Here is a 113,059-nt window from a genome sequence, read left to right as displayed (position 1 = left end):
GATCGTGTCCTACACGCAGGGCTTCCACGAGATCGACGCGGCGCGGACGGAGTACGACTGGGACATCGACCTCGGCGCGGTCTCCGCGATCTGGCGGGGCGGGTGCATCATCCGGGCGGCGTTCCTGGACCGGATTCGCGCGGCGTACGACGCCAGGGCGGATCTGCCGAGCCTGCTCGCGGACGATGCCTTCGCCCGTGAGATCGCCTCCGCGCAGGACGACTGGCGTGAGGTTCTCGTGGCGGCGACGCGGCAGGGTGTGCCGACGCCCGGGTTCTCCGCGGCCCTCGCGTACTACGACGCGCTGCGTGCCGAGCGGTTGCCTGCGGCGCTTACGCAGGGGCAGCGGGACTTCTTCGGGGCGCACACGTATCGGAGGGTTGATCAGGAGGGGTCGTTCCACACCTTGTGGGGTGGGGATCGGTCCGAGGTTTCTGCGTAGCCGACCTGGGAGCGCGGGGCTGGGTCGGCTTTCCTTGCCCTGGTTCTTAGGTGAGCGGTGGGCCTGGTTCCGGGTTGGGTACCGGTTCCGGGCCCGGGGGGATCGGGGACGGGTTCGGGTCCGGGACCGGTTGGGGGCCCGGAGGTGGGGGCGGAGGTGTGGGGGCCGGGGGTGGTTCCGGGGTCGGACCCGGGGTGGGGTCGGGGTGGACCGGGTCCGGGTAGGGGTTGGTCATCTCGTCCTCCAGCCTGAAATGAACGGCTCTCTTTGGACTACTGCCCCGCGTACCCCGACTCGGCCGCTCAGTCACCCGCGTGGGCCCCGGCCGCGAGGCCGAGACGTGGGCTGGACAGGACCGGGACCGCGGTCGACGTCAGGTGCTGGGCCAGGGCCATCGAGGCCTGGGCCAGGACGATCACGTCGGCCGCGGTGACCTCGTCGGCCGCGGTGGCGATCCGCCGTACGTACGCCTCCGTGTCGCCCGTCTCGAAGCTCGCCCAGGCGCCGTCGACGAGGCGGGTGCTCACCTCGGACCGGCGTCCGGCGCGCTCGGCCTCCTGCTCGATCAGTTCCGCCGTGGGGCCGAGCGTGCTCTCCAGGGCGGCGAGGACGACGATCCGGGGGCCGGTCGCGACCGCGGCCGCCGCCATCGGGCGGTCGACGCGCAGCACCGGCACGCCGATGTCGGCCGCCTCGGCGACGGCGCCGATGGTCGAGCAGGTGCACAGCACCGCACGCGCGCCCTCGGTGACGGCACGGCGCAGGGCCGCCGCCACATCCTCGGCCACGGCTTCGGGGCCCGCCTCCCTCGCCCGTTCCAGGAGCCGCTCCTCGACGAGGTGCCGCAGTTCCAGGCCCGGGTGGTGTGCGTCGCGGAGGGCGTCGAAGACCGGGACGTGGACGGGAGAGGTGTGCAGAAGGGCGAGCGGCATCAGAAGCGGCCGGGGTGGGCCACCAGCCACTCCTTCGCCGCGCGCACCAGGTCGGGGTCGGCGGCGGGGGCCTCGTCGGGGTGACGCTCGGCCCATTTGATGACGTACGGGCACAGGGGGGCGACGACGATTCCCTCGCGCTCGGCGATGCCGTAGAGCTCACGGGCGAGGGAGCCCGCGATGCCCTTTCCCTCGTGGGCGGGCTCGACGATGGTGTGGACGGGGACCAGGGCGGGCCCGGGGCTGTCGAGGGTGAAGTACTCGATGTGGCCGACGACTTCGTCCCCGCTGAACGCCTCCAGGCGGCCCGCCGCCCGGTCGTCACGGATCTCGGTCTCGCTCACGGGCACGCTCCTGGTCCGTCTGGTTCGGTCAGGCCGGTACGGCCTGCGGGCTGCGCTCCTGGTCCGAGCCCGGCACCGGCTCGGAGGGGTCGGCGCCGAGGGCCACGATGCGGTTGTCGCGGTCCACGTGCACGACCCGCGGCTTCAGCGCGCGTGCCTCGGCGTCGGTGACCTGAGCGTAACTGATGATGATCACCAGGTCGCCGGGGTGGACGAGATGGGCGGCGGCACCGTTGATCCCGATCACCCCCGAGCCGCGCTCGCCCTCGATGACGTACGTCTCCAGCCGGGCCCCGTTGGTGATGTCGACGATGTGCACGAGCTCGCCGGGCAGCAGATCGGCGGCGTCGAGCAGGTCCGCGTCGATGGTCACCGATCCCACGTAGTGCAGGTCGGCCTGGGTGACGGTGGCACGGTGGATCTTGGACTTGAACATGGTGCGCAGCATGTTGAACTCCTGGAAGACGGCTCCCTGCCTGCTTTGTGCAGGTCAAGGGCGGTCTTCAGTCTATACGGGCGCCTCGAAGTCGATGATTGTGACGAATATCGCTTCTCACCGGGGAAAGTGCTCCCCGCCTGGGGTCCGTGCCGATGAGGCTGTTGCGACGCCACCGACCAGGTGCATGCGGGAGTCGCGAGGAGCTCACACGGTCGGCGGCTCCCGGGGCCCCGCCGTGACCTCCGCCTCGGCCCTCCTTGAAACCGTGCCGGGCGTCCCCGAGGTCCACCTCCACGTCGACCTGGGTCCGCAGGAAGATCCTTGAATCGGCTCCGTGTAGTACCCGATCTCATGAGTCAGAGCCCTGACCTGCGACAGCACCGCCAATCGGAACCATTCGACAGCCGGCGCCCAGTGACGACAGCGCATGCGCGTCCCGGGTTCATGACGATCGCCGGGAGGAACGGCCAGCCGACGAGAGGGATACGGTTTCAGTCTTCCGCCTCTGACCTGGCGTCAGCGCCGAACCCACATACGGCATGTTGAGGACGACGACCGCCGACGTCGCGCGGATGACCCTTTGGTGGCAGAGCCGAACGCTACGAGGAACAAGCGGCAGAAAGGGCACGATCCCATGGAATTGGAGCCACTTCTGTGGCGCTTGGCCGACAAGTACGCGCCCGCCCCGTCGGCGTACTCCGTCGCGTCCAGGCCCACGTGGTTCGACCACGCTGGTGATCTCGTCATGGTGAACAGCCCGGTCACCTGGGAGACCCCGGGCGCACCGAGGGCGGGTTCTGCCATCGAATCCCCGCAGGCAGCCATCCGGTGTACGTGGGCTCCTGCGCCTACGCCCCGCACGGCGAGGACGCCGATGCACTCTGGCTCACCGTCACCATGCTCGTGATGCCGCTGGCCGAGTCCTCCCGGATCGAGGCGGCAGACTGGAACGTCCCGGGCTACCACGACGTCCACCTGATCGAGGACTACGCCGTGTTGTGGGGTGATGAGGCCATGCGCGCGTCGCTCCCGCACGTGGACGACGTGCCCTCCTTCGTCCGGGACGCGCGAAGTGACATTCGAGACAGAGGGCCGCGTCACCGACCGGACAACTGGACGCAGGTGGTGCTGGACCGGGAAACCGGTGCGAACGCCTTCGTCTTCCCCGTGCACGATGCGGAGTACGTCACCGGATACGAGATCTTCGACGACCAGAGCAACCTGCTCTGCCTGGTGTTGGCCGCGTGCGAACAGAGAACCGGGCAGGGGCTCTGAGCTGACATGCCGCTCTGGAGCCGGGCCGGATCGCGAGCCTGGTTTCTGCGAGGCCCCGTCGCGAAGAGCCCAGCGGTGCGGGATCCTGCGACGGCCTGGTGGCCGGCGCGGACAAGGTGGTCCGGGTCGGTGAACTCGAACGCTTCGTAGCTGTGGGAGTCATTGGCGAAACGTCGGACATGCCCGCGGTTGCCGGGCGCGTCCGGAAGGCGGAAGAAGCCCGGGATGCCGAGGCGGTGGTTGACAGTGACCAGGACCACGCCGTCACGGACGAAGGCCGTACCGTCGTAGAGCGGTGCGCTGTTGGATCCGGCCGCGAAGCCTCCGCCATGCACGGTGGGCATGATCGGCCCGTGCAGCCGTACGGTGGATATTGGTGTTCTGGGAGGGCTCGGGGCATGGCGGGACGGCCACTCACCGAGGACACGGCCGTCTGCGTCGAGCAGGTCCAGTCAGCGCCCGGGCCGCTCAGCCACCCAGCCGGAGGCGGATCAGATTGGGGTCCTCGGCGGTCAGGTAGGCGGCGCTCGTGACGTAGACGGTGTCCCCGCGCACGGCGACGGACGTGGGGTTCTGCAGTCCGTCGGCCTGGGTCAGCACGATGGAGTGCCCGCCGTCGGGCTTGACCAGCGCGACCTCACTCGTGCCGTTCAGGGTGGCCAGCAGCTGCTCGCCGCGGCCGGTGAAGTCGAAGTCGTCGATCCCCTGCAGCCCGGTCGCCTCGGTCCCGACCCGGCCGGCACGACCGTCCGGGCGGATGGGGATGCGCAGGATGGTGCCCCTGTCGAGGTTGGTGGCCCATACGGCACCGTTGTGGATCTTCAGGCCGTTGACGCCGAGGAAGCCGGTGGAGGCCAGTTCGGGTGCCTCGGACCAGATGGTGGGGGCGCCACCGGTGGTGGGCACACGCGAGATGGTGCCGAGTACGGAGTCGGTGATGTAGAGCATGCGCGTGCGTGCGTCCAGCGCCAGGCCGTTGGGCAGGCCGTTCGCGGGGAGCGCGGCGATCCGCTGCGGCTTGCCGCCGGGGCGCAGGCGCCACACGCCGGTCAGGTCGGGCGTGCCGGTGGCGTAGAGGAAGTACAGCGTGCCGTCGTGCGCGCGAACGATGCCGACCGTCAACGGGAAGCCCAGCACCGGGGTGTGGATGCCGCCGTCGTCGGGCTCGGGCAGGGTGGCCAGTATGCGGGTGGTGCCGTCGCGGGAGACCCTGGCGATCTGCCGACCCGCGGCGAAGGTGAGGTAGGCGTCCCCGTTGGGTGCCAGGGCTATGTTCTCCGGCGTCTGGCCCTTGGCCAGGTCGAAGTGCACGGACACCCGCGGGACGCTCTGCGGTGCGGCTGTGGTCGAGGCCGAGGCCGCCGGGCTGAGCGCAGCGGCGGTGGCCGCGAGAAGGACGGCTGCGGCCGCCGTGAGCCTGAGAAGCTTCTTGGACATGGTTCCTTCACTGGATGTGGCCAACGCGCGTGTCGGCTGGGCTGGGGAAGGCAAGCCGGACCGGACAACCGTGCAACTACGGTCGTCAGCGGCTGGTGTGCGGTGCCCGGCGGTGCGGACGCGCGCGGGTGCACGGTCGCTGAATGTGCGGGTGTCAGTCGGTGAGCACCCGAGATCCCGGCCGCGCCGGCCGGGCGGGGAGGGGACCTTGCGTGGTGGGCGGGGTGGTGGACGGTGCGGTGGCCTGGGCGAGCAGAGTCAGTGCGGCACGCGAGGGTGAGCCCTTCTCCGTGGTGGCAACGACGACGACGGGGCCGACCCCGTGCCCCAGGGTCTGTTGGATGACGGTGAGAGTGCCGACCAGTGGGTGCCGCATCTCGTAGGCCGCGACGGTGCACGGCTTGACCCGGTGGTCGGCCCACATCGACGCGAACTCGGTGCTCTTCGAGCCCAGTTCGCCCACCAGTGCGTGCAGCGCGCTGTCCTGCGGGTGCTGTCCCGCCACGAGCCGCAGGTTCCCCACCACCGCCCTGGCCTTGCCGGCCCAGTCCGCGTACAGCCCGCGGGTGTGATGGTCGAGGAACACCAGTCGGGCCATGTTGGGACGCCCACCCGCACTCTGCGGGGCATCGGGATCCAGGTGTCCGGCGAACAGCGCGTGGCCCAGACGGTTCCATGCCAGAACGTCACTGCGCCGGCCGAGCACGACCGCGGGAACGTCCTCCAGTACCTCCAGCAACTGACGCGTCGCCTCGGTCACCCGCTCCGGCGTGGGCCGCCGGGTCCGGGGGCGGTCCCGGTCCGCCTGGGCCAGGTCGTGCAGGTGCAGCCGCTCGGACTCGTCGAGCCGCAGGGCCCGGGCGATCGCGTCCAGTACCTCGGGTGAGGCCCTCTGCGACTGACCCTGCTCAAGCCGCGTGTAGTAGGAGGCACTCACACCCGCCAACAGCGCCAACTCCTCACGTCGCAGCCCCGGAACACGCCGGCGCTCCCCGTAGGTGCGTACTCCGACATCCGCGGGGCGCAGCTGAGAACGCCGCGTCCTCAGGAAGCCTCCGAGCCGTGTTTGACCGTTCATGGCTCCGAGTATCGACCCGCTCGACAGCGCCGTGCCTGCCCCCTCCGGGGATAGCCACGGGCGGGTCTGGCTGCCGGGCCGCACCTTCTGTGAACTGGGCACCTCCGATCCACCCCCGCACCCAGGAGGATGTCTTGAGCGCCACCACCAGGAGGCTGGAGCCCTTCGAGGCTCTGGCAGCATCAGAGTTCGCCTTCACCAGACGGGCGTGGGTCGACGCCGCGCCCGACCGCGTCTACGAACTGGTCAGCGACGTGTCGGCGATCGGCCGCTGGAGCCCCAATGCGAGCGACGTCGCCTACGATCACGGCGCCGGCCCGAGCGTCGGCGCCTGGTTCAGCGGGCGCAACCGCAAGGACGGAAGAGAGTGGACCACCCGCTCCCAAGTCGTGCGAGCCGACCCCCCGACCGCTTTCTGCTTCGTCGTCGGTGGCCGCGAGAACGGCATCGTGCAGTGGGGCTGGACATTGCGTCCCCAGGGTGACGGCACGCTCGTCCAGCAGTCCTGGCAGCTCCTGCGCCTCGACCCGGTCCTCGGCACGACCCGCGCCGACTTGGACGCGCTCCGCCGCTATATGGAAGACAGCGTCGAAACCACCCGGGCGTCCCTGGCCCAATGGATCGCCGCGGATCGCCGGCCACCCGAGAGCAGGAACGTGCGGGACTGATGCTGGGTGGACGCTGACCTGTCTGACGTCTCGTCAGGCGAGGTGAGGATCGGTAGCACGAGGCCCGCCCAGGGCGTCCGACACCCCGGTCTGTTGCCGTTGGTCGTGATCCGCTGCGCCGATGGGGCCGGCCCTGTGCGCGAGCACGCCCGGCAACTGCTGCGCGAGGCGCTGAACGTGGAGTCTGCCCTCGGCCTCGCGCCGCGCGGACGCTGGGCTGCTGCGGCCGCTGCTCGTGCACCCGGCGCCCGGGGGCCGGGGGCCGTTACGCCGCTCCGAAGGTCTGCGGCATCGCCGGGGCCGGCGCGCAGGTCGACCGAAGGTCGCGGTCCTGGCCTCCGCTGAGCCGGGCCGCATTTCCCTGCTTGCCATGGGCGATCAGGCCGCCGTACAGTCCCTGCACCCGGCTTGTCCGGCCGCTTCGTTTATCCCCTTTGAGCACATGAGGAGCGCCCGGTATGACGGGTGTATTGGCGGTCGCAGGCGGCACCGCATCCGGCAAGTCCACCCTTGCCGAAGCCCTGTCGCTGCAGTGTCCCGAGAGCGTGGCCCTGGTCCATCTGGACGACTACTACGTGCCCGCGCACGACCCCCTGAGGGGTGTGTGGACGGTCAGTGCCGACGGGCACGCCATCCTCGACTGGAACCATCCGGGGTCGATCGACGAGACAGCGGTGACAGACGCCATCGACGCGGCGCTGCTGCGCCCCGGCGTGCTGCTGGTGGTCGTCGAGGGCCTGTTCGCGCTGTCACTGCCGTCCGTGGTCCGGCGGGCGGCCTGGCGGGTGTACGTCGACACCCCCGACGACATACGCCTGGCCCGCAAGATCCTCCGGAAGATCGAGGTGCAGCGGCAGGACCCCCGGCTGTCCCTGCGCAACTATCTGCAGACCGGCAGGGACCGCCACGCAGCCCACGTCGCGCCTTCCCGGGCAGCGGCCGATCTGGTCGTGGACGGGACCGCGAGCGAGGCGGAGATGCTGACGGCCGTCATGCCGCTGATCGGGCCGGCCCTCGCGCCGCCGCCTGCGGCGCCCTCGCGGGCACAGGGGGTGTGCGGTGTGACCCGTACCCCCGGCATCCCTGCGCTCGCGCTATGACGTGCCCGGGGGCACCGGCCCCGGCGAAGGACGCCGCGTGATCACGCTTCCGGCAACACGGCTCAAGCCCCGGCGCCGAACAGCCCGCAGAGCCGTGGCAGCGGCTGTGCTCGTGAGTGAGGCGACGATCTCCTGCATCGGAGTGGGGTTTTCCGTGGCGACGTCGAGGTCACGACTGAAGCGTTCGACCAGGCCGTGAGCCTGCACGGCGTATCCACCGGTGAGGACCAGAGGGTAGGGGGAACCGAGGTCGAGGATGTCGGCGAGGAGACGCTCGTGGAGCGGAGTGAGCTTCACGCGGCGGTCGTGCCAGTGGGAGCGGTGCGGAGCAGCTCGGGGAAGGCGTCCTCCCAGACCTCGCGGATGTAAGGACTGATCAGGCGCCGCAGCACGGGCCACTGCTCGGTGAGCAGGCGGTGGTGCAGGAGGGCCACCAGGTCCTCACTCAGCCCTTCGGCAAGGACGGTCCGGTAGAGCGTCATGCGGGACTTCGGACGGTCCAGGCTGTAGCTCGTCCGCCCTGACCAGACGATGTGGAGCGGCAGGTCCACGTCGCCCTCGACGGGTCCGACCAGCTCCCGCAAACGCTCGGGCAGCCGGCTGCGGTAGCGGTCCCGCAGTACCTCGGCGCGGGGGACGGTGATCGTCGGGTCCATGCATCCAATATCGCTGCTGGGAGGCGGCGGCAGGGCGGATACGAGGCTCCCCTGTCGTACGTACGGGTCGAGCGTCGCCCGCCCCGTGGCGCAGGCGCAGTGGACGAGAAGCACACCTGGCCGGGCGAGGTCGCGGCCGGAGGGGCAGGCGGCATCCATGAAGCAGGCCTCTTCGGCCCCGAACACCGCCCACTCACCTGTGTGTCCAGGTCTCCCGTCATGGCGGCCGGCTGGTCAGCAAGCTGGGACGCTCCGGCGCCCGACGCTGACCTGCACAAACACCCAAACACTGAACCGTAAGCGGCCGACGCCAGCCTACGCAACCGGCCTCGAAGGGGTTCGTGACCATCGCCGCAGCCTTGCCCAGGCCTCGCCCCGTGCCCCGATTTAGACGAGGGGCTGCATTAAATAACAACTTCCATTGGTACTACTCTTCCGCCAAGACCGGACGCCACTTCATCCGGCGTCCGTTTTTGAGAAGGGCATGACATATGGGAGCAGCACCGACAGGGGGAGCGCCTCCGGCGGGCAAGCGGCAGCGGATGATCGCGCGGGGATGGGTCCAGGCGGCGATCCTGGTCACGCTGGGCGGGTTCTTCGTCCTCGGTTTCCTGGCGATCCGGACCTACCAGGCCCAGCCCCCCATCCCCGACCGCACGGTCTCGGCCTCCGGCGAGGTGGTCTTCACCGGTGACGACGTCCGTGACGGCCAGAAGGTGTTCCTGCGCACCGGCCTGATGCAGTACGGCTCGATCTACGGCCACGGCGCCTATCTGGGCCCGGACTTCACGGCCGACTACCTCAACCGCAGCGCCACACTGGTGCGCGAGTACTACGGCGGCGCCAAGTCGGCGGACGCCTCCGGCCGTACGGTCGAGGACTACCGCACCAACCGCTACGACGACGGCACCGGGACCCTGGAGTGGAGCGAGGCGCAGGCCGCCGCCTTCACCGAACTGCGGGAGCACTACCGCGACATCCTCGGCCGCCCCGACGGCAAGCAGGGACTCAAGCCGGACGCGATCACCGACCCGGACGAGATCCACGACGTCACGGCCTACTTCGGCTGGACGGCGTGGACCGCCGCAGCCGAACGCCCCGGCCATGACTACTCGTACACCAACAACTGGCCCTCGGAGCCCCTGGTCGACAACGAGCCGACCGGCCACACCGTGACCTGGAGCGTTCTGTCGCTGATCTTCCTGCTGGCCGGGGCAGGTGCGCTGTTCGCCGCGTTCGGGCGCTGGAACTTCCTCGGCTGGCACCACCGCGACCAGCGGGAACTGCGCTTCCACTCCCCCGACCGGGTCCGGCTCACCCCGGCCCAGCGCACCACCGCCTGGTTCTTCCTGGTGATGGCCGCACTGTTCCTGGCCCAGGTGCTGCTGGGCTCGGCCGCCCAGCACTACCGGGCCGATCTCAGCAGCTTCTTCGGTATCCCGCTCGACCGCTGGCTGCCGTACAACCTGGCCCGGACCTGGCACACCCAGCTGTCGATCTTCTGGGTGGTCACCTCCTTCCTGGCCATCGGCATCTTCATCGCCCCGCTGATCGCCCGCGGCTGGGAGCCGCGCAAGCAGGCCCTGCTGACCAGGCTGCTGCTCAGCGCGCTGGTCGTCGTGGTCGTCGGCAGTCTGCTGGGCGAACTGGCCGGGCAGCGCGGCTGGCTGGGCGATCTGTGGGCCGTGCTGGGCAACCAGGGCTGGGAGTACCTGGATCTCGGGCGGCTGTGGCAGGTCCTGCTGACCATCGGCATGGTGATCTGGGTGGTCATTCTGTTCCGCGGACTGCGCCGCCGGCTCCAAGGAGAGAGCGTCGCCAACATGCCGTGGCTGTTCTTCCTGGCCGCGCTCGCGCTGCCCGCGTTCTACGCGGTCGGCCTGCTGGCCAGTCCCGACACCCAGTTCACCGCCGCCGACTTCTGGCGCTTCATCGTGGTGCACCTGTGGGTCGAGGACTTCATGGAGCTCTTCACCACCGCGACGGTCGCCTATCTCTTCGTACTGCTGGGCGTCGTCCGCGAGCGGGTGGCGCTGTCCGTGATCTTCCTCGACATCGTGCTGTACGGCGCGGGCGGGGTCATCGGCACCATGCACCACCTGTACTTCTCGGGCGAGCCCGCCGAACACCTCGCGCTCGGCGCGACGTTCTCCGCGCTCGAAGTGGTGCCGCTGCTCTTCCTCACCGTCGAGGCATGGGGCTTCCTGCAGATCGGCGCCCGCCGCCGCAGTCCCTCGGACACACCGTTCCCGCACCGGTGGGCGGTCATGTTCCTGGCCGCGGTCGGCTTCTGGAACTTCCTGGGCGCCGGGGTGTTCGGCTTCCTGGTCAACCTGCCGATCGTCTCCTACTACGAGATGGGCACCGGTCTGACGGCCAACCACGCACACGCCGCGATGATGGGCGTGTACGGCATGCTGGCGGTCGGTTTCGCGGTGTTCGCGCTGCGCTACCTCATCCCCGAGAACAGGTGGTCGGACCGCTGGCCCCGGCTGGCGTTCTGGTCGCTCAACCTCGGTCTGGCCTGGATGTCGTTCGCGACACTGCTGCCCAGTGGCGCCCTCCAGCTCTACAAGGTGGTCGAGAGCGGCTACGCCGACGCCCGCAGCCTCGGCTACCTCCAGGGCGACACCAATGTGTTCCTGGAGTGGCTGCGGCTGCCCGGGGACGTGGTGTTCCTGGTCGGCGGCGTCCTGCCGCTGCTGTGGATGTGCTGGCTGGGCGTACGCCACCGCCGCGGCCCGACCAGGCGGCCCGAGGACGCCGAACAGACCCTGCTGTTCACGGAGGTGGGACCCGACCCTGCCCCTGACCCGGCCCCCGAGCCGCCGGCCCCGGAGCCGCCGCCCGCCGAGGCGGTGGCCCCGTGAGCGGGGAGACACTGCTCGCCGCCGGGTATGTGACGGTGCTCCTGCTGGTCGTGATCGGCCTCGACATCTACGGCCGGCAGAGCACCGGCGCCTGGGAGTCCCGTATCTTCACCGGATACCACCGGTCGGTCCATGAGACCCCGGAGCCGGTCCGGCCGGACGAGTGGCCGCACTCGGAGGTGCACCACTTCCACCGGGCCGTCTCGCTGTTCGTCTCCGTGGTCGCGATCGTGCTGGCGACGGCGGAGGCGATACGCCACCACGCGCCGGCGGAGATCGCGCTCCTCGTGGCGGTGTCCGTCCCGCACGGCGCGCTCCTCGCCCTGCTGGGCCGACGGCTGCGGCAGGCGAAGGTCTCGCCGCCGGAGTGAGCAGGCGCGCACCGAGGGGTTAGAAACAGGACCTTCCTGTTTCTAACCCCTTTGCCTGTATCATCCCCGTATGACCCCACGGCGACAGCTCACTGACCCCGGCACCGGCGCTCCGGCACAGCGGGGACGGCGCGCCGCCATCCTCCAGACGCTGCGCGACACGGACAGCCCGGTGAGCGTGGCCGACGTGGCCGAGCGCGTCGGCGTCCACCTCAACACCGCCCGCTTCCACCTGGACGCGCTGGTCGCCGAAGGCACCGCGGCCCGGGGCACCGTACCGCGGAGCGAGCCGGGGCGGCCGAAGGTGGTCTACTCGGCCGTCGCCGACGAAGGGCCGGACGGCTCCCGCAGTTTCCGGCTGCTCTCCGACATCCTGCTCGGGGTCGTCGCCGACTCGGTTTCGGATCCGGTGGCCGCCGCCACCCGCGCCGGTCACTCCTGGGGCTCCTACCTCGCCGACGCACCCGCCCCCACCGAGCGCGTCAGCGCCGAGGAGGGGGAACGCCAACTGGTGGCGGTGCTGGAGGACATGGGCTTCGTGACGGAGGCGGAGGATGAGGCGTCAGGGGCCGAGCACGCCGAACGACGGCTCAACCTGCACCACTGTCCGTTCCGTGAAGTCGCCGAGCGCCGACCGGACATCGTCTGCGCGATCCACCTGGGCCTGATGCAGGGCACGGTCGAGACGCTGCGGGCCCCGCTCGACGCGACGAGCCTCCAGCCCTTCGTCACCCCGCACCTGTGCGTGGCGACCCTGCGGCGCACCGGCGCGGCCTGAGACCCCGCTCCTGCCCCCAGCACCACCGCGCCCGCCACGCCCCGAGGCGACCGGGGTACCCCGCCCGCCAGTCTGTAGCGAGGGTGCCGGGCGCCGGGACGTGGCGGACGGTGGCCATCCGGTATGACGGTGGGACGACCGGATGGTGACCGGGCCGGGAGCACGCCGCGCCCGCCGTGGTTCGTGAGCGCACGAGGTCCAGGTGCTCGGCGGGACGTGACGGTCCGTGTCGCTCCCGGCCGGTCGGAGATCATCATCGCCGTACCGCAGTCCCCGCCGCCTGGGTCGAACGGTCCCGCGGGCGCGGCCTTCCGGTCCTCGCCCGGCCCGCCGAACAGGGCCCAACGGCCTTACCGGAAGGGGCAGGTCGGCCCACTCGGTGCGACGGGGCGCACGACTAGGGTCCGGCCTTCCGGCCGGATGATTCAGAGTTGCTCGTCCGACACCCCCGCGGAGTCGAAGGTGGCCATGTCACGCAGGGCGCGCGCCGCCGCCTGGACGAGCGGCAGCGCCAGCAGGGCGCCCGTGCCCTCGCCGAGCCGTAGCTCCAGGTCGACCAGGGGACGCAGGCCGAGCTGCCACAGGGCGACGGTGTGGCCGGGTTCGACCGAGCGGTGTCCGGCCACACAGGCGGAGACGGCCTCGGGCGACAGCGCGGCCGCCACCAGGGCCGACGACGAGGCGATCACCCCGTCCAGGATCACCGGCACCCGGCGGGCGGCGGCGCCCAGCACGAACCCGGCGATCGCCGCGTGCTCCAGGCCGCCGACCGCCGCCATCACGCCGACCGGGTCCTGCGCATCGGGCCGGTTGTGGTCGAGAGCCGTGCGCACCACGCCCACCTTGTGCCGTCGCGTCGCGTCGTCGACTCCCGCGCCGTGCCCGGTGACCTCCTCCGGATCCGTGCCGGTGAACACGGAGACGAGGGCCGCGGACGCGGTGGTGTTGGCGATGCCCATGTCGCCGGTGAGCAGACAGCGGCAGCCGTCGTCGACGAGTTCATCGGCGACCTGGATCCCGGCCTCGATGGCGCGCAGGGCCTCGTCCCGGCTCATGGCCGGACCGCGTGTCATGTCCGCGGTCCCGCTGCGGACCCGGTGGTTCTTCAGCCGGCCCGGGTCGACATCCGTGGCGGGCACCGGAGTCGCGACACCCATGTCCACCACGACCACCCCGGCTCCGGCCTGGGCGGCCAGGGCGTTCACGGCGGCTCCGCCGGCGAGGAAGTTGGCGACCATCTGCGCCGTCACCTCCTGCGGCCAGACGCTGACGCCCTGGGCGTGGACACCGTGATCGGCGGCGAAGACGGCCACCGCGGCGGGTTCCGGCAGCGGCGGCGGGCAGGTTCCCGCCAGGGCCGCGAGCCGGACCGACACGTCTTCCAGCAGGCCCAGCGAGCCGGGCGGCTTGGTCAGGTTGTTCTGGCGGTCACGGGCCGCCGCCGCGGCGCCGGAGTCGGCGGGCGCGATGGCGGCCAGGGTGCGTTCCAGCAGCGCGCCGACGGCGGGGGCGGCAGCAGTGCGAGGGGTGGGATCGGAGCCGTACGAGGGCACCACGAAGGGAGTCCTTCCGCTGTCGGCGGTTCTCCACGCCGCCGTGAACAGGCCGCGCCCGGGCGGGAAGTGCCTGGCTGCGGGACGGCCGGAATGTCCTGGCTCCCGGCTCTCGGCGCCCCGCTCGTACCGCACGGGCACCGGCGCCGTCTCCCGGCCTTCCCAGCGGCCGGCTCGCGCCGACTGCCAGTGGCCATCAGTGGGAGGCAGCTCCCCGGTCACAGTGGCGGGCCCGCCCCGGACTTGGACCCATGGGGCCCGCACCGGAGTTCCTCCGCACCGTCACGGGGCATCCTGCCATGCCGGGCGCGGAGCGTTCACCGGACCACCAGGCCCGGGTGAGGGCCCCACAAGGCCCTGGTCGCCGGGCGGCCCCGCCCTCGCTCCCCGCTTCAGGCGGTCGGCTGCGGCGGGGCGCTGTCGCTCGCGGTCTCCTCGGCGATCCGGGCGATCAGCCCGTCCAGCACCTCCTCCGCCTGCTCCGGGTCGAAGTCCTCCCCCAGCCGCTTGCGCACCCCGTCGTCGCTGAGCAGATGGTGCACCGCGGGCGTCACACCGTGCCGGGCAAGACAGTTGCGGGCGCACTGCAGCACGCACCCGTCGATGGCGATGACCGGCCGGTCGCTCCGCGCCTTGCGGACCAGGCTCGGCACGTCTCCGCCCACACCGGCGATGCACGACATCTCGGCGATGCCCCGCCGGTCGAGCTGGATGGCGATCCAGTTGGTCATCTGGGCCGCGCTCGAACAACCCGAGCAGGAGTAGACGAGCGGCAGATCACGGCGGCGTTTCACGGGAGCCTCACAAGCCTCACGACAAGAGCGGTAGGTCCGTTCGAGCGTAGGCCGGACGGCGGTGAGGGGACATGGGCCCAAGGGCCCCGACCAGGGCCGTTCGGTCCATGCCCCCCTCCTCACCGCACCTTTCACCCGACCTTGAAGACACCGTGCCCGCCGCGTTCCGCGTCGCTCATGGCGTGCGTGACGAACGGATAGTCACCGGCCTCCGGGAAGGACAGCTCGACGAATCCGCCCGAGGCGGGGGCGAGATCGAGGACCTGCGCGCCCCCGGTCTCCGACTCTCCCCGTCTCAGGTCGTACGCGCCCTCGCGGAACACCGTGTCGAACTGTCCGCCCACGACATGGAAGGCGCTCGACCCGTTCGGCCCGGCCGCCAGCACCCAGATCCGTACGCGCTCACCCGACTCGGCGGTGAGCGGGTCGTGGTCGTACTGGTTGGCATAGCCGTTGAAGGCGACCATGTCGTACTCCTTGGCGGTCACCTTGCCGGGGTCGGCCGTGCCGCCCTGCTCACCGAGGTAGAACTCCGACTGGACCAGCACGTATTCACGGTCCACGGCGGGCAGGTCGGGCGGGTCGATGATCACCGCGCCGAACATGCCGTTGGCGATGTGCAGGGACATCGGCATGGTCGAGCAGTGGTACATCCAGATGCCGCTGCGGGTGGCCGTGAAGCGGTACGTCAGGGACTCACCGGTCCCGATGGTGCGCATCGGCTCGTTGGGCGCGAGCGCTCCGGCGTGGAAGTCGACGGAGTGGCCGATCGATCCGTCGTTGACGAGGGTGATCTCGAAGGTGTCGCCGACGCGTCCGCGCAGCACGGGTCCGGGTGCCGTGCCGTTGAAGGTCCACAGCTTCTGCCGTACGCCGGGGGCGACTTCCCTCGTCGCCTCCTGCACGGTGAGCGTCTTCTTGATCACCCGGGGGCTGGATCCTCTTGCGGCGGACGGGAGTTGGGCATCACGGGCGGTGAAGCCCGCGGCCGGTTCGGCCATCGGGTCGAAGGCGTCGGCGGCGGAGGTTCCGGTGGCTTCGTCGGACGTACCGGCGCCGCTGTGGTCGCTGTGGTCGCTGTGGTCCTGGGCCGACCCGCCGCTGTCCGTGGCGGAGTTCGTGTCGGTGTCGGCGTCCGCTCCGGTGACGTTCACGGCGAAGACCATCCCCATCTGCCGGTGGCCGACCACGGAGCACCAGCCGTCGAGGTCCCGGCCGACGACTCCCGTGTCCAGGGTGTCCTTCTCTCCCGGGCTGATCCGGTCGGTGCGGGCGCCCGTCTCCAGCATCAGGTCGTGGGTGTCGCTGCCGGTGTTGTCGAGGGTGATGACCAGGCGGTTTCCGGCGGGGACATCGACGGAGGCCGGTGTGAAGCGCATGTTGCGGATCGTCACCGTGACCTTGGTGGTGCGGCCGGTCGCCCGCACCGCGTCCCCGTCGGCACCGGTGGCGGCGGACCGCTCCAGGATCGGCAGCGACCGCACGTCCGCCGCGCCGCCGCCCGCGACGGCCAGCATCACGACCGCGAGCCCGAGGGCGACGCCGCCGAGCACACGGTGCGGGCGGGCCGGGGGCTCGGCCGGGGCGGGCACCGGTGCTCCGGCGGTCGCCGCATCGCGCCGGTTGCGCAGTCCTCCTACGACCGCCAGCAACAGCAGCACCAGGAAGAACAGCAGCATCACCAGCAGAAGCAGCGAGCAGGCCACCCGCACCATCGACGGCACCGGCAGCACGCACAGCAGCAGCGCGGCGTTGGTGATGGCCAGCCGGGCGGGCCAGGCCCGTTCGAGGCTCGCGGTGGCGGCTCGCACGGCGGAGGGGCCGCCGCCCAGCACCACGGGGACGAGGAAGCTCAGCGCGCCGAACAGGACTTGGGCGATCCAGCCCGCGGCGAGCGGCGCGGTGAGCTGGGGTATGCGCGCCCCCACCGTGATCCAGGAGGTCGTGGTCAGGAGGATCCCGGCCAGTACGGCCAGCGATCCGGCGAGCCAGGCGCAGCCCGCGGCCACGGACCACGCGGCGAAGGACCGCGGTGCCTTCGCGCGGGCCTCGCGCAGCCAGGGCCGGCCCGCGACGACCAGCCCGGCGGCGTAGGCGAGCACGCCGGGGGCGGCCAGCGGCGGCGGGCCGAGCAGGGTGCCGGCGACGGTGGCGGCGAGTCCGGCGAGCAGGACGGGAAGGGCCAGGCGGCCCGCCCGTTCCGCGCCGTCCGCCACGCGGGTGCGCAGCATCGTCGGCCACAGGGTGATGAGGGTTCCGGCGACGGTGAGGCCGACCCAGCCGAGCAGGTTGATCGCCTCGTGGGCGAACCGCAGCCGTTCGGGCAGATCACCGGCGACCTCACCGCGCGCCATGACGACGCCGAGCCCGGCGCCCACGGGCAGCAGGGCGGAGGCGGCGACGTAGTAGCGGACGGTCATGGAGAACCGGCCGGGCAGCGCCCGCCGCATCAGCCGTACCAGCCATACGGCGTGTGCGGTGACCGCGGCCGCGACCAGGCAGCCGCCGGCCAGGATCACGGGCCATCGGTCGAAGAACATCCCGCCGATCACGCCGACCGCGCCGAGGTTGAGGCAGACCAGGCGCAGTGCGGCGGGGGCGCCCCGGTTCGCCTCGGGCAGCCGCAGGACGGAGGCGGCGAAGTGGCCCGACCAGATCACGATCGCGTTGGTGACCGCCCCGAGCAGCAGCGCGTGGACGAGCAGCCAGAAGGCGTGCGGCAGGAAGTGGTGGGCGGTCCCGACCGCGGCGAAGAGGCCGAGCCAGGCGACCACGATCGCGTTCACGGCGAGGTGCCAGCGGGTGCGCGGGGAACGGCCGGGGGGCGGGGGCTTGGGGGCGGATCCGCTCGGTGTGGGGAGGGACAGGTTCGTGGTCACCGGGGGGTCCTCGGGGTGTCGGAGGGCGATGCCGCCGGGGCGGGGTCAGAGGGTGCGGGGGCCGATGCCCCGGCGCGGCGCGTGGCGAGGGCGGAGGCGGTGGCCGCCGATACGGCGAACAGCAGCACGGCGACGATGTTGAGCACCCCGCCGAGCTGCCACGCGCCGCGGATGTCCCGCAGATCACCGACCAGGACGCGCAGCGCCAGCGACAGATGCAGCAGCCAGGCCGCCGCCGCGAGCGCCGGGTGGTAGGGCAGGGGGCGGCGCAGCACCGCGGGCAGGATCACCGGGGCGTGCGCCATGATCATCGACATCACGAAGCCCAGGAACACGGCGTGCACCACCGCGTCGTACCGCGTCCCCTCGGTGACCGGCCCATTGAGCAGCCACAGCGTCCCGGCCAGGGCCAGCCAGGCGTACCCGGCGAGCAGGCAGGCCGCGGTGAAGCGGGGCAGGCCGGTGGCGCGCAGCAGCTTGCGGGCGACGTCGTGCACGACGAGCCAGGCGACCAGGGCGAGCAGCGCCGCGCCGAGCAGGACGGTGCCGGTCGCGGGCCACAGCAGAGTGGCGACGACGCCGGTCGCGGCCGCGCCGACACAGGCGAGGAACACGGGTTCCGCCGAGGGCGCCAGGACGGCCACGCGGGCGAGTTCCAGCCGCTCCCCCGCAATGGTCAGTACGAGGAACGCCACCAGCCAGGGCAGCATGCGCGGTACGTCGATGCCGCCCAGCCACAGCAGCGCGGCGCCCAGTGCCGACACGGCACCCGCGGCCTGGGCGAGCAGCGCGGCGCTCGGCTGACGGCGCCAGAACCGTACGTACAGCGCGACGAGGGCGGCGCATCCGGCGGCGAGCAGCAGCCGGGGTACGACCAGGTCGACCGGGCTGAGCAGCAGCAGGCCCCCGGCGCCGAGGCAGCCGGGGGCCGCGTAGCCCCAGGGACGCCCCAGGGCGACGGCACGCTCCAGCGCGACCAGCGTGCCCGCGAAGCCGAGCACCATCAGCACACCGTGCACCTGCGGCAGCCGGTCCGCGGTGACCGGCGCCGGCAGACCGAGCATGCCGAGGGCGGCATTGAGCCCGGCGAGGAGACAGAACCCGGCGGCCAGCAGCAAGGGGGCACGGCGGGCGCCCGCGCGGCGGGCGGCGGCGGTGCCGGACACGGACGCGGCGGTCACCGGTGCTCCACGGAGGTGCGGGCCGGGGTCGTGTCCCCGTTCTTGCCCTCGGACTGTCCGCTCATCCCCAAGTGCAGCCTGCACGCGTCCGGTTCGGCGAAGGGCAGCAGTTCGACGTCCTGCGGGGCTCCGCCCAGCGCGGCGAGCCCCGCTCGGGCCAGGCCCTCGTGAACTCCGCAGATGACGCCGGGGTGTTCGCGGGCCGCCTCGACGAACGGGCAGCGCGGCAGGCGGACTTGGCGTGCCTCCGGGTCCGCCTCCGGGGCGAAACCGATCTCCTCCAGGAGTTCCAGCAGCCGGGTCCGCGCCTCGTGGGGGTCGGCCGCGGGCGTCCGTCCGGCGGTGAGGACGCGCCCCCAGTGCTCGCCGGCGGCGAGGGCGTCCCTGCGCGGGTCGGCGCTGGAGCGGGCGATCTGCGCGGCGAGGACGGCGGCGAGTCCGGCGTATTCGCGTGCGGGGGACTCCTGCGGGGGGCGGGCCCGGTAGCGGAAGGCGGGGCGGCCGCGTCCGGACGGATTGGACCGCTCGCGGACGGCGAGGTCGTCGTCGACCAGGGCGTCCAGATGCTCGCGGACGGTGTTGACGTGCAGCGCGCACAGCTGGGCGAGCGCGCTCGCGGTGACGGGGGCGGACTGGCCGCGCAGGTACTGCAGGACGCCGCGGCGCTGCCGGGACAGCGGTACGCGGTTCGTTCCGCTGCCGGGAAGCGGCCCGTTATTTTCCACGGTCATGTCCGTACTATATTGCAGTGAGCGGCTCGCACAGAACCCGGACGGGCCGTCGGCTGCTGGAAGGACATCCCCATGAGCACCCTGATGACCATCGCATCGGACCCCCAGGACGCGGCTGCCGCCGAAGCCGTGGAGGCGCATCACACGCAGCTGGCGGGTGAGCTGGCCGGACGGGTCGCGATGCTGATCGCGGCGGCGGACCGCGACCCGGCGGCGGCCGACGCCGTGCGCGCGGGCCTTGTCGACTTCTGCGACCAGGACCTGCTGCCGCACGCGGCCGCCGAGGAGGAGACCCTCTACCCCGTCGCCCACGACCTGCCCGCCGCCCGCCTCCTGATCGACGGCATGCTCGCCGAGCACCGCAGGCTGGCCGCGCTCGTCGAGGCGCTGCGCACCGCCGGTTCGGCGGTCCGGGCGGCAACCGAGGGCCGGGCGCTCCAGGTGCTGTTCGAGGAGCACCTGGAGAAGGAGAACGCCCTGATCCTGCCGCTGCTGGCGGGCTCCCCGGACATCTCCCTCGCCGGACTCCTCTCCGGCATGCACGACATCCTCGGCGGACACGACCACGGCCACGGACACGAGGACGAGGCGGCGGAGTCCGGCGGCGGCTGCGGCGGCACCTGCGGCTGCGGGGGTTCGGACGAGACGGACGTGCCCGAACTGGACGTACGCGACGTCCCGCACTCGATCCGGCACGCCACCGTGTTCGGCGCGATCGCCGCGGTGCCCTCCGGCCGGGCGATGATCCTGGTCGCACCGCACGACCCGCTGCCCCTCCTGGGCCAGATCGAGGACCGCCACCCGGGCGCATTCGGGGTGGAGTACCTCCAGCGCGGTCCGGAGGCCTGGCGCCTGCTGCTCAGCCACCGCTGAACGCAGCCGACCGGCAGGCGGCGAGGGGATCCGGGCACGCCCCCCTCGCCGCAGGTCAGGGCAGGTCGCCCGACCAGTCCAGGCGCCGCCCTGCCGCCGCCCGGAGCACATAGAGCGCCCTGCCACCAGGACCGTGGGCGCCTATCTCCGTGGGCAGTTCCACTCCCGCCCGCAGCTCGCGCTCCGCGTGACCGGTGATGTCCAGCAACAGTCCGTCGAGGGGACCGCCCACCAGCTCGCCGTAGACGCGACCGGGGCGGGGCCCGGCGTCGTCGTGATCGGCGCTGTAGACGCGCCCTCCCATGATCTCCACCCAATCCGCCCAACCCGGCGAGCCCATCGCGTCCATGCAGGCCAGCATCGCACCCACCACTGACAACGCCGCCGCGCTCCGAGGCCCCGGGCAACTCCTCCTTACTCGGGGGTAGGCCCGGCCGATCCCCTTGTTATACATTCCGTTAACAAGGCGGACGGCGGCCTCGGGACGCCGCACGTTTCCGCCCTGCCCTCATGCACCGCACCCGACGGAGCCGCTCCGTCACTCGACTGAGGAGTTGGGAGCATGGCAAGCAGCACGGTCCGGCCCGCCACGGAGCACGACACCGAGACCGGGACGGTCGCGGGCCGACTGCTCGACTCGGCCGCCACCCTCTCGTACGACCCCCTGGCGGAGGTGGACTGGGAGACGCCGCTGGACGAGGACTTCCACGGCGCCAGCCCGGAGTGGAGCACCCTGTACGGGACCTCGTACTGGAACGAGCTCACCGAGGCCCAGCGCAAGGAACTGACCCGGCAGGAGGCCGCCTCGGTCGCCAGCACCGGCATCTGGTTCGAGATGATCCTCCAGCAGCTGATCCTGCGGGACATCTACGCCAAGGACCCGACCGACGACACGTTCCAGTGGGCGCTCACCGAGATCGCGGACGAGTGCCGGCACTCGATCATGTTCGCCCGCGGCGCCAAGAAGCTCCGGGCGCCCGCCTACCGGCCGCGCCGGGCCGCCGTCGAACTGGGCAGGGCCTTCAAGACCCTGGCGTTCGGCGAGGCCGCGTACGCCGCGATCCTCGTCGCCGAGGAGGTCCTCGACGTCATGCAGCGCGACTGGATGCGGGACGAGCGGGTGGTGCCGTTCGTCCGGACCATCAACAACATCCATGTGGTCGAGGAGTCCCGCCACATGAAGTTCGCCCGCGAGGAGACCCGGCGCCACCTGGCGAAGGCGGGGCGGGTGCGCCGCCACATCCACGCCTTCGTGATCGCCGTCGCGGCGTACGTCATCGTCACGAGCATGGTGAACAGGGCGGTGTACGCCAACGCCGGACTCGACTCCCGCCGGGCGCTCACCGCGGCCCGCGACAACGAGCACCACAAGGCGATGATGCGCTCCAGCTGCGCCGGCCTGATGGAGTTCCTTGCCTCGGCCCGCCTGCTGACGAAGCCGGCGCTGGCCTTCTACAAGCGCGCCCACCTCATCTGACATCCCACCGGCACGCCCACCTCACCTGACCGACCCACCGGCAGCGTCGCCGAGCAGAGCGGACCCCATGACCTACGCGATCACCCAGACCTGCTGCGCCGACGCCACCTGCGTCGCCGTCTGCCCGGTCAACTGCATCCACCCCACGCCGCAGGAGCGGGAGTTCGGCAGCACCGAGATGCTCCACGTCGACCCGCGGGCATGCATCGACTGCGGCGCGTGCGCGGACGCCTGCCCGGTGGACGCGATCATCCCGGTGGACCGGCTCACCGGCCCGCAGCGGGCGTACGCGGAGATCAACGCCGCCTACTTCGCCGATACCCCGGCGCCCGAACCCGCCGACGGCAGCCCGAACTTCCACGCCTGGGACCGGCCCGCGTTCGACCGTGCCCTGCCGTCCGACTTCCGTCCGCTGCGGGTCGCGGTCGTCGGCACGGGACCGGCCGGTATGTACACGGCCCAGGATCTGCTGCTGCACACCAACGCCGAGGTCACCCTCATCGACCGGCTGCCGGTGGCCGGCGGCCTCGTCCGGTACGGCGTCGCTCCCGACCACCCCGCGACCAGGAAGGCGGGCGACACCTTCGCCCGGTTCCACGCCCACCCCCGGGTGCGGATGCTGCTGGGACTGCGGGTCGGCGAGCACGTCACGGCGGAGGAACTCGCCGCCCACCATGACGCGGTGGTGTACGCCGTGGGCGCGTCCGGCGACCGACGGCTCGGCATCCCCGGCGAGGACCGTACGGGCAGTCTGTCCGCGTCGGAATTCGTCGCCTGGTACAACGCCCATCCCGATGTCGCGCCCGACGCGGTCGACCTGTCCGCCGAGCGCGTCGTCGTGGTCGGCAACGGCAATGTCGCCCTCGACGTGGCCCGCATCCTGGTCGGCGATCCGGAGGAGCTGGCCGGTACGGACATCGCCGAGCACGCGCTGCGCGCCCTGCGCGGCTCGGCCGTCCGCGAGGTCGTCCTGCTGGGCCGCCGGGGCCCGGAGCACGCGGCCTGCACCCGGCCGGAACTCCTCGCGCTGACCCAACTGCCCGGTGTGAGCCTGGTCGTCGACGACCACGACCCGCGCATCGGCGCCGCGATCGACGCGGCCGGACCGCGCGAACTCGCCGCCGTACTACGGCACACGGCGCGCGAGCAGGTCGACTGGTCCCGCCCGCCGGGCGAGGGGCGCCGCATCGTGCTGCGCTTCCACTCCGCACCGACGGAGATCGTCGGGGATGCCACGGAGTGCGCCCACGCCGTGCGCGTCACGGCGGCGGACGGTGAACTCCTCCTCCCCGCGACCACGGTGATACGGGCCATCGGCTACCGGGGCACTCCGGTGCCGGGGCTGCCGTTCGACGAGACCACCGGGACCGTCCCGCACGAGCGGGGGCGGGTGACGGGACTGCCCGGCACCTACGTGGTGGGGTGGATCAAGCGCGGTCCCTCCGGCGGCATCGGCGCCAACCGGACCTGCGCCGCCGAGACCGTCGGCACGCTGCTCGCCGACGCCGTCGAGGACGGCCTTCCCCGGCCCGCCCTGTCGGCGAAGGCGTTCGCCCGCCTCGCCCGCCGCCGTGCACCGCATGTCGTGGACGCCCGTGGCATGGCGGCCGTCGACCGGGCCGAACGCGCACGCGGCGAGGACGACGGCAGGCCGAGGGCCAAGCTCGCCACCGTGAACGAGCTCGTCACGGCATCCCGGCGCCGGTGGCGTTAGGACGCCTCGGTGCTGTCCGCCTCCCCGCGCTACTCCGTTCGAGTGGTGCGTTCCGGTCCGCACCCGTACCGTCGGGTGCGGGCAACTGTTCGGCGAGCTGCACCGGGGAACGGCCATGCACATACGCTCACGCGCACTCACCTCCGCGGCCGCGCTCGCCGCCGTCGCCGCCCTGGCCGGCTCCGCGGGTGCGCAGACCCATCAGGCCACGCCGCGGACCGAAGACACTCCGGTGCTCGTCGACTGCCTGTGGCACCCGGAGGTACGGCCCGCCGACTTCATGCTGGCCTGCGCCGACGGCAACAGCCGTCTGGCCTCGCTGCACTGGTCCCGGTGGGGCGAGCGGACGGCTCGGGCCGAGGGCGTGAACTGGGTCAACGACTGCAAGCCGTACTGCGCGGCGGGCCGCTTCCACGCGTATCCGGTGTCCGTACGGCTCGACCGCCCGGACACCTGGAAGAAGCATCCTGAGCTCTCCCACTACTCCCGGATCACCCTCACCTACACCGAGGGCAGGCCCGAGGGATACGCGGCCACCGTGTCGTATCCGCTGTGGGACTAGCGACCGGCTACTGCGCAGCCGTGACCTGCTCCTGCTGCGCGTCGGACGACGTGATCACCTCGGAGGGCTCTCCGCCCCGGTCCATGCGGCCGCCCATGAAGGCCAGGCCCAGGCCCGCCACACCGAGCGCCGCACCCACCAGGACGGGCGAGGACCAGCCCCAGCCCGCGGAGATGGCGAGACCGCCGAGCCAGGCGCCACCGGCGTTGGCCAGGTTGAAGGCGGAGTGGTTGGAGGCCGCCGCCATGGTCGGCGCGTCCTTGGCCTTGGCCATCAGCAGGATCTGCACGGGCGTGGTGATGAGGGCGCCCATCGCGCCGATGACGACGATCGTGATCAGTGCGGGCACGGTGCTGTGGACGGTGAACCAGAAGAGGACCAGCGCTGCGGAGAGCAGGGCGAGGCCGCCGTAGAGCGTCGGGCGCAGGGCGCGGTCGGTGAGGGGGCCCGCGACCAGGGTGCCGAGGGTCATGCCGACGCCGTAGAGCGCGAGGACCAGGGTGGTGGAGGAGTCGGACAGGCCCGTGATGTTGGTCAGCATGGGCACGAGGTAGCTGTAGAAGGCGAAGAAGCCTCCGAAGCCGACGACCGCCGTGGCCAGGCCGATGAACACCTGCTTGTTGCCCATCGCCCGCAGCTCGTGGCGGACGCCCGCCTGGGCGCCGCGGGGCTGGTGGGGCACGAACGCGGCCAGGGCCACCAGGGCGAGCACGCCGATGACGGCCACCGCGACGTACGCGGACCGCCAGCCGAACTGCTGGCCGAGCGCCGTACCGGCCGGGACCCCGATGATGTTGGCGACGGTCAGTCCGAGGAACATCCGTGACACCGCGGTGGCCGCCCGGTCCGGGGCGACCAGCTTGGAGGCGACGACCGCGCCCACGCCGAACAGCGCGCCGTGCGGCAGACCCGCCAGGAAGCGCGCGGCGAAGAGCAGGCCGAAGTTCGGAGCGAGGGCGGACGCGACGTTGCCGATGACGAAGAGCCCGGACAGGAGCAGCAGCAGCCGCTTGTGCGGTATGCGCGCTCCGATGCCGGTCAGGACCGGGGCGCCGACGACGACACCCAGCGCGTAGGCGGACACGATGTTGCCCGCCTGCGGTACGGACACGTCGATCCCGTCGGCGATCTGGGGCAGCAGTCCCATCGTGGCGAACTCGGTCGTGCCGATGCCGAAGGCGACGACAGCCAGGGCCAGGAGTGCCAGTGGCATGGCGCAGGGGAACCTTTCAGGGACGGTGCGGGGAGGAAGGTGGGCATGTTCAGCCCCTAACGGGAGGCAGCAGCGGAACGGAATGAGGAATTCCAAGATCCTGACCCGGCTTTCATGACCTGCGTCACACCGCGCCACCGCTCACGCGGACGTACATGCGCCTCCGTCGCCGGAAAATGCCGCGCCCCGCGCCCGCCCGGTCCCTACACTCTCGGTACGCGTCCGGGCCCGAAGTGGCCGGTGCGTCCTACGTGTTCCGCGTTCAGATTCGAGGGAGGCAGACAGTGCGTACCGTCATCGCTGTCGTCGTCCCCTGGGCACGGTTCGACGTGATCCTCGTGTCTTCGTGAGCCCGGTGCCCGCCGCGCGGCCGGCACTGGAGATCCCGGTCGAAGACCGTCGCTGAGCCCTGCCCCGCCACCGCCCCGTCGCGGTCGGCCACAGGGTGCGCTTCCGCGGGCCTCGGCCGCCCATCGCGCTGCCTCTCCACCACTGACGACACACGAAGAAGGGCCTCAAGGCCGTGCGTACCGACCTCACACTCCGCGCGCTCCAAGCCGTCCGCAACCTCGGCATCCTCGCCCATGTGGACGCCGGCAAGACCACCGTGACCGAGCGGATCCTGTTCCTGACCGGCGCCGTCCACAAGCGGGGCGAGGTGCACGAGGGCACCACCGTCACCGACTTCGACTCCCAGGAACGCGACCGCGGCATCACCATCTTCGCGGCGGCGGTCAGCTGCGACTGGGACGGACACCGGATCAACCTCATCGACACCCCGGGCCACGTGGACTTCGCCGACGAGGTGACGCGCTCGCTGCGCGTCCTCGACGGCGCGGTGGCCGTGTTCGACGCCGTCGCGGGCGTCGAACCGCAGAGCGAGGCGGTGTGGCGGGAGGCCGACCGGCACGGCGTTCCGCGCCTGGCGTTCGTGAACAAGATGGACCGCGCGGGCGCCGACCTGGACTCGGCCGTCGCATCGATCCGGGAACGGCTGGGCGCCACGCCCCTGGTGGTGCAGCTGCCGATCGGCCGCGAGGACGGGTTCGAGGGCGTCGTCGACCTGGTCCGGATGCGGGCCGTGGTGTGGCCCGCGGACACCGGCGCGTACGAGGAACGCCCGGTGCCCGAGTCCCTGCGCGCCGAGGCGCTGCGCCGCCGCCGGGCGCTGGACGAGACCGTCGCCGAACTGCACCCCCAGGCGCTGGAGGAGTACTGCGCCGGTGCGGCGGTCTCGGAGGCCACGCTCCTCGCGGCGCTGCGCGAACTGACCGGCGCGGGTGAGGCCGTGGTGGTGCTGTGCGGTTCGGCGTACCGCAACCGCGGCATCGAGCCGTTGCTGGAGGCCGTGGTGGCGTATCTGCCGTCACCGGCGGACGTCCCGGCCGTGCGCGGCACGATCGACGGCACGGAGCAGGAGCGTCCCGCCGATCCCGCGGCGCCGCTGGCCGCGCTGGCCTTCAAGGTGCACGCGGCGCCGACCGGCCGGATGACGTATCTGCGGATCTACTCGGGTGTGCTGCGAAAGGGGGACACGGTGCTGGACATGGGTGCCCGGCGCACCGAGCGGGTCGGCCGGATCCTGCGCGTGCAGGCCGATCGGCACACCGAGACGGACCTGGCCATGGCGGGGGACATCGTCGCCGTGATCGGTCCGAAGTCGGCGCGTGCCGGTACGACCCTGTGCGCCCCCTCGGCGCCACTCGTGCTGGAACCGCCCACCACGGCCGACCCGGTCGTCTCGGTGGCCGTCGAGGCCCGCCTCGGCCAGGACACCGACCGGCTGGCCTCGGCGCTGGCCCGGCTGGCGGAGGAGGATCCGTCGCTGGTGGTGCGGACCGATCCGGAGACCGGCCAGACCCTGCTGTCGGGCCTGGGCGAGCTGCACCTGGAGGTGGCGGTGGAGAAGCTGCGCCGCGACCGGGGTCTGGAGGTCTCGGTCGGCCGCCCGCAGGTGTCGTACCGGGAGACCGTGGTCCGCGGGGCGACGGGTCTGGTGTACCGGCACGTCAAGCAGGACGGCGGCGCCGGGCAGTTCGCCCATGTGGTGCTGGACGTCGAGCCGTTGGACGCTCCGGACGGCGAGGCCGGCTTCGCGTTCGGTTCGACGGTGGTCGGCGGCCGGGTCCCGCGGGAGTTCGTCCGCGCGGTCGAGGCCGGCTGCCGGGACGCGCTGGCGGAGGGTCCGCTGGGCGGTCATCCGGTGACCGGTGTGCGGGTGACGCTGACCGACGGGGCCACGCACTCCAAGGACTCCTCGGAGCTCGCGTTCCGCGCCGCCGGCCGGTTCGGGCTGCGGGAAGCCCTGCGGGCCTGCGAGATGCGGCTGCTGGAGCCGGTCGCCGAGGTGACGGTGACCGTGCCGGAGGACTCCGTGGGCGCGGTCCTGGGCGATCTGGCGGCGCGCCGCGGCCGGGTGTCGGCGTCGGCGACGCGCGGCGGTACGGCGGTGGTGACGGCGACCGTGCCACTGGCCGAACTGTTCGGCTACGCCTCCCGCCTGCGCGGCCGCACCCAGGGCCGGGGCACGTTCACCACCCGCCCGGCGGGCTACGCGGAGGTTCCGCAGGGCCTGACGGCGGGGGCGACGGGACGGTAGCCCGCCGATGAGCCGGTCCCGCACTCCGAGGAGTGCGGGACCGGCTCGTCGGTTCGTCGGCGCTTTCCCAGCCCCTCCCGAGCCCTCGCCCCTACGATGACCCGGTGATCGACGACGTGAGCGGGCGCAGCTATCACGTGCAGCGATGGGCGGCGAGGGCGGCGCTGACCGCGGCCGCGCTCGCGGTGGTCCTGCCGCTCGTCTACGGCGGCCTCGTCGGCCTGCTGCTGATCCTGGGCGGGGCCCTCGGGCTGGTCGTGGCGGTGGCCGCGGTGTGGTGGACGGTGAGCCTCCGGGGGCCGCTGCGGTGGGTGGCGGCGCTGGTGGCGCTGGTCGTGCCCGCGTGTGTGGTCGCCCTGTTCGCCGCGACCCTCTTCTGGGCGCTGCCGTTGTCGCTGGCGCTGTGGGGCGTCGCCGTCTGGTGCGGCCGGTACGCCCTGCGCGGCACCGGGATGCACCGGGTGCGCGAGCGCCGGTGTCCGCCGCCCCAGCGGCCGTTCCTGATCATGAACCCGCGCTCGGGCGGCGGGAAGGTCGTCCGGTTCGGGCTGCGGGAGCGGGCCGAGCGGCTCGGCGCCCGGGTCGTCGTCCTCGATCCCGAGCAGCCCCAGGATGTCGCCGCGCTGGCCCGGGCCGCCGTCGCCGAGGGCGCCGATCTCCTCGGGGTCGCGGGCGGCGACGGCACCCAGGCGCTGGTCGCGGCCGTCGCCGCCGAACACGGTCTGCCGTTCCTGGTCGTCACCGCCGGTACCCGCAACCACTTCGCGCTGGACCTCGGCCTGGACCGCGACGACCCCGCCGCCTGTCTGGACGCGCTGACCGACGGGGTGGAGCTCCGCGTCGACCTCGGGTTCGCCGATGACCGGCCGTTCGTGAACAACGCCTCCTTCGGCGCGTACGCGGCGATCGTGCAGCACCCCTCGTACCGCGACGACAAACTCGGCACCAGCCTGGAATTGCTGCCCGATCTGCTCACCGGTCGGCAGGGGCCGCGGCTGACCGCCCACGCGGGCGAGGTCACCCTCGACGCCCCGCAGGCCGTGCTGGTGAGCAACAACCCCTACCGCACCGGCGATCCGTTCGGGTTCGGGCGTCGCGACCGGCTCGACACGGGCGTGCTCGGCGTCCTCGGCGTCCGGGTGGAGAACGCCGCCGAGGCCGCCGCACTGCTGCTCGACCCGGCCCCGGCCGGGCTGACCGTGCACACCGCCCGCGAGGTCGTCGTCGAGTCCGACCGGCCCGAGGTCGAGGTGGGCCTGGACGGTGAAGCGCTGCTGCTGCCCTCGCCGGTGCGCTGCCGGGTCGAGCCCGGCGCCCTGCGGGTCCGCGTGCCGCGCAAGCGCCCCGGGCTCGCCCGCCATGAACCGGCCCTGGACTGGCGCCGGTTGAGGAAGCTGGCCGCGACCGTCGGACGTACGGCCGCTCCCGGGCGCCGGTTCTGATCAGTCCGTCGCCGTGGGGCGCCGCGAGACGCGGGTCGCGTCGGCGAGGTCGGTCAGCGGGCGCAGCCGGTAGGTGAAGGCGTAGTCGCGATCGGCGAACAGCTTGTACTCGTCGTGCGTGTGCGCGCCCCAGCTGTTGTCGCCGCCCACGCCCATCTGCCGGTGGCTCACCCGCAGGACGACCTCCTCGCGCGGGGTGAGCTGGTAGTCGTGGCGCACACCGGTCGAGAGGTCCTCCGGGGTGAAGCGGGAGGCGTTGATCTCCAGCAGGGGTTCTCCGCTGACCAGGAGCCCGGCCCCGGCCGCGTCGGTGAGGGCGGCCCAGCGGACGTCGGTCTTGTTGCCGTTCTCCTGCGGGCGGATGTAGGGGGTCCACTGCTCGGCGACGGTGCCGGAGTACCGCCCCACGTCGGTGCCGTTGTTGCGGTCCCAGTGGTTCTCCTCGGGCCCTCGGCCGTAGTAGTGCAGACGGTCCAGGCGGCCGGGGAGGAAGAGGAGGGTGCCGACCTCCGGGATGTAGGGCAGTGAGGCGGCGCCCGGGTGAAGGGTGTTGTCGACCTTGATCTCGCCGTTGCCGAAGACCGTGCAGGTGGTGCTGTACGTCGACTTCACCGTGGTCGGCAGGGTGCCGGTCACCGTGATCTCGACCGCCCTGTCCCCCAGGGCGCGCACGGCGACGTCGGTGACGGTGCGCCGGGTGCCCGCGTCGCGCCAGGTCTCGTTGCGGATGTGCTGGCGGCTGCCCTTGTCGTTGTCGGTGGGCGCCCGCCAGAAGTTGGGCACGGGCCCGGAGCCGAGGAGCCGTACCCCGGCGGCCTCGTAGGAGGTGATGAGGCCGCGCTTCTTGTCGACGGTGAGGGAGAAGCCCTCGCCGGTGACGGTCACGGACCGCTCGCCGTCGACATGCGCCAGGGCCGGGACGCTGTCCAGCGGTACCGGTGTGACGGCCTTCTCGCCCGCTCCGAGGGGCAGTTGCCGCCGGGCCACTTCGAAGCCCGTCTCGGCCCACTTGGTGGACTGCCGGGTGGTGAAGGACAGTTGGAGGAAGTACTCCCCTGACGTCGACCGGTCGGCGGGCGGCTCCACCGGCACGGCGATCTCCTTGCTCGACAGCGGCGGCAGATCGAGCTGGGCGCGGCCGAGTGCCCCCCGCCGGACCGGCTCCCCGTCCTCGATGAGGGCCCAATTCCCGTCGAATTCACGGAGGTTGGTGAACAGGTACTCATTGGTCAGGGTGATCGTGCCGCCGTCGCCGAGGGCAGCGTCGATCGCCTGGTAGACACGCTTGACCTCGGCGGCCTTGCCGGTGTGTCCACGGTCCGCGGTGACGACGCCGTCCGCGACGAAGTTCCCGTCGTTGGGGTTGTCGCCCCAGTCGCCGCCGTAGGCGTGGAAGCTCTTCTCCGACGGCTGCTTCTCGCTGAGGCCGACGGTGGCGGCGTCGAACCAGAAGCGCACGCCCGCGTCGCCCGGGGCGCGGCGGCCGGAGGCCAGTTCGGCGGCGCTCAGAGCGCGGGCGTAGACGCGGGCACGGCGGATGGTGCCGCTGAACTCCCGGGTGGAGTGGTCGGCGTCGGTGGCCAGGGCGAGGGGCGCGCAGTTGACGCTCGGTCTGCGGGTGGTGGTGCGGGTCGCCTTGACCGCGCCGTCGACATACAGGGTGAGCGTGCCCGCGTCGGCGTCGAAGACCCCGGCGATGTGGTGCTCGGTGCCCCGCCAGCCGTCCGACGGCAGCGGCCAGGTCGCGGTGATCCACTCGCCGCCGGAGTGGATGAAGAACTCCAGGTTCTTGCTGGTCTGCTTCAGCGAGTAGTGCGTGTCCCCCTTGGCGATGATCGGCTGCTGGTAGCCGGTGTAGTGCGGGGTGATCCACGCCTCCAGGGTGAGCGAGCCGGTGAGGTCCAGGCGCGGGTCGCGGGCGAAGACGGTGCCGCCGTACAGGCCCTTGGCGCGGTCGAGAGTGCCGGCTGGGGCGAGGATCTCGCCGCGCAGGGCGAACGGACCGGTCTCGGTGAGCAGTTGGCGCGCGGGGGTGGGCCAGCTCAGGGTCTGGTCGGCGAAGTCCCAGATCCAGCCGCCCTGGAGCACGTCGTGGCGGCGGACGAGGTCCCAGTACTTCTTGAAGTTGCCGTTGGAGTTCCCCATCGCATGGGAGTACTCGATCATGACGTACGGCCGGGTGTCCGCGGTGTCCTTCGCGCGGGCCTCCACCTTGGCCGGGGTCTCGTACATCTCGGAGCGGATGTCGCTGACGCCGGGCCGGTCGTCGCCCTCGTACTGGACGACGCGGGTGGGGTCGTAGGACTTGATCCAGTCGTGCATGGCGACGAACGTGCTGCCGCCGCCCGCCTCGTTGCCGAGGGACCAGATGACGACCGAGGCGTGGTTCTTGTCTCGGTGGACCATGTTCTGGGCGCGCGCCACGCATGCCTTCGTCCACTCGGCGTGGTCGCCGGGGTAGTTCTTGTGGATGCCGTGGGTCTCCAGGTTGGTCTCGTCGACGAGGTACAGGCCGTACTCGTCGGCGAGTTCGTACCAGACGGGGTTGTTGGGGTAGTGCGAGGTGCGGACCGAGTTCATGTTCAGCCGCTTGATCACCTCGATGTCCCGGACCAGCTCGGCGCGGGTGAGGGCGGTGCCGCGCTCGGGGTGCATCTCGTGGCGGTTGGTGCCGCGCAACGAGACGGGCTTGCCGTTGATGCGCATCAGGCCGTCCCGCAGGGCGAATTCGCGCAGACCGACCCGGTGCGACAGCGTCTCGATGACCTGGCCCGCCGGATCGCGCAGGCTGAGGACAGCGGTGTAGAGGTACGGCCGCTCGGCCGACCACAGCTTCGGCGCAGGCACCGCCTTGGCCGCCTGTACGGTCGTGTCGGTGCCGGACGCGCCGACTTTCGCGGTCTGTTGCAGCGGCCGGGACCAGACGGCGTGGCCGCCCTCGTCGTACAGCTGCGTCTCGACGGTGTACGAGCCCGCCGTGCCGTCCTCATAGGCGCGCACGCTCGCGGTGACCGAGAGCTCGGCGGACCTGTGGTCGTCGCCGAGCGGGGTGTCGAGCTTGAAGTCACGCAGGTGCACGGCGGGGGTGGAATACAGGTACACCGAACGGAAGATGCCGCTCAGCCGGATCATGTCCTGGTCCTCCAGCCAGTCGCCGTCGGAGTAGCGGTAGACCTCGACGGCGATCTGGTTGGTGCCGGACTTCAGGTGCCGGGTGATGTCGTACTCGGCCGTGGTGTAGGAGTCCTCGTGGTAGCCCACGAGTTCGCCGTTGATCCATACGTAGTGCGCCGACTTCACGCCCTCGAAGTGCAGGAAGGTACGGCGTCCCGACCAGTCGCCGGGGACGGTGAAGGTACGGCGGTACTGACCGACGGGGTTGTAGCGGGTCGGCACGGCCGGCGGCTGGGGCTCCTCGCCGAGGCCGTTGGCGCCCCAGTAGGGGTAGGTGATGTTGAGGTAGATCGGGCGGTCGTAGCCGTGCAGTTGCCACACGGCGGGGACGGGGATGGTGTCCCAGCCGCTGTCGTCGACATCGGTGCGGTGGAAGTCGGGGTCGCGGTCGGCGGGGCGGTCCGCGTACGCGAACTTCCAGGTGCCGTCGAGGCCGATCCGGTACGGCGACGCCGTGCGGTCGGCGGCCAGGGCCTGGGCGGTGTCGGCGTACGGCATCAGCGTGGTGTGCGGGGGTTCGGCGCCCAGGCGGAAGACGTCGATGGAGCCGTTCCATTCCTGGGCGCCGTCGGCCGCGTGGGCGCGCCCGGCCGCGGATCCGGGGGTGAGGGCGAACGCGCCGAGGAGAACGGCTCCGCCCTCCAGCAGACGGCGGCGGCTGACGGTTGAGTGCGGCATGAACGTGGCCTTCCGCGGCCGCTGATGACAGCGGGTGACTGCCGGGACGAGGGTCACCCTAGGTCGCGGGACGACTACGCCACGGCGATCTCCGCCGCGTCGGCGGGTCGCTCGTCGTCATCGGCGGGTGGCTCCTCGAACTGCGTCCGGTACAGCTCGGCGTACCGTCCCCCGGCGGCCAGCAGTTCGTCGTGGGTGCCGCGTTCCACGATCCGGCCGTCCTCGACGACCAGGATCAGGTCGGCCGCCCGTACGGTCGACAGCCGGTGCGCGATGACCACCGCCGTCCTGCCCGCCAGGGCCTCGGCGAGGGCCTCCTGGACGGCGGCCTCGGAGGTGTTGTCGAGGTGGGCGGTCGCCTCGTCGAGGATGACGACGCGCTGCCGGGCCAGCAGCAGCCGGGCGATGGTCATCCGCTGGCGCTCGCCGCCGGAGAGCCGGTAGCCGCGCTCGCCGACCACCGTGTCCAGGCCGTCCGGCAGCGACTGGACGAGCGCGTCGAGGCGGGAGCGGCGCAGCGCGTCCCACAACTCGTCGTCGCTCGCGGCGGGCCGGGCCAGCAACAGGTTGGCGCGGACGGAGTCGTGGAACAGATGGCCGTCCTGGGTGACCATGCCGAGGGTCTCGCGCAGGGACCGGGCGCTCACCTCGCGGACGTCGACCCCGCCGAGGCGCACGGTGCCGCCGTCGACGTCGTACAGCCGGGGCAACAGGCTCGCGATCGTCGACTTGCCCGCGCCGGAGGAGCCGACGAGGGCGACCGTCTGTCCCGGTTCGGCGCGGAAGGACAGTCCGCGCAGGACCTCGGAGCCGCCCCGGGTGTCGAGGGCCGCGACCTCCTCCAGGGAGGCGAGGGAGACCTTGTCGGCGGCGGGGTAGCCGAAGCGGACGTCGGTGAACTCCACGGAGACCGGGCCGTCGGGGACGTCCTTGGCGTCGGGCCGGTCCTGGATGAGGGGTTCGAGATCGAGCACCTCGAAGACCCGCTCGAAGCTGACCAGCGCGGTCATGACCTCCACGCGTGCCCCGGCGAGCGAGGTCAGCGGGGCGTACAGGCGGGTCAGCAGCAGGGCCAGCGCGACCACGGCACCGGGTTCGAGACTGCCGTTGAGGGCGAACCAGCCGCCGAGGCCGTAGACCAGGGCGAGCGCGAGGGCGGAGACCAGGGTCAGGGCGGTGATGAACGCCGACTGGGCGGTGGCGGTGCGGACCCCGATCTCGGCGACCCGGCGGGCGCGGGCGGCGAACTCCTCGGACTCCTGCTCGGGGCGGCCGAAGAGTTTCACCAGGGTGGCGCCCGGGGCGGAGAAGCGCTCGGTCATACGAGTGCCCATCGCGGCGTTGAGAGTGGCTGCCTCCCGGGTCATCTTCGCCATCCGGCGGCCCATACGGCGGGCCGGGATCACGAACACCGGGAGCAGCACCAGCGCGAGCAGGGTGATCTGCCAGGACAGGGTGAGCATCACGACCAGGGTCAGCAGCAGCGTGACCAGGTTGCTCACCACTCCGGAGAGGGTGTTGCTGAAGGCGCGCTGGGCGCCGATGACGTCGTTGTTGAGACGGGAGACCAGCGCTCCCGTACGTGTACGTGTGAAGAACGCGACCGGCATGCGCTGCACATGATCGAACACGGCCGTCCGAAGATCGAGGATGAGTCCCTCCCCGAGCGTCGCCGAAAGGCGCCGGGCGACGATGCCCAGCGCCGCCTCCAGGACCGCGATGAGGGCGATCAGCAGGGCCAGTCGCACGACCCTGCTCTCGTCGTCGCCCGACACGATCGCGTCGACGACCTTGCCGGCCAGGACGGGCGTCGCCACGGCGAGCAGTGCGGTGACCACCCCCAGGCCCACGAACTGCGCGATGCGCGCCCGGTGCGGGCGGGCGAAGCCGCCGATACGGCGCAGGGTGTCGCGCGCGAAGGGGCGGCGCTCCTGCTCGGCGGTCATGACGGAGTGCAGTTGCATCCAGGCTGTGGTCTCCATGCTCATGCGGGAGAAGGTAGGACCTCAAGCATCCTTGAGGTCAATGCGTTTACGAAGACCACTCCTACGAAGGTCCGGATGACCGGCGGACGTAAGCCGGAAGCCCTGATTCGGCAACCCGCAGTTGGGACGGTGCGGAGAACCTCTCCGAATGTGACAGCGGTACAACTCCCCGCCCCGCCCAAGGCCAGACGGCGCCTGCCCGTCCGGCAGATCCTCTGTCTGCTTCCGCTGGTGCTGGTCGCCGTGGTGGCGGTGCGGCACCGGGCCGTGCTCGCCGAGGGGTTCGCGCATCTGGGCAGCGCCGAGTGGCCCTGGCTGCTGGCCGCGGCCGGCGCCACCTGTCTGACGTGGGTGGCGGCGGCCTGCTGCCGCCAGGGTGCGGTGGTCGAACGACTGCCGTCGGCCCGCCTGCTGGCCACACAGTTCGCGGCGGGCGCCGCGAACCACCTCCTGCCGACGGGCCTGGGCGCAAGCGCGGTGAACCTGCGGTTCATGACAGTGTGCGGCCTGCCACTGGCCCGCTCCTCCGCAGCGCTGGCGCTCTACCTCCTGGCCGAGTCCATAGGCCGCCTCGCCCTGCTGGCCGCGCTGCTGCTGGCCTTCCCCGACGCGCTGCGGCTGAGCAGCCTGCTGCCGGAGGGGGCGATGGCCCCACTGCTCATCACGGTGATCGTGGCAGTGGTGGTGGCAGCAGCCGTGGTGATGCTGATCCGTCGCGTCCGCACCATCGTGGTCTCCTTCCTCCGCACCGCCCTCGGTGAGGCCCGCTCGGTGCACACCCGGGCATCGCGGGCGTTCGCCCTGTGGGGCGGCGCGTTCGCCTTCCCGGCGCTTCAGGCGGCCGGACTGGTCGCGGTGGGCCAGGCGCTGGGCCTGGACGTGCCGCCCCTGCACATGGCGGTCGCCTACCTCGCGGCCACGGTCGCGGTCGCGCTGGTCCCCACCCCGGGCGGTATCGGCTCGGTCGAGGCGGCGCTGATCGTGGCGCTGGTGGCGGCGGGCGGTCCGGCGGCCGTGGCGACGGCGGTGGTGCTGGCGTACCGGATCATCACGGTCTGGCTGCCGATCCTGCCGGGGGCGCTGACGCTGGGGGCGCTGGTGCGCTGGAAGGTGATCTGACCGCTCGGTAACCTGCGGGGCCGACCCATGGAAAGGGGCCCCTGTCATGCCGGTCCGCGTCGAACGCGAAGGTCACGTCACCACGGTTGTCCTGTCCCGCCCCGAGGCCCGCAATGCGGTGGACGGTCCGACGGCGGCGGAACTGGCGGCCGCGTTCAGGGAGTTCGAGGCCGATGACGAAGCTCGCGTGGCGGTGCTGTGGGGCGAGGGCGGGACGTTCTGCGCGGGCGCCGACCTCAAGGCCCTGGGCACCGAGCGGAGCAACCGGGTCACCGAGGACGGTGACGGCCCGATGGGCCCGACCCGGATGCGGCTGTCCAAGCCGGTGATCGCGGCGGTCGCCGGGCACGCGGTGGCCGGGGGCCTGGAGTTGGCGCTCTGGTGCGATCTGCGGGTGGCCGAGGAGGACGCCGTCTTCGGTGTCTTCTGCCGCCGCTGGGGGGTGCCCCTGATCGACGGCGGCACGGTACGGCTGCCCCGGCTGATCGGCGTCGGCCGCGCGATGGACCTGATCCTCACCGGCCGCCCGGTCCCGGCCGCCGAGGCCCGGGAGATCGGCCTGGCCAACCGAGTCGTTCCGACGGGCACCGCCCGCGCGGAGGCGGAGGCCCTGGCGGCGACGATCGCCGCGTTCCCGCAGGCATGCCTGCGCGCCGACCGGGCGTCCGTGCTCGATCAGCAGGGGTTGGGCGAGGAGGCGGCGCTGCGGTCGGAACTGGGGCATGGGGTGGGGGTGTTGGCGGAGAGCCTGGAGGGGGCGGCTCGGTTCTCGGCGGGGGCGGGGCGGCACGGGACCTTCGAGCCAGGATGAGCGCCGTCAGGCGGCAGGCGGTCTCGGATACCCGTCCGGATCGTCCGGCACGCCGATCCAGGCGGCGAGGTCGACGGGGTCCGGCGGGGCGTCGCTCGCCTCGGTGACGCACGCGTGCACGGCCCGGACCAGCTCGGGGCAGTGCGTGAGCGCCTCGGCGGCCACCGCGCCGCTCCTGCGCAGGGCCAGCCCCAGCCGGACCCAGGGCTCGGGCTCCAGGGGCCACCCCTCGACCTGAGCGACGGCGAGACGGCGCGCCTCCGCCACCGAGTCCTGGAGCCGGGTCAGATCGGCGGGGTCGATCTCGGCTCCGCTGAGGTCGAGGAAGCCGGATGACACCGGCACGCCGCGCAGCTCGGAGACGCCCGTGGCCGCCTTGCACAGCAACGCGGTGTAGGCGTTGGACGGCCGCGCCGTGAAGTCGGGGCGCAGCGTGACGGCGCTGCCGCGCGGCGGTGCCTTGGGTGCGCCCGAGGTCCAAGCGGCGGCGAGTTCCGCGACGGTGGCGGGGGCGGGTCGCAGGTGGCGCAGACGCCAGCGGAGGCGGTGGGCCACCACTCCTTCCAGAGCGAGCGTGACGATGTCCTCCGGCACGTCCTCGTGGTCGGTCCAGGTCACGGTGGTACCGCCCATCAGCGCGGCGAAGTACCGGCCGGTCTCGGTGAGGCGTGGCGACAGGCACAGGGTGCTGTACGCGTCCCGGGCCTGGGTGCGCCAGTACACCAGCTGGAACTGGGCGCGGCGCAGACGCGTGCCTCGCTCCTCCAGGGTGAGGCGGCGCCAGAAGTCGACCACCCCGAAGAAGGCGAAGACACCCTGGAAGAGGCCGGGCAGGGGGCGCGGGTCGTCACGCCAGGGTGCGTAGAACCTCTCGTCGTCCGGCGGCTCGCTCTCCTCGTGCAGCGCTACGGCGTTGAGTACGGCATGCAGCTTCATGTGCTGGAACTCGTGGACCATGCTGGCCGCGAGCTCCATGCCGTCGGGCGGGGCGCTGGCGACGATGCCGCCGAACGCGTCGGTGGACGACGCGGAGTTGATGATGCCGCCCGGGGCCGCGGGTCGGGGTGTCACTGCCGTGAGGGCCGCCGCCAGCGCCTCCGCGCGCCGGCGGTTCGTTCGGGCGAGCAGGGCGCCGGCCTCCCGGGCCGCCTCGGCCCACGGCATCACCTGGGAACCCGTCAGCGGGGTGGGTGCCATGGGACCGTTGGTCTCCCGGTGCTGATCGATGTCGTCCAGGACGAAGTCGAAGCGGCCGGGCCCCGAGCCGGTCCGCACGCGGTGCACCGGGCGCCAGAGCGAGAGCGTCGGATCCTCCGGACGCGTGACGCGCACACTCTCGCCGCCTCGCCGTGCCAGCGTGAGCGTGCCGCCGTCCCCCTCGACACGGACCGTGCGAAGCCTCGTCCCCCGCAGATCGAAGGCGCCGAGCGTGGGCAGGACCACGAAGCCGTCGCGCACCGGGAGCGAGAGGGCGAACGGCACCTTCGCCCGGTGCGAGGCTGCCGCCGCGACGGAGTGCAGATGCGCCAGGTCGTCGAGGAGAGCGTCGGACAGCTCGATGGGCGAAGTGTGCAGCGCGCGCAGCGTCCGGCTCATCCAGCGGCCGACCGCGGGGTGGAGCAGCACCGTGGTGACGGCCTTGGAACGGGCGTCGTCGGCTTGGAGAAGAAGGTCGCGGCTCTTCGGGACGGACGGCAGCCGGTCCATGCGGCCCGCCATGGCGGACTCCGTGCGGTCCAGCAGGTCGCGCAGCGCGAGGAGTCGTATGCCCCGCTCCTGGGCCCGCAGTCGCTCGGCCGACTGGCGATCGTCGTCGCCTCTGGCGAGGGCACGGAGGGTGGCGCCGTCCACCGCGGCGCCCCGGGCGCTGCGCTCGCGCGCGACCACGGGCTCCGTCGGCGGCCGGTACGTCCTCCTGGGCGGCGGCTGGGCCCCAGGGCGGTAATTCGACCACTCTGCGCCCGACGAGACGCCCGCGCCTCCGCCCTCGCCGCCGAAGTCGGAGACGGACCGCTCCGATCGGACGAAGCGGTCCAGTGCGCGGACCACCGCGGGGGACCGTACGGCGGGCGCGAACTGCGGGGACAGGGCCAGCTCCAGAGAGAGTCCCGCCAGGGCAAGGGGGGTCGAGGCCGGTGGGTCAGGGCTCTGCCCCGACACGTCGGCCGGAGCCGCTTCCCCGGGCGGGCGCGCGCTGTCCTCGGCGAGTTCGGCGAGCACGAGGGCGAGGTTGCGCGCGCAGACGACGATATTGGGGTGGTGCTCGCCGAGCCTGCGCCGCCCCGTCTCGTAGGCGGCCCGGAAGTGTTCGACGGCCCGGTCACGGCGGTCGAGAAGGTGCCAGACCGTGGCGAGTTCGTGCCGGGCGGCGATGGTGTCCGGGTGGTCGACGCCCAGTTGCCGCTCAGCGCTGCGCCAGATCTCCGTGAACTCGTCCCTCGCCCGTTCGAGCAGCTCTCGGTCCTCTTCGTGGTCGCGCATCATCCGCGCCCGTTCATGGCGGGCGATGAGCACATCCGGGTGGTCCTCGCCCATCGCGTCGCGGAGCTCCTGGATCACCTCTTCGGCCACCGCCTCGGCTTCCCGCGCCCGCCCCGCGTCGCGCAGGACCCGAGCGAGGCTGAGTCCGGCGGCCAATGTCTCGTAAACCGCCTCCTGGCCCAGCGCCCGGGTCAGCCGACGCACGACACTCAGTTCCTCGACCGCCTCCGCGAAGCGCCCTTGACGGTGTGCGAGCCGCGCGAGGTCGGCGCGGATGCGCAGCATGCCCCGCTGCCCTTGGGCCGGTGTGCGCGTTCTCAGTTCGAGCGCCCGATCCAGCTCCCGTCTGGCGTCCTCGTACCGGCCCGACAGCAGCAGAGTGCGGGCCAGGCCCGTGTGGAAGGACGAGAGGACCGGATCGTCCGCGGGCAGACTGTTCCCGCCCTGGACCACCAGGAGCCGGTACAGCTCCTCGGACTCCTCCAGGTCGCCGTGGTCCCGCAACGCCAGGGCGAGGTCCAGCCGGGCGACCAGAGTGGCACGCGCCTCCTCGCCCAGGAGGCGCGCCCTGGTCCGCACGACCGCTTGCAGCTCGGCGACGGACTCCCGGTGCAACCCCACGTTGCGGTGGTACCGGGCCGTACCTACGGCGGGCTCGGTCGCCGCCGTCACCAGGTCCAGGGCCGGGCCGATGCTCTCCTCGAACTCGGTCAGCAGCAGGCGCGCGGCCGGACCGTGCGGTGCGAGGAGCCCCCAGCGCGGCCAGTCCGCCGGTCGGCTGCCCCACAAAGAGCCCGTGGCCCGGTCGAGCAGTGCGGTGACCAGGCCGAGCAGCGGCCTGGCCCGCGCGCGGAAGTCGTCGTGGGCGCGGCTGGCTGCCCGGACCATCGCATGGATGGTCAGCCAATGCGTGTTGTCCTGGTCGGCCGCGGTCTCCGGCTCTTCGGGGAACGTGATCAGTTTCAGGCCCTCCAGGCCGTCCAGGGCTGCCCTGAACCGCTGAGTGGTGAGGCCGGTGAACATCGGGTCCCGGGCCAGCAGATCCACGTCGAGGAGATCGAGGTAGGGGATGGGGGCGGGACCGAAGGCGGACAGCAGGCGCAGCAGCGGCCGGGCCATGTCGGCGCCCTGACGGTGCAGCAGGTCCAAGGAGAGTTCCCAGGTGGTCAGCAGCGCGCGGCGGGGCCGCTCGTCATCGCCCAGAGCGGCGTCGGGATCGAAGGCCAGGTCGGCCATCTGCCGGTCGAAGCGGCTCCGATACGCGGGGAACGTGCGGGGCGACGACGCCTCGGGGACGCGGTCTCTGCGTGCCCCGCGCAGATAGGAGCCCGCCAGGTCGAGCGCGAGGGGCAGCCCGCCGAGGTGCTCGGCGAGCTCCCGGGCCTGCTCCTCGGTCCCGGCTCCCGGCGCCAGATCACGGAGCACTTGGGCGCCGTCCGCGCCGGACAGCAGGTCGATGTGCACCGTGTGCACCCAGTTACCCCAGCGTTCGCCACGCGTCTCCCGGCTGGTGAGCAATACCGTTCCGGTCGGATGGCTGGGCGGCTGGAGCCAGCCGGTCCCCTCGGCCGGGCGGTCCTGCGTCAGCAGGGAGAGGTCGTCGATGTTGTCGAGCACCAGCAGCCAGGGCGTGGTCAGGGCATTGAGCCGCTGCCACAGGACGTATGCGTGATCGGCGCCCGGGATCAGGTCGCCGGGTGTCGCCCCCGCGGCGAGCGCCAGCGCGCGCAGGTCCATGGGCTTGCCCTCCCTGTCGGCTCCCGACACCCACCAGACATGGGTCAGGCCCTCGCGGAGGCGATGCGCCACTTCCAGGGCGACGGTCGTCTTACCGCTTCCGCCCATCCCCGACAGCAGCCACACCCCGGGCACGGTGGCGTCACCCCCGGCACGGCGGGTCACCGCACCGGTCAGCGCGTCCACCAGCCCGTCCCGGCCCCGCAGCCGCTCCTTCGGCACCCTGCGCTGGGGCACGACCACCGACTGTTCGGGCGCCGAAGCCGCCGCGGGACCCACGGGCGCGTCACCGGGCTGGGCGCCCACGTACGTCACCACCCGCACATCGCCGTGCACCAGACCGGCGGAGAAGCTGCCCTGCCCCGCGTACGAGGTGACGTTCTCCAGGCCGTCAGCAGGTGAGGACGGGCTCGGTTCCGCCGGTCCGGTCAGCCCTGGTCCGGAGCCGGCGCGGACGGGGGGCCCATCTGTACCCCGCCGTTGATGATTCCCGCGGCCACGGAGCCGTCGCTCGCGGTGAACTTCGCGTCGCCGGCGACGCGAAGGCCGCCCGGCGCCGAGGCGACCGTGCCCGGGGGCGCGTGCGCGGCGAGCAGTGCGCTCAACTCCCCTGCCGCGCGGTCCCGTTCCGCCGTGGACATATTCTCCAGGGCCATGGTGAAGCGGGCCTGCCAGACGCCCTGTTGGATGAGGCGGACATGAGAGGGATCCGCATGGTCGTCCGCCAGCAGCGCCGCCGCCATCTCGTTCAGGCGCTCCATCTCGCGTTCCGCCACCTGCGCGTCGCCCCGGCTCAGCCACCGCGCCACGGCCTGTTGGAGGCCCTGCCACGCGTCCGTCCCGGCCGCCGCCACCACCGCACCGCCACCGGCCGACGCCAACGCCAACACTGCCTCGCCGAGCATCAGGTCCTCCCCCGCGCCGCGTACGTCACCACGACGGTAGCCGCGAACGGCCGCCCGCGGCAGCCGGGTCACGGACCGCGCGGGCGCACGAAGGCGCACGGCCACCCCCGGCCTGCGCCCCCAGCCGCCCCCGTACGGCTCCGTACGGCCCCCGGACCTGGTGCGAACTGCTGTGCGGGATACGGCAGGATGAGCCGTCGCGCCCGGTAGGCGCGCGACGGTACAGTCCGGAATTCGAGCAGGTGACTAAGTGACGAAACTTCACATCCGGCCGACGGCGGAGCGATTCGCCGCCGCTTCTCTCCCCGGAGGTGACCGGTGAATCGGGACATCACCATGGACGACATGGTCATCGCCGGAATAGCGATGGCCGCGGGCCTGCTGGCCGCGTTTCTGCTCCGGATGCTGCTGCGCTGGCTGGGCAAGCACGCCGACCGCACCCGCTGGAGCGGCGACGACCTCATCGTGGACGTGCTGCGGACCGTCGTGCCGTGGGCGGCGATCCTCGGCGGTGCCGCCTCCGCGGGCGCCGCGCTGCCGTTGACGAAGACGGTCCAGCACAACGTCAATCAGACCCTGACGGTGCTGCTGATCTTCGTGGTGACGCTGGCCGCGGCCCGCGGTATCGCCGGGGTGATGCGGACGGTCACCCAGTCCCGGCCGGGTGTCGCCGGTTCCGCCACGATCTTCGTCAACATCACCCGCATCCTGGTCCTCGCCATCGGCTTCCTGGTGGTGCTCCAGACCCTGGGCGTCTCCATAGCGCCGCTGCTCACCGCCCTCGGCGTCGGTGGTCTGGCGGTCGCCCTCGCGCTTCAGGACACGCTCGCCAACCTCTTCGCGGGCATCCACATCCTGGCCTCCAAGACCGTCCAGCCCGGTGACTACATCCGGCTGAGCAGCGGTGAGGAGGGCTACGTCGAGGACATCAACTGGCGCCAGACGACGGTGCGCAACCTCTCCAACAACCTGGTCGTGATCCCCAACGGGGAGCTCGCGAAGACGAACATGACCAACTTCATGCGTCCCGAGCAGCAGTTGACGATCCTGCTCCAGGTCGGCGTCGCCTACGACAGCGATCTGGAGCAGGTGGAGCGGGTCACCAACGAGGTCATCGGCGAGGTGATGGCCGAGGTCGAGGGCGCCGTGCCGGACCACGAGCCGATCATCCGCTTCCACACCTTCGGCGACTCCCGGATCGGCTTCACGGTCATCCTGGGCGTCGGCGAGTTCAGCGACCAGTACCGGATCAAGCACGAGTTCATCAAGCGCCTGCACAAGCGCTACCGCCAGGAGGGCATCCGCATCCCGGCGCCGGCGCGCACGGTGGCGCTCCAGCAGGGGTCGCTGACGATCCCGCAGCAGCGCGTCCCCGACAACGAGCCGGGCGAAGTCCCCTCCGCCCGGCTCGACTGACACCTCAGAGAGTCGCCGAGTTGTCGTGGTGGCCGTCCCGCCGCTTGCGCGGGGCGGCCGGCGAGGACGAGGGCGCCGAGGGCACCGGGGTGACCGTCCAGTCCGGGTGGCCCGGCATCCGCGGGGTCTTCGTGGCGTAGAGCCACTCCCGCAGGAAGCCCGACAGGTCCTGCCCGGAGACCTCCGAGGCCACCGCTATGTAGTCCTCGGTCGACGCCGACGCGTCACGGAACCGCTCCAGGAAGGCGCGCTCCAGCGCGTTGAAGGCGTCCTCGCCGACCTGCTGCCGCAGGGCATACAGGACGAGGACGCCGCCGAGGTAGCGCTGGCTGTCGAAGAGGTTGACGGCGTTCGGGGCGGCGACCGGGCCGGAGCTCTTGCGCCACTGGTCGCCGAGCGCGTAGGTGTGCTTCATCCGCGCTTCCAGCGAGGTCATGCCGAGCGAGTCGGGCCAGCCGCGCTCGTAGCGGTACAGCAGCCCGTAGAAGTCGGCGTGGCCCTCGTTCAGCCACAGGTCGGCCCAGGTGGCGGGGGAGACACTGTTGCCGAAGTAGGAGTGGACCAGCTCGTGCATCATGTGCGAGCCGATCTTCGCCTCCTCCTGGAGGAGGTACTTCGGCCGGTAGATGGTGAGCGTCTGGGTCTCCAGGCCGGTGAAGCCGAAGGGCTCCGCGGCGTCGGAGTTGCACGGCAGCAGTCCGTACGTCTCGAACGGGTAGGCCCCGAGGCGCTGTTCGACCCACGCGACCAGGCCGGGGGTGAGCGCGAGGGCGGGCTCCAGCGCGGCGGCCCGCGCGGTCGGCACCACGTCCCTGAGCGGCAGGCCGTGCGGGCCCTGCCGGTCCTTGATGACGTAGTCGCCGACGGTGATCTGCACCATCTCCGTGGCGATCGGCGAGCGGGAGCGGTAGGTGTACGCGGTCCGGCCGCCGTCCAGGGTCTCGGTGCGCACGAGCTGCCCGCTGGCCACACCGCGCAGCCCGGACGGGACGGTGAGCCGGAAGGTGAAGTCGGCCTTGTCCACCGGGTGGTCGTTGCACGGGAAGACGGTGTGCGCGGAGTCGGGCTGGCAGGCCACCGCGAACCCGTCCGGGGTGGCCACCCAGCCGGTGTGCGAGAGGGTCCGGCGCGGGTCGGCGGAGTACTCGACGCAGACAGTGACCTTGGCCTGGTCCGGAAGGGTGACGGCCGGGGTGATCCGCAGCTTCTCCCCCACCTGCTCGAAGGCGGCACGGCGCCCGCCGACCCGGACGGCGCGCACATCCAGGCCGAGGGCGTCCAGGGAGAACCGGGTCAGCGCCTGGGTGGTGCGGATCCGCAGCGTGGTGGTGGCGTCGACGAGCAGGGTCGTGGCGTCGTAGGCGAAATCGAGGTGGTACGACGAGACCCGGTAGCCGTCGTTGCCGAGGGCGGGGTAGACGGGGTCACCGAGGGTCTCGGGGCCCGGGGTGCCGCTCTTCCCCGGAGCGGCGTGGGCGGAGGGGGCCAGAGTCAACGCCGCGGCGGTGCCGATCAGGGCGGCCGGGGCTGTCACTCGGGTGCGATATCTCATGGTCTGCTTTCGCTCGGGCGGCCGGCTGGTCAGGTCCGGCCTCGCCTCGGGTGAGTGATCCACCTGCATGACCACCGAAAGGGCGGTGGAGGTTGCACTTCCGGCCGAAACTTCTCCCCCTCGCGTCCCACGCGTGTGCGGACCCCTGTCGAGTCGGGGGCGCTCACGAGATATCTTGATGTCGAGCAATGTTGCAGACGTGGAGCGGAGCACCCGGTGACTGACTCGACCATCATCTATACGCACACTGACGAGGCCCCGGCCCTGGCGACGTATTCCTTCCTGCCGGTGGTCCAGGCGTACGCCTCGCAGGCGGGTGTCGCCGTGGAGACGCGGGACATCTCGCTGGCCGGCCGCATCATCGCGGTGTTCCCGGAGTACCTGACCGAGGACCAGCGCATCCCGGACGCGCTCGCCGAGCTGGGTGAGCTGGCCAAGACGCCGGCCGCCAACATCATCAAGCTGCCGAACATCTCGGCCTCGATCCCGCAGCTCAAGGCCGCCGTCGCCGAGCTGCAGGGCCAGGGCTACGCACTGCCGAACTACCCGGACGACCCGAAGACCGACGAGGAGCGGGACGTCCAGGCCCGCTACGACAAGGTCAAGGGCTCCGCCGTGAACCCGGTCCTGCGTGAGGGCAACTCCGACCGCCGCGCCCCCGCCTCGGTCAAGAACTACGCCAAGACCCACCCGCACCGCATGGGCGCCTGGAGCGGCGAGTCCAGGACGAACGTGGCGACCATGGGGCAGAACGACTTCCGCTCCACCGAGAAGTCCGTCGTGATCTCCGAGGCCGGCGCGCTGAGGATCGAGCTGGTCGCCGAGGACGGCGCCACCACGGTGCTGCGTGAGTCCGTACCCGTCCTGGAGGGCGAGGTCGTGGACGCGTCGGTGCTGCACGTGGCCGCGCTGCGCGAGTTCCTCACCGCGCAGATCGCCGAGGCCAAGGCCCAGGGCGTGCTGTTCTCCGTGCACCTGAAGGCCACGATGATGAAGGTCTCCGACCCGATCATCTTCGGTCACGTGGTCCGCGCGTTCTTCCCGAAGACCTTCGAGCAGTACGGTGCCGCGCTCGCCGCCGCCGGTCTGTCCCCGAACGACGGTCTGGGCGGCATCCTCAAGGGCCTCGACGCCCTGCCCGAGGGTGACGCGATCAAGGCTTCCTTCGACGCCGAGCTCGCCGAGGGCCCGGCCCTGGCGATGGTCGACTCGGACAAGGGCATCACCAACCTGCACGTGCCGTCCGACGTCATCGTCGACGCCTCGATGCCGGCCATGATCCGCACCTCCGGCCACATGTGGGGCCCGGACGGCCAGGAGGCCGACACCCTCGCGGTGCTGCCGGACTCGTCGTACGCCGGTGTCTACCAGGTCGCGATCGACGACTGCCGTGCCAACGGCGCCTACGACCCGTCCACGATGGGCTCGGTCCCGAACGTCGGCCTGATGGCGCAGAAGGCCGAGGAGTACGGCTCCCACGACAAGACCTTCGAGATCAAGGCGGCCGGCACGGTCCGTCTGGTCGACCGGGCCGGCAATGTCCTCGTCGAGCAGCCGGTCGCCGAGGGCGACATCTTCCGCGCCTGCCAGACCAAGGACGCGCCGATCAAGGACTGGGTGAAGCTGGCCGTCACCCGCGCCCGCGCCACCGGCGACCCGGCCGTGTTCTGGCTGGACGAGACCCGGGCGCACGACGCCAACCTGATCGCCAAGGTCAACGCGTACCTGCCGGAGCACGACACCGAGGGCCTGGACATCCGCATCCTCGCCCCGGTCGACGCCACCAAGCTCTCGGTGGAGCGCATCCGCCGCGGCGAGAACACGATCTCGGTCACGGGCAACGTCCTGCGCGACTACCTGACCGACCTCTTCCCCATCCTGGAGCTGGGCACCAGCGCCAAGATGCTGTCGGTCGTCCCGCTGATGGCGGGCGGCGGCCTGTTCGAGACGGGCGCCGGCGGCTCCGCGCCGAAGCACGTGCAGCAGCTGGTCAAGGAGGACTACCTGCGCTGGGACTCGCTCGGTGAGTTCTTCGCGCTGGTGCCGTCCCTGGAGCAGTACGCGGCGGCCACGAACAACCCGAAGGCCAAGGTCCTCGCCGACACCCTCGACCGCGCCACGGCGACCTTCCTCAACGAGGACAAGTCCCCGACCCGTCGCGTCGGCGGCATCGACAACCGCGGCAGCCACTTCTTCCTGTCCCTGTACTGGGCGCAGGAGCTGGCCAAGCAGACCGACGACGCGGAGCTGGCGAAGGCCTTCGCCCCGCTCGCCGAGACGCTCGCGGCGAGCGAGCAGAAGATCGTCGAGGAGCTGAACTCGGTCCAGGGCTCCCCGGCCGAGATCGGCGGCTACTACCAGCCCGACCCGGCGAAGGCGGCCGCGGTCATGCGCCCGTCGGCGACCTGGAACGAGGCGCTGGCGTCCCTCAGCTGAAACCCTGAGCCGACGCCGTGAGCCGACGCCGTGAGCCGACGCCGTGAGCTGACGCCGTGAGCTGATGCCTTAGCCCAACCGGAGGGCTGGCCCCGAAATGGGGTCGGCCCTTCCGTATATCCCCAGGTCAAGCGGATGATCCCGTTCAGCCCTGCAGGGCGGTCGATCATGCTTACGATCACTTCCGCGGCCACGGGAGACACCCGCACGGCGCGCGTAGGAGGGGAACCATGACCAGCATGTCCCGGCGATCCCTGCTCGGCTACTCCGGTACCACCGCGGCGGGCGCGGTGCTCGGCAGCGCGGCGTCGGCGCCGCCCGCGCAGGCGGCCGAGGCCCAGGCGGAGGCCACGGCGACCGAGTTCGACCCGCAGACGTTCTTCAAGGGCAGGACGTGGCGGACCGGCAGCTCCGACACCTCCATGGAGATCGAGATCGAGTTCCGCGTCCAGAACTCCGAGACCCCGGCCGCCTACGAGATCAGCCCCACGGAGATCGCCGAGGCCCTCAACGAGCTGGCCGTCGCCCGGGGTTGGCCGCCGATCACCTTCTACGGCACCCCGAAGCAGGCCCCGCTGAACTGAGCCGCGAGTAATTCGCTTGCACGCCCGGCCACCGCTCAGCATCGTGGGCACGGTGAGCGACGAACCCGAGCGGTGGACCCAGGCCAGTGTGTATCCCGACATGTGGGCCGACCCGGACGAGGATCCGCGCGACAACGACGGGCCGGGCCCGGACGGTGAGTTGGCGACGTACCAGAGCGTGCTGCGGGATTTCCGGCTCACCCTGGAGATGAAGTGCCAGGGGCTCGCCCCGGAGCAGCTGGCCCGCCGCTCGGTGCCGCCGTCGACCATGTCCCTGGTCGGACTGCTCCGCCATCTCGCCGAGGTGGAGCGGGACTGGCGCAACTGGATCGTGCCGGGCGACCCGGAACCCAAGCTGTACGGGGTCCGGGACGCCGACTTCGACCAGGCCGCCGCGGAACAGGCCCTGGTCGACGGCGCGTTCGCCGACCTCGCCCGGGAGCAGGCGGCGACCGACGCGGCGTTCGCGGCGTATCCGGACCCGGCGACCCGGGTGGGCGAGGACGACAGCTCCGTGCGCGAGCTGTGGGTGCACCGCATCGAGGAGTACGCCCGTCACTGCGGCCACGCCGACCTGCTGCGCGAGCGGGTCGACGGCCGGGTGGGACAGTAGCCCTGATGAACTTCGCGCTGTCCCCGGGTGCCGAGCACTCCCCCGTGATCCTTCATGTCCCGCACTCCTCGCGGGAGATCCCGCCCGAGGTGCGCTCCGGCATCGTGCTGGACGACCCGGCGCTCGCGCGGGAACTGGACCACATCACCGACTCCCACACCGCGCTGCTGGCCGCCGAGGCGGCCGAGGTGTGCGCCGTGCGGCCCTGGGTGTTCACCAACCGGCTGTCCCGGCTGGTCGTCGACCCCGAGCGGTTCCCCGACGAGCGGGAGGAGATGCTCGCCGTCGGCATGGGCGCCGTCTACACCCGGACCACGCACAAGGGCGTGCTGCGGGCGGCCGACACCGACCCCGAGCCGCTGCTCGCGCGCTACTTCCGGCCGTACGCCGAGGCCATGGCGGATGCCGTGGCGGGGCGGCTGGCCGCGACCGGGCGGGCCGTGATCGTCGATGTGCACTCCTATCCGAGCGCGCCGCTGCCCTACGAGCTGCACGGGGACGGGCCACGGCCCCCGGTGTGCCTCGGCACCGACTCCTTCCACACGCCTCCAGGGCTGCTCGCCGCGGCCCGCAAGGCGTTCGAGGAGTGCGGGGAGGTCGGGCTCGACAGTCCGTTCGGCGGGACGTACGTGCCGCTGGAGTTCTACGGCACCGATCCCCGGGTCGGCGCGCTGATGGTGGAGATCCGCCGGGACACCTACCTGACCGAGCCCGGCGGGCCCGCGGGTCCTGGTCTGCTCCGGCTCGCCGAGGCCCTCGCCCGGCTGGTGGACGCGCTGCCCGGGTGACCTCCGCCTGGAGCACTCCCGGGCGACAGCCGGTCGGGCGGCGGTGAGGGTGGGTGCATGAACGACGAGACCACCACGCTCAGCGAACAGGCGCCGCCCGCGATCCGGGACTGGCCCGCCAGTGACCTCGCCGGGACGGAGTTCGACCCGGTCCTCACCGACCTCATGCGGGAGGGACCGCTGACGCGTATCCGGCTGCCGCACGGCGAGGGCTGGGCGTGGCTGGCCACGCGGTACGACGACGTGAAGGCGATCACCAACGACCCCCGGTTCGGCCGGGCGGAGGTCACCAGGCGTCAGGTGACGCGGATGGCGCCGCATTTCAAGCCGCGCCCCGGCTCGCTCGCCTTCGCCGACCAGCCCGACCACAACCGGCTGCGGCGGCCGGTCGCCGGTGCCTTCACGGTCGGCGCGATGAAGCGGCTGCGCCCGCGCGCCCAGCGGATCCTGGACGAGCTGATGGAGGGCGTCGTCCGCGACGGGCCGCCGGCCGATCTCATCGAGCGGGTCCTGGAGCCCTTCCCGCTCACCGTGGTCAGCGAGGTCATGGGGGTACCGGCCGCGGACCGGGCTCAGGTGCACGCGTGGACCCGGACGATCATCTCCACCACCGGCGCCGAGGACGCCGAGCGGGCCAAGAACGGCCTGTACGGCTGGATCACCGAGACCGTCCGGGCCCGTGCCCACAGCCAGGGTGACGACGTGTACTCGCTGCTCGGGGCCGCCGTGCACCGCGAGGAGATCAGCGAGACGGAGGCGGTCGGGCTCGCCGGGCCGCTCCAGATCGGCGGCGAGGCCGTCACCGCGAACTGCGGGCAGATGCTGTACCTGCTGCTCACCCGCCCCGAGCTGATGGCACGGATGCGGGAGCGGCCCGAGGAGCGCGGCGCCGTCGTGGACGAGCTGCTGCGCTACATCCCGCACCGCAGCAGCGTGGGCCTGGCCCGGATCGCCCTGGAGGACGTCGAGCTGCACGGCCTGCGGATCCGCGCCGGGGACCCGGTGTACGTCTCCTATCTGGCCGCCAACCGCGACCCGGAGGTCTACCCCGACCCCGACCGGATCGACCCGGACCGTTCGGCGCCACCGCATCTGGCCTTCGGCAACGGCCCGCACTACTGCACCGGCGCGGTGCTCGCCCGGCTCCAGACCGAGCTGCTGCTCGGCACGCTGCTGGAGCGGCTGCCGGGACTGCGGCTCGCGGTGGCGCCTGAGGACGTGCCCTGGCGCCGCCGGACCATGATCCGCGGTCCGCAGTCCCTGCCCTGCGCCTGGTGACTCAGGCGCGCAGCCACTCCGTGACGAGCACCTCCCCGCCGGTCCGCAGCCTGAGGGCGAACGGTCCGGAGACCGGGGAGGCGCTGCTGAAGCGGCCCATGGCGTCCGTGGTGAGCAGCGCCGACTGCTGGGGGCCGCCGAGCACCTCGATCCGGGCCGCCTGGGGCGGCAGCACCTGCCCCATCAGGCCCTGGCCGGTCACCTCCACGTCCACGGTGACCTCCCCCGCGCGGAAGGTCAGCATCCGGGGTACGTCGGTGGCGCCCCGCACCGGGATGGCGTCCACCACCGAGTCGAAGGTCAGCTCGGCGATCCTGGCGTCGAGGTCGTGCAGCGCGTAGGCGTCGACGGCGATCCGGCTCAGTTCCGCCGGCACCGGGTCCAGGATGGCGGCGGCCCGCCGGAGCTCCTCCTCCAGCAGGGCGCCGTCGAAGCCCGCCTCCTCGAAGGCGTCGAGGAGGCCGTCGTCGTGCGTGTCGTCGTCGTTCACAGCGCTCCCCGTGCGTCGAGTCGGGCCCTGAGGCGGCGCAGACAGCGCTGGCGCAGCGGTCCGATACTGCCCACGGCGATGCCCAGGGCGGCGGACACCTCCTGGTAGCTGGGCGGCGGTGAGGCCATCAGTACCCGCAGCAACTGGCGGCAGCGGTCGCCAAGTTCGTCGAACTCCTGCCACAGCCGACGGACGCGTTCGCTCTGCGCGGCCGCCTCCTCGGAGTCCAGCAGGGACTCCTCGGGCGTGCGGTCCTCGCTGACCCGGTCCAGCAGGTGCGGATCGTCCGTCGGGGTCAGCCGCTTCAGGTTCTTCAGCACCTTCAGGCACTCGTGCCGGGCGGTGCTGGCCAGCCACGACCCGGCCTTCTCCGGCTCCCGGATCCGCCCCAGGTGCTGGGCGAAACGGAACCAGACGGTCTGGTACACCTCGTGCGCGTCGGCATCGGAGAGCCGGTGCGCGCGCACCACCGACCACACCAGCGGGCTGAGCCCTTCCACGAGCGCTTTCCAGGCCGCCGCTTCACCGTCGACGGCGGACTGGACGAGCGCGCCGACATCAGCACGATCCACGGCCCCACCCCTCGTGTACGGCAAGTCATCGTACGCCGCGGAGGGGGCGGTTCCGAGCCTCATGCCGGAGGAGCGAGCGGCACGACGGGCACCGGGCGCCAGGTCGGCGGGCGCAGCGCCGGCACATGCGCCCCGCGCACCTCCGCGAACTCGGTGTTCGCGGCGATCAGCTGGGCGCGGGCGGCGCGCGGGTCGGTCTCCTTGTGCGCCGTCATGTGCCCCGCGACCATCCCGGCGACCACGGGGGTGGCGAAGGAGGTGCCGCTCCAGTTCGCGAACCCCTCGAACATCACCTGGTCCGGCTTGCCGGTCACGGCCGCGGCCCGCTCCTCGCTCAACAGTCCGGTGTGGCGCGGCGACTGACAGGTGCACAGATAGGCGAAGCCGTAGCGGCAGGCGTCGTAGGTGGAGTGCTGGTACACGTACGGGACGGGCGCGTCGAAGCCGGTCAGCGAGCTGATGAGGCGCTCGCCGGGGGCGTACGCCTTCACCCAGGAGCCGTGGTTGGAGAAGCAGGCGCCGTACTCGCCGTCCCCGCGCAGCGCGCCGATCGACAGCACGGAGTCGGCGTACTCGGGCAGTTCGGCGTAGGCCGCGGGCCAGAAGGGCGTGGCGCTGGCGTTGTTGCCGGCGGCGGCGACCAGCAGGGTGCGCTGGGCGCGCAGTTCCCGCATGAAGGCGTCGAGGCCGAGGAGTCCGTCGGTGCGGCCGTTGGAGGTGCCCGCGGAGAGGCTGAGGATGTCCGGCCAGCCGCCCTGCTCGACGGCCTCGAAGAGCTTGTCGCCGAACTCCGACTCCAGGATGGCGCCCGCGTCGTTCAGCGTGTTGCGGACGGTGATCCCGGTGTTGGGGGCGACGGCGGCGACGAGTCCGGCGATGAACGTGCCGTGTCCGACGTACTGCTGGAGGATGCCGCCGTCGTCGCACTCCTTGATCTGCAGGTCGCCCTCGGTGTGCGCGAGCAGCGGGTAGGAGCGGTAGTCGGCCATCAGCCCGGTGTCGATGACGAGGACTCCGATCGCCGTGTCGGCGTCGTACAGGCCCTCGGCGGCGGCCGGGTTGGGCGGCTGGGTGAGCGGCGCCGGCACGGGCTCGTCGCCGGGGCAGGCGTTGACCGCGATGGACACCACGTGGTTACGGCTGACCAGGCGCCGTCCGGCCCGGGCCTCGGCGGTGCGCACCGCGCGCAGCGCCCCCGCGACGGCACGGTCGCCGCGCCGGTCGCCGTGCCCGGGGTCGCCGACCTGGATCCGGGTGATGCCGGAGCGGTTGGTCTCGGGGCTCGCCCGGCGCACCCGGTCGGCGGTGAGCCCGGTGAACGCGGTGAAGTGCTCCCGCACGGCGTCCTCGACGACGCGGGCCTCCTCCCCGTCCTTGGCCAGCACGACGCCCTTCTCGTAGAAGAACTCGGCGGAGTCGTCCGGTCCCATCGCCAACGGGACGTCGGGCATGGAGCGCTGGATCTGGTCGAACTGCTCGTGGAATCGCTGTGGTGCCATGGCGTGTCCTCCCCCTCAGGCGACGTTCTTCAGACAGAGCTTCCGAGCCGTCGATTGATACAGGGCCAACCCTGTGTGGCCGGCACCTGCGAGGACTACCATCCGCTACGTGACAGCGGGAAACGACCCGGTTCTCGAATTGCTGCCGAAGGTGTTCGCCGCTCCTGGTGAGGCCCTGGCCGGGGCGGAGGAGGTGCTCGGCGCCGATCCCTCGCCGCTGCACGCCTCCGTGGCCCATCAGGTGATCGGGATGTGGCAGCGGGACTTCGGTGATGTGCGGCTCGCGCTGGACCACCTGCGGCGGGCCCGCGACCTGGCGGCGCGCGCGGACTCCGCGGAGCGGGAGGCGGACGTCCTCGGCACGCTCGGCGTGGCGCTGGTGCACGCGGGCCGCACCCGGCAGGGACTCGCCGCGTTCGAGCGGGGTGTCGCGCGCGGCACCGGACACACCCGGGCGCGGGTGCTGTACCGGCGGGCGTACGTGTGGTGGGTGCTCGGGCATCACCCCGAGGCGCTGGAGGACGTCCGGCGGGCGATCCCGGTGCTGCGGCAGGCGGACGACGTGATCTGGACGGCGCGGGCGCTGACCCTGCGGGCGACGGTGCATCTGGCGCTGGGCGCGGTGGAGCGGGCGGACGCGGACTTCACGGCGGCCGAGGCGCTGTGGGACACCACGGGCCAGGAGCACGACAAGGCGGACGCGGTGGAGAGCCGGGGCCTGGCCGCGTTCCGGGCCGGGGACATCCCGGCGGCGCTGCGGCTGCTGGACGAGGCCGAGGAGCGGTACGCCAAGCTGGGCACGCCGACGTTCATGCTGGACATCCGGCGCTGCGAGGTGCTGATGGCGGCGGGCCTCGCCCTGGAGGCGCTGGCCGAGGCGGACGCGGCGATCGGGGTGCTGGACGAGATCGGCGGGCAGTCCACCCGCAAGGCGGAGCTGCTGCTGGTCGCCGCGCGGGCGGCCCGTCTCGCGGGCGATCCGCACACCGCCCTCGCCCGCGCGGCCCTGGCGGTACGGCTGTTCGCCGGACAGCGGCGCACCTGGTGGGAGACGCACGCCCGGCTGGTGCTGATCGAGGCGCGGCTGGCCACCGGGCGTGCCTCGGGGCGGCTGGTCGCGGACGCCGCGGGGGTCGCCGACCGGCTGGCCTCCTTCGGCGCTCCGGCCGCCCCCGAGGCCGCGCTGCTCGCGGGCCGGATCGCGCTGGCGCTGGGCTGGCGGGCCGACGCCGAACGGCACTTGGGGACCGCGGCCCGCAGCAGGCACGCGGGGCCGCCGCTGGCGCGGATGACGGGCTGGGCGGCGCAGGCGCTGCGGGCGCGGGCCGCGGGGTCCGGGCGCGGAGTGCTGGAGGCGTGCCGCCGGGGCCTGGACGTGCTCGACGACCACCGTACGACGCTGGGCGCCTCGGAGCTGCGGGCCCGCGCCACCGCGCAGGGTGCCGAACTCGCCGCGCTGGCACAGCGGGTGAGCCTGGACTCCGGGGGCCCGCGGCGGCTGCTGGTGTGGAGCGAGCGGTGGCGGGCGACCGTGCTGACCGCGCCGCCGACCCGGCCGCCGGCCGATCCGGTGCTCCAGAGCAGGCTCACGGCGTTCCGCGAGATAGCGGACCGCGCGGAGAAGGCCCGGATGGAGGGGCATCCGGTGTTCACCCTGGAGCGCGAACAGCGCCGTCTGGAACGGGAGATCCGCTCCCGGACCCTGCACATGCGCGGGGAGGAGCCCGGCGGCGGCGACCGCTTCGATCCGGCGCGGCTGCTGGCCCGGCTCGGCGAGGACACCCGGCTGGTCGAACTGGCCGTGGTGGACGGGCGGGTGCAGGTGCTGCTGTGCGGGCAGGGCCGGGTACGGCGGTTCGAGGCCGGGCTGCTCGCCGACGCGGAGATCGAGGCGGAGCACGTCCAGGCCGGACTGCGACGCCTCGCCCATCCGGGCGCCGAGGGCCGCCTTCCCGTGGTGGAGGCGGCGGGCCGTCGGCTGGAGGAGTTGCTGCTGGGCCCGGCGGCGGACCATCTGGGCAGCGGCCCGGTTGTGGTCGTACCGCCCGGCCGGCTGCACCGCGTGCCGTGGGCGCTGCTGCCGACGCTGCGGGAGAAGGTGCTCAGCGTGTCGCCGTCGGCGAGCAGTTGGCTGCGGGCGCGGGAGACCGCGCCGCCGCCGGGCGGCCGTCAGGTACTGGTGCGCGGGCCGGGTCTGGCCACCGGTGGCGCGGAGGTGCCCGAACTCGCCGACCGGTACGGCACGCCGACCCTTCTGGAGCACGACGACGCGAGCGTGCCGCGGGTCCTGGAGGAACTGGACGGGGCGGCGCTGGCGCACATCGCCGCGCACGGCACGTTCCGGGCGGACAGTCCGCTGTTCTCCGCGCTGCGGATGTCCGACGGCCCGCTGATCGTCCATGACTTCGAACGCCTGGACCGCAGCCCCTACCGCATCATCCTCTCCTGCTGCGACACGGCCCGCTTCGCCTCGGTCGGCGCCGATGAACTCCTGGGCCTGGTCACCGCGCTCCTGCCGCTCGGCACGGCCGGCGTGGTGGCGTGCACCGCCCCCGTCAACGACGCGGCGGTGGTCCCCCTGATGGTCGCCCTCCACAAGGGCCTCGGCGCCGGACTCTCCCTGGCGGAGGCCCTGCGCGACGCCCGGGCCGCCGTCCCCGCGGACGCGGTGCACCAGGCCACGGGGTGGGCGTTCTCTGCGTTCGGGGCGGCATGAGGGACGCGGCCGGACTCCCTCACGCCGGTTGCGCGTCCGGCAGTTCCACCATCCAGGACAGCGCGCCCCGGTCGCTCGCGCCGAGGCGGGCGTAGGCGCTGTAGAGGTGGTTGCCGACCGTGCGGACGGAGAGGGTGAGCCGTTCGGCGATCTGGCGGTTGCTGAGGCCGGCCGCCGCCAGGGTGACGATCTGGCGCTGCCGGGCGGTGAGTTCGCCGAGGACCAGGCCGGACAGGGCCGGGGTGCGGGCGCCCTGGCAGCGGCGGGCGAGGGCGACGGCCCGGGTGCGTGAGGTGCGGGCGGCGCGCGGGTCGCGGTGGGCCCGTACGGCCTGGGCGTGCGCCTCGGCCGCGTACAGCAGCAGCCCGCGCTCCTGGAGCGCCTCGGCGGCCCGGTCCAGCGCGGGCCCGTCCCCGCGGGCGAGCGCGTCGGCGTGCTGGGCGAAGACCCCGTCGAGCCGTCCCGCGGCCCGCTCGGGAGCGCCGAGGCGTACGGCGTCGTACGGCTCCACGGCCGACAGGGCGGCGTCCAGGTCGCCACGGGCGACGGCGGGCCAGCCGTCCCCGGCTTCCACAGCAGCGTTCACATCTCCCGACTGCGCGACAGCCAGGGCGAGTTCATGGCGGCAGCACCGGTCCTCGGGCGCGCCCAGCAGTCCTTCCCTGGCCCACGCCTCGGCTTCCCGCAGCCGTCCGCCGAACCGGGCGAACCGGGCGCGTACGGCCGCGTATGCGGCCGGTACCCGCTCGCCCTCGTCCACCAGCCACTCCCCCACCGGCGCCGACACGGCCCGTACGTCGGCGAGTTGGACGCTCCGGGTCAGTGCGGCGGTCTCGGCTTCGAGGGCGGCGGCGCACTGGTCCGGGGTGCGGGCCAGCCGCCTCGCCCGGAGCCGGCCGGCCGCGGCCCGCAGCACCGGGCCGTGCAGCGGGTGGACGAGGCGGACGGCGCCCCGGTCGTCGATGCGGATCAGGCCGTCGGCTTCCAGGCGTTCGAGGACCCACAGGTCGAAGGCGTCCATGTCCAGGGCGAGGGGTTCGCCGAAGGCGAGGCGTTCGAGGGTCTCGCGCTCCTCGGGGCGGTCCCGGTCCAGGACGCGCGCGGCGCGCTCGCGCACGGTCGCCGTCAGCGGCAGCGGGCCGCGCCAGGCCCAGGCGTCCACGCCCGGGACCCGGGTGAGCAGCCCCCGCTCGCGCACCGCGCCCAACAGGTCGCGCAGCAGCCGTAGATCGCCCTGGCACAGGCGGTGCAGGCGGTTCACGGTGAGCGGTTCGAGGCCGCCGCCCGCGCCGGCCGCGAGCAGGTGCGCGGTCTCCTCGGGCGGCAGCGGGTCCAGGACGAGCCGGGGCAGCAGCTCGCCGGTCCACAGCCGGGAGATCGCGCCGGGCGCGGGCATGCCGTCGGTGGCGGTGACCAGCAGCCGGGTGCGGCCCTGCACGGCCAGCTGGTGGACCAGGGCGGCGGAGGCGTCGTCGAGGAGGTGGGCGTCGTCGACGATCAGCAGCCGTACCGAGGAGAGGAGTTGTACCGCGCGGTGCAGGGTGACCTCTTCGGGCAGCAGGTGCGCGAAGGCGGCGAAGGGGATGGAGCGGGCCTCGGGCGTCCCGGCCACCAGGGCGCAGTCGGTGCCACGGGCGGCCTCCGCGACGAGCCGGGTCTTGCCGCAGCCCGCGGACCCGGTCACCACGATTCCGTGCCGCCCCGCGGCCAGTGACCTGCGGATCAGCTCGACTTCGCTGTCCCGTCCGGTGAACGGCCAGGGCAGTTCCAGGGTCTTCGCATCCCGTTCGAATGTCATCACACCCAATAGAGCCGGGTTACTCACCCCTGATACAGGGTGACTTGAGTAGCCCCCGACTCAGGCGCGGGGCGGCCCACGGCGGCAACCTTGCCGCATGACCGCTCGCTACTGCTCCCTCGCGCAGCAGTCGGCCCCCGTTCTGGCACCGGGGCTGACCGCCGAGCGGCAGCGCGCGCTCATCGGCGGACGCCGGATGTGGGTCAACAACACGGTCCTGCACTACTGCTTCTTCGACGGCGACAACGACGCGTCCGTGATTTCCGTACCGGGGACCGGGGGGTCCCGGCGGGTGTCGTGGGTCGGCGCGAAGGAGCAGCGGGACGTGGTGCGCGAGTGCTTCCAGGAGTGGCGGGACCTCGGCATCGGGGTGTCGTTCACCGAGGTCTCGGACCGCTCGGAAGCGGAGTTGCGGATCGGGTTCCAGCCGGGTGACGGTTCCTGGTCGACCGTGGGCAAGGACGCGCTCCAGGTCGGCCTGAACGAGCGCACCATGAACTTCGGCTGGGACCTGACCGTGCCCGGGGAGCGGGCGACCGCTCTGCACGAGATCGGGCACGCGCTGGGCATGCTGCACGAGCACCAGAGCCCGTTCGCCGGTATCCACTGGGACGACGAGGCCGTCGTCGCGGACCTCGGCGGACCGCCGAACTTCTGGAGCCGGGAGACGACGTTCTTCAACATTCTGCGCAAGCTGGACCCGGACGAGGTCAACGGCTCCGCCTGGGACCCGCAGTCGATCATGGAGTACCCCTTCGAGGCGGGGCTGATCCTGGAGCCCGAGCAGTTCCGCGGGGGGCTGAACCCGCCCGGCGCTCTCTCGCCCGCCGACAAGGAGTTCGTCCTGCGCTGGTACCCGCCGACCGGCCCCGCAAGGCCGACCGCGCTGGTGCCGTTCCGCTCGGCGCCGATCGGTCTCGGCCCGGGTGAGCAGGCCGACTTCACCGTCGAGCCGTCGGAGACCCGCGAGTACACGGTGGGCACCTTCGGCGACAGCGACACCGTCGTGGTGGTCTTCGAGGAGCGGGACGGCGAGCCCCGCTATCTCACCGGCCAGGACGACTCGGGCACGTCCGGCAACACCAGGATCAAGGCCCATCTCGTCAAGGGCCGCCGCTACTTCGTCCGTGTGCGCCTGTACTCCGCCTGGGGGTCGGGGGAAACCGCGGTGATGTGCTGGTAATCGGCACGGGTACGGACCGCACACGGACGGACGGACCACCAGTCCGGCGCCGGGGGAGCTGCCGGGACGCCACCTTCGGGGGAGGGTGACGTCCCGGCAGCGTCGCGTTCGCCGACCTCTGTCCCTGGACTGCAACCCACTTACCTCAATACTTACTTCACCTATTGACGTAAGTGGTCCAGACCTTTAAGTTCCGTGGGCATGTCAAGACCCCACCCCCCGGCCATCCCCCTGGCCGTTCTCTCCCTGGCCGCCGGCCTGCTCGGCACCCTCCCCACACCCGCGCACGCCGCGGCCCAGGCGCTGCCCACCGGCTTCGCCACCGTCATGAACGCCGCCAGCGGCAGATGCCTGGACGCCCGCGCGGCCGGCACCGCCAACGGCACGGCCGTGCAGCAGTACTCCTGCAACGGCACCACCGCCCAGCGCTGGAGCTTCACCGCCACCAGCGACGGCTACGTCCGGATCAGCAACGCCAACAACACCTCCCAGGTCGTGGACGTCTCCGACGTCTCCACGGCCGACAACGCTCCGGTCCATCTGTGGTCCTACGGCGGCGGCGCCAACCAGCAGTGGCTGCCCGTCGACCTGGGCGGCGGCGCGTACCGCTTCGTCAACCGCAACAGCGGCAAGTGCCTGGACGACCCGGCCGCCGCCACCGCCGACAGCGTGCAGTTCGTGCAGTACACCTGCAACGGCAGCGCGGCCCAGCGCTTCCAGGTGGTGCCGGTGTCCCAGTCGACGGCCACGCCCGATCTCGGCCCGAACGTCGTCGTGTTCGACCCCTCGATGGCGTCCTCCACGATCCAGTCCCGGCTGAACACGATCTTCCAGCAGCAGGAGACCAACCAGTTCGGCTCCCAGCGCCACGCCGTGCTGTTCAAGCCGGGCGCCTACGACGCGGACGTCAACGTCGGCTTCTACACCCAGGTCGCCGGGCTCGGCCTCTCCCCCGACGCGGTCACCATCAACGGCGCTGTGCACGCCGAGGCCGACTGGTTCCCGCCGCAGAACGCCACCCAGAACTTCTGGCGCGGCGCCGAGAACCTCTCGGTCAACCCGACGGGCGGCAACGACCGTTGGGCGGTCTCGCAGGCCGCGTCCTACCGCCGGATGCATCTGCGCGGCAACCTCGCCCTGGACGACGGCGGCTGGGCCAGCGGCGGACTGTTCGCCGACACCAAGGTCGACGGCCAGGTCAACTCCGGTACCCAGCAGCAGTGGCTGACCCGCAACTCCCAGCTCGGCAGCTGGACCGGGTCCAACTGGAACATGGTCTTCGTCGGCAGCCAGGGCGTGCCCGGCACCAGCTTCCCCAACCCGCCGTACACCACGGTCGCGCAGACCCCGGTCAGCCGGGAGAAGCCATTCCTGTACATCGACGGTGACGGTGCCTACAAGGTGTTCGTGCCGTCCGTGCGCACCAACTCCACGGCCACCAGCTGGGCGGGCGGCTCTCCGGCCGGCAGCTCGCTGTCCCTGGACAGCTTCTACGTCGTGAAGCCGGGCGCGACCGCCTCGGACATCAACACGGCGCTGGCGGCGGGCAAGAACCTCCTGGTCACCCCGGGCGTCTACCACCTCAACCAGACGCTTCAGGTCAACCGCGCCGACACGGTCGTCCTGGGACTCGGCCTCGCCACGTTCATCCCCGACAACGGTGTCACCGCCATGAAGGTGGCCGACGTCGACGGGGTGAAGGTCGCGGGCGTCCTCTTCGACGCGGGCACCACCAACTCGCCCACCCTGATGGAGGTCGGCCCGGCGGGCTCCTCCGCTTCGCACGCCGCGAACCCGACGTCCCTGCACGACGTCTACTTCCGCGTCGGCGGCGCCGCCGTCGGCAAGGCGACCACCAGCCTTGTCGTCAACAGCGACCACGTCATCGGCGACCACACCTGGATCTGGCGCGGCGACCACGGCACCGGCATCGGCTGGAACTCCAACACCGGTGACACCGGCCTGATCGTCAACGGCGACGACGTCACCATGTACGGCCTGTTCGTCGAGCACTACCAGAAGTACCAGACCATCTGGAACGGCAACGGCGGCCGGACGTACTTCTACCAGAACGAGATGCCCTACGACCCGCCCAACCAGGCCGCCTGGATGAACGGCTCCACCCAGGGCTACGCCGCCTACAAGGTCGCGGACGGCGTCACCAGCCACCAGGCCTACGGCCTCGGCAGCTACTGCTACTTCAACGTCAACCCGAGCGTCACCGCCGAGCGGGCCATCGAGGCGCCGAACCGCGCGGGCGTGACCTTCCGGAGCATGGTGACGGTCTCCCTCGGCGGCACCGGCACCATCCGGCACGTCATCAACGACCGCGGTGGCCCGTCCAACTCCACGACCAACGTGGCCAACCTGAGCAACTACCCGTAGAAGGAGCCTCGTTCATCATGTCCACCCCACGCATCATCGGACGCGGCACGATTCTCGCCGTGCTCGCCGCCCTCCTGGCGGCCCTGTTCTCCGCGACTCCCGCCCAGGCCGCCTCCGGCACCATCACCGGCCTCGCCGGCAAGTGCGTCGACGTGGCGGGCGCGAGCTCCGCCAACGGCACCGCCGTACAGCTCTACGACTGCAACGGCACCGGCGCACAGGTGTGGTCCAACTCCGGTGACGGCACCCTGCGCGCGCTCGGCAAGTGTCTCGACGTCGTCGACCGCTCCACCGCGGACGGCGCGTCGGTCCAGCTCTGGGACTGTTCCGGCGGCGCCAACCAGCAGTGGGTCGTCAGCTCGGCGCGGGACATCGTCAACCCGGCCGCCAACAAGTGCCTGGACGTCCGCGGCAACACCAGCGCCAACGGCACCCGGCTGCAGATCTGGAGCTGCACCGGCGGCGCCAACCAGAAGTGGACCGCGCCCGCGAGCGGCGGCGGCACCAACCCGTCCGGGTTCGTGGTCTCCGAGGCGCAGTTCAACCAGATGTTCCCGAACCGGAACTCCTTCTACACCTACAGCGGCCTGCGGGCCGCGCTCAGCGCCTACCCCGGATTCGCGAACACCGGCAGCGACACCGTGAAGAAGCAGGAGGCCGCGGCCTTCCTCGCCAACGTCAACCACGAGACCGGCGGCCTGGTCCACGTCGTCGAGCAGAACACCGCCAACTACCCCCACTACTGCGACTGGGGCCAGTCGTACGGCTGCCCGGCCGGCCAGGCCGCCTACTACGGCCGCGGCCCGATCCAGCTCTCCTGGAACTTCAACTACAAGGCCGCGGGAGACGCATTGGGGCTGGATCTGCTCAACAACCCCTGGCTGGTGCAGAACGACGCCTCCGTCGCCTGGCGGACCGGCCTGTGGTACTGGAACACCCAGACCGGCCCTGGCACCATGACCCCGCACAACGCCATGGTCAACCAGGCCGGTTTCGGGCAGACGATCCGCAGCATCAACGGCTCCCTGGAGTGCGACGGCCGCAACCCGGCGCAGGTGCAGTCCCGGGTGGACGCCTACAACCGGTTCACCTCGATCCTCGGGGTCGGCCCCGGCGGCAACCTCTACTGCTGACGGAGAGAGGCGATGCGCACACTGAGATCCCTGACCCGGGCCGTCCTCGGCACGCTTGGCGCGCTGACGCTCGTCGTGGCACTCCCCGCGAGCGCCCACGCGGACGTGCTGACCCTGCTGCCACAGAACGCGGACGGCCTGGAGCAGACCTTCTCCCCCGCCTACGACTACGACCGTGACGGCTGCTACGCGACCGCCGCGATCGGCGCCAACGGCACCCTCAACCCGGGCCTGAGGCTGGGCGGCGACGTCAACGGCAAGTGCCGTGACCACGCCCAACTCGCCAACGCCAACACCTATTCACGGGCCGAGTGCAACAACGGCTGGTGCGCGATCATGTACGCCAGCTACTTCGAGAAGGACCAGATCACCCTGGGCCCGGCGGCGCTCGGGCACACCCATGACTGGGAGCACGTGGTGGTGTGGGTCCGGGACAGCGAGGTCCAGTACGTGTCGGTGTCGCAGCACAACTCGTACCAGGTGGCGGCCCGTTCGGCGATCCGCTTCGACGGCACCCATCCGAAGATCGTCTACCACAAGGACGGCATATCGAGTCACTGCTTCCGCTTCGCGGGCGGCAATGACGAGCCGGCCGAGAACCACACCGGCAACTGGTTCTTCCCGCGTCTCGTCGGCTGGAACGGCTATCCGGCCGGGTACCGCGACAAGCTGATGGGCGCGGACTTCGGTTCGGCGACCATCAAGATCGACGACGGTGACTTCCAGTACGCCTTGGCGAACTCGAAGCCGTCAGGGATCCCCTTCGACCCGTACGCCTGATCCGCTCCCCCGGTTCAGGACACGGCCGGCCCGGTCACGTACCGCCCCCGCTCGTCATACGGCCAGACATTGGGCACGCATCCGTGCATGCCCTTGATCTGCTGCATCATGGCGGGGGCGGGCTGACCGGGCCCCGGGCAGCCCACGTGACCGTGACCGAGGAAGTGGCCCACCTCGTGGTTGATGATCAGCGCCCGGTACGCGGTGACGTCCTTCGCGTAGACGGGTGTTGCCAGCAGCCAGCGCTCCAGGTTCACCATCACGTTCTGCGCCACGTTGCAGTTGTACTCGCCATGGGTGTCGAGGCCATGCTGCGCGCAGATCTCGTCCACGGTCCCCGGGGTCGCGATCCGCACGACGAAGTCGGTCGTGCCGTCCGGCACCCGCTGGAACGCCGAGTGCCCGTCCGCGGTCCAGCCGCGCGGGTCGGCCAGGATGCGCTCGACCTGCCGGGCGACGTCCGCCGCGTCGAGATCGAGTCCGTCCTCCACCTCGACCCGGTAGCGCAGGGCCGGGCCCGATCCCGCCTTCCCGCCGGAGCCGCCCGCGCCGGTGAACGTGCCCGGACCCGTCGAGGGAATGTCGGGCTCGGCGGTGGCCTCGCGTGACGGGGAAGGAGAGGGAGCGGGGGACCCGGTGGCCCGAGGAGGCGCCGAAGAACGGGACTTGTGGCGTGGCGAAGGAGAGTCCGCCGCGTCCACGACCGCGAAACCGGCGGCGCCCAGGACGGCCAGTGCGGCCACGGCTCCCCACAGCGGCGCCCTCCGCCTGCGCGGGGCGGCGCGTCGTCGGCCACGGGATGAACGTGCGGTGCGCGTGGTCATGTTCGCCAGGCTGTGATCGCAGTGTGATCGACCCTGGCTCAAGCGGTAACGAAGAGATAACGGACGGCGGAGTGCGGGTTTATATGATCATCCCGTAACAACGTCGCTGATGGTCCACCGCCGTGCGGATACTGACCGCATGCCACGCGTACTGCTGATCGAGGACGACCACGCCGTGCGGAAGGCAGTCGCACTCGCCCTGCGCCGCCAGGGACATGAGGTCGCCGCCGTGGAGAACGGGGAGGACGGTCTCGGCCGGGTGCGGTCCTTCCGGCCGGACGTCGTGGTGCTGGACCTGATGCTCCCGGGGATGCCCGGCCTGGATGTCTGCCATGCGCTGCGCGCCCTCGACCAGACCCTGCCGATCATCATGGTGACCGCGCGGGGCGACGACGAGGACATCGTGGTGGGGCTGGAGGCGGGCGCCGACGACTACGTGGTCAAGCCCGTGCAGGCGCGGGTGCTCCAGGCCCGTATCCGGGCGGTGCTGCGCCGGGCGACCGGGGCGCCCGGCGAGGCCGGGATCCCGAAGATCGACACCTACGGCGAGCTGGCCGTCGATCGGGCCGGGCTCTGCGTCGCCCGGGACGGCGTGCCGATCGCGCTCGCCCCGTCCGAACTGCGGCTGCTGCTCACCCTGTCCGCCTCCCCCGGCCAGGTGTTCAGCAGACAGCAGTTGCTGGAGGCGGTCTGGGAGCACAGCTATCACGGGGACGCGAGGCTGGTGGACGCCTGCGTCAAGCGGCTGCGCGCCAAGATGGGCGAACCGCCGCGCGAGCCGCGCTACATCCAGACCGTGCGCGGCTTCGGCTACCGGTTCGCGGCCCGGTGAGACGGCCGAGCGTGTCGCAACTGCGCAGTCTGCGCGTGCGGTTGGTGGTGGCCTTCGTAGTGGTCGCCGCGGTCACGGCCGCCACGACCGGCGCGCTGACCTTCCGCGAGGCGCGCCGGGGCGTGCTCCAGCAGAGCCAGGACACGGTGATCCAACTGCTGCGCACCCAGGTCGGACGGCTCGCCCAGGATCTGGCGTTCCCGCCCGGCGAGGACGAGCTGCGCCGGTTCGCGACGGACGTGGCCAATGTCGAACCCACCGGAACCTGGCGGGTCCTGGCCACGTACGGCGAGCTGAGCGCCACCTCGATCCCCGACGACCCGTTCTCAGAACTCACCCCCGCCCTGCGCGCCTCCGTCGAGTCGAGCATGGCCACGGTGTTCCAACGGGTCGACAGCGGCGGCCACACCTCGCTGGTCGTCGGCATGTCGGTCACCTTCGCCGCGTCCGACGGCGGCGCCTACCCATCCGGCGTCCGGGTCTTCCTGACCGTGCCGCAGTCCACGGAACGGGCCTATGTCGACGCCCTGGTCGACGCCGTGGAGCGGGCCACCGTGCCCGCCCTCGGGCTCGCCGTGCTGCTGGCGCTGCTGGCGGCGCGCGGGGTGCTGCGGCCGGTGCGGGCGCTGCGCCGGGCCACCCGCTCCATCGCCGAGGGGCGTCTGGACACCCGGCTGGCGGTCAACGGCTCCGACGAACTCGCCGATCTGTCGCACACGTTCAACGAGACGGCCGCCGCGCTGGAGCAGTCGGTGGCCGAACTGCGCGGCATGGAGGCGCGGGCCCGCCGGTTCGCCGCGGACGTGTCGCACGAGCTGCGCACTCCGCTGGCCGCGATGTCGGCGGTCACCGACGTGCTCGACGAGGACGCCGAGCGCCTGGCCCCGGACACCGCCGAGGCGGTCCGGCTGATCAGCGAGGAGACCGTGAAACTGGCCCGGCTGGTGGACGACCTGATGGAGATCTCCCGTTTCGACGCGGGCGCGGCGGTGCTGCACCGGGACGAGATCGACCTCGCCGAGTCACTGCGCCGCACCCTCGCCGCCCGCGCCTGGACCGGCCTGGTGGAGTGCGAGCTGCCGCCGCCGGATGCCCTGCGCGGCCGGGTCGACCCGCGCCGCCTGGACGTGGTCGTCGCCAACCTGGTCGGCAACGCCCTGCGGCACGGCGCCCGTCCGGTCCTGCTCAGGCTGTCCGCGGACGGAGAGCGGGGCGCGGTGATCGAGGTGCTGGACAGCGGTCCGGGCATCCCCGACAGCGTGCTGCCGTACGTCTTCGAGCGGTTCTACAAGTCGGACGCGGCCCGCACCCGTACCGAGGGCAGCGGCCTGGGCCTCGCGATCACCGCGGAGAACGTCCGGATGCACGGCGGCACGATCAGCGCGGCGAACCGGCCCGAAGGGGGCGCCGTGTTCACCTTACGACTCCCCCTGCCCGCCGACGGGCCGTCCCCGGAGGGCCCGTCATGAGACCTCCACGCCTCCTCGCCGCCCTGTCCCTGTGCGCGCTCACCTCCTGCGGCATCCCCACGACCGGTGTGGTGGAGGCGGGCGGTCCCGCGAGTGGGGTGGTGCCGACGATCGGCGTCTACTTCGTGGTGAACGGCGAGCTGATCGCCGTGCCTCGGCAGATCGGCGCGCCGGTCGAGGTCGAGGACGCCCTGCGGGTGCTGCTGCTCGGCCCGGACGACGCCGAGCGCGGCAAGCGGCTCACCACCGAACTCCCGCTGCTCACCGGCATGCCGACCCCCGACCCGCCGGGCGGCGCCAGCCTCGCGCCCCGGGAGCGCCCCCGGCCGGACCTGCTGACGGTGACCGAGCGGGACGACTCCATCTCCGTCGGCCTGTCGTCCTCGGGTGAGTTGAGCGACCTCGGTGCGGCCCAGATCATCTGTACGGTCACGGCGGCGCGCCGCGTCTCGGACCCCACCGCCGAACCGCTGCCGGTGAACGTCGTCGGCCACGAGGGGTTCACCGTCCCGTGCCCATAGGACCGTGCCCATAGGAAAAGGGCCCCCGCGGACTGCTGCCCACGAAGGCCCTTCGCACCGTCGGGACGACAGGATTTGAACCTGCGACCCCTTGACCCCCAGTCAAGTGCGCTACCAAGCTGCGCCACGTCCCGGTGCGCCCATCTCGCGGTGACCCGCGAGAACGCGCAGGTAAACCTTACCGTATGCGGGTGGATGCTCCTGTCTGCTCCGGTGTGCGCCCCCGTCCCCGGACGGGCGTCGACGGGCGCGGGGCGCGGGTGGCGGGGACCAGCAGGGCGGCGAGTGCCGCGGCCAGGCAGAGCACGGCCAGCAGGGTGAAGCCGTGGGTGTAGCCGGAGGCGTACGGCAGGCCCGAGGGCTGCAGGCTGCTGGTGACCAGGACGCTGGTGACCGCGGCGCCGATCGAGCCGCCGATGGTGCGGATGTTGGCGTTCATCCCGGTCGCTGCGCCGGTCTGCTCGGGCGGCACGCTGCCCACGATGAGGTTGGCCATCGAGGCGAAGGCGAGCCCGATGCCGAGCCCGAACACACCCGCGACGAAGCCGACTTGCCAGCGTTCGTCGTGCCACAGGGCCAGGAAGCCGCAGGCGAGGGCGCCGAGCGCGGCCCCGGCGGTGAGCAGCGCCTTGGCGCCGACGACGGGCTGGAGCCGGCCGCCGAGGACTCCGGAGAGGAACATCGCGACCAGCATCGGCAGCATGAGCAGACCGGACTCGGTGACGCTCGCCCCGAAGCCGTACCCGGCCGAGGCCGGGGTCTGGACGAAGCCCGGCAGGAAGGACCAGATCGCGTACATGCCCGAGCCGAAGAGCAGGGCGGCGGTGTTGGTGGTCCACACCGCGGGCAGCCGCATCACCTTCTGGTCGATCAGCGGGGTGCGGGAGCGGGCCTCGCTGTACAGCCACAGCGCGAACAGCGCGAGCGCGGCGGCGAACAGGCCGAGGGTCCGGGCGGAGGTCCAGCCCCACACGCTCGCCTGGCTGATCGGCAGCAGCAGGGCGACGAGCCAGGCCGAGAGCAGTACGGCGCCGGTCCAGTTGACGCTGCCGCGGGCTCGGGTGACGGACTCGGGGACGTAGCGCAGGGCGATCAGGGTGGTCACCGCGACGACGCCGACCGGGATCCAGAACAGCCAGCGGTAGTCGAGGGCGGTGATGACGGGTCCGGCGGCGACCATGCCGACGCCGCCGCCCGCGGCGATCACGGCGGACAGGTTGCTGATGCTGCGGGCGACCGCACCGGGCGCGAACTCGTCCCGGATGATGCCGAAGGACAGCGGGAACAGGGCACCACCGACACCCTGGACGACGCGGGCAGCGATCAGGACGCCGATGCTCGGGGCGAGCGCGGCGAGCAGACAGCCGAGCGCGACGACGAACAGCACGGCGACGAGGGTGCGCTTCTTGCCGATCAGATCGCCGACCCGGCCGAGGATCGGGGTGAAGACCGAGGCGGACAGCAGATACGCGGTCATCACCCAGGTCGCGGTGGACTGCGAGGCGTGCAGCTCCTGCTGCACGGTCGGCAGGGCCGGCGCGATCAGCGACTGGAGCATGGAGAACACCGCGGCACCCGTCGCGAGGACCGCGAAGGTGAGCCGCGTGGAGGAGCGGGGCATGAGGGGGCCTCTCCGACTGATAAAGTGGAGGTACTCCTCCACTCTAGCGGAGGCAACCCTCCGCTTCAATCGGGACCCTGTCCGAAGCTCTCTCCGACGTTCCCTCCGACTTCCTCCGGGAGGCAGCCGTGTCCGCCCAGTTCCCCGTCAGCGAGATCGTCGCGGCCCGGCGCCCGCACCGTAAGGACGCCGCCCGCAACTACGACGCCCTGCTCGCCGCCGCCCGCGACGCCTTCGCCGAGAACGGCGCGGATGCCTCCCTGGAGGACATCGCCAAGCGCGCCGGCGTGGGCATCGGCACCCTCTACCGGAACTTCCCCACCCGGCGCGATCTCTTCGAGAGCGTGTACGCGGGCGAGGTGAACGACCTGGTCCAGGTCGCGCGGGAGGTCGCCGGGCTGGAGCCGTGGGAGGCCCTCACCACGTGGCTCCACCGGTTCACCGGCTACATGGTCACCAAGCGGGCCGTGCGCGAGGCGCTGGACGACCAGTCGGAGATCTTCGACGCCTGCCGTGACTCGATGTACGCGGCGGGCGGGCCGCTCCTGGAGCGGGCGCAGCGGGCGGGCGTGGCGCGCGCGGACATGGACTTCGGTGATCTGCTGCGCCTGGTCGCGGGTGTCACCGCGACGACCTTCACCGACGACGCCCAGCGCGACCGGGTTCTCGCCATCGCCCTGGACGGGGTGCGCACGGCCCGCTGAACGGGAACGCGGAACGCCCGCCGTCCCCTGACATGACGGCGGGCGCCCGGCCCCCGAGTCGCCGGCCGGCCCTCATGACGGCCGGCGACGGTCTGTTCACGCGGGTGGTTCGATACCGAACCTCCCCGCGGCCTCGGTCAGCTCGCGCCAGACCTTCGGCGCGACCGGGATCCCCTGCTCGGCCCGCTCGACGGCCACCGCGGCGCTGCGCTCGCCCGGGTAGTACACGCCGCTGTCGGTGGGCAGCCCCTTGAGCGTGGCCAGGGTCTCGTCCACCGACGCCGTGAAGGCGTCCGGGTCACCGAAGGCCGCCGGGTCCACGGCGATGAGCAGGGCGTTCTGGCGGTGCTTGCGCCCTTGCGGGTCGTCCGAGTGGAAGGCGGCGAAGATCGGCGCGCCGACGAGCACGCTGGTGAGGATCTCGAAGGCCAGGGACATGCCCGAGCCCTTGGCGCCGCCCAGGGGCAGCGGCATGACCGCCTGCTCGGGGTCGGTCGTCGGGGTGCCGTCCTCGGTGGCGGCCGCGCCCTCGGGCAGGGGGGTTCCGTTCGCCTTCGCCTGGCGGATCCTGCCGAGCGCGACGGTGGCGGTGGCCATGTCGAGCAGCAGCGGGGCGTGCTCCTTCGCCGGTACGGCGATGGCGAGCGGGCTGGTGGCGACGGCGGCGCCCTTGACGCCGGTGTAGCCCATGTTGGGCATACCGGCCACGAACCCGATGCCGACCAGGCCCTGCTCGGCGATCCGGGACACGTAGTAGCCGATGGCCCCGGTGTGCACGGTACGGCGCACCCCCACCGAGGCGATGCCGGTCACCTTCGCCCGGGTCACCGCCTCGTCCGCGGCGGCGCTCAGCGCCACCGGCCCGGGGGCGCGGTCGGCGTCCAGGACCGCCGCGGCCGGGGTGGTCGACTCGACGCCGAGCTCGGGCCGCGCATTGGCCACCCCCTTGGCCAACAGCTCCAGATAGGCCGGGACCCGGGCGATGCCGTGCGAGTCGACGCCGCGCAGCGCGGCCCAGACGAACACCTCGGCGGTGGTGCGGGCGTGCTCGGCACTCAGGCCGCCCTGCTCCAGCAGGGCCGCGGAGAAGTCCCGCAACTCCCCTGCGGGCACGAGCTTCCGGTGGGACATGGTTCTCCTAGATCAGGGTGGTTCAGCTGGATCAGGGGTGGTTCAGCGGGTGACGAGCACGTCGACGACGGCCGTGGTGCCCTCCGCCACGGCCTTGAGGGCGCGCTCCAGGGCGGGAGCGAGGGCGTCGGGCGCGTCGACGGTCTCGGTGTGCATCCCGAACGGCTCGGCGAAGGAGGCGAGCCGCGGCAGCCGGTGCAGATCGGTGCCGAGCCACTCCCCCGTCCCGGCGGCCGCGCCGTCGGGGTAGAAGCGACGGTGGTTGAGATTCATCGACTTGTAGACACGGTTGTTGAAGACGACGATCAGCAACGGCAGTTCGTATGCCCGCGAGGCGTCGTAGGACGGGATCACCGGGTTGTAGGTGAAGGCGCCGTCGCCGATGGTGAGCACCACCGGCCGCTCCCGGGCGGCGAGTTTGACGCCCAGCGCGACCGCCATGCCCTGGCCGAGACCGCCCTGGACGTAGAAGTACGAGTCGGGGGCGTCGTTCCGCAGGTGCCGCTTGACGATCCGGCTGTGGGTGATGGTCTCGTCGACGACGATCGCGTCCTCCCCGTCCAGCAGCCGCCGCAGCGTGGCGGCCACCATCACGGGATCGATGCCCCCGGCCGCTTCGGCGGCCTTCGCCTCGGCCGCCGCGATCGCGGCCCGCTCCCCCGCGTGCCGCTCCTCCTGTGCCGCACGCCGGGCGGTGACCGCCGCCGCGTCCAGGTCCTTCGCCCGCTTGGCGAGCTGGCGCAGGCTGTTGGCGACGTTGCCCTCCAAGTACCGGTCCGCGAACAGGACTTGGTAGGTGATGTGCGGGCGCTGCGGCACCTCGTCGATGACGACGATCCGTGCCTTCGAGGGCCGGCGTGACGGTGGGTAGAAGGGCGCCCGGCAGTTGACCAGCAGGATCAGGTCCGCCTCGTCCATCCAGGGCCCGATGTCGCTGCCTGCGTGCAGCGGGTGGGTGCGCGGGAAGTTGCCGCACACCGCCGAGTCGGGCTCGACGACCGGGATGTTCCAGGCCTCGGCGAAGGCGACGAGAGCCTCCCAGCCGCCCGACTCACGCCCCGAAGTCTCCGTGACGATCACCGGGTTGACGGCCTCGCGGATCAACTGCGCGACCGCGTCGGCCTCTTCGGGCGAGCTGTGCGTGGAGCCGGGCGGGACGACGGGCTTGGCCTCACGGCCGTCCCACTCCTCCAGGAGGATCTCCAGCGGGATGTTCAGATACGCCGGTCCCGCCGGGGCCCGCCAGGCCAGCTCCGCCGCCCTCGTGATCATCGTGGGCAGGGTGTGGACACTGGCCGCCTCGTTGGACCACTTGGTGAACGGACTCGCGACGCCGTGCGGGCCGCCCACGATCGACAGGTTGCGGTACCACTGGCCGCCCGGGTCCTTCCCCGGGCCGTCGCCGTAGGTGGCCGACTCCGAGGAGGCGACCACCATCGGCACCCCGGCGAGCAGGGCGCCGTGCACGGCCATCGAGCCCTGGAGCAGGCCGGGGGCCGCGTGCAGCAGCACGCCCTGCGGGCGGCGGGTGATCAGGCCGTAGCCGGTGGCCATGCCCACGGCGACCGTCTCGTGGGTCAGGTCCAGATACCCGGGGCAGGGCAGTCCGTCGCGGTGGTGCCGGGCCAGCGACTCCCACACGGGGGCCCATTCGGACCCCGACGCGCAGAAGATGTGGTCGGCGCCGGCGGCGGTGAGGGCGGCGACGGCGGCGTCACCGCCGTCCAGGTGCTCGGTGTCGGTCATGTCAGCCCTCGATCGGCCAGTTCAGGACCTCGGAGATACCCCGGCCCATGATCCATTCGAGCTCTTCGGGGGTGAAGTCCCAGTGCTTGGTGAACTGCTCGATGGTGTCGGTGTAGGTGATGCCGTGGCCGAGCAGCCGGGTGATGTCGGTGCCGTAGAAGCAGCGCTGCGGGCCCATCCGGTCGACCATCTCGCGCACGTACTGCTGGATGTTGTTGTTGGGGAACGGCTGCGTCGAGTAGCCCGGCAGCGCCGAGACCTTGACGTAGATGTTCGGGTGGGCGGCGAGATCGGCGGTCTCCTGGACCCAGTAGCCGATCGCGTCGTCGACACAGCGGGCCATGATGCCCATGTGGTCGATGATGATCTTCAGCTCGGGGTGCTTCGCGGCGATCTCGCCGAGCTCCCGCTTCCAGATCGGGGCGTGGACCATGGTGGGGATGCCGAGCTCCTCGGCGATCGGCCAGTACCAGTCGTTGGTGCCGTCGATCATCCAGTTGCGGTCCTGCGGCCGGTGGAAGGTGAGCCGGGTGCCCTTCACATGCGGGTTCTGGGCGAAGTCCGCCAGCATCGCCTTGCCCTCTTCGGGCTTGTTCTGCGGGATGCGGGCCATGATGCCGAACCGGTCCGGGTGGGCCTCGCAGGCCTCCAGGGCGTAGTCGATGCGGTCGCCCTCCCAGGACGGCGGGAGGATCAGCGCCCGGTTGACGCCGGCCTCGTCCATCAGCTCCAGGGCCTCCTCGTAGGAGAAGGGGTCCTCGCGGTGGCCGTTGAGGCGGATCCGCTCGCGGGCCCCGGGCACCCAGGGGCGGTCCGGGGTCTCTTCCTTCCAGATGTGGATCTGCGTGTCGACGACGAACATGGCCTCAACTCTTTCTGTCGAACGGGGCGGTGGGGTGCTGCGGAGGGAACGCTAGGCGGGGCGGGAGCCCTTGCCGAGCCCCGGGAGCGCAAGCTGTTGTTGCGCGAAATACCGCTCTGTGCAGGGCATTCACTGATTGCCCGAGCGGTCTGGATCAGCCGTCGCCGAAGACGGCGTCGACGATGTGCTCGGCGATCGCCAGGGAGGCCGTCGCGGCCGGTGAGGGCGCGTTGCGGACGGCGGTGACCCGGCCGGCCCGGTGGATGCGGAAGTCGTCGGCGAGCGTGCCGTCGCGGTCCAGCGCCTGGGCGCGCACCCCGGCTCCGCCGCGCACCACGTCGGAGACGCCCACGGCGGGCACGTACAGGCTCGCGTCCCGCATGAAGGCACGCTTGGACAGCGAGCCGCGGTATTCCTTGATGCCGGTACGCCAGTGCTGGGCCGCCATCCGCCAGGCTCCGGGGTAGCCGGCGAGGCTCACGAGGTCCCGTGGCGAGACCTGGCTCAGCCGGTAGCCCTCCCTGGACATCGCCAGGACGGCGTTCGGGCCGACCTCGACGGTGCCGTCGACTCGCGGGGTGAAGTGGATGCCGAGGAAGGGGTACCGGGGATCGGGCACCGGATAGACCAGGCCCCGCAGCAGCCGCGCCTTCTCCGGCTTCAGCAGCATGTACTCGCCCCGGAAGGGGATGATCCGCGGTTCCCGTCCGTCGTGCGCGAGCCGGGCGACGGTGTCCGAGTGCAGCCCCGCGCACAGCACCAGCCGGTCCACCCGGACCCGGTCCTGGACGGAGGCCACCTCGATACCGCCGGGCACCTGGGTGATCGCGGTGACGGGGAAGCCGAGCCGCACCTCGCCGCCGGACGCCTCGATGTCCTTGGCGTACTCGCGGGCGACGGCCTTGTAGTCGGTGATCGCGGTGCGCGGCGAGTGCAGCGCGGCGAGCCCTCCGGCCGCGGGCTCGATCTCCCTGATCTCCTCCTTGGAGACCTTCCGCAGCTCGGGCACATGGTTGGTGCGGGCCCGTTCGTAGAGGCTCTCCATCCGGCCCAGCTCGTCCTCGCGGACGGCCGTGACCAGCTTGCCGACCTCCTCGTACGGCAGGCCCCGCTCCTGGCAGTACTCGCGCAGCAGGGCGACCCCGCGCACCGTCAGCTCCGCCTTGAGGCTGCCCGGCGGGTAGTAGATCCCGGCGTGCACGACGCCGGAGTTGTGGCCGGTCTGGTGGACGGCGAGCTCCTGCTCCTTCTCCAGCACCACCACCCGGGTGCCGGGTCGGCGCAGGGCGATCTCGCGGCCGGTGGCCAGGCCCACGATGCCCGCGCCGACGATGCCGATCGTCTCGTCAGCCATCGACTCCTCCTTCGGATCAGTAGGTGACCGCGTCAGTAGTGAACGGCGACGGTCTTGACGCGCGTGGAGAAGCGCAGGACCTCCTCGCCCTGCTCCTTGTAACCGGTCCCTGAGTCGCGGAACCCGCCGAAGGGCAGATGGACGTCCCAGCCGGTGGTCGTGGTGTTGACGGCGACCTGTCCGCACTCGGCCTCGTCGATGAACCGGTACGCCCGGGACAGATCGCGCGTGAACAGGGCGGCGGCCAGCCCGAACTCGGAGTCGTTGACGGCCTCCACGGCCTGCGTGAAGTCCTCGACGGCGCGCACGGCGAGCACCGGCCCGAAGACCTCCTCGCGCCAGATCGCCATCTCGGGGGTGACATCGCCGAGCACGGTCGGCAGGACGTAACAGCCGTGCGCGCGCTCCGGGTCGGCCGCTCCCCCGGCCAGCACGGTGGCGCCCGCGTCGACGGCCCGGCCGATGTCGGCGAGGACCGAGTCGCGCTGCCGGGGGCTGGACAGCGGGCACAGCGTGGTCGCCGGATCGCTGCCGGGGCCGACGGCCAGCGCCTCGACCTCGGCGAGCAGCAGCCGTACGAAGTCGTCGTGGGCCGGGCGCTCCACGATCACCCGGCTGGTGGCGGTGCAGCGCTGTCCGGCCTGGCCGAAGGAGGCGGCGACCACGGCCTTCGCGGCGGCGGGGAGGTCGGCGTCGGCGAGGACGACCGAGGCGTTCTTGCCGCCGAGTTCGCCCTGGAAGCGGACGTTGCGGTCGGCGAGGCGGCGGCGGATGCGGTTGCCGACGGCGTTGGAGCCGGTGAAGGTGACGCCGGCGATCCGGGGGTCGTCGAGGAGGGCCTCCTCGATCTCCGCCGTACGGCCGGTGACCACGTTCAGCACCCCGGCCGGGAGTCCCGCGTCGTGCAGGGCGCGGGCGAAGTGCAGCCCGGAGAGCGGGGTTTCGGTGGCCGGCTTGAAGACGGCCGCGTTGCCGGTGGCGAGCAGCGGGGCGAGCTTGCGGGCCGGGGTGATCAGCGGATCGTTCCACGGGCTGATCACCAGGATGACGCCGATGGGCTCGCGCTGGGTGTGCGTACGGGTGTCGGGGCGGACGTCGTGCAGCAGGGTGCCGTAGCGCTGGCGGGCGAGACCGGCGTAGTAGTCGAGGAAGTCGGCGGCCTTGCCGGTCTCACCGCGGGCCTCGGCGAGCGTCTTGCCGTTCTCGGCGGTGACATCGGCGGCAATGGACTCCAGCCGTTCCCGGATCAGCCGGGCCGCCTCGGTCATGATCCGAGCCCGTTCGAAGGGGCTGGTGCGCTTCCAGAGCGCGAAGCCGCGCTCGGCGTGGTCGTAGGCCCGGGTGACGTCCTTCGCGGGAAGGGCGGGGATACGGGCGAGCGGTTCTCGGACGTCGGCCGGGTCGTGGACGTCGATCCACGCTCCGGACGTCACCCACTCTCCGCCGATGAGGGTTTCCAGGGTGCGCATGGAGTCACTTCTTTTCCGTCAGACATTGGTTGCGCCCGGAGTGCGGGGTGTCCGTGCTGGAATCGGCGGCACCACCGCACCTTCGAGCTTTTGGGGAACGCCCATGCCGTACGCCGTCTTCGCCCACTACCGCTGCGAGCCCGCCGATGAACTCGTGGTGCGGGAGGCGCTGTTGAGGATGCGGGAGTTCACCCGGGGTGAGCCCGCGAATCTCGCCTATGAGGTGCACGCGGAGGCCGAGCGGGTGGGCGGGTTCGTGCTGTACGAGGTGTACGCGGACCGGGCGGGGTTCGAGGCGCACGCGGCGGCCGACTACTTCGACGAGTTGATCGTCCGGACGGTACGGCCGCTGCTGACCGAGCGCACAGTGACGTTCGCCGAGGTGCTTCAGAACTCGTTGCCCCAGCAGTAGCGGGCGATCGTCTCCACCAACACCAGCTTCTTTCGCTGCTGTTCGGCGGTCAGCAGGGGCTTCGCGGCGATGTCCGCGAAGCCCCTCGACGGCGATACGGCCATGTCCTCGATGTCCTTGATCTCGGCCGCCGCGTCGATCCGGCTCATCACCGTGTCGATGTCCTCCAGTTCGGCCACGGTCGCGTCCACGACACCGAGACAGACGTCCCGGTCCTCGGGGAGAGCCCGGAGGAGATCGAGTTCGGACGGGGTGCCCTGGTCGTACGGCAGGACCCAGCGGTCGGCCGGGATCTCGCCGTACAGCCGCTCGACACGAGCGCTGTCCACCTCTGCCGGTGCCGTCCAGCCCGGGCAGATGCCGATACGGACGCCCTCGGGGCGCTCGTCCAGCCGTACCGCCGCCGCCTCCACGGCCAGCGCGTCGTCGTAGGAGAGCGGGGAGTCCTCCGGCCAGTCGAGGAGGAGCGGGTTGTTGAGCTGGATCAGCCGGACTCCGCGGGAGACCAGCAGGCCGATCTCCGTGCGGATGATCTCCGCCAGCGCCTCGCCCAGTTCGCGTGCCGGGCCGAGGCCCTCCGCGTAGGTCGTCGCCGCCAGGTAGGCCGGGGACGGCAGGGTCGCCTTGGGGGCGATGACCGTGAGTTCCGCCAGGCGGGCGGACCAGTCGGCCAGGAGCGGGCCGTTCGCCTTGGGCAGCGACTCGGCGACCCAGCGGGCCAGTCCGTCCGCCGTCTCGTCGGTACGGCGGAAGCCGGAGACCCCTTCGAGGACCGCGCTGCGGAAGTCCTCACGGGGGAAGTCGCCGTCGGTGACCACGGTGGAGCGGAGTTTGCGCTGGTAGGCCACCGCCTCCTCGACCGCCTCGGCAAGGGAGTCCGAGCTGAGGCCGGCCGGGCGGACCAGGCTGCCGTGGTGGTCGATGCGGTAGTTGAAGGTGTCCGCCATGGGTCAGTCCTTTCCGGGTGCCGAGACGCCCCAGGCGGCGAACTCCAGCTCGTAGCCGAGGGATTCGAGCACTTCTTCGGCGATCTTCTGGTCCTCGGCGGCGGTGCCGCCCGCGATGCCGAGGCCGCCGATGATCTCGCCGTCCTTCTTGATGGTGACGCTGCCCTCGGTGGCCATGATCGGCATGGCCGCGCCGGGGAGCTGCGAGAGCTGGGCGAAGAAGACCGGCTGGCTCTCCTGCCACTTCTTCAGCATGGTGCCGGGGCGCTGCATGATCGCGGCGGTGTACGCCTTGGCGCGGGCGATGTCCGGGGTGAGGGGGCGCGCTCCGTCGGGGCGGCGGATCGCGATCGGGAAGCCGCCGGCGTCCACGACGGCGACGCTCACCGCCTTCCCGATGGCCTGCGCGCGCTGATGGGCGGCGGCGAGGATCTCCTCGGCGGCGGCCAGGGTGAGGGTGGTCATACGGATTCCTTCTCTGCGGTGAGGGTGCGGCGCAGGTGGGCGACGGCCGCGTTGTACGCGCGCGGGGTCTCCCAGTACATGGAGTGCGGAGCGCCTTCGACGATCTCCAGGTGTGAGCCGGCGAGCAGCTCATGGGCACGTGTCACCGTCTTGACGCTGAGCACGGCGTCCTTCTCGCCCGCGAGGAAGGCGACCTTGACGCCCGAGTCCTGGATCTCCGTCAGGGTCGGGCCGTTGGTGTCGAGGTTGCGCAGGTCCTGCATGCGGGCCACGTTGAAGGTGCCCATCTGCTGGAAGAGGAAGGTCAGATCGGCGCGCTCCCGCTGGAACGGCTTGGTCAACAGCCGGTCGATCACCGGGAGTTTGACCGCCTCGGCGCGGTCGGCCGCCGCCAGCTCCTTGAGCTCCGGATGGCTGATGCCGCCCAGGGAGTGCCCGAGGACGACGGACGAGACCCGCTCGGGTCGCAGCAGCCCGGCGCGCAGGGCGGCGACGGAGCCGATGGACTGGCCGACCAGCATGACGTCGGTCAGCTCCTCGGCGTCCAGGACGGCGACCACGTCACCGGGGAAGTCCTGGCCGTCGAATTCCGGCATCGAGGAGTCGGACTTGCCGAAGCCGCGCAGGTCCACGGTGACGACCGTGAACTCCTCGCGGAGTGCGGCCACTTGCTGCCACCAGGCGGCGTGGTGTCCGCCGCTGCCGTGCACGAACAGGATCGCCGGGCCGCTGCCGTGGCGCTCGTAGTAGATGGCGGTGCCGTCGGAGTCGGCGATGGGCATGAGAATGAACTCCAGTCGGCGCGGGGTCAGTTGGAGCGCTTGGCGTGGTAGACGAGCTCGATCATGGTGTGGTCGGGGTCGTGGATGTAGCAGAACTTGGACTGGTTCTCGGGGCGCTGGACGGGCCGGGTGTGCCGGATGCCGAGCTCCTTGAGGTGCTCCAGGAAGTCGTCCCAGTCGTCGACCTCGACGGCGAAGTGATAGGGCGCCATGCGCTCCATCTCCTCGACCGGGGTGAAGTGCAGATCGAAGTTGCCCCGGGTCATCAGCACCACGCGGGTGTTGGACTTGGGCATGATCCGCTTCATCCCGAAGACCTTCGCGTACCAGGCGGCGGTCCGGTCGGGGTCGGTGGTGGGGAAGTTGACGTGGTGGATGTAGCGGGGTTCCGCGCTCATGCTCGATTCCCTTCGAGTTGTACGGGGTTGGACAGCACACCGATGCCGCTGATCTCGACCTCCACGGTGTCGCCGGGCTCCAGTTGGCAGGTCGACTCGGCGCCCATCCACAGCACGTCGCCCGGGTGCAGGGTGAGGTGCCGGGTGATCTCGACGATGTGATCGAAGGGGTCGAAGACCATGTCGCCGGTGGCGAACTCCGAGTGGACCTCGCCGTTCACCCGGAGCGTGGTGGTCTGGGCGAGCGCGTCGACGTCGGTCTCGATCCAGGGGCCCATCGGCTTGAAGGTGTCGCTGTTCTTGCTGCGCCAGAACGTGCGGTCCTGGTGCTGCCAGGCGCGGGCGCTGATGTCGTTGCCGATGGTCCAGCCGAAGACGGCGGCGCGGGCCTCCTCGGGCGTGGCGTGCCGCAGCGTACGGCCGATGACGGCGACGAGTTCGGGCTCTGCCTCGAAGCGGCCCTCGACCTCGGCCGGCTTGACGATCGGCTTGAGGTGCCCGGTGAGGGCGTTGTTGGCCCGGTATCCGATCTCGGGACGCTCCGGTGTGGCGGCCTTGGCGTGCGCGATGTGCCGGGGGTAGTTGTAGCCGACGGCGTAGAAGACCGGCGGCACAACGGGCGGCAGCCATACGGCCGTTGACCGGGGCACCGTGCCGATCACATCGGGGCGGCCGTCGATCGGCGACTCGGACAGCAGCTCCACGTCCGCCTCGCCGACCCGGCCCCACACCGCCCGGCCGCCGACCGAGACCCGTGCGTACCTCATGGCGCCAGCAGGTGGGAGACGCGCTTGGTGACCAGGTAGGCGTCGAGCGCCTCGGGTCCGCCCTCGCGGCCGTACCCGCTGTCCTTCACCCCGCCGGAGGGCGCCTCGTGGACGGAGCCGCCGCAGTGGTTGAGCGAGAGGATCCCGGCCTCCAGCTCGGCCGAGAGCCGTTCGGCGGTGGCGGCGGACCGGGTGTAGCCGTAGGCGGCGAGGCCGTAGGGCAGGGCGTTCGCTGCGGCGAGGGCCTCGTCGAGGTCGGTGAAGGGCACTATGGGCGCGAGCGGCCCGAACGGCTCCTCACGCATCAGCTCCGCGTCCGGCGGTACGTCGGTCAGGACCGTCGGCGCGAAGAAGTACCCGGCGCGGTCCGGGCGTTCGCCGCCGGTGCGGACCTTGGCGCCGCGGGCCACTGCGTCGGCGGTGAGCCGCTCCATGGCGACCAGGCGCCGCTCGTTGGCGAGCGGGCCCATGGTGGTGCCGTCGGCGAGTCCGTCCCCGACGACCACCGCCTCCGCCGCCTTCACGAACTCGGCGGTGAAGTCCTCGACCAGGCTCTCGTGGACGAGGAAGCGGCTCGGCGAGGTGCACACCTGACCGGCGTTGGCGAACTTGGCCTGGGCGGCCCTGCGGGCGGCCTGGACCGGGTCTGCGTCGGCGCAGACGATCACCGGCGCGTGTCCGCCGAGTTCCATCAGGGACGGCTTCATGACCTTTCCGGCCTCGGCGGCGAGGAGCTTGCCGACGGGGACCGAGCCGGTGAAGGCGATCAGGCGGATCACCGGGGAGGCGATGAGGTGGGCGGAGACCTCGGCTGGTTCGCCGAAGACCAGGTTGAGGACACCGGCGGGCAGGCCCGCGTCCACGTAGCAGCGGACCAGGGCTGCGGCGGTCGCGGGGGTCTCCTCCGAGGCCTTGATGACCAGGGAGCAGCCGGCCGACAGCGCCGAGGAGATCTTCCGGTTGGGCCCGCCCACGGGGAAGTTCCACGGGACGAACGCGGCGACCGGGCCGATGGGTTCGCGCCGTACGGTCAGCGCGGTGCCGGGGGCCGAGGGGATGATGCGGCCATAGGCGCGGCGGGCGTCGTCGGCGTGCCAGCGCAGGGTCTCGGCGGTGCGCCGGGCCTCGCCGGTCGACTCGGCGAGCGGCTTGCCCTGCTCCTGGGTCATGATGCGGCCGATCTCGGCGGCCCGCTCGCTGATCAGGTCGGCGGCGGCGTGCAGGATCGCGGTGCGCCGCGCGACGGGCGTCTCGCGCCAGACGCGGAATGCCGCTTCGGCCGCGGCCAGGGCGCGGTCCAGGTCGTCGGGGGTGGCGAGCGGTACCTCTCCGATCACCTCCTCGGTGGCCGGGTTCACGATCGGGGCGGTACGTCCGGTGCCGCCCTGGCACCACTCGCCCGCGATGTACATGCGGACGGCGGGGTAGCTGGTCATGGGTGGGTGCCCTCTCAAGAGGCCTCGTTGTCGCGGTTGGTGCGCAGCGCCCAGATGTGGTGGGGCGGGGTGGTCCCGTGGACGCGGGTCTCATAGGAGTCGTCGACCCGGTCCATGTCGGCGGCGTACTCCACCCGGCCGCCGCTCGGGGCGTGCAGGAAGCGGAAGACATTGGAGCCGATGGTGTGCCGGCCGAGTCTGCGGGCCTCGCGCCAGCCCCGTTCGATCATGTGGTTGCCGCCCTCGACCACGTCGTCGAAGCCGGGCACCTCGTAGGCGATGTGGTTGACGCCCGCCTTGTCGGGGCGGTGGCACAGCAGCATGGTGTGCTGGTCGTCGTCGCCGGGGGCCTGCATGAAGACGCCCATCGGCTCGACGACGTCGGTGGGCCGGAAGCCGAGGCGCCCGGTGTAGAAGGCGACGGCCTCGTCCTTGCCCGCCTGGGGGATGTTCAGCGCGACATGGCACATGCGCAGTGGCCGGACCCGGGTGATCGCTTCCAGGGCGGTGTTCCAACGGGTCACGTGGCCAAGGGAGTTGGCGGGGCGCGGGGTGACGGGTGCGGGCTTGGGGCGGGCCAGGGTCAGCCCGACCCCGAATCCCGTCTCGTCGACGGTGTGGTGCACACCGTCCGCGCTCTGCCGGGTGTCCCCCACGGCGGTCACCAGCCGGTCCAGCTCCTCCTCGGTGTCCACGCCCCACACCACCTCGCGCAGGGTGGGCCCGTGCTCCACCGGGGGCGGCAGCAGCGGCCCCGGGCGGGTGTCGAGCTGAAGGGTCTGCCCGGTCAGCGTCTCGAACACGGCGTGCTCGCCGGTCCTTTCGACCAGGAACAGTCCGAAGTCCTCGTAGAAACGGACACATTCGTCGAGGTCGTCGATGCTGTAAGTGACCGATTCGATTCTCTGGATTCCCATGGATTCCTCGTTTCGCGGGTCGCCAGTGAGCCTAGGTTTTGCAAGCGCGGGGACTCAACGGCCCGTGCTCCGCTGGTTCTGCAATCGTTTCTTGCGGCCGGGGAACGGCTACGCCTGGATCACCGGGATGGGATTGCGGGAGAACCAGTCGGTGAGGAATTGCAGAAAGACGCTGATCTTGCGCGGGACGGCCTGTCCGGGCCCGTAGATGGCGAACAGCGGGCGGTCGGGTACGGCGAGTTCCGGGAGCAGGACCTGCAGCGCGCCGGACACGAGATCGTCGTAGGCCGGCCGCTGCGGGAGCAGGGCGATGCCGCGTCCGTGCACGGCCGCCTTCTGGAGGGCGAGGTAGGAGTTGGAGGAGAAGGCCACGTTGCGGATCTTGTGCAGGGTGGAGGCGTGGCCGTGGCCGATCCGCCACACGGGGTCGTTGACGTGCACGAGGCAGTCATGGTGGGCGATGCCGTTCGGCTCGGTCAACGGGCCGTTGCGGTCCAGGTACTCCTTGGACGCGCACAGCACGAACGGCAGCGAGGCGATCTTCTTGAGGCGGACGCTCGAATCGCGGAGATCCCGGGTGTGGAAGGCGATGTCGAATCCGCTGTCGAGGAAATCGTAGGTACGGTCCGACATCCCGCCGAGTTCGAATCGGACCTGGATTTTGGGGTGGGCCGCGGAAAAGGCGGCGATGGCGTCCCCGAGGTCCAGGCTGCCGATCCATTTCGGGCAGATGATGCTGAGGGTACCCTCGGCCCGGTCGTGCAGATGGGCGATGCCCACGTCCTCCGCCTCTATCTCCTGGAGGATCCGGGCGGAGAATTCGGCGTACCGCTGGCCCGGTTCGGTGAGGCTCACCGAGCGGGCCGTGCGGTTGACGAGCCGTACCCCGACCTGTCGCTCCAGCTCCGCCACATGGCGGGAGACCAGGGAGCCCGAGGAGCCCAGCTTCTTGGCGGCTCCGCTGAAGCTGCCGACCTGAGCGACGGTGACGAAGCTGTGCATCAGTAGCAGACGGTCCATGGTTCCTCGGTTCTTTCCGGGCGGAGCAAAGTAAGGGCACCCTAAGTGAAACGATGCCGTTTCATAAGGGGTGTGACCTGCCCTTTTTCCACGGTCACTCTGCGCAGTAGGCCGGTGCCTGAGCCGCGGTGTCCTTGGTGACGAGGGTGAGCGGGGTGCGGGTGACCTTCTCGGCGCCCTTGTCCTTGTCGAGCAGCTTCACGGTGCTCTCCAGGGCGTTGGCGCCGGTGAGCTGGGCCGGGTTGGAGACCGTGCCGAGGAAGGTGCCGTCCTTGACGGCCTCGACGCCGCGCTCGGTGCCGTTGTTCGTCACGATCCTGACGTCGGCCTTCGCGGCCTTGAAGGCGTTGAGGGCGCCGAAGGCCATCTCCTCGTTGGCGACGAAGACATAGTCCAGGTCGGGGTGGGACTGGATCATGTTCTCCGCCACCTCCTGCGCCTTGGCGGGGCTGAACATGCCCGGCTGGTTGGCGACGACCTTGGCGGTGGCCGGCAGGTTGTCGGTGAAGCCGCCCACCAGGACGTCCGAGGCGGCGCCGGGCGCGCCCGCGACGACACCGACCTGGACGGCCTTGCCGCCCGCGTCCTTCGTGACCAACTCGGCGTCCATCTTGCCCACTTCGGCGAGCGGTACGACGGAGGCGCCGAGCACGTCCTTCATGTCCTCCAGCAGCACCGAGGTCAGGAAGATCGGCACGTTCGCCGCCTTGGCCTTGGCTATGTCGGCCTCCAGGGCGTCCACGTTGACCGTCTGGACGATGACCGCGTCGACCCCGCGGGAGATCATGTCCTCGATGTTGGACAGCTCCTTGCCCGGGTCCTGGGTGGAGTTGGCGGTGTAGAGCTCGACGCCCAGTTCCTCGGCCTTCTTCTCGATGGCGCCCTGGAGACAGGTGTGGAACTCGGTGTTGTTGCCGTTGACGAAGCCGATCGTGTAGTCGCCGTCACCGGCGGCGGTGCTCACCGTGTCGTCGTCCTTGCTGCACCCGCTGAGCAGGAGTCCCGCGCTCAGGGCGGTGGCGACGCAGGCGGCGCGGTACCGGGAGGTGATTCTCATCGTGCGGTGCCTTTCGAGTCGGACGTGCGGTTCAGGCGGTTCAGTGGGCCGAGTGGCGGGACTTCTGGAACTGGTTCGCGATCGCGGCGATCACCAGGACCGTGCCGACCGACACCGGCTGGTAGAAGGAGGAGATCTGGAGCAGGTTCAGCGAGTTGGCGACCACGCCGAGCAGGACGACGCCGAGGATCGTGCCGACGACCGTGCCCCGGCCGCCCTCCAGCGCCGTACCGCCGATGACGACCGCGGCCACCGCGCTGAGCTGGAGCATCAGTCCGCCGCCGGGGCTGGGGCTGCTCGCCACCAGACGGGACAGCAGCATCACTCCGGCCAGTCCGGACAGGGCGCCCGCGCCCGCGTACAGCAGCAGCTTGTTGCGGTTGACGCCGATGCCGCTGAGCCGGGCGACGTGCTCGTTGCCGCCGATGGCGAACAGATCGCGGCCGTACGTCGTGTACTTCATGACCAGGGCGGTCAGCGCGAGGACGATCAGCGCCAGCCAGGTCAGGTTGGGCAGTCCGATGAAGTAGCCGGCGCCCAGGTCGGACAGCGCGTCGCCGCCGGAGACGGTCTTGCCGTCGAGGACGACGAGCTGGACGCCGTCCAGGATGGTGGCGGTGGCCAGGGTCACCACGAAGGGCGCCACCTTGGTGTAGGTGATGACCAGGCCGTTGACCAGGCCGATCGCCATCGCGAGGGCGACGCAGGCGAGGATCGTGACGGCGACGGAGGTGCCGTTGTGCAGGAGTTGGGCGGCGAAGGCGGCCACGACGTAGACGTTGCTGCCCATGGAGAAGTCCATGCCGCCAGCGGTCATCACCAGGGTGAGCGCTGCCGCGATGACGGCGGTGATGCTCACCTGCCGCAGCACGTTGATCAGGTTGTCCTGGGTCAGGAACGCGTCGCTCTGGGTGGCGGTGAAGCCCGCGATCAGGAGCAGTACGACGATCAGGCCGAGGTGCGGGATGCGCTGCACGGCCGTCAACAGGCCGCCCTTCGCGGCCGGTTCGGGCCTCGCGGGGGTCTCGGCCTCGGGGGCCGGCGTCTTCAGGCTCATGAGTGGTTCCCTCCCAGGGCGGTCGCGACGAGTTCGTCGCGGGTGATGCGGGCGATGTCGTGTGCGGCCACGACGCGGCCGGAGCGCACGACCACCGCCCGGTCGGCCAGGCGCATGACCTCCTCGGCGGACGAGGAGGCGAGCAGGACCGCCACGCCCCGGCTCGCGAGGTCGTCGATGATCGTGTGGATGTCGGCCTTGGCGGCGACGTCGACACCGTTGGTGGGGTCTTCCAGGAAGACGGCGGCGGGCGCGGTCTCCAGCCATTTGGCGAGCAGCACCTTCTGCTGATTGCCGCCGGACAGGGCGCCGATCGCGGGGTTGCGGGCGAGGGTGACCACGCCGTAGGTCTCCCGGCGCGGGGCGGCGCGGCGGGTCTGCTCGGCGTCGCGGTGCAGCCGGCGCCGGTCGAAGCGGTCGCTGGCGAGCATCAGGTTCTCGTCGACGGACAGTCCGGCGATGATGCCGAGGTTGCGGCGGTCGCCGGTGACACAGCGCAGTCCGCTGCGCAGCGAGTGCCGGACCTTGCCGAGCGGTACCGGGCGGCCGTCGACGAGGAGTTCGCCGTGGTCCGGGCGGGTCCGGCCGGAGAGCAGGTCGAAGAGATAGGACTGGGCGTCCCCGGCCGCGCCGAGCACCCCGACCACCTCGCCCTTGCGGACCTCGACGCCGAAGTCGCGGATGAAGCGGCCACGGCCGAGGCCCCGTACCTCCAGGCCGACCTCGTCCTTCGGTGCCGGGCGGGTGGGGCGGTGGGAGACGACGTCCCGGCCGACCATGTGCCGGACCAGGCCGGTGCCGTCGAGGTCGTCGACGGTGCCGGTGTGCACGACCCGGCCGTCGCGCATGACGGTGACGCGGTCGGCGATGTCGAGGACCTCGTCGATGTAGTGCGAGATGTAGACGATGGCGATGCCCTCGTCGCGGAGCCTGCGCACCAGCGTCTTGACCTGCTCGGCAGCGTGGGCGCCGAGACAGGCGGTGGGCTCGTCGAGGATGAGGACCCGGCCGCCGCGGCGCACCTCCCGGGCGACCTCGACCATGGTCTGCTCGGCCACGGTCAGCGCCCCGGCCGGCTGGTCCACGTCGAGCCGGATGCCCAGATCGCTCAGTGCTTTACGGGCCTCCTCCCGGACCGTGGACCAGCTGACCCGGCCGCCTTTGACCGGCAGGACGCCGAGGAGGACGTTCTCGGCGACGGTGAGTCCCATGACCAGTTCGCGGCGCTGCGGCACGAAGGAGATGCCGAGCCGCCGGGCCTGCCGCATGGTCAGGGAGCGGTGGGCGTCGCCGTCGATGTCGACGGTGCCCCGGTCGGGCTGGTGGACTCCGGCGAGGACGTGCACGAGCGTCGACTTCCCGGCGCCGTTCATGCCCATCAGGGCGTGCACCTCGCCGGCGTGCAGGTCGAGGCTGACGTCCTTGAGCGCGGCGGCGCCGCCGAAGCTCTTGGTGACCCCGCGGACGCGGACCACGGAGGCGGGGCTCACGGGGTGGCCTCGGGGACGACCCGGGCGTAGCCGCGGATGTCGGGGAAGGGCGGCTCCTTGTCGGCCTGGAGGTCCACCTGGAAGGCGTTCAGGCACATGCCGAGCATGGTGAAGTTGCCGAGCGCGCCGATGGTGTCGACCAGGCCCTTGGCGCCGAAGTGGGCGAGCGCGCGGGCGAAGGTCTCCTCGGCGACGAAGTGGTCCTCAAGGATCTCCCGGCAGAACCGGTAGAAGGCCCGGTCCGCCGCGTCGGCGAAGTCCGCCTCCGCGTCCCGGCGCTCGGCGACGGCCCGCACGGCGGCCTCGGGTATCCCGGCCTCGACCGCCTGGTGGACGTGGGCGTTCCAGGAGTACTGCGCGTCCCAGTTGCGGGCGGCCATCAGCAGGCTCAGTTCGCGCAGGTGCGTGGGGAGGGAGCAGTCGAAGCGGGCGAACGCCCCGAGGGACTCGGCCCGTTCGCACATCTCCGGGCTGTGCAGCCAGACCCGGAAGGGACCGCGGACGGCGCCGCGGCGGCCTGCGATCCGGGCGGCCAGCTCCTGCTGCCGCGGATCCATTTCCTCTTGGCTGAGAACGGGGAGCCTCATGTGGCCGATACCTGCCTTTTCTTTCCGGCACGTTGCGGGCACGGAACGAGTCGCCGTGCGATGCCAGGCGACGCTACAGCCGGGTCCGGAAAGCTCACCCCTCCCGGATTGCAAGGTAAAGCTGCACGCCGGAGGGCACCCATTCGCGGGGGCGCGACCTACCGTCGGTCGCCTGGAACCACGTACTGGAGAGGACCCCCCGGATGACCACGATCATCAAGGTCGCGTCGGTGCCGCTGCTGGACCGCGGCGGATCCGTCGTCACGACACCGCTGATCACCACGCCCTCGGCGGGCGGCGAGAACCGGATCACCAGCGGGATGAGCGTGTATCCGGTGGGCTCCGGGGCGCCCTTGCACTCGCACAACTGCGACGAGCACGTGACGATCCTGGAGGGCGAGGCGGAGGTGGTGGTGGACGGCGTGGTGACGCGGCTGGAGCAGTTCGACACCACCTATGTGCCGTCGCCGATCCCCCATCTGTTCCGCAACGTCGGCGACCGGCCGCTGCGGATCCTGTGGGTGTACTCCTCGGGCCATGTGACACGCACCTTCACCGAGACGGGCCGGACGGTGGAACACCTGTCGACCGAGGACCAGATGGGCTGAACCCTGTGGTCGCCGTGGCGGGCCTGCTCGGCCCGTCCTGACGCAAGGCGGACGCCGGTCTCCCCGACCGGCGTCCGCCTCCCCCCTTCAGTGCGTGCCGACCAGCTCCTGCGGGGCCCTGTCCGCCGGGGTCTGTCGGCCGCCGCGCAGGGCGGCGATGCCGATGAAGACCATGGAGGACAGTCCGGCCAGGGCGAAGGCGGTGAATCCCCAGTCACCGTTGTTCGCGGCGAGCAGCTGGCCGCCGAGCCACGGGCCGAAGACGGCGCCGAAGCGGCCCATGCCGGAGGTCCAGCCGACGGCGGTGGCGCGGTTCTCGGGGTGGGAGCGGATGGAGACCGTCGCGTAGATCATCGTCTGGGCGCTGTTGAGGAACACACCGGTGAGGAAGACGACCGTCATGGTCACCCCGAGCGGCATGTGGACGCTGAGCATGAACACCCCGGCGGCGGTCAGCGCGAACCAGATCGCCGAGATGCGCGGGGCGCCGAAGCGGTCGGCGGCCCGGCCGGCGAGCAGCATGCCCGCGATGCCGCCGAGGTTGAAGACGACCACGAAGGTCAGGGCGGAGCCCAGGGCGTAGCCCTCGGCGCGCATCAGGGTGGGCAGCCAGGTGGCGACGCCGTAGACCAGCAGCAGTCCGCCGAAGGAGGCACTCCAGTACAGCAGGGTCTGGACCCACTCGCCGCCGCGGAAGAGGCCGACGAGGTTCGCCCAGCGGTCCGCGGCGCCCGCCTTCTCGGACTTGGCGGCGGGGAGTTCGACGTCGTAGCGGGTGGCGAGCGCGCGGGCCTCCGCCGTCCGCCCCTTGGCGACCAGGAAGCTCAGCGACTCGGGGAGGAACCTCGCGAGCACCGGCGCGAAGAGCAGCGGGAGCACGCAGACCCAGAAGGCCGCCCGCCAGCCGGCCGGCTCGATCAGCCACTTGGCGACGTAGGCGGAGAGGATGCCGCCCGCGTGGTGGGCGGTCATCAGCAGGCCGATGACGATCGCCGCCCGGCCGCGCGGGGCATAGTCGGAGACCATGCTGATCGCGGTCGGCAGCAGCCCGCCGAGCCCGACACCCGCGAGGGTGCGGCCGAGGCCGAAGACGGCGACGGAGTCGGCGATCGCGCAGACGCCGGAGGCCAGCGAGAACAGGATCACGCAGGACACCATGAGCTTCTTGCGCCCGATCCGGTCCGCCACGGTGCCCGCGGTCAGGGCGCCGACCAGCATGCCGAAGGTGGCGTAGGAGCCGAGGTCACCGGCCTGGTCGGGGGTCAGGCCGAAGGTCTGGGTCTCCAGCAGGTGCGGCAGTACCGAGCCGTAGATGAACATGTCGAGGCCGTCGAAGAGCACGGCCAGCCAGCACAGACCGACGACCAGAAGGGCCAGTCTGCCGCCGCGGGCGGATGGAGCGAGGGGGGACATCTTTGTACTTCCTCTCGTGCGGGGTGCGCTAGACGCTAAGGAGCCGTACCGAAAGAGTCAACGTTTTTGTCAACAATCTCATTGACGATCTGGTCGATGGTTTCGGTGCGGCTCCTCGCGCGCCCCTCTGACGCTCCTTACGCGACCGGCGGAGTCCCGTGGGTGTGGAACGACTCGATGGTCTGCAGGCCCCAGGCCTGCCCCTTCTTGCGCTCCTCCTCGGTCCAGGTGATCAGCGGCCAGTCCGGCGCCAGCACCAGCCGGGTGAGCGGATTGCACAGCTCGATCCGGTTGCCGCCCGGCTCGTAGACGTAGAGGAAGAACGTCTGCTGGATGGCGTGCTTGTGCGGTCCGGTCTCGATGAACACCCCGCTGTCGATGGCGAGATCGGCGGCGCGCAGGATGTCCTCGCGGGTGTCGGTGGCGAAGGCGATGTGGTGCAGCCGCCCGCTGGAGCCGGTCCAGTCCGAGGTATAGACGACGTCGTACGACTTGTTCGTGTACGTCAGCCAGCGCGCCGCGATCCGCCCGCTGTCCAGGCGGATCTGCTCGGTCGGCCGGGCACCGAGGACCTGTTGCTGGAACTCGGAGTTGGCGAGCACGTCGGCGGCGAGGAAGTTGATGTGGTCCAGCCGCCGCACGCCGACGCCCCGGTTGGGTTTGGCCTGCGGCTGGTTCTTCAGCGCGGGCCGCAACTCCTCGGGGGCCGCGTAGTGTTCGCTCTCCCAGTACAGGGCGTGCTCATGGCCGTCCGGGTCGGTGGTGACGTAGAGCCTGCCGAGGCCCGGTTCGTCCTCCACCCAGTGTCCTGAGCCGCCGGCCTCCTCGACCGCCTTCACCCGCCGCGCGAGCGCCTCCTCGCTCGAGGTGCGCAGGGCGAGCCTGCCGAGGCCGGGCCGGTCACGGGCGGTGAGGACCAGGCTGTGGTGCTCGTAGTCGTCGAAGGTCCGCAAATAGACGGTGTCGCGCTGGTGGTGATGGACCGTCAGGCCCAGATAGTCGGTGAAGAAGGCGACGCTGGCGTCCAGATCGGGAGTGAACAGCTGCGCGTGGCCGATGTGGGCGATGTCGCCGAGCGGCGGAGTCATCGGTGACCTCCTCGGGGTTGTGCGACGGCTCGGGGGAAGACGGTGCCGTCGAAGATCTTGCGGGCCGTGCGGACCACGGCGGTGCGGCGGGCGGAGGGCAGGCCGTCGGGAGTGGCCTTGAGACTACTGTCGATATCCAGGAATCCGGTGGGATGTTCTATGCGAATTCGGTCACTTTCGGGACTGATCACCGCAAGGTCGGCTCCCACGCCGCCTTCGATCCGCAGACCGGCGGCCACACTGGCCGCGCCCAGCACCCCGATGGAGGGGTGGCAGCGCACAGGAATGAAGGTGCGGGTGGTGATCGCACCGCCCTGGCGGGGCGGGGCGAGCAGCGTGAGCTTGGGCACGGTGGTGTCCGAGACGTCCCCGAGCCCCATCAGACGGCCCGCCCTCAGCCGGATCCGCCGCAGACGGTCGGCCAGCTCGACGTCCTCCTCCAGGTCCCTGGGCGACTCATAGCCGGTGACCTTGAGCGCGGCGGCCTCGATCAGCACCGTCGGCATGCCGTTGTCCACACAGGTCACCGGTACGCCGTCGACCTCGTCCCGGGGCCTTCCGGTCGGCAACAGGGCCGAGGCGCCCGCCGGGAACTCGATCACCACGGGCGCGGCCGTGCCGGGCACACCCGAGATCTCCGCGTCCCCGCCGTACTCGACCCGTCCGCCGGGACTGGGGAAGGTCGCAGTCGCGTAGTCACCGCTGTTGACCATGCGGATCCGTACGGCGGTCTCCTCCTCCCCCGCCCGGACGAGCCCGCGTTCCACGGCGAACGGGCCGATCCCGGCGAGGATGTTCCCGCAGTTCTGACGGTCGCTCACATCGGCTCGGTCGACGGCGACTTGGAGGAAGAGATAGTCGACGTCGGCGTGCGGGTCGGTCGACGGCGACACCACGGCCACCTTGCTGGTGAGCGGGTGCGCTCCGCCGAGCCCGTCGATCTGCCGCGCGTCCGGGCTGCCCATGATCCGCAGCAACAGCTCGTCCCGGGCGGCCGGTTCGGCAGGGAGGTCGGCGGCGAGGAAGTAGGCGCCCTTGGACGTGCCGCCGCGCATCAGCAGACACGGCACCTCGTCGCTCACGGCCGCGCTCCCTCGTACTCCTCGTACGTCCGGTAGTCGACGCCGAGCCGCTTGAGCGTGTCCCGCAATCCGTACCGGTCCAGGCCGAGTTGGCCGTCGAGGAAGGCGGCCCGGGTGGCGGCCTCCTTGGCCTCGCGGGCCTCGGCCCTCGCCGCCGTCTCGCGGGCGCGTTCGCGCGGGACGACCACGACACCGTCGTCGTCGGCGAGGATCACGTCGCCGGGGCGGATCACCTGGCCGTCGACGGCGATCGGCACATTGACCGAGCCGCCGGTGGCCTTGACGGTGCCCTGCGAGGAGACCGCCCGGGACCAGGCGGCGAAGCCCATGTCCCGCAGCTCCTGGGTGTCCCGGATACCGGTGTTGAGGACCACGCCCCGCACCCCGCGCTGTGTCAGCGCGGTCGCGAACAGCTCGCCGAACAGCCCGTCCGTGCACGGGGAGGTGGTGGTGACGACCAGGATGTCGCCGGCGCCGCACTGCTCCACGGCCGCGTGGATCATGAGGTTGTCGCCGGGCCAGCTGAGCACGGTGACGGCGGTACCCGCGACCCGTACGCCCTGCTGGACGGGGCGAATCCCCGGTCCCAGCAAGCCGGTTCGGCCCATCGCCTCACTGACCGTGGCGACCCCGAACCCGGCGAGCACCTCGACGTCCCGCGCGTCCGCCTTGGGCGGGCCGGTGACGATCACGCCGCTCATGCCAGCTCCTTCGCGATCTGCGGGTAGGGGCGCATGTACGCCTCGGCCATGGTCCTGTGGGCGAGACCCAGGTTGGGTCCGGCGTTGCGCTTGAGCTGGACACCGCGGCGGACGGCGAGGTCGGTGTAGTAGTCCCACAGGTGCCGCTGGGCGCCGAGGCACTCCATCGCCTTGCGCTTGGTCTCCCAGACCTCGGTGATGTCGAGCAGCACCTCGGGCCGGAAGCCGCTCATCTCGGGCTGGTGGGGCTCGAAGTAGAAGACCGGCGGGGCGCCGATGATCTCGCCCTCGCCCGGGTAGCCGATGGCCTGGGCGAGCACCCGGGCCTCCAGCGCCATCCGGTTGGCGGCGGGGTGGTCGCCGTTGTACGGGTCCTCGGTGGGGTGGGTGAGGACGACGTCCGGCTGGGTCGCGCGGTACACGGCGACGAGTCGGTCGGTCAGCTCGGCGGTGGCGACCAGCGGGTAGTCACCGGCGTCGAAGAAGCGGACCTCGGCGCCGAGAGTGGCGGCGGCCCGCTCGGCCTCGTCCCGCCGGATGGCCTTGATCTCCGCGAGCTGCTTCCCCTCGCGCCACGCCTTGGCGGACTCGCCGCGCTCGCCGAAGGTCAGACAGGCGATGGTGACCTTCTCCCCGCGGGCGGCGGCCAGGGCGACGGCGCCGCCTGCCCGCCACACGAAGTCCCCCGCGTGCGCGGTGACGACGAGGGTCGATCGTGGTGGGGTGGCGGGCGCGTTGGCCTGTGTCATGTCTGCGAACTCCTTGATGGACAGGTAGGCGCGCCCGCCTCAGGCGTGGTTCAGTCGCGCAGCGCCTCGATCACGCTGCTGAGGTGGGCGCGGACGGCCGTCTCGGCCGCCTCGGGGTCCCTGGCCCTGATCGCTTCGATCATCGCCAGATGCTCGTTCAGGGACTGCTGCGGACGCCCGGGCCGGAGGGCCAACTGGAAGCGGTGGCGCACCAGTTGGGCGTTGAGTCGCTCCAGCAGCTCCAGTGCGGTGCGCTGGCCGGAGAACTCCCGGATCCGGGTGTGCAGTTCATGGTTGAGGTCGGAGTAGGTGACCGGTTCACCGTCGGCCACGGCCTTGGTCATCGCCGTGCCCAGCTCGGTGAGTTCGGCCAGTTGCTCGTCGCCGGCCGCGACGGCCGCCTTCGCCGCGCACAGCCCTTCCAGGACCATGCGGCACTCGGTGATGGCGACCGCTTCCTCCACCGTGACGACCCGCACCCGCGAGCCGCGGTTGCGGATGCGCTCCACGAGGCCCTGGGCCTCCAGGTCGATGAGCGCCGCACGGATGCTCGCCCGTGTCACACCGAACTGCTCGGCGAGTTCGTTCTCCACCAGCCGCTGTGCCGGTGCCATCTCGCCGTGCAGGATCGCCTGCCGCAGCTGCGCGAGCGCGTGCTGTTTGGCCTGCTCCCCGGTGCTCGGACGGGCTTCATTCGGCATCGCTGCCCTCCCTGAGTGAGTGCCTGTCGAACCTAAAACTAGCCCAACAGAATTGTCAACAATTTTGTCCGACGTATTGCGGGCAGAGGCGGGGCGGCGGAGAAGGTGGTCGTCACGTTCGACGAGTGAGCCCTACGGCATCGGCGCCGCACCCTCGTACGCCCCGCGCAGGATCCGCAGCACTCCGTCCGCCGTCACCGTCCGCGGATTCTCCGGCACCTCCCGGGTGACCTGGTCCGCCGCCCGCGCCAAGTCGGCCTCGGCCAGACCGAGTTCGGCGAGGGAGCGGGGGACGCCCGGTGCGCGGGGAAGTTCCCACAGGGCGCGCGGGGCGTCGTCGGTGTCGAGGGCGCGGGCGATGGCCGCGACGGCTTCGGGGGCGGCGGGCGCGTTGTGGGCGAGGACGTGTGGCAGCACCAGCGTGTGCGTCTCGGCGTGCGGCAGGCCGTAGGAGCCGCCGAGGACATGGCAGAGCTTGTGGTGCAGGCCCATGGTGGCGGCGCCGAGGCTCAGTCCGCACAGCCAGGCCCCGTGCAGGGCCTGGCTCCTGGCCGGGAGGGACCCGGGCTCGGCGGCCACCGCCGGCAGCGCCCGCGCCATGACCCGGATGCCCTCCTCGGCCGTGAGCGCGGTCAGGGGCGAGGCGTCGGGCGCCCACAGGGCCTCGACGGCGTGCGCGATGGCGTTGACGCCGCTGGTGAGGGAGAGCGGCACCGGCAGGGAGAGGGTCAGGTCCGGGTCGTAGACGACGCTGCGGGGCTGGACCACCGGGTCCCGGCCGGTGCGCTTGGCGCCGTGCTCGGTCAGGCCCCACACGGCGGTCATCTCCGAGCCGGAATAGGTGGACGGTACGGCGATCAGGGGCAGGCCGGTGCGCAGGGCGACGGCCTTGCCGAGACCGATGGAGGAGCCGCCGCCGACCGCGACACAGCCGTCGGCGCCCGCCGCGCGCACCGCCGCCACGGCCCGGTCGGCGACCTCGACGGGGACGTGCATCCGGGCCTCGGCGTGCACCCCGGCGCAGCGCTCGCCGAGGGCGTCCGCGACGGCCCGCGCGGTGTCGGCGCCGCGCGCTCCGCAGAGCACCAACAGCCGCCGCAGGCCCAGTCGCCGGGCCTCCTCCGGGGTGGCGGTGAGGGCGGCACCGGGGCGCAGCACGGTCCGCACCGGCGGGAAGTCGTGGGTGAATGCGAGGGGCTCGCTGTCCTGCACGGTCGCTCCAGTACCAGGGGGTGGCGCGTCACTTGATGAGCGCGTTGGCCACCACCACACCTACCCCCAGAAGCGCGTCCACCAGTCCGATCAGCAGCGCGGTGCGCCAAGGGCGGTGCGCCCAGCGGGCCGTGACCAGGCCCAGGGTGAACAGCAGGGCGATGTTCAGGGTGAAGGCGGGGTACTCCACGCCGTTCGGGGGCCACCAGCCGAGGCCCGCCCCGGCCAGGATCGCCACCGTGGGCAGGACGGCCGTGACCAGGGGCCACTCCTCGGCGAGCACGCGTACCGCGTCCCAGCGGCGGTGCGGTGAGCGCTCGGCGATGTAGTGGGCGTAGCCGTGGGCGAGGGCGGAGGCCAGCGCGGTCACCAGCAGCCACAGGGCGTCGTAGCGGCGTCTGGCCTGGGAGGCCTGGCCGTACTGGCTGAGGGCGGCGACCATCGAGCAGGCGAGGACGGAGCCGTAGACACCGCCGAACATGATCGCCTCGCGGGTGTCGTGCCGGTGCCGTTCCGCGCCGGCGGCCGGGGTGTCCTGCGCCATGCCCTCCACGATCACCCGGCTCCGGCCGCCCCGCCAGTCGCGACGAAGTGTCCTCCCACCTGGGCCGATACCGCACACACTGTCGACGGTGCGGACCGGCCGCCGCTGGTTAGGGTCCTGCCATGAGCCACAGCTTCGTTGTCCATGTCCCCGACGCCGAGCTCGAACCCGAGCCGCTCGACCCGGCGCAGATCGTCTCCGGCACGCCCGAGGTGAGGGGGAAGGTGGTCTGGGAGTCGGCGGACGGGCGGCAGATCCGCGGGGTCTGGCAGATCACCCCGGGCGTGGTCACCGACACCGAGGCGGACGAGCTGTTCGTGGTGATCAGCGGTTCGGCCACGATCGAGGTCGAGGGCGGCGCGACGCTGGAGGTGGGGCCCGGCGACCTGGCGGTGCTGCGCGCGGGCGACCGTACGACCTGGACCGTGCACGAGACGCTGCGCAAGGCGTACGCGATCAATCTGTGAGCGGTGGGCCCGTGGTGCCCCTGATCTCCAGCGCGGGCGCGGCGAGGTGGACGCGGCCGGGGGCCTCGGGGTGGTCGAAGCGGTCCAGGAGGCAGCGGGCGGCGCGGCGGCCGACGTCGTGGCCGCCGCCGTCGACGGTGGTCAGCCACAGGTGCCGCAGCCGGGAGATGCTCGTGTTGTCGTAGCCGACGACGGACAGGTCGCGCGGCACCGCGAGGCCCAGTTCCTCGGCCGCCGAGAGCGCGCCGACACCGGCGATGTCGTTGACGGCGAAGACCGCGGTGGGCCGGTCGGGGCCGTGGCCCAGCAGGCGCACCATCGTGCGGTAGCCGCCCTCCTCGGTCATGTCGCTCGCCTCCACGCGCGCGTGCCCCGCGAGGCCGTGGGCGCGCATCGTCTCCTCGAAGCTGCGGCGGCGCAGTTCGCCCACCGCGCCGTAGCCCACGATGTGCGCGATCCGGCGGTGGCCGAGGCCGATGAGATGCTCGGTGACCAGCCGGGCGCCCCGCTCGTCGTCCCCCGCGACGACGTCGACCCGGGGCGGTACCGCCTCGCGGGCCCCGGCCACGACGACCGGCATCCGTGCGGCGACCGCCTCCAGCGCGGCCGGGTCGGGCAGGGTGCCGACCACGACGAGCCCGTCGACGCTCAGGTCGAGGAAGAGGTCGGCAGGGGCCTGGCCGGTGCGCCGGTTGAGGCGGGCGTCGGCGAGGAGCATACGCAGGCCGTTGTCGTGCAGCAGGGAGTTCAGCCCGTCGAGCAGCTCGACGAACCAGGGGTTGCGCAGGTCGTTCAGGAGGACGCCGACGGTGCGGGTGCGGCGCTCGCTGAGGCTGCGGGCGGCGGTGTTCGGGCGGTAGCCGAGTTCGCGTACGGCGCGCAGCACGGCCTCGCGCTTCTCCGGCCGCACCTGCTCGGAGCCGCGCAGGACCAGTGAGACGAGGGATTTAGAGACACCGGCCCGTTCGGCCACGTCACGGATGGTCGGCGCTCTCATGCCCTGGACCGTTCCATGGGCCGACCGGCCTTGTCAAAGGGTTGACATCGTCGAGGAATGCCGCTCAGGGTGGGCTGGACAGATTCTGGACCGGTCCAAAGAGGGGCTGTCATGGTGGATGCGCTCGGGGTCGCCGTCATCGGGTTCGGCTGGATGGGCCGGGTGCACACCCAGGCATACGCCCGGGTCCGCCACCACTATCCGCGGCTCCCCCTGCGCCCGGAGCTGGTCGCCGTCGCCGAGGAGGTGCCGGGCCGGGCCGCGGAGGCCGCCGCGCAGTTCGGCTTCGCCGCCGCCACCCGCGACTGGCGCGAGGTGGCCGCCGATCCCCGGGTGCGGGCGGTCAGCGTCACCGCCCCGAACTTCCTGCACCGCGAGATCGGCGTCGCCATGGCCGAGGCGGGCAAGCACCTGTGGATCGAGAAGCCGGTGGGCCTGAGCGCCGAGGACGCCCGCGCGGTCGCCGACGCGGTCGCCAGGGCCGGGGTACAGGGCGCGGTCGGCTTCAACTACCGCAACGCGCCCGCGGTGGAGGCGGCGCGCGAGCTGATCGCCGCCGGGGAGATCGGCACGGTCACACACGCGCGCGTGCGGCTGTTCAGCGACTACGCGGCCCATCCCGAGGGCGCGCTGACCTGGCGCTACGAACGGGAGCGCGGCGGCAGCGGAGTCCTCGGCGACCTCGCCTCGCACGGCGTGGACCTGGCCCGCCACCTCCTCGGCGACCTCGTCTCGCTCACCGCCGACACGGCGGTCTTCGTACCGCAGCGCGCCCGCCCGACCGGCGTCACCGCCGGGCACACCCGCGCGGCGGGCGGGGAACTCGGCCCGGTCGAGAACGAGGACTACGTCAGCTGCCTGCTCCGCTTCGCCTCCGGCGCCCGCGGCGTCCTGGAGGCCTGCCGGGTCTCGGTCGGCGAGCAGAACAACTACGGCTTCGAGGTGCACGGCACCAAGGGCGCGGTGTTCTGGGACTTCCGCCGGATGAACGAACTCGGCGTCAGCCGCGGCACGTCGTACCAGGACCAGCCCGTCAGCACGGTCTACGTCGGTCCGGGCGACGGCGAGTTCGGCGCCTTCCAGCCCGGCGCCGCCAACGCCATGGGCTACGACGACCTGAAGGTCGTGGAGGCGTACCGCTTCCTGCGCTCGATCGCGGAGGGCAGGGCGTACGGCGCCACGCTCACGGACGCCGTGCGCAGCGCCGAGGCCCTGGACGCGATGACCCGGTCCGCCGCGACCGGCGCCTGGGTGGACCTGCCTACGCCGTAGGCATGTTGTAGGGCGTGACCACCTGGATCGCGGACGGCAGCGAGGGTCCCGCGGGCGGCAGCGCGCCGTGGGCGCGCATCACGTGGTGGCACGCCTCGCGCAGGTCCTGGCGCAGATCGTGGTGGAGGACAGCGGACAGCCGGTGCTCACGCAGCAGCCGGGTGTTGTCGTGGTCGAGGTCGTGGGCGACGAACACCGCGCACGCCCGGCCGACGTCGGCGAAGGCCCGGAGGGTGGCGATGTTGCCGCCGCCGATGGAGTAGACGGCGCGGATCTCCGGATCGCGGTCGAGGGCGGCCCGGACCAGGTCGTACTGGGTGGCGTCCAGGCCCTGGCCCTCGGCGATCTCCACCAGCGCGCGCTCGGGGTGGCGGGCCCGCATGGCACTGCGGAAGCCCATCTCGCGCTCCTCCTCGTTGCGGAAGAAGCCACTGGAGAGGCTGGTGAGCACATTGCCGGGCCGGTCGCCGAGCCACTGGCCCATCAGATAAGCGGCGGTGGCGCCGGCGGCCCGGTTGTCGATGCCGACGTAGGCCAGGCGCGAGGTGGACGGCAGGTCGGTCACCAGCGTCACGACGGGGATCCCGGCCTCCGTCAGCCGGCCGACGGCGGCCGTGATCTCGGGGACGTCCGGGGCCTTGAGGATCACTCCCTGCGAGCCGCGCCGGGCGATCCGGTCCAGGGTCCGGGTCAGCTCCTCGACCGGCCCGGTCTCCCGGAAGTGGAAGCGCGAGCGCACCACCGCCGGGTGCAGCGAGGGCAGTTCGGCCTCCAGGGCGGCCCGTACGGCGGTGCTGAACCGCTCGGGGGTCTGCATCACGATGTCGACCATGAAGGTACGGCCGACCAGCCGGACCTGGGTGCGCTGCCGGTCCAGGTCGGCGATGGCCTGTTGGACCTCCCGCGCGGTGCTCTCCCGCACCCCTCCCCTGGCGTTGAGCACCCGGTCCACCGTGGCCTCGCTCAGACCTGCCTGACGTGCGATCTCACGGATCGGGAACGGGTGGCCCATACCGGGACTCCTTGAGGGGTTTTTGATGGATGCCTGCTGGTTGTTCGACGGCTTTGTCCTGACAAGAATGACAGGGCTGAGTCGCCCCTGTCACCGAGAGGACACCGATGTCCTTCACTCCCGTACACCGCCGTGTGTGGCTGTCCGCGCGGGACTGCGACCTCGACTCCTTCCGCCCGCTCGTCGAGCGCGCCACCGACCCCGTCGACTATCCGCACGCCATCGCGGTGGAGCGGAACGTCCTGGTCTACGACGGGACCGCGACGGGTGAGGGGCTGCGTGAGGAGCTGGTGCGCGCGCTCACCGACGGCCCCGGTGTCGTATTGTTCCGCGGCGCGTTCCCCGACCCGGCGGTCGTCGACCGGGTCACCGGGGTCTTCGAGGCCCTGATCGCCGAGCAGCGTGCCGCGGGCACCACGGCCGGGGACCACTTCGCCAGGCCGGGGGCCAACGACCGGGTGTGGAACGCGCTGGAGAAGGCCGCCCGCCACGACCCGTCAGCCTTCGCCGACTACTACGCCAACGACGTCCTCGCCCTGGTCTCCACGGCCTGGCTCGGCCCCGGCTACCAGGTCACCTCGCAGGTCAACGTCGTCAACCCGGGCGGCACCGCGCAGACCGCGCACCGCGACTACCACCTGGGCTTCCTCTCCGACGAGGTCGCCGCCGCCTATCCGGCGCACGTGCACCGCCTTTCCCCCGTACTGACCCTCCAGGGCGCCGTGGCCCACGGCGACATGCCGGTGGAGTCGGGCCCGACGCTGTACCTGCCGTACTCGCAGACGTACGAGCCGGGCTATCTGGCCTGGCGGAGGCCGGAGTTCCAGGCGTACTTCGACGCCCACCACGTCCAACTGCCGCTGGCCAAGGGCGACGCGGCCTTCTTCAACCCGGCGCTGTTCCACGCCGCGGGCACCAACCGCTCGGCGGACGTACGCCGTATGGCGAATCTGCTCCAGGTGTCGTCCGCGTTCGGGCGGGCCATGGAGACGGTGGACCGGGAGGCGGTGGTGAACGCCGTCTACCCCGTGCTGCTGGAGCGGCGGGCCGCGGGCGCGGCGGAGCCCTGGCTGGAGAACGTGATCGCGGCGAGCGCCGAGGGCTACCCCTTCCCCACCAACCTCGACCGCGACCCGCCCGTCGACGGACTCGCCCCGCCCGCCCAGGCGGACCTCGTCCGGCGCGCGCTGCGCGAGAGCTGGACGCCGTCGGTGCTGCGGGACGCGCTGAGGTCCGGCGCCGAGCGGCGCGCGAGCTGAAAGGAACGGCACCATCATGGGACTTCTCGACGACAAGGTCGTCCTCGTCAACGGCGGCACCCAGGGCGTCGGTGCCGCCGTCGCGCGGGCCGCGGTCCGCGAGGGGGCGGTCGTGGCCGTCACCGGGCGGCGGGCCGAGCCCGGCGAGGCGCTGGTGGCGGAGCTGACCGCCGCGGGCGGCAAGGCCCTGTTCGTCCGCGCCGACCTGGCCGACGCCGAGCAGCCGAAGGCGGCCGTCGCCGAGGTCGTGGCGGCCTACGGGCGGATCGACTGCCTGGTCAACGCCGCCGGGCTGACCTCCCGGGGCACCCTGCTGGACACCACGCCCGAGCTGTTCGACCAGCACGTGGCGATCAACCTCAGGGCGCCCTTCTTCGCCATGCAGGCCGCGGTCGCGGACATGGTGGCCCGCGAGGCGCCGGGCACGATCGTCAACGTCATCACGTCGTCGGCGCACGGCGGACAGCCCTTCCTCGCGCCGTACGTCGCCGCCAAGGCCGGGCTCGTCGGGCTCACCCGCAACGCCGCCCACGCCCACCGCTTCGACCGGATCCGGATCAACGGCCTCAACATCGGCTGGACGGCGACCGAAGGCGAGGACGCGACCCAGCGCACCTTCCACGGCGCGGGCGACGACTGGCGGGAACGCGCCGCGGCCCGGCTGCCGATGGGCACATTGGGCCGGCCGGAGGAGATCGCCGACTTCGTGGTGTTCCTGCTCTCGGAACGCTCCGGGGTGGTCACCGGCTCGGTGATCGACTGGGACCAGAACGTCCTTGGTGGACTGGACTAGCGAAACCCCTGCCCTACTTCCTGGACCAGCAAGACCCCTGCACTACTTCTAGGAGCCGCACCCTCATGCGCATCGGAATCCTCGGCCTCGGCCGCATCGGCGCCTTCCACGCCGAGACCCTCTCCGGACTCAACGCCGTCGACTCCCTCGTACTCACCGACCCGTTCGCGGACGCGGCGAAGTCCGCCGCCGAGCGGTTCGGCGGCGAGGTCGTGGACTCGCCCGAGGCCCTGTTCGCCGCCGGAGTGGACGGCGTCGTCGTCGCCGCGGCCACGGACGCCCATCCCGCGCTGATCCGCGCCGGGGTCGAGGCGGGCATCCCCGTCTTCTGCGAGAAGCCCGTCGCCCGGACCATGACCGAGGGCGTCGAGGTCCTCAAGGCCGTGGCGGGCGCGGGCGTGCCGATCCAGATCGGCTACAACCGCCGCTTCGACGCCGGGTTCGTCGCCGCGCGGGCCGCCGTGCTCGGCGGTGAGCTGGGCAAGCTGCACACCGTACGGTCGACCACGCTGGACCCGGCGCCGCCGCCCGCCGGGTACATCGCCGCCTCCGGCGGCATCTTCCGGGACTGCTCGGTGCACGACTTCGACATCATCCGCTGGGTCACCGGACGCGAGGTGACCGAGGTGTACGCCGTCGGCGGCAACCGGGGCGCCGACTACATCCGGGAGGCGGGCGACGCCGACACCACCGGCGCGCTCCTCACCCTGGACGACGGCACCCTCGCGGTGGTCTCCAACTCCCGCCACAACGCCCGGGGTTACGACGTCCGCATGGAGATCCACGGCTTCACGGACTCCATCGCCGTGGGCCTGGAGGACAAGCTGCCGCTGCGCTCCGTGGAACCCGGGGTCACGTTCCCCGCGGGCACCCCGCACGACTTCTTCATGGACCGCTTCACGGCCGCCTACCGCGCCGAACTCACCGCGTTCACCGAGGTCGTGGCCGGCACCCGGACCTCCCCGTGCACGATCGAGGACGCCCTGGAGGCGGGCTGGATCGCCGACGCCTGCACCCTGTCCCTGCACGAGCACCGCCCCGTCACGATCGAGGAAGTACGGCAGGCCTGAGCGAACCGGGCGACGGGCACCCGCGGCGCGGGTGCCCAGGCCGGTCGGAGTCAGCCCGTCTTCTCGCTGATGTTGACCATCCACGGCACCCCGAACCGGTCGGTGCACATGCCGAAGACGTCGCCCCACATCTGCTTGTCCAGGGGCACGGAGACCTGGCCGCCCTCGGAGAGCTTCTCCCAGTAGCCGCGCAGCTCGGTGTCGTCGTCGCCGCTGAGACTCACGGCGTATTTGTGCTCGCCCTGCTTGCCGGCCCCCTCGGGGTTGTCGGCGCCCATCAGGGTGAAGCCGTTCGGGGTCTCCAGCAGGCCGTGCATGATCTTGTCGGCCATCGCCGGGTCCGGCTGGCCGAAGTCGCCGTAGGAGTTCAGGTTCAGCGTGCCGCCGAAGACCTGCTGGTAGAACTCCATCGCCTGGCGGGCGTCGCCGGCGAAGGTGAGGTAGGGGTTGAGTCGTGAAGCCATCACTAGCCTCCCGGTACGGGAACGGTCACTGCTGGGCACGCTAGCGCGGGGCACTGACAACGGCCTGTCGAGGGCTCGAGGCGTGTCTCAGCCGTAGAACGTCGGCCGTGCGGCCAGCTCCACCTCCACCCGGCCGCCCTCGCGCAGGGAGCGCACCCCGGCCTCGCAGACGGCGGCGGCCGCGTACCCGTCCCAGATGCCCGGACCGGTGACCTCGCCACGCCGGGTGGCGTCGACCCAGGCCTGGACCTCCCGGTCGTAGGCGTCGGCGAACCGTTCGGTCCAGTCCTGGGCGATGCTGCCGCCCCAGCGTCCGGCCATGGCGGTGACCAGGTCGTGGCCGTCGCCGACCCGGGCGGTGCCGCGTTCGCAGACCACCTCGGCCTGCACCTGGTAGCCGAAGCCGCAGTTGACGAAGATCTCCACGTCCGCGAGGGCACCGCCGGCGGTCTCCAGGACCACGAACTGCGGGTCGATCAGCCCCTCGGGGGCACCTGCGGACGAGGTCGGACGCAGCACCGTGACGGCCGTGATCTCCTGGCCGGTCAGCCAGCGGGTGACGTCCACCTCGTGGGAAACCGAGTCGGTGATCAGCATGTCGGAGGTGAAGAAGGACGCGCTCGCGACATTGCGGTGCCGCTGGTGCAGCATCAGCGGGCGGCCCAGCTGCCCGGTCTCCAGCAGCGCCTTGAGCCGGACGTACTCGGCGTCATAGCGGCGCATGAAGCCGACCTGGACGCGCCGTCCGCCGAGGGCCCGCTCGGCCTCGACGAGACGGAGTGCGGAGGCGGCGTCGGGGGTGAGGGGCTTCTCGCACAGCACCGGAAGGCCGCGGGCGAAGGCGGCCATCAGCGCGGCCTCGTGCGCCGGGCCCGGGGAGGCGACGAGGACGGCGTCGACCTCGGCCGACGCCATCGCCGCGGCCGGGTCGGTGTGCACGGCGCAGCCGTCGACGCGGCCGGCCACGGCCTTGGCCCGCTCCGCGTCGACGTCCACCACGGCCGTGACCCGCGCCCCGCTGATGACCTCCTGGATCCGGCGGACGTGGTCGGCGCCCATGCGTCCGGTGCCGATGACGGCGATGCCCAGGGGCGTGGTCATGGATGTCCTCTCAGGCGCCGCAGGACCTCAGGAACTTGCGGGTGCGTACGGCGATCGGCAGCGGCTTGTCCGGCTCGCAGGGGTACATGTCCTGCTCGACGATGGCGAACAGCTCGACCCCGAGCCGCTGCGCGGCCACCAGCACCGGCTCCAGCTCCGGCACCCCGGCGGGCGGTTCGCACATCACGCCGCGCTGGACGGCCGGTCCGAACGGGATCTCGTTCTTCACGACGTCCGCGAGGATCTCCGGGTCGACCTGCTTGAGGTGCAGATAGCCGATGCGCTCGCCGTAGGTCTCGATCAGCTTGACGCTGTCCCCGCCGCAGTAGGCGTAGTGCCCGGTGTCCAGGCAGAGGTTGACGAGGTCGGAGTCGGTGGAGTCGAGGAAGCGCTCCACATGGTCCTCGGTGTCGATGTGGGTGTCGGCGTGCGGGTGGACCACGATGTCGAGGCCGTAGGCCTCCTGTACCTCGTGTCCGAGGCGTTCCATGCCCTTGGTGAGGTGGGCCCACTGCGCGCCGGTGAGCTCCGGCGGCTCCAGGATCTCGGCGGTCTTGTCGTCGCGCCAGAAGGAGGGGATGACGACGAGGTGCTTGGCGCCCATCGCCTGGGTGAGGGCTGCGACCTGGCTGACGTGCTCCCAGGTGGACTCCCAGACGGCGGGGCCGCGGTGCAGTCCGGTGAAGACCGTACCGGCGGACACCTTGAGGTCGCGCCTGGTGATCTCGTCGGTGAGGCGGGCGGGGTCGGTGGGGAGATAGCCGTACGGGCCCAGCTCGATCCACCGGTATCCGGCCTCGGCGACCTCGTCCAGGAAGCGTTCCCAGGGGACCTGCTGGGGGTCGTCGGGGAACCACACGCCCCAGGAGTCCGGGGCGGAGCCGACCCGGATGCGGTCCAGTGCCGCCATGTTCACGCCTTCCCTTCGGTGGTGCCGGTGGTGCCGGTGGTGCCGGGCGCGGGTGCGGTGAGGTCGCTCTCCTCGGGGAGTTCGTCCACATCGACTCCGCGCACCTGTGACAACTCGTGCTTGAGGGCGGCCAGTTCGGTGCCGCCGGCCATGTGGTTGGTGAGTTCCTCCAGGCTGACCTGGTCGCGTGCGGCGGACAGTTCCAGGGTGCCCAGGCGCAGCACGCTGAAGTGGTCGCCGACCATGTAGGCGTGGTGCGGGTTGTGGGTGATGAAGATGACGCCGAGGCCGCGGTCGCGGGCGGCGGCGATGTACTTCAGCACGACGCCGGACTGTTTGACGCCGAGGGCGGCGGTGGGCTCGTCCAGGATGAGGACGCGGGCGCCGAAGTGGACGGCGCGGGCGATGGCCACGCACTGGCGCTGGCCGCCGGAGAGGGTGCCGATGGGCTGTTCCAGGTCGTCCAGGACGATGCCCATGTTGCGCAGTTCCTGGTCGGCGGTCCTCTTCATCGTCTCGATGTCGAGGCGGCGGACGGGCCAGGGGCCCTTGGTCAGCTCGGAGCCGAGGAAGAAGTTGCGCCACACCGGCATCAGCGGGACGGTGGCGAGGTCCTGGTAGACGGTGGCGATGCCGCGGTCCAGGGCCTCGCGGGGGGTGGTGAAGCGCACTGGTTCGCCGTCGACGAGGAACTCGCCCTCGGTGTGCTGGTGCAGCCCGGAGATGATCTTGATGAGGGTGGACTTGCCGGCGCCGTTGTCGCCGAGCACACAGGTCACCTGGCCGGGGTGGACGGCGAGGCTGACGCCGTGCAGGGCGCGGATGTTGCCGTAGGACTTGCCGGCGCCGCGCAGTTCGACGATCGGCCGGCCCTCCTCGGGACCCGTGTCCTTGAGGATGGCACCGTGAGGGGTGGTCATTGCGGTCACCTCCGGGTCGCCGTCCGGCGGACCCACAGATTGATGAGCGTGGCGCCCAGGAGCATCACGCCCAGGAACGCCTTGAACCAGTCGGGGTTCCAGCCTGCGTAGACGATGCCCTGCTGGACCATACCGAACATGAACGCGCCGAAGACCGGACCGATCGCCGAGCCGTAGCCGCCGGTCAGCAGACAGCCGCCGATGACGGCCGCGGCGATGTAGATCAGCTCCTGGCCGACGCCTTCGCCGGACTGCACGGTGTTGAAGGAGAACAGCTGGTGCATGCCGACGAACCAGGCGCCGAAGCCGACCAGCATGAACAGCGAGATCTTGGTGAAGGTGACCGGCACACCGACGGCCCGCGCGGACTCCTTGTTGCCGCCGACCGCGAAGATCCAGTTGCCGTACTTGGTGCGCAGCAGCACCCAGGTGGCGAGCGCGGCGAAGACCAGCCACCACACGATGGTGATCTTCACCTGGACACCGCCGACGTCGAAGGACGACGCGAACAGGGCCTTGGCCTGGCCGAATCCGTCCATGTCGCTGATGTCGTCGGTGGCGACGTTGCCGGTGACCCACTTGGTGATGGCGAGGTTCGCGCCCTGGAGGATCAGGAAGGTGCCCAGAGTGACCAGGAAGCTCGGCAGGCCGGTCTTCACCAGCATCCAGCCGTTGAACAGACCCACCGCCAGCGACACGATCAGGGCCGCGATCACACCGACCCATACGTTCATGGTCAGTTGGTAGCTGATCATGCTGGCGGTGAGCGCCGAGGTGATGACGGCGACACCCGACGACAGGTCGAACTCGCCGCCGATCATCAGCAGGGCCACGGGCAGCGCCATGATCCCGATGGTGGACGACTGGTACAGGATGTTGGCCATCGAGCCGCCGTCGCGCACCGGCGGGGCGGTGATGAGGAAGAACACCAGCACCGCCACGGCGCCCAGGAAGACGCCCACTTCGGGCCGGGCGAGCAGCCGCAGCGCCAGCGGGCGCCGGGCGGTGCGCCCGTCGGTCTCCTTCGGGCCGGGGGCCGGCGGTGTGGTCACCGCCGGGTCGGCATGCCGGGTCGTACCCATCACCGGGTGCCCTTCGAGGCGAAGCCCGCCACCGCGTCGACGTTGGTCTTGTCGACGAAGGCCGGGCCGGTCAGCACCGGCTGCTCACCGCCGCCCATGTAGTTGCCGTTGTTCTTGTAGAGCCACAGCGAGTCGATGGCCAGGTAGCCCTGGAGGTAGGGCTGCTGGTCGACGGCGAACTCGATCGTGCCCTTGCTGATGGCTCCGGTGAGGTCCTTGTTGAGGTCGAAGGTGGCGACCTTCGCCTTGCTGGACGACTCCGACACCGACTGGGCGGCGGTCAGCGCGAACGGGGCGCCGAGGGTGACGACGTAGTCGATCGCCTTGTCCTCGGCGAGCTTTGCGGTGATCGTCGACTTCACCGAGGGCATGTCGGTGCCGTTGACGTTCAGCGTCTCGACCGAGCCGGAGAAGGTCTTCTCCACGCCGTCGCAGCGCTGGGTGAGGCCGATGTTGCCCTGCTCCTGGATGACACAGACGGCCTTCTTGGCCCCCGCCTCGTTCAGCCGCTTGCCGAGCGCCTCGCCCGCGACGGTCTCGTCCTGGCCGAAGAACTCCATCAGGCCGAGTTCCTGCCACTCGCTGACGCCCGAGTTGAGGCCGACGACGGGTATGTTCGCCGCCTTCGCCTTGGCTATGACGTCCTTCAGGGCGTCCGGCTTGGCGAGTGTGACGGCGATGCCGTCGACCTTCTGGTCGATCGCGTTCTGCACCAGGTTGGCCTGGACGCCGGCGCTGGGGTCGGCCGAGTAGATCAGCTCGACGTTGTCCTTGGCGGCGGCAGCCTCGGCGCCCTTGCGGACGATGTCCCAGAAGGTGTCGCCCGGCGACTGGTGGGTGACCAGGGCGACCTTCATGCGCGGGGTGTCGGCCTTGCCCGCGGCGGCGCCGTCCGCGCTTTCCTCGGCCTTCTTGCCGCCGGAGCCGCTGGAGCAGCCGGCGAGGGTCAGTGCGGCCGCTGCGGCCAGGGCCACCAGGGGCGCCATTCTGCGGGAGCGGGAGTGCGAAGAGCGGTCCATCTTTCCTGCACCTCACTGTGCGACGGGGGAAAGCCGGGAAGGAAACGCGGCTGGTGCGTTGGTCCCGGATCCAATCCCCTGTGGCGCCCGCTGTCAATACTTTGTTAAGACATCATTTCACAATCAGGTCCGAATGTAAGTACAAACTCTTGACAGGGCCGGGCCAGGGGGCCTACACCTGGGAGGCGGCGGGAACGATCTCTACCCGCTGCGGTCGGGCGTATCCCTGGCCCGGCGGGAGATCTTGAACGGAGCCCCAGCCCCCTCCCCGAAAGGCAGGTACGTCCATGGCGAAGACCCGTGCGGGCGCCCGCGACCGGGCCGCCTCCGCGCTCGACACCCTGCACTTCGCCCTCGACCGGAACAGTCCGGTGCCGCTGTACTACCAGCTCGCCCAGCAACTGGAGGCGGCGATCGAGCACGGGGCGCTCGCTCCGGGCAACCTCCTCGGCAACGAGATCGACCTGTCCACCCGGCTCGGGCTGTCCCGGCCCACCGTCCGCCAGGCCATCCAGTCCCTCGTCGACAAGGGACTGCTGGTCCGCCGCCGCGGCGTCGGCACGCAGGTCGTGCACAGCCAGGTCAAGCGCCCCCTGGAGCTCAGCAGCCTCTACGACGACCTGGAGGCGGCCGGACAGGGTCCGACCACCCGGGTCGTACGGAACGAGACCGTCCCCGCGGCGGCGGACGTCGCGGCCGCCCTCGGCCTCGCGCAGGGCGCCGAGGTGACGCTCCTGGAGCGGCTGCGCTCCACCCACGGCCAGCCGGTGGCGCTGCTGTGCAACTACCTCCCCGCAGGCCTCCTGGAGCTGGACACCGCCAGGCTGGAGGCCACCGGCCTGTACCGGATGATGCGTGCCGCCGGGATCACCCTGCACAGCGCCCGCCAGACCGTGGGCGCCCGCAGCGCCACCGCCGAGGAGGCGGCCCGGCTGGACGAGAAGGAGGGCGCGGCCCTGCTCACCATGCAGCGCACGGCCTACGACGACACCGGCCGCGCGGTCGAGTACGGCACGCACATCTACCGCGCCTCGCGCTACGCCTTCGACTTCCAGCTGCTGGTCAGGACTTGAGCATCGCGGTGAACGGTGTGACAGGCCGCTCCAGGCGTTCACCGTCCAGGACGATCTCGACCGCCTCGTTGTAGAAGGCCACCAGCCCCTGGACGGGGGCCACCGCGGCCAGCGGCTCGGCGTAGCTCCAGACGATGTTCCGCGGGACCTCTCCCTCGCCGCTCCAGCTCCAGTACCGGGCCGTGCCCTTGTACGGGCACCCGGTGCGGTGGTCGGTGGGCTCGAACAGGTCGAGCCTGACGTCCTCGCGGGGGATGTAGTACCGGGTCGGCAGTCCGGTCTCGAACAGCAGCACCGGCCGGTGGGTGTCCGCGACGACCGTGCCGCCGATCTCCACCTGGACATGGCGGCTGCTGGGCATGGCGTCCACCCGTTTGTGCGGGTCGCGCGGGTGGATGAAGATCTCTTCCTCCTCCTCGAACCAGTGGTCGAGGCCGCTCCCCCAGCGCCAGAACCACTCGAAGGCGATGTGGCCGGCGAGGTCGGCGGCGGGGAACGTCCACGCCACGTTCGCCACCGGCTCGCCGTCGGCCTCCAGGTCGTAGAAGATCTGCGACCCCGTGTGCTTGCCCGGTGTCGGGTTCCTGGCCGGGCGGAGGAGGTCGGTGCGGACCTCCTCGCGCGGGAACGCGTGGCACGGGACGGGCAGCTCGGGTTCCCAGACCAGGACGGGGTGCCGGCTGTCGACGACGGTGACATCACCCTTGAGGCCGCGTACCCAGCGCTCGCTGGGCTCCCAGAGGAGGCCTTCGGGGGTCGTCCGGACGTTCCGCTCGGTGGGGAACAGAGGCATGACCCACCCTCCTTCGGCTCCTCTTCGGAGCGTACTCCGGCGGTTGTGCGCGGGCCCGCGGTCGAGCCGGGTCTTGACCTCACGGACAATCCGGGGCAAACATGTACATATACGCCGTAAACATATGGCGTCGACTCCCGGAGACTCCAGCACCATGAACGCTTCACATCTGACCGAACCCGGCGCCTTCGATCCACCGTCCCGCAACGGCGCCGCCGCCCCTCAGCCCGCGGCCCGCGGGTCCACGGACCGGCCGGCCCACCCCCTGCGCCGCGCGGAGGACCACCCCCCGCCCCGGGCCACCGTCAGCCTGGTCGTGCCCGCTCGCAACGAGGCGCGCAACATCCCCTGGGTCTTCGAACAGATCCCGGACTGCGTCGACGAGGTGATCCTGGTCGACGGCGACTCCAGCGACGCCACGGTGCACATGGCCAGGCACTGCCTGCCGACCGTCCGCCACGTCCAGCAGAGCGGCCCGGGCAAGGGGAACGCGCTACGGACCGGCTTCCTCGCCGCGGGCGGCGACTACATCGTGATGATCGACGCGGACGGCAGCATGCTGCCCGAGGAGATCCCGCACTACCTGCACTTCCTGGACAACGGCTACGACTTCGTGAAGGGGTCGCGGTTCATCGCGGGCGGCGGATCACTCGACATCACTCGCATCCGGCGCTGGGGCAACCTCGCGCTGCTGACGACGGTGAACCACCTCTACCACGCCTCGCTCACAGACCTCTGCTACGGGTACTGCGCCTTCCGTCGCAGCTTCCTGGACGACCTCGACCTGCACTCCACCGGGTTCGAGATCGAGACCGAGATGATCGCGCACGCGCTGCGCTCCGGACTGCGGATCGCCGAGGTTCCGAGCCTGGAGCTGCCGCGCCGCAGCGGCCGCTCCAACCTGCACGCCGTATCGGACGGCCGGCGGGTGCTGCGCACGCTCCTCGCCGAGCGACCGGGAGCACAGCCGGCGGGCACAGGGAGCAGCTGATGGGTTCCACCGGCCAACGCCTCCACGTCCCCATGGACACCCCTGTCGAGGTGGTCGACATCGATCTGGCCGAGCCCGGCAGGTTCAGCCCACCGGGCAGCCGCGAACGTATCCAGCCACACGGCCCGGCATTCGCCCTCGTGCGACGGCAGGGCCATCCGCTCTGCATGATCGGCGGCAGCGCCGCCGACCCCGCCGAGCTGTGGCAGACCCTGGCCGACGCGGCCCGGCGCGAACTCGAAGCTCTCTCGGTCCGCGCGTCTCGGCGCACCGCCGAGGCCGGGCCCAGGTCGGCGGGACGGCCCGGGGACGCGCCCCGCGTCAGCGTGGTCGTCCCCACGCACAACCGCTGCGCACTGCTGCGCCGGTGCCTGGACTCGCTCCTGCGGTCGGACTACCCGGAGTCCCGGTTCGAGGTCATCGTGGTGGACAACGCTCCGGCCGACAACGCCACCGAGCAACTGGTCCGCCAGGCATACGGCCCACAGGTCCGCTATATAAGGGAAGCCGTCGCAGGCTCCGCCCGCGCGCGCAACCGGGGACTGGCCGCCGCGCACAGCGCCATCGTCGCCTTCACCGACGACGACACCCTCGTCGACAGCGGATGGCTGAGCGCGCTGGCCGAGGCGTTTTCCACCAGCCGAGCGATCGGGTGCGTGACAGGGCTGATCGCCCCCGCGGAACTCCAGACCGAAGCCCAGGCCGTCCTGGAACGGCACAACGGATTCGGCAAGGGGTACGACACGCGCACCTGGTCGCTGCACGACCCGCCCGAGGATCCGCTCTTCCCGTTCACCGCCGGGCAGTTCGGCGGCGGGGCCAACATGGCCTTCCGCACGGACCTGCTGAGGTCGCTCGGCGGCTTCGACCCAGCGACCAGCGCCGGAACGCCGGCACACGGCGGCGAGGATCTGCTGGCCTTCTTCCGGGTTCTCGTCCACGGGAGCACGCTCGCCTACACGCCGGACGCGATCGTCTGGCACAGTCAGCGGCGTTCCATGGACGCGCTGGCGACGCAGATCTTCTCGTACGGCTCCGGGTTCACCGCCTACCTGACCGCGGCGCTCGTCCACGAGCCCCGCATGCTGCCCGTTCTGCTGCGCAAGCTTCCCGGTGGCGTGCGCTACCTGGCGGCCAGGGCTCGCAGGCTCGACCACGACGACGGCGCGGGATGGTCCCGCAGACTCGCTCTCCTGGAGCTGCGGGGAATGCTGTACGGCCCACTGGGCTATCTGCGCAGCCGCCTTTCCGAGCGCGAACACGACCGGGACGGTCGCCGTCATGGCACCCGTCGGGTGGCTGCGGTACAGGGCTTGTGATGCACTTGGATGGCCTTGCAGCCGGCGTCGCCATCCGACCGATTCAGCCGTTCCGAAACCCGCGAGCCTGGCCATGACCGACGCGCAGACCTCCACCAACTCCTCCGGGAAAGCGCTGTTTGCCGCGGAATTTCCCGGCCGGAGACTGCGGACCCGGCTGAGGCGGGCCGGCCCCGGTACCTGGACGGCGATCGGCGCCCTGCCTGTCGCCGTCGCACTCTGGCTGTTCTCGCTCCGAGACGTACGCCTCGACCGAATGTCGGATCTCGGGCTGCTCCAGGTCCTGCCGGTGACATTCTGGACCGCGCTCGTCGTCCTCACGATCGGCTTCTGCCTCGCGGCCAGCGACCGGCGCACCCCGAACGGCCTCTTCGCGGCGTATGTGATCGCTCTGATCGCGATCATCCATGCCACGCCTTCGCTGCTCTATCCGGAACTCCGTTACGCCTGGGCGTGGAAACACGTGGCCGTCGTCGACGCCATGATCCGGCACAACGGGCAGGTACCGGATGCGGGCGGCTTCGACATCTACAACCAATGGCCGGGCTTCTTCCAGTTCAACGCACTGCTCATCAAGGCCGCCGGGCTGGAGTCGCCGCTGGGTTACGCGATGTGGGCCCAGCCGCTCACGAACCTGCTGTTGATCGGCCCGCTGGTGTTGATCTACCGGTCGATCACGAACAACCGGAGGCTCGTCTGGGGAGCCGTCTGGATCTATTACTCCTGTTCCTGGGTGGCACAGGACTACTTCGCACCGCAGGCCTTCGCCTTCCTGCTCTTCATCTGCGTGATCGCCCTCGTCGTCAGGCAACTGCCGACATCGCCCCGGCCAAACCCGGACGCGGCACGTCGCGGCTGGCCGCCGGCCCGGCTGATACTGGTGCTGATCATCGAAGCCGCGATCATCTCCTCCCATCCGCTCACCCCGATGATGCTGATCAGTGCGCTGCTGCTGCTCTCGTTCCCGCGGCGCAACCGAAGGGTGACGCTGCCGGCCCTGGCCGGGGCGATCGCACTCACCCTGATCTGG

The 113,059-nt window shown here is 71.6% G+C and carries 98 protein-coding genes, 1 tRNA gene and 3 pseudogenes (2 of these 102 cut by a window edge); 41 read left to right on the top strand and 61 right to left on the bottom strand.

Annotated elements, in window-relative coordinates; all coding sequences use genetic code 11:
- Positions 1–442, top strand: partial view of an NADP-dependent phosphogluconate dehydrogenase gene (gndA, locus tag STRCI_RS35210; protein WP_269663021.1) — the end only. 998 nt of this gene lie to the left of the window's left edge; 442 of the gene's 1,440 nt are visible here — the last part of the coding sequence; its start codon lies beyond the left edge, outside the window; it ends in the stop codon at positions 440–442.
- Between the two features lie 302 nt (positions 443–744).
- Here the strand turns inward: gndA and STRCI_RS35205 are convergent, their stop codons facing one another.
- From STRCI_RS35205 to panD, 3 genes are read right to left on the bottom strand one after another with little or no spacing between them, the layout of a single operon-like run.
- Positions 745–1,374 (bottom strand): aspartate/glutamate racemase family protein, encoded by a 630-nt coding sequence (locus STRCI_RS35205; protein ID WP_269663020.1) that lies wholly within the window; start codon positions 1,372–1,374, stop codon positions 745–747.
- Positions 1,374–1,718 (bottom strand): GNAT family N-acetyltransferase, encoded by a 345-nt coding sequence (locus STRCI_RS35200; protein ID WP_269663019.1) that lies wholly within the window; start codon positions 1,716–1,718, stop codon positions 1,374–1,376. Before STRCI_RS35200 ends, STRCI_RS35205 begins: the two co-directional genes overlap by 1 nt.
- Positions 1,719–1,746: 28 nt before the next feature.
- Positions 1,747–2,166, bottom strand: coding sequence for an aspartate 1-decarboxylase (gene panD, locus STRCI_RS35195; RefSeq protein WP_269663018.1), 420 nt, complete (start codon positions 2,164–2,166; stop codon positions 1,747–1,749).
- A gap of 819 nt (positions 2,167–2,985) precedes the next feature.
- Here panD and STRCI_RS35190 point away from each other — a divergent pair.
- Positions 2,986–3,432 carry a hypothetical protein gene (locus tag STRCI_RS35190; protein WP_269663017.1) on the top strand — a complete coding sequence of 149 codons (447 nt, stop codon included), beginning with the start codon at positions 2,986–2,988 and terminating at the stop codon, positions 3,430–3,432.
- Positions 3,433–3,623: 191 nt separating this feature from the next.
- On the opposite strand, the pseudogene STRCI_RS35185 reads toward STRCI_RS35190, so the two are convergent.
- From STRCI_RS35185 to STRCI_RS35175, 3 genes and pseudogenes are all read right to left on the bottom strand, one after another.
- Positions 3,624–3,776, bottom strand: a pseudogene (locus tag STRCI_RS35185) (carboxylesterase family protein); the annotation flags it as partial.
- Positions 3,777–3,900: 124 nt separating this feature from the next.
- Positions 3,901–4,869, bottom strand: coding sequence for an SMP-30/gluconolactonase/LRE family protein (locus STRCI_RS35180; RefSeq protein WP_269663016.1), 969 nt, complete (start codon positions 4,867–4,869; stop codon positions 3,901–3,903).
- A gap of 154 nt (positions 4,870–5,023) precedes the next feature.
- On the bottom strand, positions 5,024–5,947 hold the full coding sequence (locus STRCI_RS35175) for a helix-turn-helix domain-containing protein (RefSeq protein ID WP_269663015.1): 924 nt from the start codon (positions 5,945–5,947) through the stop codon (positions 5,024–5,026).
- A gap of 134 nt (positions 5,948–6,081) precedes the next feature.
- Between STRCI_RS35175 and STRCI_RS35170 the strand changes: the two genes are divergently transcribed.
- Positions 6,082–6,615, top strand: a complete 534-nt coding sequence (locus STRCI_RS35170; protein WP_269663014.1) for an SRPBCC family protein — start codon at positions 6,082–6,084, stop codon at positions 6,613–6,615.
- 458 nt (positions 6,616–7,073) lie between these two features.
- Positions 7,074–7,715 (top strand): uridine kinase family protein, encoded by a 642-nt coding sequence (locus STRCI_RS35165; RefSeq protein WP_269663013.1) that lies wholly within the window; start codon positions 7,074–7,076, stop codon positions 7,713–7,715.
- A gap of 113 nt (positions 7,716–7,828) precedes the next feature.
- On the opposite strand, the pseudogene STRCI_RS35160 reads toward STRCI_RS35165, so the two are convergent.
- Both STRCI_RS35160 and STRCI_RS35155 read right to left on the bottom strand, forming a co-directional pair.
- Positions 7,829–8,012, bottom strand: a pseudogene (locus tag STRCI_RS35160) (nucleotidyl transferase AbiEii/AbiGii toxin family protein); the annotation flags it as partial.
- The gene (locus STRCI_RS35155; protein ID WP_269663012.1) at positions 8,009–8,371 is read right to left on the bottom strand and encodes a hypothetical protein; all 363 of its coding nucleotides are present in this window, start codon (positions 8,369–8,371) and stop codon (positions 8,009–8,011) included. The gene STRCI_RS35155 and the pseudogene STRCI_RS35160, both read right to left, overlap by 4 nt.
- 491 nt (positions 8,372–8,862) lie before the next feature.
- Between STRCI_RS35155 and STRCI_RS35150 the strand changes: the two genes are divergently transcribed.
- The 3 genes from STRCI_RS35150 to STRCI_RS35140 all read left to right on the top strand — a co-directional run bounded on the left by STRCI_RS35150 (position 8,863) and on the right by STRCI_RS35140 (position 12,390).
- Positions 8,863–11,241 (top strand): nitric-oxide reductase large subunit, encoded by a 2,379-nt coding sequence (locus tag STRCI_RS35150; RefSeq protein ID WP_269663011.1) that lies wholly within the window; start codon positions 8,863–8,865, stop codon positions 11,239–11,241.
- Entirely contained in the window at positions 11,238–11,612 is a 375-nt protein-coding gene (locus STRCI_RS35145) for a hypothetical protein (RefSeq protein ID WP_269663010.1), read from the top strand. The genes STRCI_RS35150 and STRCI_RS35145 overlap by 4 nt, the downstream gene beginning before the upstream one ends.
- 70 nt (positions 11,613–11,682) lie before the next feature.
- Positions 11,683–12,390, top strand: coding sequence for a helix-turn-helix transcriptional regulator (locus STRCI_RS35140; RefSeq protein ID WP_269663009.1), 708 nt, complete (start codon positions 11,683–11,685; stop codon positions 12,388–12,390).
- A 425-nt stretch (positions 12,391–12,815) separates the two neighbouring features.
- Here the strand turns inward: STRCI_RS35140 and cobT are convergent.
- The 5 genes and pseudogenes from cobT to STRCI_RS35115 all read right to left on the bottom strand — a co-directional run.
- Positions 12,816–14,012 (bottom strand): annotated as a pseudogene (cobT, locus tag STRCI_RS35135) (nicotinate-nucleotide--dimethylbenzimidazole phosphoribosyltransferase); the annotation flags it as partial.
- A 323-nt stretch (positions 14,013–14,335) separates the two neighbouring features.
- Positions 14,336–14,737, bottom strand: a complete 402-nt coding sequence (locus STRCI_RS35130) for a putative zinc-binding protein (protein ID WP_269663008.1) — start codon at positions 14,735–14,737, stop codon at positions 14,336–14,338.
- Between the two features lie 131 nt (positions 14,738–14,868).
- Complete coding sequence (locus STRCI_RS35125; RefSeq protein WP_269663007.1) at positions 14,869–17,616, bottom strand: multicopper oxidase domain-containing protein; 2,748 nt, start codon at positions 17,614–17,616, stop codon at positions 14,869–14,871.
- Positions 17,613–18,797 (bottom strand): hypothetical protein, encoded by a 1,185-nt coding sequence (locus STRCI_RS35120; RefSeq protein ID WP_269663006.1) that lies wholly within the window; start codon positions 18,795–18,797, stop codon positions 17,613–17,615. The genes STRCI_RS35125 and STRCI_RS35120 overlap by 4 nt, the downstream gene beginning before the upstream one ends.
- Positions 18,794–19,528: a helix-turn-helix transcriptional regulator gene (locus tag STRCI_RS35115; RefSeq protein ID WP_269663005.1), complete on the bottom strand. Its 735-nt coding sequence runs from the start codon at positions 19,526–19,528 to the stop codon at positions 18,794–18,796. The genes STRCI_RS35120 and STRCI_RS35115 overlap by 4 nt, the downstream gene beginning before the upstream one ends.
- 72 nt (positions 19,529–19,600) lie before the next feature.
- Here STRCI_RS35115 and STRCI_RS35110 point away from each other — a divergent pair, with 72 nt between their 5' ends.
- Positions 19,601–20,401 (top strand): DUF2249 domain-containing protein, encoded by an 801-nt coding sequence (locus STRCI_RS35110; protein WP_269663004.1) that lies wholly within the window; start codon positions 19,601–19,603, stop codon positions 20,399–20,401.
- Between the two features lie 55 nt (positions 20,402–20,456).
- Here the strand turns inward: STRCI_RS35110 and STRCI_RS35105 are convergent, their stop codons facing one another.
- Positions 20,457–20,705: a hypothetical protein gene (locus tag STRCI_RS35105; protein WP_269663003.1), complete on the bottom strand. Its 249-nt coding sequence runs from the start codon at positions 20,703–20,705 to the stop codon at positions 20,457–20,459.
- 258 nt (positions 20,706–20,963) lie between these two features.
- On the opposite strand from STRCI_RS35105, the gene STRCI_RS35100 reads away from it, so the two are divergent.
- The 3 genes from STRCI_RS35100 (at position 20,964) to STRCI_RS35090 (ending at position 24,154) form a co-directional block, all read left to right on the top strand.
- Positions 20,964–21,878 carry an AurF N-oxygenase family protein gene (locus STRCI_RS35100; RefSeq protein ID WP_269663002.1) on the top strand — a complete coding sequence of 305 codons (915 nt, stop codon included), beginning with the start codon at positions 20,964–20,966 and terminating at the stop codon, positions 21,876–21,878.
- A 67-nt stretch (positions 21,879–21,945) separates the two neighbouring features.
- Positions 21,946–23,592 carry an FAD-dependent oxidoreductase gene (locus tag STRCI_RS35095; protein WP_269663001.1) on the top strand — a complete coding sequence of 549 codons (1,647 nt, stop codon included), beginning with the start codon at positions 21,946–21,948 and terminating at the stop codon, positions 23,590–23,592.
- Between the two features lie 115 nt (positions 23,593–23,707).
- A complete protein-coding gene (locus STRCI_RS35090) occupies positions 23,708–24,154 on the top strand; it encodes a hypothetical protein (protein ID WP_269663000.1) in 447 nt (148 codons plus the stop codon).
- Positions 24,155–24,161: 7 nt separating this feature from the next.
- On the opposite strand, the gene STRCI_RS35085 is transcribed toward STRCI_RS35090, so the two are convergent.
- Positions 24,162–25,367, bottom strand: coding sequence for an MFS transporter (locus STRCI_RS35085; RefSeq protein WP_269662999.1), 1,206 nt, complete (start codon positions 25,365–25,367; stop codon positions 24,162–24,164).
- A gap of 523 nt (positions 25,368–25,890) precedes the next feature.
- Between STRCI_RS35085 and fusA the strand changes: the two genes are divergently transcribed.
- Both fusA and STRCI_RS35075 read left to right on the top strand, forming a co-directional pair.
- On the top strand, positions 25,891–27,966 hold the full coding sequence (gene fusA, locus STRCI_RS35080; protein ID WP_269662998.1) for an elongation factor G: 2,076 nt from the start codon (positions 25,891–25,893) through the stop codon (positions 27,964–27,966).
- 104 nt (positions 27,967–28,070) lie between these two features.
- On the top strand, positions 28,071–29,408 hold the full coding sequence (locus STRCI_RS35075) for a diacylglycerol/lipid kinase family protein (protein WP_269662997.1): 1,338 nt from the start codon (positions 28,071–28,073) through the stop codon (positions 29,406–29,408).
- Here STRCI_RS35075 and STRCI_RS35070 read toward each other — a convergent pair whose 3' ends face one another.
- Positions 29,409–33,260: a glycoside hydrolase family 2 TIM barrel-domain containing protein gene (locus STRCI_RS35070; RefSeq protein WP_269662996.1), complete on the bottom strand. Its 3,852-nt coding sequence runs from the start codon at positions 33,258–33,260 to the stop codon at positions 29,409–29,411.
- A 74-nt stretch (positions 33,261–33,334) separates the two neighbouring features.
- On the bottom strand, positions 33,335–35,248 hold the full coding sequence (locus tag STRCI_RS35065; RefSeq protein WP_269662995.1) for an ABC transporter ATP-binding protein: 1,914 nt from the start codon (positions 35,246–35,248) through the stop codon (positions 33,335–33,337).
- A 147-nt stretch (positions 35,249–35,395) separates the two neighbouring features.
- Here STRCI_RS35065 and STRCI_RS35060 point away from each other — a divergent pair, with 147 nt between their 5' ends.
- Both STRCI_RS35060 and STRCI_RS35055 read left to right on the top strand, forming a co-directional pair.
- A complete protein-coding gene (locus tag STRCI_RS35060) occupies positions 35,396–36,364 on the top strand; it encodes a lysylphosphatidylglycerol synthase transmembrane domain-containing protein (protein ID WP_269662994.1) in 969 nt (322 codons plus the stop codon).
- A 46-nt stretch (positions 36,365–36,410) separates the two neighbouring features.
- Positions 36,411–37,175 carry a crotonase/enoyl-CoA hydratase family protein gene (locus tag STRCI_RS35055; protein WP_269662993.1) on the top strand — a complete coding sequence of 255 codons (765 nt, stop codon included), beginning with the start codon at positions 36,411–36,413 and terminating at the stop codon, positions 37,173–37,175.
- Positions 37,176–37,181: 6 nt separating this feature from the next.
- Here STRCI_RS35055 and STRCI_RS35050 read toward each other — a convergent pair whose 3' ends face one another.
- Positions 37,182–41,729 carry an aKG-HExxH-type peptide beta-hydroxylase gene (locus STRCI_RS35050; protein WP_269662992.1) on the bottom strand — a complete coding sequence of 1,516 codons (4,548 nt, stop codon included), beginning with the start codon at positions 41,727–41,729 and terminating at the stop codon, positions 37,182–37,184.
- Positions 41,730–41,821: 92 nt separating this feature from the next.
- Complete coding sequence (locus STRCI_RS35045; protein ID WP_269662991.1) at positions 41,822–42,397, bottom strand: hypothetical protein; 576 nt, start codon at positions 42,395–42,397, stop codon at positions 41,822–41,824.
- A gap of 219 nt (positions 42,398–42,616) precedes the next feature.
- Here STRCI_RS35045 and STRCI_RS35040 point away from each other — a divergent pair, with 219 nt between their 5' ends.
- Entirely contained in the window at positions 42,617–43,714 is a 1,098-nt protein-coding gene (locus STRCI_RS35040) for a mechanosensitive ion channel family protein (protein WP_269662990.1), read from the top strand.
- Between the two features lie 4 nt (positions 43,715–43,718).
- On the opposite strand, the gene STRCI_RS35035 is transcribed toward STRCI_RS35040, so the two are convergent.
- Positions 43,719–45,266: a M1 family metallopeptidase gene (locus tag STRCI_RS35035; RefSeq protein WP_269662989.1), complete on the bottom strand. Its 1,548-nt coding sequence runs from the start codon at positions 45,264–45,266 to the stop codon at positions 43,719–43,721.
- 216 nt (positions 45,267–45,482) lie between these two features.
- On the opposite strand from STRCI_RS35035, the gene STRCI_RS35030 reads away from it, so the two are divergent.
- The 5 genes from STRCI_RS35030 to STRCI_RS35010 all read left to right on the top strand — a co-directional run bounded on the left by STRCI_RS35030 (position 45,483) and on the right by STRCI_RS35010 (position 50,965).
- Positions 45,483–47,702 carry an NADP-dependent isocitrate dehydrogenase gene (locus tag STRCI_RS35030; RefSeq protein WP_269662988.1) on the top strand — a complete coding sequence of 740 codons (2,220 nt, stop codon included), beginning with the start codon at positions 45,483–45,485 and terminating at the stop codon, positions 47,700–47,702.
- 230 nt (positions 47,703–47,932) lie between these two features.
- A complete protein-coding gene (locus STRCI_RS35025) occupies positions 47,933–48,286 on the top strand; it encodes a hypothetical protein (RefSeq protein WP_269662987.1) in 354 nt (117 codons plus the stop codon).
- Positions 48,287–48,338: 52 nt separating this feature from the next.
- Positions 48,339–48,899 carry a mycothiol transferase gene (locus tag STRCI_RS35020; protein WP_269662986.1) on the top strand — a complete coding sequence of 187 codons (561 nt, stop codon included), beginning with the start codon at positions 48,339–48,341 and terminating at the stop codon, positions 48,897–48,899.
- Positions 48,900–48,904: 5 nt separating this feature from the next.
- Complete coding sequence (locus tag STRCI_RS35015) at positions 48,905–49,687, top strand: N-formylglutamate amidohydrolase (protein WP_269662985.1); 783 nt, start codon at positions 48,905–48,907, stop codon at positions 49,685–49,687.
- Between the two features lie 57 nt (positions 49,688–49,744).
- A complete protein-coding gene (locus STRCI_RS35010) occupies positions 49,745–50,965 on the top strand; it encodes a cytochrome P450 (protein ID WP_269662984.1) in 1,221 nt (406 codons plus the stop codon).
- Position 50,966: 1 nt separating this feature from the next.
- On the opposite strand, the gene STRCI_RS35005 is transcribed toward STRCI_RS35010, so the two are convergent.
- The 3 genes from STRCI_RS35005 to STRCI_RS34995 are packed head-to-tail and all read right to left on the bottom strand — an operon-like array spanning position 50,967 to position 53,526.
- Complete coding sequence (locus STRCI_RS35005; RefSeq protein ID WP_269662983.1) at positions 50,967–51,455, bottom strand: hypothetical protein; 489 nt, start codon at positions 51,453–51,455, stop codon at positions 50,967–50,969.
- A complete protein-coding gene (locus STRCI_RS35000) occupies positions 51,452–52,090 on the bottom strand; it encodes an RNA polymerase sigma factor (protein ID WP_269662982.1) in 639 nt (212 codons plus the stop codon). Before STRCI_RS35000 ends, STRCI_RS35005 begins: the two co-directional genes overlap by 4 nt.
- A complete protein-coding gene (locus tag STRCI_RS34995; RefSeq protein WP_269662981.1) occupies positions 52,087–53,526 on the bottom strand; it encodes a S8/S53 family peptidase in 1,440 nt (479 codons plus the stop codon). Before STRCI_RS34995 ends, STRCI_RS35000 begins: the two co-directional genes overlap by 4 nt.
- A gap of 109 nt (positions 53,527–53,635) precedes the next feature.
- Here STRCI_RS34995 and STRCI_RS34990 point away from each other — a divergent pair, with 109 nt between their 5' ends.
- Positions 53,636–56,242 carry a CHAT domain-containing protein gene (locus tag STRCI_RS34990; RefSeq protein ID WP_269662980.1) on the top strand — a complete coding sequence of 869 codons (2,607 nt, stop codon included), beginning with the start codon at positions 53,636–53,638 and terminating at the stop codon, positions 56,240–56,242.
- Positions 56,243–56,261: 19 nt separating this feature from the next.
- On the opposite strand, the gene STRCI_RS34985 is transcribed toward STRCI_RS34990, so the two are convergent.
- Positions 56,262–58,040 carry a LuxR family transcriptional regulator AbsR2 gene (locus STRCI_RS34985; RefSeq protein ID WP_269662979.1) on the bottom strand — a complete coding sequence of 593 codons (1,779 nt, stop codon included), beginning with the start codon at positions 58,038–58,040 and terminating at the stop codon, positions 56,262–56,264.
- 97 nt (positions 58,041–58,137) lie between these two features.
- Between STRCI_RS34985 and absR1 the strand changes: the two genes are divergently transcribed.
- From absR1 to STRCI_RS34965, 4 genes are all read left to right on the top strand, one after another.
- Positions 58,138–59,223, top strand: coding sequence for a beta-glucuronidase AbsR1 (gene absR1, locus STRCI_RS34980; RefSeq protein WP_269662978.1), 1,086 nt, complete (start codon positions 58,138–58,140; stop codon positions 59,221–59,223).
- 201 nt (positions 59,224–59,424) lie between these two features.
- Entirely contained in the window at positions 59,425–61,608 is a 2,184-nt protein-coding gene (locus STRCI_RS34975) for an RICIN domain-containing protein (RefSeq protein ID WP_269662977.1), read from the top strand.
- Between the two features lie 17 nt (positions 61,609–61,625).
- Positions 61,626–62,741 (top strand): glycoside hydrolase family 19 protein, encoded by a 1,116-nt coding sequence (locus STRCI_RS34970; RefSeq protein WP_269662976.1) that lies wholly within the window; start codon positions 61,626–61,628, stop codon positions 62,739–62,741.
- Between the two features lie 12 nt (positions 62,742–62,753).
- Positions 62,754–63,521 carry an NPP1 family protein gene (locus tag STRCI_RS34965; protein WP_269662975.1) on the top strand — a complete coding sequence of 256 codons (768 nt, stop codon included), beginning with the start codon at positions 62,754–62,756 and terminating at the stop codon, positions 63,519–63,521.
- A 14-nt stretch (positions 63,522–63,535) separates the two neighbouring features.
- On the opposite strand, the gene STRCI_RS34960 is transcribed toward STRCI_RS34965, so the two are convergent.
- Positions 63,536–64,345, bottom strand: a complete 810-nt coding sequence (locus STRCI_RS34960) for a DUF3152 domain-containing protein (RefSeq protein WP_269662974.1) — start codon at positions 64,343–64,345, stop codon at positions 63,536–63,538.
- A 139-nt stretch (positions 64,346–64,484) separates the two neighbouring features.
- Between STRCI_RS34960 and STRCI_RS34955 the strand changes: the two genes are divergently transcribed.
- From STRCI_RS34955 to STRCI_RS34945, 3 genes are read left to right on the top strand one after another with little or no spacing between them, the layout of a single operon-like run.
- The gene (locus tag STRCI_RS34955; RefSeq protein ID WP_269662973.1) at positions 64,485–65,177 is read left to right on the top strand and encodes a response regulator transcription factor; all 693 of its coding nucleotides are present in this window, start codon (positions 64,485–64,487) and stop codon (positions 65,175–65,177) included.
- Between the two features lie 11 nt (positions 65,178–65,188).
- Positions 65,189–66,646 carry a sensor histidine kinase gene (locus STRCI_RS34950; protein ID WP_269662972.1) on the top strand — a complete coding sequence of 486 codons (1,458 nt, stop codon included), beginning with the start codon at positions 65,189–65,191 and terminating at the stop codon, positions 66,644–66,646.
- Positions 66,643–67,167 carry a hypothetical protein gene (locus STRCI_RS34945; protein WP_269662971.1) on the top strand — a complete coding sequence of 175 codons (525 nt, stop codon included), beginning with the start codon at positions 66,643–66,645 and terminating at the stop codon, positions 67,165–67,167. The genes STRCI_RS34950 and STRCI_RS34945 overlap by 4 nt, the downstream gene beginning before the upstream one ends.
- A gap of 60 nt (positions 67,168–67,227) precedes the next feature.
- On the opposite strand, the gene STRCI_RS34940 is transcribed toward STRCI_RS34945, so the two are convergent.
- Both STRCI_RS34940 and STRCI_RS34935 read right to left on the bottom strand, forming a co-directional pair.
- Positions 67,228–67,301: transfer RNA gene (locus STRCI_RS34940), tRNA-Pro, on the bottom strand.
- Positions 67,302–67,345: 44 nt separating this feature from the next.
- Positions 67,346–68,788, bottom strand: a complete 1,443-nt coding sequence (locus tag STRCI_RS34935) for an MFS transporter (RefSeq protein ID WP_269662970.1) — start codon at positions 68,786–68,788, stop codon at positions 67,346–67,348.
- 128 nt (positions 68,789–68,916) lie between these two features.
- Here STRCI_RS34935 and STRCI_RS34930 point away from each other — a divergent pair, with 128 nt between their 5' ends.
- On the top strand, positions 68,917–69,492 hold the full coding sequence (locus STRCI_RS34930; protein WP_269662969.1) for a TetR/AcrR family transcriptional regulator: 576 nt from the start codon (positions 68,917–68,919) through the stop codon (positions 69,490–69,492).
- 96 nt (positions 69,493–69,588) lie between these two features.
- Here STRCI_RS34930 and STRCI_RS34925 read toward each other — a convergent pair whose 3' ends face one another.
- The 5 genes from STRCI_RS34925 to STRCI_RS34905 all read right to left on the bottom strand — a co-directional run bounded on the left by STRCI_RS34925 (position 69,589) and on the right by STRCI_RS34905 (position 76,054).
- A complete protein-coding gene (locus STRCI_RS34925; protein WP_269662968.1) occupies positions 69,589–70,623 on the bottom strand; it encodes an Ldh family oxidoreductase in 1,035 nt (344 codons plus the stop codon).
- Positions 70,624–70,665: 42 nt separating this feature from the next.
- Positions 70,666–72,369, bottom strand: coding sequence for a thiamine pyrophosphate-dependent enzyme (locus STRCI_RS34920; RefSeq protein ID WP_269662967.1), 1,704 nt, complete (start codon positions 72,367–72,369; stop codon positions 70,666–70,668).
- Between the two features lies 1 nt (position 72,370).
- Positions 72,371–73,231, bottom strand: a complete 861-nt coding sequence (locus STRCI_RS34915) for an amidohydrolase family protein (RefSeq protein WP_269662966.1) — start codon at positions 73,229–73,231, stop codon at positions 72,371–72,373.
- A gap of 154 nt (positions 73,232–73,385) precedes the next feature.
- Positions 73,386–74,585, bottom strand: a complete 1,200-nt coding sequence (gene lhgO, locus STRCI_RS34910; RefSeq protein WP_269662965.1) for an L-2-hydroxyglutarate oxidase — start codon at positions 74,583–74,585, stop codon at positions 73,386–73,388.
- A gap of 32 nt (positions 74,586–74,617) precedes the next feature.
- On the bottom strand, positions 74,618–76,054 hold the full coding sequence (locus tag STRCI_RS34905; protein ID WP_269662964.1) for an aldehyde dehydrogenase family protein: 1,437 nt from the start codon (positions 76,052–76,054) through the stop codon (positions 74,618–74,620).
- Between the two features lie 103 nt (positions 76,055–76,157).
- On the opposite strand from STRCI_RS34905, the gene STRCI_RS34900 reads away from it, so the two are divergent.
- Positions 76,158–76,466: a putative quinol monooxygenase gene (locus STRCI_RS34900; RefSeq protein ID WP_269662963.1), complete on the top strand. Its 309-nt coding sequence runs from the start codon at positions 76,158–76,160 to the stop codon at positions 76,464–76,466.
- Here the strand turns inward: STRCI_RS34900 and STRCI_RS34895 are convergent.
- The 12 genes from STRCI_RS34895 to STRCI_RS34840 form a co-directional block, all read right to left on the bottom strand.
- Positions 76,442–77,413 carry a uroporphyrinogen decarboxylase/cobalamine-independent methonine synthase family protein gene (locus STRCI_RS34895; RefSeq protein ID WP_269662962.1) on the bottom strand — a complete coding sequence of 324 codons (972 nt, stop codon included), beginning with the start codon at positions 77,411–77,413 and terminating at the stop codon, positions 76,442–76,444. The genes STRCI_RS34900 and STRCI_RS34895 overlap by 25 nt on opposite strands.
- A 3-nt stretch (positions 77,414–77,416) precedes the next feature.
- On the bottom strand, positions 77,417–77,878 hold the full coding sequence (locus STRCI_RS34890) for a GlcG/HbpS family heme-binding protein (RefSeq protein ID WP_269662961.1): 462 nt from the start codon (positions 77,876–77,878) through the stop codon (positions 77,417–77,419).
- On the bottom strand, positions 77,875–78,660 hold the full coding sequence (locus STRCI_RS34885; protein ID WP_269662960.1) for an alpha/beta fold hydrolase: 786 nt from the start codon (positions 78,658–78,660) through the stop codon (positions 77,875–77,877). Before STRCI_RS34885 ends, STRCI_RS34890 begins: the two co-directional genes overlap by 4 nt.
- Positions 78,661–78,686: 26 nt before the next feature.
- Positions 78,687–79,058, bottom strand: a complete 372-nt coding sequence (locus tag STRCI_RS34880; RefSeq protein WP_269662959.1) for a VOC family protein — start codon at positions 79,056–79,058, stop codon at positions 78,687–78,689.
- A complete protein-coding gene (locus STRCI_RS34875; protein ID WP_269662958.1) occupies positions 79,055–79,825 on the bottom strand; it encodes a fumarylacetoacetate hydrolase family protein in 771 nt (256 codons plus the stop codon). Before STRCI_RS34875 ends, STRCI_RS34880 begins: the two co-directional genes overlap by 4 nt.
- Positions 79,822–81,261, bottom strand: a complete 1,440-nt coding sequence (locus tag STRCI_RS34870) for an NAD-dependent succinate-semialdehyde dehydrogenase (RefSeq protein WP_269662957.1) — start codon at positions 81,259–81,261, stop codon at positions 79,822–79,824. The genes STRCI_RS34875 and STRCI_RS34870 overlap by 4 nt, the downstream gene beginning before the upstream one ends.
- Before the next feature lie 14 nt (positions 81,262–81,275).
- The gene (locus STRCI_RS34865) at positions 81,276–82,178 is read right to left on the bottom strand and encodes a VOC family protein (protein ID WP_269662956.1); all 903 of its coding nucleotides are present in this window, start codon (positions 82,176–82,178) and stop codon (positions 81,276–81,278) included.
- Between the two features lie 108 nt (positions 82,179–82,286).
- Entirely contained in the window at positions 82,287–83,198 is a 912-nt protein-coding gene (locus tag STRCI_RS34860; protein WP_269662955.1) for a LysR family transcriptional regulator, read from the bottom strand.
- 94 nt (positions 83,199–83,292) lie between these two features.
- A complete protein-coding gene (locus STRCI_RS34855; protein WP_269662954.1) occupies positions 83,293–84,255 on the bottom strand; it encodes a sugar ABC transporter substrate-binding protein in 963 nt (320 codons plus the stop codon).
- Positions 84,256–84,295: 40 nt separating this feature from the next.
- Positions 84,296–85,312, bottom strand: coding sequence for an ABC transporter permease (locus STRCI_RS34850; RefSeq protein ID WP_269662953.1), 1,017 nt, complete (start codon positions 85,310–85,312; stop codon positions 84,296–84,298).
- Positions 85,309–86,802, bottom strand: coding sequence for a sugar ABC transporter ATP-binding protein (locus STRCI_RS34845; protein ID WP_269662952.1), 1,494 nt, complete (start codon positions 86,800–86,802; stop codon positions 85,309–85,311). Before STRCI_RS34845 ends, STRCI_RS34850 begins: the two co-directional genes overlap by 4 nt.
- A complete protein-coding gene (locus STRCI_RS34840) occupies positions 86,799–87,359 on the bottom strand; it encodes a carboxymuconolactone decarboxylase family protein (protein ID WP_269662951.1) in 561 nt (186 codons plus the stop codon). Before STRCI_RS34840 ends, STRCI_RS34845 begins: the two co-directional genes overlap by 4 nt.
- Positions 87,360–87,592: 233 nt before the next feature.
- On the opposite strand from STRCI_RS34840, the gene STRCI_RS34835 reads away from it, so the two are divergent.
- Entirely contained in the window at positions 87,593–87,997 is a 405-nt protein-coding gene (locus STRCI_RS34835; RefSeq protein ID WP_269662950.1) for a cupin domain-containing protein, read from the top strand.
- 87 nt (positions 87,998–88,084) lie between these two features.
- Here STRCI_RS34835 and STRCI_RS34830 read toward each other — a convergent pair whose 3' ends face one another.
- From STRCI_RS34830 to STRCI_RS34795, 8 genes are all read right to left on the bottom strand, one after another.
- On the bottom strand, positions 88,085–89,410 hold the full coding sequence (locus tag STRCI_RS34830; protein WP_269662949.1) for an MFS transporter: 1,326 nt from the start codon (positions 89,408–89,410) through the stop codon (positions 88,085–88,087).
- Between the two features lie 137 nt (positions 89,411–89,547).
- Positions 89,548–90,498, bottom strand: a complete 951-nt coding sequence (locus STRCI_RS34825) for a catechol 2,3-dioxygenase (RefSeq protein ID WP_269662948.1) — start codon at positions 90,496–90,498, stop codon at positions 89,548–89,550.
- Complete coding sequence (locus STRCI_RS34820; RefSeq protein WP_269664729.1) at positions 90,495–91,553, bottom strand: 4-oxalomesaconate tautomerase; 1,059 nt, start codon at positions 91,551–91,553, stop codon at positions 90,495–90,497. Before STRCI_RS34820 ends, STRCI_RS34825 begins: the two co-directional genes overlap by 4 nt.
- Before the next feature lie 23 nt (positions 91,554–91,576).
- The gene (locus STRCI_RS34815) at positions 91,577–92,281 is read right to left on the bottom strand and encodes a 4-carboxy-4-hydroxy-2-oxoadipate aldolase/oxaloacetate decarboxylase (RefSeq protein ID WP_269662947.1); all 705 of its coding nucleotides are present in this window, start codon (positions 92,279–92,281) and stop codon (positions 91,577–91,579) included.
- Positions 92,278–93,030 carry a PIG-L deacetylase family protein gene (locus STRCI_RS34810; RefSeq protein ID WP_269662946.1) on the bottom strand — a complete coding sequence of 251 codons (753 nt, stop codon included), beginning with the start codon at positions 93,028–93,030 and terminating at the stop codon, positions 92,278–92,280. The genes STRCI_RS34815 and STRCI_RS34810 overlap by 4 nt, the downstream gene beginning before the upstream one ends.
- 50 nt (positions 93,031–93,080) lie before the next feature.
- On the bottom strand, positions 93,081–93,731 hold the full coding sequence (locus tag STRCI_RS34805; protein WP_269662945.1) for a GntR family transcriptional regulator: 651 nt from the start codon (positions 93,729–93,731) through the stop codon (positions 93,081–93,083).
- A 132-nt stretch (positions 93,732–93,863) separates the two neighbouring features.
- Complete coding sequence (locus STRCI_RS34800; protein ID WP_269662944.1) at positions 93,864–94,943, bottom strand: maleylacetate reductase; 1,080 nt, start codon at positions 94,941–94,943, stop codon at positions 93,864–93,866.
- Positions 94,944–94,971: 28 nt separating this feature from the next.
- Positions 94,972–95,487, bottom strand: coding sequence for a hypothetical protein (locus STRCI_RS34795; RefSeq protein ID WP_269662943.1), 516 nt, complete (start codon positions 95,485–95,487; stop codon positions 94,972–94,974).
- A gap of 122 nt (positions 95,488–95,609) precedes the next feature.
- Between STRCI_RS34795 and STRCI_RS34790 the strand changes: the two genes are divergently transcribed.
- Entirely contained in the window at positions 95,610–95,954 is a 345-nt protein-coding gene (locus STRCI_RS34790) for a cupin domain-containing protein (protein WP_269662942.1), read from the top strand.
- Here STRCI_RS34790 and STRCI_RS34785 read toward each other — a convergent pair.
- Positions 95,944–96,951, bottom strand: coding sequence for a LacI family DNA-binding transcriptional regulator (locus STRCI_RS34785; protein WP_269662941.1), 1,008 nt, complete (start codon positions 96,949–96,951; stop codon positions 95,944–95,946). The genes STRCI_RS34790 and STRCI_RS34785 overlap by 11 nt on opposite strands.
- Before the next feature lie 111 nt (positions 96,952–97,062).
- Here STRCI_RS34785 and STRCI_RS34780 point away from each other — a divergent pair, with 111 nt between their 5' ends.
- Entirely contained in the window at positions 97,063–98,223 is a 1,161-nt protein-coding gene (locus tag STRCI_RS34780; RefSeq protein ID WP_269662940.1) for a Gfo/Idh/MocA family protein, read from the top strand.
- On the opposite strand, the gene STRCI_RS34775 is transcribed toward STRCI_RS34780, so the two are convergent.
- Positions 98,213–99,235 (bottom strand): LacI family DNA-binding transcriptional regulator, encoded by a 1,023-nt coding sequence (locus STRCI_RS34775; RefSeq protein ID WP_269662939.1) that lies wholly within the window; start codon positions 99,233–99,235, stop codon positions 98,213–98,215. The two genes, STRCI_RS34780 and STRCI_RS34775, sit on opposite strands and share 11 nt — an antisense overlap.
- A 107-nt stretch (positions 99,236–99,342) precedes the next feature.
- On the opposite strand from STRCI_RS34775, the gene STRCI_RS34770 reads away from it, so the two are divergent.
- From STRCI_RS34770 to STRCI_RS34760, 3 genes are all read left to right on the top strand, one after another.
- Positions 99,343–100,494, top strand: a complete 1,152-nt coding sequence (locus STRCI_RS34770; RefSeq protein WP_269662938.1) for a phytanoyl-CoA dioxygenase family protein — start codon at positions 99,343–99,345, stop codon at positions 100,492–100,494.
- A gap of 16 nt (positions 100,495–100,510) precedes the next feature.
- A complete protein-coding gene (locus tag STRCI_RS34765; RefSeq protein ID WP_269662937.1) occupies positions 100,511–101,287 on the top strand; it encodes an SDR family oxidoreductase in 777 nt (258 codons plus the stop codon).
- A gap of 65 nt (positions 101,288–101,352) precedes the next feature.
- Entirely contained in the window at positions 101,353–102,357 is a 1,005-nt protein-coding gene (locus STRCI_RS34760; protein WP_269662936.1) for a Gfo/Idh/MocA family protein, read from the top strand.
- A 50-nt stretch (positions 102,358–102,407) separates the two neighbouring features.
- On the opposite strand, the gene STRCI_RS34755 is transcribed toward STRCI_RS34760, so the two are convergent.
- From STRCI_RS34755 to STRCI_RS34730, 6 genes are all read right to left on the bottom strand, one after another.
- Positions 102,408–102,821, bottom strand: coding sequence for a VOC family protein (locus tag STRCI_RS34755; RefSeq protein WP_269662935.1), 414 nt, complete (start codon positions 102,819–102,821; stop codon positions 102,408–102,410).
- 87 nt (positions 102,822–102,908) lie between these two features.
- Positions 102,909–103,922 carry a Gfo/Idh/MocA family protein gene (locus STRCI_RS34750; RefSeq protein ID WP_269662934.1) on the bottom strand — a complete coding sequence of 338 codons (1,014 nt, stop codon included), beginning with the start codon at positions 103,920–103,922 and terminating at the stop codon, positions 102,909–102,911.
- A 10-nt stretch (positions 103,923–103,932) separates the two neighbouring features.
- Positions 103,933–104,832 carry a sugar phosphate isomerase/epimerase family protein gene (locus tag STRCI_RS34745; RefSeq protein WP_269662933.1) on the bottom strand — a complete coding sequence of 300 codons (900 nt, stop codon included), beginning with the start codon at positions 104,830–104,832 and terminating at the stop codon, positions 103,933–103,935.
- 2 nt (positions 104,833–104,834) lie between these two features.
- Entirely contained in the window at positions 104,835–105,752 is a 918-nt protein-coding gene (locus STRCI_RS34740) for an ATP-binding cassette domain-containing protein (protein ID WP_269662932.1), read from the bottom strand.
- Between the two features lie 5 nt (positions 105,753–105,757).
- A complete protein-coding gene (locus tag STRCI_RS34735; protein ID WP_269662931.1) occupies positions 105,758–106,834 on the bottom strand; it encodes an ABC transporter permease in 1,077 nt (358 codons plus the stop codon).
- Entirely contained in the window at positions 106,834–107,853 is a 1,020-nt protein-coding gene (locus STRCI_RS34730; protein ID WP_269662930.1) for a sugar ABC transporter substrate-binding protein, read from the bottom strand. The genes STRCI_RS34735 and STRCI_RS34730 overlap by 1 nt, the downstream gene beginning before the upstream one ends.
- Positions 107,854–108,140: 287 nt before the next feature.
- On the opposite strand from STRCI_RS34730, the gene STRCI_RS34725 reads away from it, so the two are divergent.
- Positions 108,141–108,926, top strand: a complete 786-nt coding sequence (locus tag STRCI_RS34725) for a GntR family transcriptional regulator (RefSeq protein WP_269662929.1) — start codon at positions 108,141–108,143, stop codon at positions 108,924–108,926.
- Here the strand turns inward: STRCI_RS34725 and STRCI_RS34720 are convergent.
- Positions 108,916–109,719 (bottom strand): DUF427 domain-containing protein, encoded by an 804-nt coding sequence (locus tag STRCI_RS34720; RefSeq protein WP_269662928.1) that lies wholly within the window; start codon positions 109,717–109,719, stop codon positions 108,916–108,918. The genes STRCI_RS34725 and STRCI_RS34720 overlap by 11 nt on opposite strands.
- 154 nt (positions 109,720–109,873) lie before the next feature.
- Here STRCI_RS34720 and STRCI_RS34715 point away from each other — a divergent pair, with 154 nt between their 5' ends.
- The 3 genes from STRCI_RS34715 to STRCI_RS34705 all read left to right on the top strand — a co-directional run.
- Positions 109,874–110,710, top strand: a complete 837-nt coding sequence (locus STRCI_RS34715) for a glycosyltransferase family 2 protein (RefSeq protein ID WP_269662927.1) — start codon at positions 109,874–109,876, stop codon at positions 110,708–110,710.
- On the top strand, positions 110,710–112,029 hold the full coding sequence (locus STRCI_RS34710) for a glycosyltransferase (RefSeq protein WP_269662926.1): 1,320 nt from the start codon (positions 110,710–110,712) through the stop codon (positions 112,027–112,029). Before STRCI_RS34715 ends, STRCI_RS34710 begins: the two co-directional genes overlap by 1 nt.
- A 73-nt stretch (positions 112,030–112,102) precedes the next feature.
- Positions 112,103–113,059, top strand: partial view of a glycosyltransferase gene (locus STRCI_RS34705; protein ID WP_269662925.1) — the 5' portion only. It continues 849 nt past the right edge of the window; 957 of the gene's 1,806 nt are visible here — the first part of the coding sequence; the start codon lies at positions 112,103–112,105; the stop codon falls past the right edge of the window.

It is taken from the genome of Streptomyces cinnabarinus, from assembly GCF_027270315.1.
Classification (GTDB): Bacteria; Actinomycetota; Actinomycetes; order Streptomycetales; family Streptomycetaceae; genus Streptomyces; species Streptomyces cinnabarinus.
Note: the sequence above shows the minus strand (reverse complement) of the source record. Positions and strands in the feature narration are given on the sequence as shown.

What these genes read in the sequence shown, in the direction of transcription:
- STRCI_RS35205 (WP_269663020.1), bottom strand. Translation starts at nt 1,374, where the DNA reads ATGCCGCTCGCCCTTCTGCACACCTCTCCCGTCCACGTCCCGGTCTTC.
- panD (WP_269663018.1), bottom strand. Translation starts at nt 2,166, where the DNA reads ATGCTGCGCACCATGTTCAAGTCCAAGATCCACCGTGCCACCGTCACC.
- STRCI_RS35180 (WP_269663016.1), bottom strand. Translation starts at nt 4,869, where the DNA reads ATGTCCAAGAAGCTTCTCAGGCTCACGGCGGCCGCAGCCGTCCTTCTC.
- STRCI_RS35175 (WP_269663015.1), bottom strand. Translation starts at nt 5,947, where the DNA reads ATGAACGGTCAAACACGGCTCGGAGGCTTCCTGAGGACGCGGCGTTCT.
- STRCI_RS35165 (WP_269663013.1), top strand. Translation starts at nt 7,074, where the DNA reads ATGACGGGTGTATTGGCGGTCGCAGGCGGCACCGCATCCGGCAAGTCC.
- STRCI_RS35155 (WP_269663012.1), bottom strand. Translation starts at nt 8,371, where the DNA reads ATGGACCCGACGATCACCGTCCCCCGCGCCGAGGTACTGCGGGACCGC.
- STRCI_RS35150 (WP_269663011.1), top strand. Translation starts at nt 8,863, where the DNA reads ATGGGAGCAGCACCGACAGGGGGAGCGCCTCCGGCGGGCAAGCGGCAG.
- STRCI_RS35140 (WP_269663009.1), top strand. Translation starts at nt 11,683, where the DNA reads ATGACCCCACGGCGACAGCTCACTGACCCCGGCACCGGCGCTCCGGCA.
- STRCI_RS35115 (WP_269663005.1), bottom strand. Translation starts at nt 19,528, where the DNA reads ATGACCGTGGAAAATAACGGGCCGCTTCCCGGCAGCGGAACGAACCGC.
- STRCI_RS35110 (WP_269663004.1), top strand. Translation starts at nt 19,601, where the DNA reads ATGAGCACCCTGATGACCATCGCATCGGACCCCCAGGACGCGGCTGCC.
- STRCI_RS35105 (WP_269663003.1), bottom strand. Translation starts at nt 20,705, where the DNA reads ATGGGAGGGCGCGTCTACAGCGCCGATCACGACGACGCCGGGCCCCGC.
- STRCI_RS35100 (WP_269663002.1), top strand. Translation starts at nt 20,964, where the DNA reads ATGGCAAGCAGCACGGTCCGGCCCGCCACGGAGCACGACACCGAGACC.
- STRCI_RS35095 (WP_269663001.1), top strand. Translation starts at nt 21,946, where the DNA reads ATGACCTACGCGATCACCCAGACCTGCTGCGCCGACGCCACCTGCGTC.
- STRCI_RS35090 (WP_269663000.1), top strand. Translation starts at nt 23,708, where the DNA reads ATGCACATACGCTCACGCGCACTCACCTCCGCGGCCGCGCTCGCCGCC.
- STRCI_RS35085 (WP_269662999.1), bottom strand. Translation starts at nt 25,367, where the DNA reads ATGCCACTGGCACTCCTGGCCCTGGCTGTCGTCGCCTTCGGCATCGGC.
- STRCI_RS35070 (WP_269662996.1), bottom strand. Translation starts at nt 33,260, where the DNA reads ATGCCGCACTCAACCGTCAGCCGCCGCCGTCTGCTGGAGGGCGGAGCC.
- STRCI_RS35065 (WP_269662995.1), bottom strand. Translation starts at nt 35,248, where the DNA reads ATGAGCATGGAGACCACAGCCTGGATGCAACTGCACTCCGTCATGACC.
- STRCI_RS35055 (WP_269662993.1), top strand. Translation starts at nt 36,411, where the DNA reads ATGCCGGTCCGCGTCGAACGCGAAGGTCACGTCACCACGGTTGTCCTG.
- STRCI_RS35035 (WP_269662989.1), bottom strand. Translation starts at nt 45,266, where the DNA reads ATGAGATATCGCACCCGAGTGACAGCCCCGGCCGCCCTGATCGGCACC.
- STRCI_RS35025 (WP_269662987.1), top strand. Translation starts at nt 47,933, where the DNA reads ATGACCAGCATGTCCCGGCGATCCCTGCTCGGCTACTCCGGTACCACC.
- STRCI_RS35015 (WP_269662985.1), top strand. Translation starts at nt 48,905, where the DNA reads ATGAACTTCGCGCTGTCCCCGGGTGCCGAGCACTCCCCCGTGATCCTT.
- STRCI_RS35010 (WP_269662984.1), top strand. Translation starts at nt 49,745, where the DNA reads ATGAACGACGAGACCACCACGCTCAGCGAACAGGCGCCGCCCGCGATC.
- STRCI_RS35000 (WP_269662982.1), bottom strand. Translation starts at nt 52,090, where the DNA reads ATGAGGCTCGGAACCGCCCCCTCCGCGGCGTACGATGACTTGCCGTAC.
- STRCI_RS34995 (WP_269662981.1), bottom strand. Translation starts at nt 53,526, where the DNA reads ATGGCACCACAGCGATTCCACGAGCAGTTCGACCAGATCCAGCGCTCC.
- STRCI_RS34985 (WP_269662979.1), bottom strand. Translation starts at nt 58,040, where the DNA reads ATGACATTCGAACGGGATGCGAAGACCCTGGAACTGCCCTGGCCGTTC.
- absR1 (WP_269662978.1), top strand. Translation starts at nt 58,138, where the DNA reads ATGACCGCTCGCTACTGCTCCCTCGCGCAGCAGTCGGCCCCCGTTCTG.
- STRCI_RS34975 (WP_269662977.1), top strand. Translation starts at nt 59,425, where the DNA reads ATGTCAAGACCCCACCCCCCGGCCATCCCCCTGGCCGTTCTCTCCCTG.
- STRCI_RS34970 (WP_269662976.1), top strand. Translation starts at nt 61,626, where the DNA reads ATGTCCACCCCACGCATCATCGGACGCGGCACGATTCTCGCCGTGCTC.
- STRCI_RS34965 (WP_269662975.1), top strand. Translation starts at nt 62,754, where the DNA reads ATGCGCACACTGAGATCCCTGACCCGGGCCGTCCTCGGCACGCTTGGC.
- STRCI_RS34960 (WP_269662974.1), bottom strand. Translation starts at nt 64,345, where the DNA reads ATGACCACGCGCACCGCACGTTCATCCCGTGGCCGACGACGCGCCGCC.
- STRCI_RS34955 (WP_269662973.1), top strand. Translation starts at nt 64,485, where the DNA reads ATGCCACGCGTACTGCTGATCGAGGACGACCACGCCGTGCGGAAGGCA.
- STRCI_RS34945 (WP_269662971.1), top strand. Translation starts at nt 66,643, where the DNA reads ATGAGACCTCCACGCCTCCTCGCCGCCCTGTCCCTGTGCGCGCTCACC.
- STRCI_RS34935 (WP_269662970.1), bottom strand. Translation starts at nt 68,788, where the DNA reads ATGCCCCGCTCCTCCACGCGGCTCACCTTCGCGGTCCTCGCGACGGGT.
- STRCI_RS34925 (WP_269662968.1), bottom strand. Translation starts at nt 70,623, where the DNA reads ATGTCCCACCGGAAGCTCGTGCCCGCAGGGGAGTTGCGGGACTTCTCC.
- STRCI_RS34920 (WP_269662967.1), bottom strand. Translation starts at nt 72,369, where the DNA reads ATGACCGACACCGAGCACCTGGACGGCGGTGACGCCGCCGTCGCCGCC.
- STRCI_RS34915 (WP_269662966.1), bottom strand. Translation starts at nt 73,231, where the DNA reads ATGTTCGTCGTCGACACGCAGATCCACATCTGGAAGGAAGAGACCCCG.
- lhgO (WP_269662965.1), bottom strand. Translation starts at nt 74,585, where the DNA reads ATGGCTGACGAGACGATCGGCATCGTCGGCGCGGGCATCGTGGGCCTG.
- STRCI_RS34905 (WP_269662964.1), bottom strand. Translation starts at nt 76,054, where the DNA reads ATGCGCACCCTGGAAACCCTCATCGGCGGAGAGTGGGTGACGTCCGGA.
- STRCI_RS34900 (WP_269662963.1), top strand. Translation starts at nt 76,158, where the DNA reads ATGCCGTACGCCGTCTTCGCCCACTACCGCTGCGAGCCCGCCGATGAA.
- STRCI_RS34895 (WP_269662962.1), bottom strand. Translation starts at nt 77,413, where the DNA reads ATGGCGGACACCTTCAACTACCGCATCGACCACCACGGCAGCCTGGTC.
- STRCI_RS34890 (WP_269662961.1), bottom strand. Translation starts at nt 77,878, where the DNA reads ATGACCACCCTCACCCTGGCCGCCGCCGAGGAGATCCTCGCCGCCGCC.
- STRCI_RS34885 (WP_269662960.1), bottom strand. Translation starts at nt 78,660, where the DNA reads ATGCCCATCGCCGACTCCGACGGCACCGCCATCTACTACGAGCGCCAC.
- STRCI_RS34880 (WP_269662959.1), bottom strand. Translation starts at nt 79,058, where the DNA reads ATGAGCGCGGAACCCCGCTACATCCACCACGTCAACTTCCCCACCACC.
- STRCI_RS34875 (WP_269662958.1), bottom strand. Translation starts at nt 79,825, where the DNA reads ATGAGGTACGCACGGGTCTCGGTCGGCGGCCGGGCGGTGTGGGGCCGG.
- STRCI_RS34870 (WP_269662957.1), bottom strand. Translation starts at nt 81,261, where the DNA reads ATGACCAGCTACCCCGCCGTCCGCATGTACATCGCGGGCGAGTGGTGC.
- STRCI_RS34865 (WP_269662956.1), bottom strand. Translation starts at nt 82,178, where the DNA reads ATGGGAATCCAGAGAATCGAATCGGTCACTTACAGCATCGACGACCTC.
- STRCI_RS34860 (WP_269662955.1), bottom strand. Translation starts at nt 83,198, where the DNA reads ATGGACCGTCTGCTACTGATGCACAGCTTCGTCACCGTCGCTCAGGTC.
- STRCI_RS34855 (WP_269662954.1), bottom strand. Translation starts at nt 84,255, where the DNA reads ATGAGAATCACCTCCCGGTACCGCGCCGCCTGCGTCGCCACCGCCCTG.
- STRCI_RS34850 (WP_269662953.1), bottom strand. Translation starts at nt 85,312, where the DNA reads ATGAGCCTGAAGACGCCGGCCCCCGAGGCCGAGACCCCCGCGAGGCCC.
- STRCI_RS34840 (WP_269662951.1), bottom strand. Translation starts at nt 87,359, where the DNA reads ATGGATCCGCGGCAGCAGGAGCTGGCCGCCCGGATCGCAGGCCGCCGC.
- STRCI_RS34835 (WP_269662950.1), top strand. Translation starts at nt 87,593, where the DNA reads ATGACCACGATCATCAAGGTCGCGTCGGTGCCGCTGCTGGACCGCGGC.
- STRCI_RS34830 (WP_269662949.1), bottom strand. Translation starts at nt 89,410, where the DNA reads ATGTCCCCCCTCGCTCCATCCGCCCGCGGCGGCAGACTGGCCCTTCTG.
- STRCI_RS34825 (WP_269662948.1), bottom strand. Translation starts at nt 90,498, where the DNA reads ATGACTCCGCCGCTCGGCGACATCGCCCACATCGGCCACGCGCAGCTG.
- STRCI_RS34820 (WP_269664729.1), bottom strand. Translation starts at nt 91,553, where the DNA reads ATGCGCGGCGGCACGTCCAAGGGCGCCTACTTCCTCGCCGCCGACCTC.
- STRCI_RS34815 (WP_269662947.1), bottom strand. Translation starts at nt 92,281, where the DNA reads ATGAGCGGCGTGATCGTCACCGGCCCGCCCAAGGCGGACGCGCGGGAC.
- STRCI_RS34810 (WP_269662946.1), bottom strand. Translation starts at nt 93,030, where the DNA reads ATGACACAGGCCAACGCGCCCGCCACCCCACCACGATCGACCCTCGTC.
- STRCI_RS34805 (WP_269662945.1), bottom strand. Translation starts at nt 93,731, where the DNA reads ATGCCGAATGAAGCCCGTCCGAGCACCGGGGAGCAGGCCAAACAGCAC.
- STRCI_RS34795 (WP_269662943.1), bottom strand. Translation starts at nt 95,487, where the DNA reads ATGGCGCAGGACACCCCGGCCGCCGGCGCGGAACGGCACCGGCACGAC.
- STRCI_RS34790 (WP_269662942.1), top strand. Translation starts at nt 95,610, where the DNA reads ATGAGCCACAGCTTCGTTGTCCATGTCCCCGACGCCGAGCTCGAACCC.
- STRCI_RS34785 (WP_269662941.1), bottom strand. Translation starts at nt 96,951, where the DNA reads ATGAGAGCGCCGACCATCCGTGACGTGGCCGAACGGGCCGGTGTCTCT.
- STRCI_RS34780 (WP_269662940.1), top strand. Translation starts at nt 97,063, where the DNA reads ATGGTGGATGCGCTCGGGGTCGCCGTCATCGGGTTCGGCTGGATGGGC.
- STRCI_RS34775 (WP_269662939.1), bottom strand. Translation starts at nt 99,235, where the DNA reads ATGGGCCACCCGTTCCCGATCCGTGAGATCGCACGTCAGGCAGGTCTG.
- STRCI_RS34770 (WP_269662938.1), top strand. Translation starts at nt 99,343, where the DNA reads ATGTCCTTCACTCCCGTACACCGCCGTGTGTGGCTGTCCGCGCGGGAC.
- STRCI_RS34765 (WP_269662937.1), top strand. Translation starts at nt 100,511, where the DNA reads ATGGGACTTCTCGACGACAAGGTCGTCCTCGTCAACGGCGGCACCCAG.
- STRCI_RS34760 (WP_269662936.1), top strand. Translation starts at nt 101,353, where the DNA reads ATGCGCATCGGAATCCTCGGCCTCGGCCGCATCGGCGCCTTCCACGCC.
- STRCI_RS34755 (WP_269662935.1), bottom strand. Translation starts at nt 102,821, where the DNA reads ATGGCTTCACGACTCAACCCCTACCTCACCTTCGCCGGCGACGCCCGC.
- STRCI_RS34750 (WP_269662934.1), bottom strand. Translation starts at nt 103,922, where the DNA reads ATGACCACGCCCCTGGGCATCGCCGTCATCGGCACCGGACGCATGGGC.
- STRCI_RS34745 (WP_269662933.1), bottom strand. Translation starts at nt 104,832, where the DNA reads ATGGCGGCACTGGACCGCATCCGGGTCGGCTCCGCCCCGGACTCCTGG.
- STRCI_RS34740 (WP_269662932.1), bottom strand. Translation starts at nt 105,752, where the DNA reads ATGACCACCCCTCACGGTGCCATCCTCAAGGACACGGGTCCCGAGGAG.
- STRCI_RS34735 (WP_269662931.1), bottom strand. Translation starts at nt 106,834, where the DNA reads ATGGGTACGACCCGGCATGCCGACCCGGCGGTGACCACACCGCCGGCC.
- STRCI_RS34730 (WP_269662930.1), bottom strand. Translation starts at nt 107,853, where the DNA reads ATGGACCGCTCTTCGCACTCCCGCTCCCGCAGAATGGCGCCCCTGGTG.
- STRCI_RS34725 (WP_269662929.1), top strand. Translation starts at nt 108,141, where the DNA reads ATGGCGAAGACCCGTGCGGGCGCCCGCGACCGGGCCGCCTCCGCGCTC.
- STRCI_RS34720 (WP_269662928.1), bottom strand. Translation starts at nt 109,719, where the DNA reads ATGCCTCTGTTCCCCACCGAGCGGAACGTCCGGACGACCCCCGAAGGC.
- STRCI_RS34715 (WP_269662927.1), top strand. Translation starts at nt 109,874, where the DNA reads ATGAACGCTTCACATCTGACCGAACCCGGCGCCTTCGATCCACCGTCC.
- STRCI_RS34710 (WP_269662926.1), top strand. Translation starts at nt 110,710, where the DNA reads ATGGGTTCCACCGGCCAACGCCTCCACGTCCCCATGGACACCCCTGTC.